Here is a 112,230-nt window from a genome sequence, read left to right on the forward strand (position 1 = left end):
GCCGGGGTGTGGGTGAGGGTTGGTGGGAAGGGGCCGGGGTGTGGGTGAGGGTTGGTGGGAAGGGGCCGGGGTGTGGGTGAGGGTTGGTGGGAAGGGGCCGGGGGGGGGGTGGGGGTTGGTGGGAAGGGGCCGGGGTGTGGGTGAGGGTTGGTGGGAAGGGGCCGGGGTGTGGGTGAGGGTTGGCGGGAAGGGGCCGGGGTGTGGGTGAGGGTTGGCGGGAAGGGGCCGGGGTGTGGGTGAGGGTCGCGTTGCCCCTACCCCAGTGAGCGGGAAGCCGCATTACTGTTCAGGAGCGCACCGGACGTCGCTACACGCACATAAGCCACCAATGCATCCCTTCAAGGTTCATTTCAAGGAAATCAACAAAAAAGCCGGCGGCTCCCGCTCCGTGAGGAGCAGGAACCGCCGGCCTAGACCTTGGGCGGAAGGTTAGGACAGTACGTCCGAGAATTCCTTCTCGAAGAACTGCTTCGGCTTGGCGCCGATGACGGTGTTCTTCACTTCTCCCCCGCTGAACAGGTAGACGGCAGGGATGGAAGTGATGCCGTACTCAGCTGCGATGGCAGGGTTGTCGTCAACGTTAAGTTTCACGACCTCAACCTTGTCGCTGTACTCGACCGAGATCTCGTCGAGGATGGGGCCGAGCTTGCGGCAGGGGCCACACCACTCTGCCCAGAAGTCCACGATGACCGGCTTCTCGGAAGCCAGGACATCCGCGCTGAAGCTTGCGTCAGTAACGTCTTTTGCGTTGCTCATAACTTTTCCCTTCGTATGGTTGCTTGGATGCAGCTTAGGAGTTCAGGTCCGCGAGGTAGTGCTCTACGTCAAGAGCAGCGACACAACCGGAACCCGAAGCCGTGATGGCTTGACGGTAGGTGGGGTCGATAACGTCGCCTGCGGCGAAGACACCCTTGATGTTCGTCTTGGAGCTGCGGCCCTCGACGGCGATGGTTCCTTCAGGTGTAAGTTCCACCTTGCCCTTGACCAGGTCCGTGCGGGGATCGTTGCCGATGGCCACGAACACACCCGTGACAGCGAGCTCGGACTCAGTGCCGTCCACCAGGTTCTTCAGCTTCAGGCCCGTGACCTTGTCCTCGCCGAGGACGTCTTCAACGGCCGTGTTCCAGACAAACTTGATCTTTTCGTGTGCCTGGGCGCGGTCGCCCATGATCTTGGAAGCCTTGAGGGTGTCGCGGCGGTGGACGACCGTGACGGACTTGGCGAACTTGGTGAGGAACAGTGCTTCTTCCATTGCCGAGTCACCGCCGCCGATAACGGCGATGTCCTGGTCCTTGAAGAAGAAACCGTCGCAGGTTGCACACCAGCTAACGCCGTGGCCTGAGAGCCTCTTTTCGTTAGCCAGACCGAGTTCGCGGTAAGCCGATCCCGTGGACAGAATGATGGCCTTCGCCTGGAAGGTCTCCCCCGTACCAATGGTGACCGTCTTGATGTCGCCGTCGAGGTCCAGTTCGGTGACGTCCTCGAACTGGATCTCGGTGCCGAAGCGGGCGGCCTGCTTTTCGAAGTTTTCCATCAGGTCCGGGCCCATGATGCCTTCCGGGAAGCCCGGGTAGTTCTCCACGTCCGTGGTGTTCATCAATTCACCACCAGCGGTGACAGAACCGGCAATGAGCAGAGGATTCATGTTGGCACGGGCGGTGTAAACAGCGGCTGTGTAGCCAGCGGGGCCTGAACCTACGATGATGACGTCGCGCACCTGCGATGCGCCGTTTTCTGCAATGCTCACGTGGCGTGAACCTCTTCCTTAGTCGATGCTGCGGCTTTCGGGGCAGCCACCTGACTCAACCCCAGTTAAGCCCCAAATATTCCGTTGGAGTTTGTCGGCCCTAAAAGCCACCAACATTCAGGGTACCTTCTGGACGCGGGCCACATCGAAGTGGTGACGCCCGCGCACATAACAGTAGGGACCGCCCTGACAAGTCAGAACGGCCCCTACTGTTATGGCTGGTGCGGACTATTGGACCCCAACCTCGGCCAAGCGCAGACCGAAACCGAACCGCGTCTTCGGGGCGGCCAGCTTGGGGAGCGTCTTGATATCCACAATGATGTACTGCGTCTGCGTCGGCGCTGCCAGGGGCAGGGTCAATTCAGGCGAGGTAAAGCTGTTGGTACCAACGAGCTTCGCTCCGTCCATGGCAGGTCGGTCGTTGGTGTAGACGCTGATGCTGCCACCCGATCCACCCAGCTGGTTCAGCACAATGGACTTGACCTCGGTCTTTTCCTTGAGCTTGATGACCAGCGGCATGTTCGTGACCAGGCCACCCCAGTCTGCGGTCGCAAATTCCATGTCTGACCAGTAGCTTGCAGCGTTGCCATCGAAGGCTCGTGCAAGGTCCTTGTCGTAGGTGGCCGCGAAGGGGAAATCTCCCAGTCGCGTGATGCTGTCGATCGCCGGCGGCGTGGCGGGCGGCGGAGCCTGCGTGGGGGCCGGTTCTTCAGTTTTGGTTTCGGTGGACGGCGGTGCCGGCGTGCTCTGGCTTGCCGCGGGCGCGCTGCTCGGGAAGAGGCTGCCAAGGTTGGTAACAGCCAGGACCAGGCCGACCACCAGGACGACAGCCAGCAGGCCACCAACCAGCCAGCGAAGCGAGCGGGGTTCCTTCTCGGGAGCCTCGTCTTCGTATACCTCGTCGTCCTCGTAGTTTTCCTGGACAGCGGCCGACGCCGGGAAGCTGGTGGGGGCACGGTCGTAACCAGTGTCTGAGGTACTGCCCGCAGCGGCAGCTCCCCCGGCAGCGGCGCCGGCTCCTGCAAATCCGTAATCTTCTTCGGACCAGAGCGAGACCTTGGGTTCGGCGGCCTCAGCGGGCTTGGCCGGTTCGCTGACGGGTGCTGACTGGGAGCTCACGGCCTGGGTAGGCGGTTGCGTCGGAGCGGCGGGCCGGGCCGGCGGCGGAGTCGGTTGGGAAGTAACAGCCTGGGTGGGCGGCTGGGCGGATGCCGCAGGCGACGCTCCCCCGGAAGCAGCAGGGGCGGCAGAGTCGGCGTCGTGATTCCTTGAACCCTGGTTCTTCAACGCTGCAGCGGCAGCGAGACCCGCTGCACCGGCTCCGGCAGCAGCTGCAGCCAGTTTGCCGGCGATGCCACTCTTGGCGGATGAGGGGTTCGAGGCAGGCCTCGGAGGTACGTTTCCAGCCTCGGAACCAGCGGTTGTCTGCTCGGTATCAGCCTCGGACGGGATGGGGTAGCCGTTTTCGTCATACTGGATGTACTCGGCGTCGTGCTCGTCATCCTCGTAGAGGCCGTCGTAGGTTTCGGGCTCGTACGTGCGCGGCTGCCCAAAGATCTCGCTGCCGAGCGTCTCCGTGAAGAACGGCTCGATGTACGGCGGGTTTGTGGCAACAACGAGGTCCAGCAGGTCCGGTGCGGAGCTGTGGTTGGTGATGAGGTACGTGGTGTTGTCGCTGATGCCGAGGTCCAGAATCTGGACGTGGCCGGGGCGCTCCCCTGTGGCCACTTCGCGGGCGCTCTGCGCAACCTGCTCGGCATTTCCGGGTCCAGCGACGAGGATGCTCACGGGACGGTTGAGGACCTGGTCCACGCCGTCGAGCACCTGATCTTGGTCATGCGAGGTCAACACATTGGCCGTGACCTTGTAGCGGCCGCCAAGTACTGATCCGACGTCGATCGGGTGGGACACGTGTTCCTCCTAGGCTGTCCGGGAGTTGCGGGTCCTGCACATGGCTGGCCCGGCGAGCCGGACAAACCGCTTTTGCAACTACCTATATTCGTTTCTAGCCTAGCCGATTGGTTCCAGCCGCCCGTGTTGGCGGCACCGGCTTACTTCTTGTTTTGCCTGCTCGGGAAGTATGGATTGCGACCCGCGTCGCCTTGATATGTTCGCCGGCCCGGCAACGGGACCTGCGGGCGGAACCTGCCACCCAGGGCTGTGCTGGGCACTTCTTCGTCGGGCAGGTACGACTTCGGAGCGTCCGTGGCGGGCGCTGGAGCGGTGCGCTGGGCCCCGACAGCCGGCCCGGCCCTGAACGAGGCGGCGTCGAACTCGCCCGAGATGCGAGGGATCAAACCGGTGTCGTCCGAGACTGTGGCGCGTTCCGGCGTCGGGGTTTCTGCGGTTCCTTCGACGGCCGGTTCCGGCGCGCCGCGGCCCAAGCGGCCCATGAGCGGGCGCAGGAGGTCGCGAAGCTCGGTGACGTGGAAGACGCGCAGCAGGACCAGGTAGGCGAGCAACATGACAGGCCCGACGACGACCACCGTCACCAGGGCGGCCGGGCGGCTGCTCCATGCGAAGCCGTCGGCGCGGTAGCTCCCCAGCAGCCAAAGGGCCGCGGCGCCGGCCAGCGCGGACCCGAGGCCGGCGTAGCCCATGCGGATGTACGAATTCGCGATCCGTGGTCCGTCGAGGTGGCCAAGCAAGCGACGCAGGAACACCACGCTGATGACCACGGAAAGGATATTGCCCAGCGTGTAGAGGATCGCGATGGCATAAATGATCTGGCCGACGGGGAGGAACTGGATGAAGAACGCGCCCACTACGTAGATCACCGCCAGCCACAGCTGCACATACAGGGGCGTGCGTGCATCCTCGTTGGCGTAGAACACGCGGGACATCATGAAGTTGGCGCTCAGGAACGGGGTGCTCAACGCCAGGATGGTGAGCGTCTGTGCGAGCATGACGCCGTCCTGCGAGTTGCCGCCCGAGAAGAACATGCCCAGCGGGCCGGCCAAGGCAAACAGCGCCAAGGCACCGAAGACCGTGGCAACAGCCATGGTCCGGAGACCATGGGAGAGGGCATCGCGAAGCTCGGCTTTGTTGCCGTCCTGCGACGCGCGCGTCATGCGGTTAAAGAGGACGGTTGCCAAGGACAACGCGATGATCGAGTGCGGCAGCAGGTACAGCTGGCTGGCGACTTCCAGGACGGCGTTACCGGGCAGGACAGCAGCAGCGGCCGTGTCCCCCGCGTTGTTCAGCCGGAGCCGCTCGGCGCCGGGAATCGTCGCGATCCTCATGATGTAGAGGAAGGCCAACTGCCCGACGGCGGCAGTCGCCAGGGTCCAGACGCTCAGCTTGGCAGCCTGGCCCAGTCCTACCCCGCGCCACCCGAAACGGGGACGGAGGCCAAGGCGCAGCCGGAAGACGGGAACCAACAGAATGGCTGTCTGCGCAATGACGCCAAAGGTTGAGAACCCTGCGATCAGCAACGTCTGGGTGGGACCCCAGTTGTCCAGGGTGTGGGGGTTGCTGAGATTCTCTCCGAGGATCCAAATGAACATCCCCAGGCCGACGATGGCCACCAGATTGTTCAGGATGGGGGCCCACATGGCGGGGCCAAACGCTCCGTGCGCGTTCAACACCTGTGTCAGAAGGGCGTAGAGCCCGTAGAAGAAGATCTGTGGGAGGCACCAGAAGGCAAAGGTGACCGCCAGGGCCTTTTGTTGCTCGGAATACCCCTGCGTGGTGAGGTCGATGACCAGTGGTGCTGCAAGGGTTACCAACGCGGTCAGGGCAAAGAGCACCAACACGGCAAGGGTCAGCAGCCGACTGAGGTAGTCAGCTCCGCGGTCCGGGGCTTTACTCGCCTTGATGATCTGCGGCACCAGGACGGCGTTGAACACGCCACCGGCCACCAGCAGGAAGATCAGGTTCGGCAGGTTGTTGGCATTAATGAAGGTGTCATTAATGGTTGAACCAAGCCCGAGGGCTGTACCGAGCATCCACGTTTTGGCGAAGCCAAGGAACCGGGAAACGAGCGTCCCTGCGGCCATGATGGCGCTGGAACGTGCTTCTCCGGATTGAACGGACTGGGTTGTTTTGGCTTCAGACATCGCCTTTATCGTCCCATGTACCCGGGTTAGAGGTGTTCGGGCAGCACTTCCCGTGCCAGATCGGCGATGCGGCGTTCATTCGGGAAGGACAGTTTGCGGGCCAGTTCCTGGATGGGAACCCACGCGGCATCCACGGCCTCCTGGTCAGGATCGTTCTCGATGGTCAGCTCACCGCCCGTTGCCTGGAGCAGGAAGTGGTGGACGGTTTTATGGACGCGGTGGCCGCTCACTGTGAACCAGTAGTCAATGCTGCCCAGGGGTGCAAGGATGCTGCCTTCGATGCCGGTTTCCTCGGCGATCTCGCGGACAGCTGCTTCCTCGTTGTTTTCGCGGCCCTCGGGATGGCCCTTGGGCAGGCACCATTCGAGCCGGCCACCCCTATTAAGGCGGGCGATAATCGCAACCCGGAGTTCGCCGTCGGACGTGTCCACAACAACGCCGCCGGCTGACACTTCCTCAACCGTGGGGAGTGAGGCCTGTACCGGGTGCTGCGGAGCAGGCGCGACGTGGGCACCGATTGCCGACGGCAACGGTGCGTTTGTCCTCCTGCCAGGAGCGCTCGGGATCGGGTTGGCCATGAGGTCCACTCTAACGACTCTTGCCCTCGAGTGATGACCGGGACATGGCTACAAGATGGACTGCAGGAGACGGTCCGCGGACGCATGCCTGATATTGCATGGAACAGTGGCCCACTCCCGGGTAAAAATCTGCCAAGCTTAAGGGACTATGGCGCACGTATTGGACAGCTCTTCTGTTAACTTCACCATCGATCCGGTGGTGCTCGACCTCGGGCAGCGCTTTGTCGACGCCGGCTACGAGCTGTCCTTGGTGGGTGGGCCTGTCCGCGACCTCTTCCTCGGGAGGACCTCCCCGGACCTCGACTTCACCACGGACGCCACGCCGGACCAGACCATCGCGGTCATCAAGAAGTGGGCTGACAACTTCTGGGAAATCGGCAGGGCCTTCGGCACCATCGGGATGCGTAAGAGTGGCTTCCAGATCGAAATCACCACGTACCGCGCCGAGGCGTACGACCCCGATTCGCGAAAGCCCGTGGTGGCCTTCGGGAACTCCTTGACGGATGACCTGCTCCGCCGCGACTTCACCATCAACGCCATGGCCCTCCGGCTGCCCAGCCTTGAACTCGTGGACCCCTTCGGCGGCGTCCGCGACCTCCACGCCTCCGAGCTGGCAACACCCGGCGCCCCCGAGGCGTCATTCTCGGATGACCCCCTGCGAATGATGCGTGCGGCCCGGTTCGCGTCGCAGCTCGGCGTGTCGGTTCACGACGACGTTCGGCTCGCCATGACCCAAATGGCCGACCGCATCAAGATCATTTCCGCCGAGCGCGTCCGCGAAGAGCTGGTCAAACTCATTAATGGAGCCCACCCGCGAGTGGGCATCGACCTCCTGGTGGATACAGGACTGGCTGAGTTCGTGCTCCCCGAGGTCTCCGCGTTGCGCCTGGAAGCCGACGAACACCACCGTCACAAGGACGTGTACCAGCATTCCCTCCAGGTCCTGGAGCAGGCCGCCGCACTCGAAACGGGTCCCGATGGCCCCGTGCCCGGGCCGGACTTCGTGCTGCGGTTCGCCGCGTTGATGCACGACGTCGGCAAGCCGGCTACGCGCCGTTTTGAACCGGGCGGCGCAGTAAGCTTCCGCCACCATGACGTGGTGGGCGCCAAGCTGGTGGCCAAGCGCATGAAAGCCCTGCGCTTCGACAACGACTCGATCAAGGCCGTTGCCCGCTTGGTGGAACTCCACATGCGCTTCTACGGCTACGGCGATGCTGGCTGGAGCGACTCGGCTGTCCGCCGGTACGTTACGGACGCCGGTCCCCTGCTGGAACGCCTGCATCGGCTCACCCGCTCCGATGTCACCACGCGTAACCAGCGCAAGGCTGACCGCTTGTCCTTCGCCTACGATGACCTTGAGCATCGCATCGCGGTGCTCTTGGAGCAGGAATCGCTGGCAGCCGTCCGGCCTGACCTCGATGGAGCGCAGATCATGGCCCTTCTGGGACTCAAGCCGGGACCGGTGGTGGGCAAGGCCTACAAGTTCCTCCTGGAAGAGCGCATGGAACACGGACCGCTGTCCCCGGAGGAAGCCGAGCAGAAGCTGTTGGCGTGGTGGGCCACGCAACCCGAGTCCGCCGCCGTCGAGCCTTTGACTGAAACTGAGGAGCCCTCATGAATGCCGCGACTTCCCCGCGCCCGCAACTCTGGATCCTTCGCCACGGCGAGACGGAGTGGTCCAAGAGCGGCCAGTACACGGGCCTGACCGATCTGCCCCTCACTGTTGAGGGTGAGCAGCAGGCTGTTGAAGCACGAAAGGTCCTGGAGGGCATCGACTTCGACCTGGTGCTGACCTCACCGCTGCGACGTGCCCGCCGTACAGCCGAACTGGCCGGCTACCCTGAAGCGGTGCACGAGCCGCTGGCCGTTGAATGGAACTATGGCGACTACGAAGGCATCAGCTCGGACCTGATCCGTAAGGACAACCCGGATTACCTCATCTGGACGGATGGTGTTCCCAACGGGGAGACCCTGGACGAGGTGGCTGCCCGTGCCGACAAGATCATTGGGCGCGTCCTGGAATCCGGAATGGACAACGTCCTGGTGGTGGCACACGGGCATTTCTCCCGAATCCTCACCGCACGTTGGCTGGAAATGGACGCCCGTGAAGGCCGGCATTTCGTCCTCGGAACAGCTAAAGTCTGCACGCTCGGATGGGATAAGCGCACGCCCGCAATTGTGCGCTGGGGCCTCTAGAAACATTCATTAAGAAAAAGTTTTGGCGAAACAGCGAATTGTGCTGGCCAAACTCCCTGTTCATGGGGTAGCTTATATCTTGTTCCCAGAGCGATCCGCCGGGAACAAGGCGCGCATTCTTCCGATTAGTCACCCGGGTGAATGCCACAGCAGGCTGTAAAGGCCGGAAGGAGGTTGGGAAAAATGATTACTTTGACTAGCGGACGGAAGTTGACCGTCAATGCTGCCCCGGCCTCTGCTGATGATCGACGCCATTTTTGCTCTCTGACCCACTCCTGATCCACCGGACCGGCCTGTTGCCGGCGGTGTTCATGACAGCCTTCATTTCCTTGGATGGCTGAGTAGTCAGTTGTAGGCGCGGACCCACGCAGCATGCCGCGGGTGCGCAGTTTTCCCAAAGTTCGGAACCAGCTTCTTGTTGGGTCGACTGCCGGAAGCCCGCGCAATGATGCAATGACGTTTCAGGAATTCCTGATTCGGTCCGCTAATTACCCTTAAATCAGCCTCGGTTTTTCTCACCCTTTTTGGCCCTTTGAATTCTTTACCTTCAAATGGCCCTAATTGTTGCGCCTAAATTCCCGGCATAATCCCCCTGAAAGGAGGTGAACCATGCGAAAGCGCCCAGAAGACATGCGTTTCTTCAAGAGCGTCACAGCTCCCAAGGACCGCACCCTGTTCAACGGCCAGCTGCTGGACCAACGCCGTGAAGACGTTTACGTTGCCCTGCACCAGATGGGACTGATCCGCTGATGTCCTTCAGTCTGTCCGAAGGAGACACGGATGCCACACGACTTTGTTGAACCTCCGGGAGCCCGCGCGGCTACGCGTGGGCTTCCGCCTTTTAAGCGCATTGGTTCATCCAGGGAGTCGGGGCGGAACCTGATGCCCTGTTCCAAGTGGTGACTGTAAGCTCGAGCCATGCAGGAGACGAAGCCGCACCGGCCTCAGAAACGTGCCCGCGTGGTGGTTCCCAGCCGCAGTGACAGCCTGCTCCGGAACTTCACAGAGCTCATAGGCGGTCCGCTGGGCAGGCACTCATCGCCAGGCGAAGCTTCTTCCGGCCCGTTCACTGTGGAACGGGTCCTGATCCTCCTCACCGTGCTGGCGGCGCTGCTGGCCGTGCTCGCCAAGGACTACTGCCGGGTCAACGGTTGGGAAACTCCCGGCCAGTTCTACTCCACCTGCTACTCCGACTTCCCCGAACTTTTTAAGAACCGCGGACTCGGAGACGGGGTCATCCCCCTGTTCACCCAAGGCAGCCAGTTTGAATACCCCGTGCTTATGGGGATCATCGCTGGGATCACTGCCCTGCTGGTGCCCGGCCAGGGGGTCAACAATGATCGGGCGCTGGGCTACTTCGATGTGAACGCCACGTTGATTGTGGCCATGTGGATAGTTACCGTCCTCCTCACCGCCAGAATCAACAAGCGTCGCCCTTGGGATGCCGCCATGGTGGCCTTAGCACCCGGGATTATCCTGGCTGGCCTGATCAACTGGGACATGTGGGCGGTGGCTCTGCTCGCCTTGGGAATGTACTTCTTCTCCAGGGACAAACTGATCTTCGCCGGTGTCTGCATCGGGCTGGGCACTGCCACCAAGCTCTACCCGGTCCTGTTCCTCGGTGCCGTGCTACTGCTGGCCCTTCGGACCGGAAAGTTCCGGCCGTTCCTTGTCACCGCAGGGGCTGCCCTGGTGTCCTGGCTGGTAGTCAACCTTCCGTTCGCGGCCCTGAACCCTACCGGCTGGCAGTACTTCTTCGAGTTCACCCAGGACCGGCCCGCCGGCTACAGCTCGCCGTGGTTTTCCTACAACCTGGTAGCGGAACGGCTGCACTGGATGCAGATGGATGCGGCCAGCATCAACGTGGTTGCGTTGGCCCTGTTTGTCCTGGCGTGCATCCTCATTGCCGTGGTGGCCCTGTGTGCGCCGCGGCGGCCACGGATCGCCCAGCTCGTCTTCCTGATTGTCGCCGCGTTCATCCTGACCAACAAGGTCTACTCGCCCCAATTCGTTCTCTGGCTGATCCCGCTCCTTGCCCTGGCGCGGCCCCGCTGGCGCGACTTCCTCCTGTGGCAGGCTGCCGAAGGGCTGCACTGGGCGGCTATTTGGATGTACCTTGGCCAGGCGACCAGTGGCGGACCCGTCCAGCACAACATCGACATGTCCTATTACGTGATGGCGGTGCTCGTGCACATGGCCGCCACGGCCTACCTGATGGCGAGGGTTGTTATGGATATCTGGGATCCGGTCCAGGACCCCGTGCGCCTCCACGGCGACGATGACCCACATGGCGGTCCCTTCGACGGCGCCACGGACTGGCTCAGGATCGACCTCTTCCACCGGGCCGGGTCGGTCCTGCCCGGAGGGCATCGGGTAGCCGAAGCTCAAGCAGCCCCCACGGTGGAGGGAGGCAGCAATGGGTGATGTCGCCGTCGTCGGCGCGGGCCCCAACGGTCTGGCGGCAGCTGTGGTCATGGCCCGTGCGGGCCTGAAGGTACACGTTTACGAGGCCGCGAACGCCATTGGCGGAGGTTCGCGCACCAGCGAGCTGATGGAACCCGGGCATTTCTACGACATCTGCTCCGCGGTACACCCCATGGCATTGGCGTCGCCCTTCTTCCGTGCCTTCGAGCTGTCCAAGCGAATTGAACTGCGGGTCCCGGAAGTTCAGCACGGAACACCCCTGGACGTGGGCGGGGCCGCGTTGGCTTACCAGTCGCTGGACCGGACCGTCCAGGGCTTGGGCGTGGATGGAACGGCATACCGCCGGCTCATGGAACCACTGCTGGAGCGGGTCTCCGGGGTGGTGGAATTTACGTCCAACCAGCTGCTGCGCATACCGAAAGACCCGTTGGCCGCCGTGGGCTTTGGTCTTGCCACGCTGGATCAGGGCACGCCCGTGTGGGGCCGCCGCTTCCGGGAGGAGGCAGCGCCCGCGCTCCTGACCGGGGTGATGTCGCACGCGCTGGGTTCGCAACCGTCCCTCAGCTCAACCGGCGCCGGGCTCCTGCTCGGGGTTCTTGCCCACGCCGGCGGTTGGCCAATTCCTGTAGGGGGGTCAATGTCCATTGCCCAGGCGATGGCGGATGACGTGATCGCCCACGGAGGAACCATCCACGTAGGTGAACGAGTGGACTCCCTGGACCAGGTTCGGCCCGCGGACGCCATCCTGTTGGATGTTGCTCCCCCGACCCTGGCCCGGATCGGCGGCGCGGAAGTACCCGACCGCTACCGGCGGGCACTGGAAGCATTCCGGTTCGGGAATGCAGCGTGCAAAGTGGACTTTATTCTCTCCGGGCCTGTGCCTTGGTTGGATCCGGGCCTGGCCAAGGCAGGCACGGTCCACGTGGGCGGTTCACGGCTTGCCATGGCCGAATCCGAGAATCTGGTAGCGATGGGCAAGTATCCACCGCAGCCCTACGTCCTGGTTTCCCAGCCGTCCCTGCTGGACCCGACCCGCGCACCTGAAGGCCGCCACATCCTGTGGTCCTACTGCCACGTCCCTGCCAACTCCACCGTGGATATGGCGGAGGCGGTATCGGCCCGCATCGAGCGATATGCGCCCGGTTTCAGGGACGTCGTGGTGGCGTCAAAGACCACGACGGCGGCAGAACTGGCTGCGTACAACGAAAACTATGTGGGTGGCGACTTCAGCGCAGGCATCCTCGATCTCCGTGGGCTGGTGCAGCGGCCCGTGGTGTCCAATGTGCCTTGGCGGACGCCGATGCCGGGTGTCTACCTCTGTTCGTCCTCAACGCCGCCAGGTCCCGGAGTGACTGGAATGCCCGGGTACCACGCGGCAAAATATGCCCTTAAGGACATATTCAAATTGCGGGTACCCGGGCTGGGCGTTTAGCCCGCCGTCCTAGTTGGCGGCGGTAAAGCGTGCGCGGCGGTGGGCCGGGCTTTCGATCTCGTCCAGCATGGCTACGGCGTAGTCCTGCGTGGAGATGGTGTTGCCCGCCGGCGAATCCTTTGCCACGGAGTACTCGCCAGTGCGCTCACCGGGCTGGATAACCGGTGCGGGGGCCAGGACGGTCCAGTCGAGGGACTCGGGGGCCTGCTTGACGGCTTCCAGGGCCTTGGCGGCGGTGGTGGCCTCGGCCTTGTAAGCCTCAGGGAAGTCCGGGGAGTCGAGCAGGCGGACACCGTCGATTTCCAGTGTCCCGGCGCCGCCGACAATCATCAGCCGGGTTCCTTCTGCGTTGCTGTAAGCGGTGGACATGGCTTCGAGCCACTCGGAGTGGTCGCCGCCGGTGCGGCTGGGGCCCGTCGCCAGCACAACGACGTCGTGGTCCTTGGCAACGGACGCAAAGGTCTGCGCGTCAGCCTGGTCTGCAGCCTGAGTGGCTGCGCCGGGAACTTGAGCGCCCTTGCGGGAGATGGCCGTGACCTGGTGGCCGCGGGTGATGGATTCGTTGACGATCTGGCTGCCGACCATGCCCGTTGCGCCGTAGACTGCGATTTTCATTGCTCTCCTTAGGGTTGCTATCCTTGCAATACAACAAAGGTATCCATTGGATACTGATAGCTTCAAAGGAACCTAGTTACCTTATGGAAACAAACAGCCTCCCCGCGAACATCCTGGACCCCAACTGTCCCTCCCGCGTGATCTTCCAACGAATCGGCGACAAATGGGCCTCGCTGGTCATCCAGGTGTTGGGCGCCGGTCCGGTACGGTTCTCCGAGTTGCGGAAGATGGTCAACGTCGTGACGCCCAAAGTCCTGACCCAGACGCTGAGGGCGCTGGAGCGGGACGGCCTGATCACCCGGACTGTCCATGCCCAGGTCCCCCCACGTGTGGACTATGAACTGACGGCGATGGGCGAATCCCTGTTGCAGCCGTTGTCCCTGCTCCGCGAATGGGCCGAAAGCCACGTGCCCACCATCCTGGAAGCCCGCGAAGCCTACGACGACGCGCAGGACTCCGCGGTCCTCGGCACAGCCACCTAGGTTTAATGTGATGGGACGAGGGCGCGGCTGATCCGTCCGTCCCGCATGGTCGCGACGGCATCCGTCAGGGGCAGGAACTCGGTATCGTGCGTGACCATGACGGTGGCTGTGTTGAACTCGTCCGTCACCCGACGGAGCAGCCGGACAACGGATTCGCTGCGTTCATGGTCAAGCGCCGCAGTGGGCTCGTCCACCAGCAGTACCGAGGGGCTGCCCATCAATGCCCGCGCTATGTTCACCCGCTGGCGCTGGCCGCCGGAGAGCTGGTGCGGCCGCTTGTGTTCGGCGCCGGACAGGCCAACTACGTCCAGCAGCTCGACGGCTTTCCGGCGGGCTTCCTTCAGCGGGTTGCCACGCAGGTGCTCACGAATCACCAACTGCTCGACGGCGGTCAGCGCCGGCAGCAGGTTGGGTTGCTGGAAGATGATGCCCACGCTGTCCCGGCGCAGCGCAGTTCGTTCGGCTTCCGGAAGTGCGGCGACATCCTGCCCGTTGATGACCACTACGCCGGATGTTGGCCGGATGAGGGTGGCCGCCACGGCGAGCAGTGACGACTTCCCTGAGCCTGACGGGCCTACCAAGGAGAGGAATTCCCCTTTGCTGACCGCGAGGTTCACGGAGTCCAAGGCCTTCAGGGTGGAGCCACCATCGGGATATTCGAGCGAGACGTTGACGAGGTTGAGTGCAGTAGTCACGGTGTATGCCTTTCGAAGAATGTACGGAATCAGTTGCCGCCGAGGGCCAGCAAGGGGTCCACTTTGGTGACTTTGCGGACGGCAAGCACCGCGCCGGCGAGCCCGAGCAGGACAATTCCAACCACTGGGAGCAGCGTGGTCAGGGGAGTGATCAAAAAGGGTGCAGCCTGGGCTGCGAAGGCTCCCCCGGCAAGGCCCAACAAAGCACCAAGAGCCGCTCCGGACACCAATACCAAGGTCGCTTGGGCCAGGGCATCGCGCAGGACATAACCGGAGGAAGCTCCAAGTGCCTTGAGCACCGCGATATCCCGGGTCCGCTGCACCGTCCACACGGTCAGGAACGCGACGATCACCAATGCGGAGATGCCGTAGAGGAACGCCTGCATGAGCATGAGGGAGCCGTTTTCGCTCTTGTACGAAGCCAGGGCCTGGAAGGAACCCACGGGATCCGTGCTGACTGTGCCGGCCGATGCGTTGGCGGCGTCGACGTCCAGGGAGGTTCCGGCGTCGTACTGTACGGCGAGGACGGTGGCCGTGCCGGGGGCCGCGTGCGCGATGGACCGCCAGGTGTCCAGAGTGGTCCAGACGACGCCCGTGTGGGAGTACCACTGGTCCCCCACAATGGACGAGACAGTGAGGTCGGTGCCGCCTACGCTCACCCGGCTACCGGGGGTCAGGGACAGGTCCTTCGCCAAGGTTTCGCCGACAACCACTGCCCCGTCCTCCACGGCCTGGGGAGCGATGGACCCGCCAAAGACGGCGACGTTCGCTGTACCACTTGGAGTGCCACCAGCACCCAGTGACTGGAAACGCGACTGGCTGATTCCCACTGCCTGCGCAGAACTGACCCCCGGCTGCTCGCGCCACGTCTGGAGCTGGGCTGAGGAAACCTCAGACTCGGTGTAGGACGCTTTCGCGTCACTTCCCGCGGGAGCCCCGAAGACGACCTGCTGCGCCGGCAATGAGGCAATGGCCGACGTCGACTGGTTTCCCAGTCCGGCCGTCAGCCCGGACAACATCACGAGCAGCAAAGTGATAAAGGCGACGACGCTGCCCATGAGCGCAAAACGACCCTTGGCGAAGCGGATGTCGCGGATGGCGAGAAACATCGGATTCCTTCGGTAGGTGCGGGCTTGTTCCCGGCATTACCAACTCTTCCGGCGAAGGCCCTCCCGGACATCGGGAGGTGGATGGATTGGCGGACTCCGTGGGGTTGAGCGGCCAGTCATCCAAATGGTTGATTCCGGCTGTGCGGCGCGGAATACGGCGGAATGCGGGAGGGCCGGAGATACGCTGGAAAGCATGCAATCCCCCACCGGAGCCGTCACGATCCTCCGCGTCCTGCGCGTGAGTTTGCACGTCGGTTTCGCCGTGCTGCTGCTGGTCGCCGTCATTCGCCTGCTGACCGGAGTCGGAACTTCCGGATCACCGTCATCCACGGCGTTGGCTGCCGGTTTGGGCCTGTCTGCCCTCCTGGCGATGGTGTACCTGGCGGGAACCATCCTGGAAAAACGGCACGCAAGCGACCCTTCCCGTTTCAACCCAACGCGCTACGCCGCGTGGTGGTTGGGTGCAGTGATGTTCCTGTGGCTGCTGCTCCTTCTGGTCAGCGGAGATTTCGCCTGGGTGGCCTTCCCCCTCTTCTTCCTGCAGCTTCATCTGCTCCCCCGGCGCCTGGCGTTGCCCATGATTGCGCTGAGCACGGTCCTGCTGATCGGTGCGCTGTGGTTCCATAGCCGCGGCACGTCCGACGGCGGCCTGCAGCTCGCGATGGTCCTGGGCCCGGTGTTTGGGGCCGGTTTCGCCGTGGTCACCGGGCTGGCCTACCAGGCCTTGTTCCTTGAGGCCGAAAACCAGCGGGTGGTGGCCGAGGACCTGCGGCGGACGCGGGCGGAACTGGCCAAAACACAGCACGACGCCGGGATCACGGCCGAGCGTGAACGGCTCGCCCGGGAAATCCACGACACCCTGGCACAGGGCTTCTCCAGCATCGTCCTGATGGGGCGGTCAGCCGAGAAAGCCTTGGATGACGGGGATTCAGGGGCTGCAAGGGAGCGACTGCGGATCGTCCAGGAAACTGCCTCGGCGAACCTGGCCGAAGCCCGCAGCTTTGTTCGCGGCCTCCGTTCCCCTGACCTGGAACAAGCCGGCTTGGTGGATACGTTGCGCCGCCTCTGTGAGAAGACCGAGACTGAAGCCGCCGCCCGTGGGACCGCGCTGCGCTGCCGTTTCGAGTTGGTGGGTTCCCCCGTTGAGCTGCCCAATACCTACCAGACCACCCTGCTTCGGGCCGCCCAGGCCTCCCTCGCGAACGTGTGGGCGCACGCAAAGGCGCGGGCCGCCGTCGTGACCCTGTCCTTTCTCGGGTCCGAGGTGACGTTGGACGTTTTTGACGACGGTATTGGTTTTGAGCCGTCGACGGCGGTGGCCACCGTGCGCGGTGACGGCACCGGCGTCGGGCTGCTGAGTTTGCGCGAACGGCTGGCCGCGCTGGATGGCAGCCTGGAGATCGAGTCGGCTCCGGGCGAGGGAACGGTGGTTGCCATCCGGGTGCCCTTGCCCGTGGGAGAAGATGAGGCATGAGCGATATCCGCATTCTGTTGGTGGATGACCACCCGGTGGTCAGGGCAGGCCTGCGCGCCATGTTGGCGGACTTCCCGGGTGTCACAGTGGTGGCCGAGGCGGCGGATGGTGATGCTGCGTTGGCCGAGCTGCGCAGGCTGCACACGCTCGGCGAGCCGGTGGACCTGGTCCTCATGGACCTGCAGATGGGGGCCGGCATGGATGGGGTGACGGCTACGGGAAAGATCAAGGCGGGCGAGGCCGGGAGCCCCCCGCCCCCGGTTCTGATCCTCACCACCTACGACACCGACGCCGATATCCTCGCTGCCGTTGAAGCGGGCGCCAGCGGTTACATGCTGAAAGACGCCCCGCCCGAGCAAATCCGGCAAGCTGTCCTTTCCGCGGCTGCAGGGCAGACCGCGCTGGCACCGGAGGTCGCGGCGCGGCTTATGGGGCGCATCCGAAACCCGTCGCCCGCCTTGAGCGCCAGGGAGGTGGAGCTGCTGGAGTTGCTGGCTACTGGCATGAGCAACCGCGCCATGGCCAAGCAGCTCTTCATTTCGGAGGCCACGGTCAAGACGCATCTGGTGCACATTTACTCCAAGCTGGGGGTCGACAACCGGACGGCGGCGATCGCTGCGGCGACCCAGCGGCGGATCATCCGCGGGCACTGAACCTCGAGGATCAGGCCCATAGCAAACGTCGCGCTGGACCCCTTTGGACGGGCGGGTTGAGGCCCATTTTGTTTGTTAATTTTGGTTAAACGGTTGACCTTTGGCCTCACAGCAGTGACGATTAGTGCACGTTTCGCTATGAGTTAGATCACAAAAAGTCACTCGTCGAAAGTTGGCCCCCATGTCCGCACCCTCCTTGGGCCTGTCCAGTGCTGCTCCCCACAGCCCCGGACGAGCCACAAAGATAGCCAGGAAGGCCGCATCCCTCGGCCTTGCCTCGCTCCTCCTCGCAGGGACCATCCCCGCACTGACCTTCGCATCGGCGGCATCGGCCGCGAATTCCGCGCCCGGCGACCCCGCCCCCGTCAAAGCCGTCACCCCCGAGGTACCTGTCGACGCCGCGGGAGTACCCCTCGGCGCGGTGACCGGATACACCCAGTCCGGCAACGTCGTCGGCCTTTCCACCGCCAAAGGTGCAGTCCGGGTTACGTTCCTGGATGGCGGCACCTTCCGCCTCGAAGCCGATCCAAGCGGCACCTTCACGGATCCCGCCAACAGCGACCAAGGCGACCCGGCCAGGACCGCCAACATTGTGGTGGGCAAAGACAGATTTCCCGGCACCACACCCACCATCGTCGACGGCGACTGGCTGACGTTGAAGACGGACAAGATCAGCGTCGCTATCAACAAGTCCACTACCCAACTCCGCGTGACCCGGGCCGACGGATCACTGGTGCTGGAGGAGTCGGCACCCATGACGTTCGGCTCCAACTCGGCCACTCAGCACCTTGCCCATCAGGACGGCGAGCAGTTCATCGGCGGCGGCATGCAAAACGGCCGCTCCGTGCACACCGGCGCGCTGATCAACATCGCCAAGAACTTCGACTGGGACGACGACGGCTACCCCAACGCCGTGCCGTACTACATGTCATCCAAGGGCTACGGTGTCCTCCGCGACACGTTCGCCCGCGGCTCGTACGACTTCAAGGACCAACCCACCACCACGCATGAGGAAAAGCGGTTCGACGCCTACTACTTCGTGGGCGACTACAAACAGTCCCTTGGGGCGTACACCACGCTGACCGGAAAGCCGATCATGCCCCCGGTCTACGCCTTGGAATACGGCGACGCCGACTGCTACAACCGTTCCAATCCGGGCTATTCCTCCTCCGGCTATGGCGATCCCGACGGTGCTAAGCAGCGCACGCCGGACGCCATCAAAACCGCACGGAAGTTCGTTGAAAACGACATGCCGGCTGGCTGGATGCTGGTCAACGACGGCTATGGCTGCGAATACCAGCAACTCCCGGAAACCGTGAGCAACATCGAGAAAGAAACCGACCTCAAAGTTGGCCTGTGGACCCAGCGCTCCCTGACCAACCAGGAATACGAAGTAGGCGAGGCCGGAGTCCGGCTCCGCAAGCTCGACGTTGCGTGGGTTGGGCAGGGCTACCGGCAGGCACTCACCGGTTGCGAGGCCGCACACGGCGGCATCGAGCAGTACTCGAACGCGCGGGGCACCTCGCTGATGGTGGAGGGGTGGGCCGGCGCCCAGCGTTGCGGCATGCAGTGGACCGGTGACCATTCAGGCAATCTCGACGCCGTTCGCTGGCAGGTCTCGGCCCTCACCGGTGCGGGCAACTCGGGTTTGGCGTTCACCACCGGCGATGTTGACGGGATCTTCGGCGGCTCGGCCGAATCGTACGTCCGCGACCTCCAGTGGAAGGCCTTCGCCCCGGCGCTGTACTCCATGTCCGGCTGGGCCGCGACGGACAAGCGCCCGTGGCTCTACGGCGACCAAGCTACGGCCATCAACCGCCAGTACCTGCAGCTTAGGCAGCAACTCATGCCCTTCATCTACACCCTCGCCCAGGAATCCTCCACCAGCGGTGTTTCGATGATGCGATCCATGGCCCTGGAGTTCCCTGACCAGCAGTGGTCCTACGGCGCCGAGGCCAATAACCAATTCATGCTGGGCTCCGATTTCCTGGTGGCACCAGTCTTCACCCAGACAGATGTCCGCAACGGCATATTCCTTCCCGCCGGCCAGCAGTGGGTGGATTACTGGACCGGCAAGCTCTACCAGGGCGGCCAGATCCTCAACGGTTACAACGCACCCCTGGACAAACTGCCGGTATTCGTTCGTGCCGGTGCGGTGATCCCGCAAGGCATCGTGGCCCGCAACGCCTCCTTGGTACCCGAAGATTCCATGATCACCCTGGACGTTTACGCCCAAGGCCAGGACACCTTCACGCTCTATGAGGACGACAAGGTCACCCGTGAATTCAAGGATGGAAAGTCCTCCAGCCAGATCTTCGCAGTGGATGCGCCCGGCAAGGGCAACAGCAGCGTCAAGGTGTCCATCGGTGAGCGGAAGGGCGAGTACACAGGCAAGGCGGCTGCCCGACCCTACGAACTGAAAGTCCACGCCGGCGCGGCCCCCAAGGACGTGAAGATCGGCGGCACCAAGCTCACCCAACAGCCAACCCAGGCCGCCTATGCCGCTGCAACCACGGGGTGGTTCTTCGATGAGGCCAACAACGGCACCGTCTGGGTCAAGACGGGATCCATCGCCTCCAACCAGTCAGCCACGGTTCAGCTCCAGCAGGCAGGTCCGCTGGGCGGGAAAAGCCAGGAAGACACCGCCGCCGAAGTCCGCGTGACCACCGGCCAACAGGTCTTCCAGGACCAGGAAACAACAGTCACCGCTGCTTTCGTGAACACTGGCACCAAGGCCAAGACCAACGTGGTCCTGGCTCCCGTCCTGCCCGAGGGGTGGACCGTGGTTTCGTCCTCCGGCGCAACCGCAGCCAAGGTGGACGGTGGAGCGAGCGCTACTGCCACCTTCGTCATCAAACCCGGCTCCAGCGCGAAGGCGGGCCAACAGACCGTGCGGGTGTCGGCGTCGTACGCTGCTTCCGGCTCCAACCAGTCGGTGACCGGCGGCAACCAGATCTACGTCGCCTACGGTTCGCTGGCTGCGGCCTACAACACCGTTTCGGTCACCACCGTGGCCGGCAAGGCGCTCGGAAACTTCGACGGCGGCGGTGCCACCTTCGCTGCCGAGCAGCTGGCTGCCGCCTCGGTTCCGGCGGGCGGTGTCCGACCAGGCAGCACGGTGACGGTCGATGCCGGGAAGCCTACGCAGGTGGACTACACGTGGCCGGCCGTGGGACCTGATGTCCCCAACTCCGTGGCGTTGTCCGCACAAACCATCTCGGTCAAGGGCAAGGGCACGCATCTTGCGGTCCTCGGATCTGCCGCTGTGGGTAATGGAACCAGCCCGACGCTGACCTTGACCTACGCGGACGGTTCTTCAGAGCAGCAGTCCATCTTCTTCCCCAACTGGCTGCAGCCCTCGGTCCTCAACGGAGCCGTGCTGGCGGTTTCGGAACAGGGCCGCAACAACGCCTCAGGCCCGTCCCCCGAGTACACGCAGTACAAGTATCAGGCGTTCTCCAACACGGTGCGGCTCAACCCCACCAAGGAGCTGGCATCCGTCACGCTGCCCACGGATACACGGGTGAAGTTCTTCGACTGGAAGGTGACCTCGCAGCCGCTGCCGGCTGTGCCCGTGGGCTCCGTGTATGCCTCTGAAACCCCGTGGGTCCAGGCGCTGAACGGCTACGGGGTGATCGGCAAGAACGTGGCCAACAAAGATTCGGCGTCCTCCCCGGACAAGCCGTTGGCCATCAACTACACGGATCCCGCCACAGGCAAGGAGCCCGTGTTCAGTAAGGGCCTCGGCGTGCACGCAGCGTCAAAAATCACCTACTACCTGGGTGGAAAGTGTTCGAAGTTCACCTCTCAGGTGGGCCTTGAGAGCGGCTTCGGCGGCAACATTATCTTCAAGGTCAACGCCGACGGCGTGAACAAGTACCAGTCGCGCACGTACACGCCGGGGTTCGCTCCCGAATCCGTGACGGTTGACCTCACCGGAGCGGCCTACGTGGAGTTGGTGGTGGATCCCTCCGGATCCATCAACGGCGCCCACGGGGTGTGGGGTGACGCCAAGTTCACCTGCGCTCCGTAGCGCCAATGTCCTGACGGCCGCCGTTTGCCGCCTCTCCCCGGGGTGGCAGGCGGCGGCTGTCCGCTGACCGGGCACAACAAGAAACTGTCGGTGGAACGGGGCATAATGTCGCAAATGGGGAAACTGAAAAAGAAGCAGGGTTTTGTCGTTGGACTCGTCAGTTTAGTGATGGCTGGCTCGCTGGCCGCTTGTGATGATGGCCGATCCGGCGCGGAAGGTGCCGCAAAGCAGCTGGCGTCTTCCTTGGAAGCGCTCGACGTCGGGTCGCTCGCCGTCGAGGGCAAGGACGCTGCCGCGGCCAACGATGAACTCAAGGCTGTCTTCGAAGGCCTCGGCGCCAAACCCTCGGTGCAGTCCGGCGACGTGAAGCTCGACGGCGATACCGCCACGTTCCCCCTGAACTACAGCTGGAACGTCGGCTCTGCCAAGTGGGAGTACACCTCGGATGCCACGCTGAAGAAGTCCTCCGGAAAATGGGCGGTTCAGTGGAGCCCCGCCCTCCTGGCACCACAGCTCTCCGATGGCGAGACCCTCTCCGTTAAGACAGTTCCGGCCCAGCGCGGCCAGATCCTGGGTGCCGGCGACGCCCCGATCGTTGAAGACAGGCCCGTGTTCCGGGTTGGCATCGACAAGACCAAGGTTCCCGCAGAGCAAGCCGACGCCTCGGCCCGGGCCATGGCGGCCCTGCTGGGGCTGGACGTTGAGGAGTACGCCAAGCAGGTTGCTGCATCCGGCCCGCAGGCGTTTGTGGAGGGACTCGTCCTCCGCGCCTACACAGCCGACATCAACGAAGCCAAGATCAACGCCATCCCGGGTGGCGTGAGCATCCTGGACTCCATGGCCCTGGCTCCCACAAGGACCTTCGCCCGTGCTCTTTTGGGCAGCGTCGGTCAAGCCAGCGCAGAGCAGATCGAGAAGTCCAACGGCGCGCTGCGTGCCGGGGACACCACCGGAACCGGGGGCCTGCAGCAGAAGTACGACTCCCTGCTGCGCGGCAAGGACGGCGTGGAGGTCATCGCCAGCGCCAAGTCCCAGGGTGAAACCCCCGCTACCAAAGTGTTCTTCTCGTCCCTCCCCGCACCGGGCACCACCCTCAAGACCACGCTCGACCTGAAACTCCAGCAATTGGCCGAGGACACGCTGGCTAAAGTTGGGCCGGCCTCGGCTATCGTTGCGCTGAAACCCTCAACCGGTGCCGTTCTCGCCGCCGCCTCAGGACCGGGCAGCAACGGGTACAACACCGCCATGTTGGGACAGTACGCACCGGGCTCAACGTTCAAGATCGTTGATTCGCTGGCGATGTTCCGGAACGGTGCCACGCCCGATTCCAAGGTGGAGTGCACTCCGACGGTCACCGTTGATGGGCGCACCTTCAAGAACGCCGAAGGGTACCCGGCCGGTTCGCTGGGCACCGTTGCCTTGCGGGAGGCCTTCGCGCACTCGTGCAACACAGCCTTCATCAATGCCCGCGATACCGTCAGCCAGGACCAACTCGAGTCGGCTGCCCAGGCCCTCGGAGTCGCCGTGGAAGCCCCCAAGCTTGGCGCCGACGCTTTTCTGGGATCGGTTCCCGGTGCTGCTGAAGGCACTGAGCACGCCGCCTCCATGATCGGCCAAGGCAAGGTACTTTTCTCGCCGCTCTCAGCCGCTGTCATGGCTGCTTCCGTGGCCAACGGCGCTCCCGTGTCACCCCAACTGGTCCTCAACGCTGATGCTGCCCAGAACCCCAGTGCCAGTGCTTCCCCGACCGAAAGTGGCAGCGCATCGCCGTCGCCGGATTCCACCACGGCCAGTGCACTCCCTGCGTCCCCGGCATCCACCAAGCCGATTACCAAGGAAGAAGCCGCTTCGTTGGCGGACATGATGCGTGCCGTGGTGACCTCCGGGCACGCCGGCTTCCTGGCACAGGTGCCCGGCCTCCCGGTCGGGGCCAAGACGGGCACGGCGGAATTCGGCAACGAGGATCCGCCCAAGACGCACGCGTGGATCGTGGCCACGCACGGTGACCTGGCCGTCGCGGTGTTCGTGGAGGACGGTGGGCTTGGTGCTACCACCAGCGGGCCGCTCTTGAAGTCCTTCCTCACCGCAGCAGGCTGACACGGTTAACGCTCGACGGCGGCAGGCCGCCGTCGAGCGTTAATACCGTGCCGTGGGAGGATTGAAACGTGGCCCATATTGACGTTTCAGGCATTGACTACTTCCTCTCCGACGGCACCCAACTGCTTAACGGGGTGACGTTCAAGGTGCCCGACGGCACCAAGACTGCGTTGATCGGACCCAACGGAACGGGCAAGACCACGCTGTTCAAGATCATCTCCGGCGATCTCACACCGGATGAGGGAGCCGTGGGCCGGTCCGGGAACATGGGCATCATGCGCCAGTTCGTGGGCCAGGTCCGCGATGAATCCACTGTCCGCGACCTCCTGGTCTCTACCGCACAAGCAGGTCTCGCGGCCGCGGCCAAGGCCGTGGAGGAAGCCGAGCTCGCCATGATGGAACACGATGACGAGCCCACCCAAATGAAGTACGCCCAAGCGATCGTCGACTGGGGCGACGCGGGCGGATACGACGTGGAGACCGTCTGGGACGAAGTCTGCATGGCCGCCCTGGGGATTTCCTTCGACAAAGCCCAGTTCCGGCGGGCCTCTACCCTGTCCGGCGGCGAGCAGAAGCGCCTTGTCCTCGAAGCACTGTTTGCCGGGCCTGATGAATTGCTGCTCCTCGATGAGCCTGACAATTACCTGGACGTGCCTGGCAAGCGCTGGTTGGAAAGCAAGCTCAACGAGTCCAAGAAGACCGTGCTGTTCATCAGCCACGACCGCGAGCTGCTCAACAACGCCGCCGGGCGCATCGTCACGCTCGAACCGGGCATCAACGGTGCGGGTGCCTGGATCCACGGCGGAGGTTTCGGCTCCTATGTCGAGGCCCGGGCAGACCGCAATGCGCGTTTCGAGGAACTGCGGAAGCGTTGGGACGAGGAGCACATCAAGCTCAAGGAACTCGTCAACATGTACAAGAACAAGGCTGCTTTCCGCTCTGACATGGCCAACAGGTACCAGGCAGCGCAGACCCGTCTGGCTAAGTTCCTTGAGGCTGGCCCGCCCGAAGCCCTGCCGATCGAGCAGAACGTCAAGATGCGCCTCAAGGGTGGGCGTACCGCCAAGCGCGCAGTCGTGGCCGAGAAGCTTGAGCTGACCGGACTGATGAAGCCGTTCTCCACGGAGATCTGGTTCGGAGACCGTGTGGGTGTCCTGGGCTCCAATGGTTCGGGCAAAAGCCACTTCCTCCGCCTGCTCGCCACCGGTGGCACGGATCCGGAGCGGGAACACCTGCCGGTGTCCGACGTCGTCATCGCTGAGGTCCCGCACGAGGGCGTGGTGAAACTCGGCGCCCGAATCCGCCCGGGTTTCTTCGCGCAGACACATGTCCGCCCTGACCTCCTGGGCCGGACCTTGCTGGAGATCCTGCACCGCGGCGACGAGCACCGGAGCGGACTTCCACGTGAAGCAGCTGCCGGAGCTTTGGACTCCTACGGTTTGGCCGGCCAGTCCGAGCAGAAGTACGAGTCACTCTCCGGTGGCCAGCAAGCACGTTTCCAGATCCTGCTCCTGCAGCTCTCTGGTGCCACGCTCCTGCTGCTCGACGAGCCTACGGACAACCTGGACCTGCATTCCGGGGAAGCCTTGGAGCGGGCCATCGATGCTTTCGAGGGAACGGTCCTCGCCGTGACGCACGACCGCTGGTTCGCCAAGTCCTTTGACCGCTTCCTCATTTTTGGTTCGGACGGCAAGGTCTACGAGTCCGAGGAACCCGTGTGGGACGAGAAGCGCGTAGAGCGGGCCCGCTGACCCCGGACGCTCTCTCACATCCCGCCCCCTTCACCCGAACGCTCCTGCAGCAGCTGCAGGAGCGTTCGGGTTTAACGGGTGGGATGTGATGGAGCGTTTCTGTTCAAATGATCGCTCGGGGTGATTAAATGCGCACTCCTTGCTACGGTTGATGGATGGGAACTGCCGACCGCCACCGCCTCATTGGCGAACTGCTCCGCACACGCGAAGAAGCCACAGTCGATGAGCTCGTGGAGGCCACAGGGGCGTCGGGCGCCACGATCCGCCGCGACCTGGAGATCCTCGCAGCCAACGGTGTCCTAAAGCGCGTCCACGGCGGAGCCCGCAGCTTGCTGGCGCGCGGAGACAACCCCGGTTACGGGCAACGCGAACTGGAAGACCACGACGCCAAAATCCGCATCGCTGCAGCAGTGGACGCACTCCTGAGGGACAGGGAGCACGTGTGGCTGGACAGCGGCTCGACAGCCACGGAGATCGCACGCAGCCTCAGCACGCGCGAGCTCACTGTCATGCCCATGTCCCTTCACGGCGTTGATGCCCTGACCAGCGTCAAGGGTGGGCGCTCACCCGGGCTCATCCTCCCCGGCGGCAGCCTCGTCCCGGGTGAGCAATCCTTTCGGGGACCCATGACGGAAGCCAACATCCGCTCGCTGAGGTTCGACACCGCCGTCGTAACCCCGTGTGCCCTCAACCTCAAGGACGGGCTCCTGGCCCACGACCTTGACGATGCGGCCGTGAAGCGTGCCGGCCTGGAGTCGGCGGCGCGTGTGATCGTGGCATCAGCCGGCAGCAAATGGAATGCCAGCGCCGTGGCCTTGGTTGCCGCCATGGACACCGTGGACGTCATCGTCACAGACCTTGCACCATCCCCCGAAGATCTTGCCCGGCTCAACAAACTCTCCGTGGAAGTTGTGATTGCATGACCACCAGCATCAAAAGCTCCAAAAGCGTCAACGCCGCCGCGGTGGCGACGTTCCTGATCTTCGGCATGAACGGCCTGGTCTTTGCCAGTTGGGCCGCCCGCATTCCGGCCGTTACCGAAGCCCTCAGCCTCACATCGGGTCAAATGGGCACCTTGCTGCTCTGCACCGCCGTCGGATCTTTGCTTGCGCTGCCCTCCGCGGGCTGGGTGGTTGGCAGGATCGGGACAGCGAACACGGTCCGGGTGGCCGGCATCGTGGCTGGCGCCGCGGGAGCAGCCATTGCTTTCTCGCTGATGGCCGCCTCAGTCCCGGCAACCGCCATTGCGCTGTTCTTCTTCGGAATTGGAATCGGCCTGTGGGATGTCGCCCAGAACATCGAGGGCGCAGATGTCGAGCACAGGCTCAAGCGCACCATCATGCCCCAGTTCCATGCCGCCTTCAGCGGCGGTGCGTTCGTGGGGGCGTTGATTGGGGCAGGTTTGTCGAAGCTGGGTGTCGGGCTTCCGGAACATCTGCTGGTTATCGCGGCCATCGCCGTCGCCCTCGCGCTGACGGTCCCCAAGTTCTTCCTGCCGCACGAGGTCGCGGAAACGCACGACGACGGCGCTCCCCTTGAGAAGGGACCCTCGGCTTGGCGGGATGGCAGGACGCTGCTCATAGGCATCGTGGTCCTGGGTGCGACGCTGACCGAAGGCGCCGGCAACGACTGGATCGCCAAGGCAACCGTGGACGGTCTGGGAGCTACCGAATCAACCGGAGCACTCCTCTTCGCCCTCTTCGTGGCGGCAATGACACTGATGCGGTTCCTCGGCGGGAAAGCGATCGACAAATTCGGCCGGGTTGCTGTCCTTCGTGCAAGCATGGCTGCAGCCGCAGCAGGCCTGGCGTTGTTTGTTTTCGCGGACAACGTGTTTCTCGCAGGCGTCGGGGCGGCGTTGTGGGGTGTCGGTGCGGCACTGGCCTTCCCCATGGGAATGTCCGCGGCAGCTGACGACCCCAAGCATGCCGCCGCCCGTGTTTCCGTGGTGTCCACCATCGGGTACGTCGCATTCCTCGCCGGACCACCGCTCCTTGGTTACCTCGGCGACCATACGGGAATCCATCTGGCCCTTCTGGCCATCGGAGCACCTATTCTGCTTGCCCTGCTCCTGGCTGGCGTCGCAAAGCCCCTGCGGACCAAATAGCTTTCCCGTCCGATCCTGCATTCTCGGCAATGCATGAACGGCCGAACCGCCACCACAAAAGGAGCACCACCCCAGAGGCCAAGCAGGCTGCACCAAGCACATCACTGAGCCAGTGGGCGGAGAGGTAGGTCCGGCTGATCATCATGGCGATCACCCCAATCATTGCCAGCAGGGTCACCCACCAGCGTCCGAGCAGGATCACCACAACCACCAGGAACGTGGTGGTTGCCGATACATGCCCGGAAGGGTATGAACCCGTATCTGTCAGGACCCTGGCGCCCTCCGGCCGCTGCCTGCCCACCAGGACCTTGGCCAGTTGGGTGAGTGCCAGCGCAGCCACTCCTGAGGTCAGGGCGAAAGTGGCCGTCAGCGGCCGGCGCCATACCAGGAGTGCTGCGGCCAACAGCGCGTGGAGCACCAACATGCCTACATACCCGATGCTGTTGAGGAAGGCGTTGAGTCCGTCCCAAAACGGCGAGTGAAGCGTCGAGACGAAGGCCTGCCACCAGACGTCCACGGGCTTAAAAATGGGCTCAGCGTGCCCAACCATGAGCATGATCCCAAGGACGGTGAAGGCGCTGAAGAGAAGGGCGCCAGTGAGGGCCGGTTGCCAGCCCGGCCGCTCGCGTGGGTGAAGGACACGAATCATGCCTAATGGTAGTCATCGCGCCGTTCCCCTTTCGGGTGGATCGGGCGTTAGTGTGTTGGGATGCGAGGCTTCGTGGGCAAAGGCCCCAAAAAGGTGGCACTGTTGGACCGCTTCCTGGTGGGGGCTGTGTCCCGGCAACCCCAAGGCGATCACGACGTCTTCTTCCGGCGGCTCTCAGCGGCGGCGACCAAGGGCAAGCTGTGGTTTGGTATTGCGGGAGTCATGGCCGCGTTTCCCGGTAAACCACGCAGGGCAGCCCTTCATGGCGTGCTTGCCTTGGGCGTTGCTTCCGGCGTCACCAACGTGATCTTCAAGCGGCTACTCCCCCGGAGGCGCCCGCTTCCTGAGCACCTGCCGCTCTTCCGTTTTGTGAACCCGCAGCCGACCAGTTCATCGATGCCGTCCGGCCACTCCGCGTCCGCGGTAGCCTTCGCTGTCGGTGCCGGCATTGTGTCTCCTGCCATTGGACTTGGCTTGGCCCCGATCGCAGCAGGGGTGGCGTACTCCCGCGTTCACACAGGTGCCCACTGGCCCTCCGATGTGGTCCTGGGTTCCGCCTTGGGGGCAGGCGCCGCATGGGCAACCCGCAAATGGTGGCCGGCGCGGCCTGCCGAACCGACCCCCCACCGCACGCCGGTTGAGGCCCCCGCAATCAGCGACGGCGAAGGGCTCAGCATCGGGGTCAACGTCATGGGCGGTTCGTACACCCCTGAAACGGGAGAACTCCTAAGGGAAATATTCCCCAAAGCTTATATACAGGAAATTTCCGAAGGTGAGGACATAGCTGCCGAGATGGAAGCCGCGGCCACCCGGCCCGGTACCGTAGCGCTGGGTGTCTGGGGCGGAGACGGAACGGTGGGCACTGCGGCCGCTGTCGCCGTCGAGCATTCACTCCCACTCCTGGTACTCCCTGGCGGAACCCTGAACCACTTCGCCAGGGACCTCGGAACCAGCTCGATCGATGACGCCCTTGAAGCCGTGACCAAAGGGCAGGCAGCGGCCGTCGACCTGGGGCACGTGATGGTCCAGCGCGGCTTGCCCGACACGCCGGAGACCTCCGAGGTGGCCATGCTGAACACCGCCAGCGTAGGCGTCTATCCCAACCTTGTGCGCCGCAGGGAGCGGCTCGAACCGGCCATGGGAAAGCCCTTGGCCGGTGTGGTGGCGTCACTGCGCACGTTCGGCGTGAACTCGCCAACCACCCTCACTGTGGACGGCGTGAAACACAAGCTCTGGATTCTCTACATGGGCCGGGGAAGGTTCTACCCCAGGGACCATGCACCACTTCGCAGGCCGGTTCTGGATGACGGGGTATTCGACCTGCGGATGATCACAGCGGACGAGCCCTTCGCCCGGGCGCGACTGCTGTGGGCGGTCGTGACCGGCACAGTCTCCGCCTCAAAGGTCACCCACCTCACCGAAGCCACCGAGGTCACCGTGGAAGCAATTGGACAGCCGCTGGTCCTGGCGGTTGATGGCGAACCCAAACCGGGCGTTCGCAGCGCCACGTTCAGCGTCAAGCAGCGGGAACTCCGGGTGTACTCACCGCTGCCTGCAGAGTAGCGCTGTCAGGAGTCATCCGGGAGGACTACCCTGACTGGACCCTGAATCATCCCTGAGACAGGCGATTTGCGCTCCCTTCGTGAGTAGCGTGGTGAGTACATTCAAAACTCATCTGCACACAAGTGTTGTGCTCCGAGGAGGGAACGCTTCCATGATCGAAGCAAAAGGCCTGACCAAGGTCTACGGCGAGAAGACCGCCGTCGGCGGTGTCAGTTTCACTGTCCAGGCCGGACGTGTGACGGGCTTCCTGGGCCCGAACGGTGCCGGCAAGTCCACCACCATGCGCATGATCATGGGACTGGATGCTCCGACGTCGGGTTCCGTGACGGTGAACGGTGAGCCGTTCGTACAGCACAAGGCACCATTGCGCGAGATCGGTGCCCTCCTGGACGCCAAGGCAGTCCACACCAGCCGCACCGCCTACAACCACCTGCTTGCGATGGCCGCGACGCACAGCATTCCGAAAAGCCGGGTGCGCGAAGTCATCGAAATGACCGGTTTGGGTGACGTTGCCAAGAAGAAGGTCAAAGGCTTCTCGCTCGGAATGGGTCAGCGCCTCGGGATCGCCGCCGCGCTGCTGGGCGATCCGCAGACCATCATCCTGGATGAGCCGGTGAATGGCCTCGATCCTGAAGGTGTGGTCTGGGTCCGCAATCTGGTCAAGTACCTGGCCTCGGAAGGCCGCACAGTCTTCCTGTCCAGCCACCTCATGAGTGAAATGGCGCTCACGGCAGACCACCTGATCGTCATCGGCCGCGGCAAAATCATTGCCGACGCCCCCATCGCCGACATCATCTCGGGCAAGGGCCAGGTACGGACACGTGTCCGCACCGACCAGCCGGAACGGCTCATGCAGCTGCTCGCCGGAACCGGAGTCTCCGTGGAAGTCCACGAACGCGAGCTCCTGGAAGTTTCCGGCCTGGATCCCCGTGGGATCGCCCGGGCGGCCCTGGACAACCAGGTCATGGTCTATGAGCTGACCCCGCTCCAGGCGAGCCTGGAAGAGGCTTACATGGAACTGACCAAGGACGAGGTCGAATACCACTCGCACATCACCACCGGGGCCTCGGTTCCCGCTCAGGCCGGAGGGAAATAGACATGAGCACCACCACTTTGGACCGTAAGTCCATCCGCAACTCCGTGGGTCCGGGACCGGCCTTCCACCGCGTCCTGAACTCCGAATTCATCAAGTTCCGTACCCTGATGTCCACGCTGATCCTGCTGGCTTCCACCGCCGTGGTGATGGTGGGCTTCTCCGCCCTCGGCGCGTGGGGAACCGGCCAAATCACCAGGCAGGCGGCGGAGGATCCCCAGGCCGCTGCAGCGATCGCCGCGCAGGGTGGGGACCTGGCTGTCACGGTACCTACGTCCGGCATCGTGTTTGCCCAGTTGATTCTTGGTTCCCTGGGCGTGCTGCTCATGAGCTCCGAATTCACCACGGGCATGGCGCGCTCCACCTTCGCAGCCGTACCCCGGCGGTTGTCGCCGTTCCTGGCAAAGCTCATTGTGGTGATGGTGAGCGCTTTCGTCCTCACCGCAGTGGCGACCTACGTTGCCGGACTTGTGGCGCTGCCCATCCTGAACAACTACGATCTCAAACTTGACCTCGGCAGCTCGCAATCGGTCAAGCTCCTGCTGGTCAACAGCATCTACGTGGCGGCCGTGGCAGCCATCGGCATGGCCCTTGGCACCCTGGTCCGGAACTCCGCCGGCGGCATCATGAGCCTGGTGGGACTGTTCTTCGTGGCGCCCATCGCCTTCCAGCTGATCCCCGGCGATTTCTTCAAAGAGGCCAGCAAGTACCTTCCCGGCAACACCATCAGCCCGCTGACCGCCGTCGAGCACGTCCCGGACACGCTTGAGGCGTGGCAGGCTGGACTGGTTCTGGGCGCTTGGGTAGTGGTGCCGGTGGCCTTGGCGATGATCCTGCTGAAGAAGCGGGACGTCTAGGCTCGATCCATGACTGAAGCTCTGCAGGCGAAGGACGCGTCGGCCACCCTGGCTGACGCGTCCTTCGCTGAAATCGCCCAGCGCCGCAGGGGCAGGCTCCGCCGGTACTTCTACAAGCACCCACTGGCGATGGATGCCGTGGTGGTGCTCTGCTACGTGTTGCTTGCCCTGCCCACCATCATCACCTCGGTCATCGACTCCAAATGGTTCGTGGTGGCGCTGCTGCTGATGATCGCCGTGGCCTTGGTCTTCAGGCGACGTTACCCCATGCCGGTGGTAGCCGCCGTCGCGCTCCTGGAAGTTGCGGCAGCCATCGTGAACCCGTGGGGCTCGAACGTCTCGGTGGGGCTATGGTTTGCCCTTTATGCGCTGGCATCGCTCAAGCGCCGGGCGGTTGCGCTGGTGGTTTTTGCCGTTGCCAGCCTGCCGCTCAGCCTGCTTTACCTGTTCATGTGGACAAGTCCGAGCCAGATGAACACGCTGCAGGAAGTCCCCGAGAACTTCCACCTGATCAACAACATTGCCACGGCAATAACCATCATGCTCTCCAACCTCCTGGCTACCGGGATCGGCATTTCAGTGCGCCAACGCAGGGAACATGAGGGAGAGATTGCCGCCTGGGCTGCAAGGACCACCCAGCTGGGCAAAGTTACTGAACGAAACCGGATAGCGCGCGAGATGCACGACGTCGTGGCCCACTCCCTGACGGTGATGATCAGCCTGTCCGACGGCGCAGCCGTAGTGGTCAAGAAAGACCCGGAACGGGCGGGCGAAGTCCTGAACGAACTGTCGCGGACCGGTCGGGCGGCCCTGGCTGACATGCGTCGCGTGTTGGGTGTACTGCGTGACGATTCGGGACGGCCGGCGCCCCTCTCGCCACTGGAGTCGGGTCATAACCTGGCCAACCTCCTGGAGGGATTCCGGACCGCCGGGCTCCCGCTGCATTACGCGCACACGGGTCCGGGATTGCCGTCCGATCCGGCGTTCCAGATCACCGTCTACAGGATCGTGCAGGAGTCGCTCACCAACGTCCTGCGATACGGCCGCTCGCTCAGCCGGGTTGACGTGCAGGTGGCGCGCGACGGCGATTTGGTCACCATCGACGTCAACGACGACGGCCGCGGAACCCGCGACGGCGGCAGCGAATCCGCGGGCAGCCTGGGCACTGGGCAGGGAATCGCCGGAATGAATGAACGCGCCGGAATCTATGCTGGAATCGTTACTGCCGGTCCAGGAAAAAGGGGTGGCTGGGCGGTCCACGCCGAGCTCCGCTGGAACGGCGACAAGGGGGAATCATGACAGGTGACATCATCAAAGTGCTGCTGGTGGACGATCAGCCGCTGCTGCGGATGGGCTTCCGGCTCATCCTGGAAGGCGAAGCCGACTTCACGGTAGTGGGCGAGGCTTCGGATGGCCTGGAGGCCGTCCGGCAGGTTGAGGCGCTTCAGCCCGACGTTGTGCTGATGGATGTCCGCATGCCCGCCATGGATGGGATTGAGGCGACGCGTCGCATCTCCAGTTCGGGGTCGGATGCACGGGTCATCATCCTCACCACTTTCGATCTCGACGAATACGCCTTCAGCGGCCTGCAGGCCGGGGCATCGGCATTCCTGCTCAAGGACGTGGCCCCGGCTGAGTTGGTTCACGCTGTGCGCCTCGTAGCCAGCGGCGATGCCGTGGTGGCCCCGCGGGTGACCCAGAGACTCCTGGAGACGTACGTCCGTGGAGGAGCCCTGCCCGGCCATTCAGCCAGCCCGCACCGTGACCCGCTCCTGGACGAGCTCACCCCGCGCGAAACCGAGATCCTCACTACCATCGCCGAGGGCCTGTCCAACGCGGAGATCGCCCACAAGTTCTTCCTCTCCGAGGCCACGGTCAAAACCCACGTCCGCCGGATCCTGAGCAAGCTGCAACTGCGGGATCGGGTCCAGGTCGTGGTCTATGCCTACGAAACCGGCCTTGTGGTGCCGAGCAACCCGGACTACTGACCCGTCGTCGAATGCTGCATGGTTCCTTGGAGCAACGGTATGAGCCCGCTGGGAGACGAAGCTGCAGCAATGGCGTTCGCGGATTCGTGTGGCTCACCGTAGCCCCAGAGCGCAAAAACGGTTGGCATCCCGAGTGTGGCCGCTCCCTCGACGTCGTATATGCGGTCGCCCACCATGACGGGCCGCGAGGTGTCGACGCCGCGTGAGCGGAGCCTCCGCAGCGACTCCGCGATCACAGCGTCCTTCCGAGACCGCTCCAAGGCATCCGAGGCGCCGCAGACATCCGTAAAGTAATGGTCCACACCGAAATGCCGGGTTAGTCGGATGGCTTGATCTTCCACTTTTGACGTAGCCACGGCCATCGGCATGCCCAGTGAGTGCAACTGCTTAAGGAGTCCCTCAACGCCTTCATAGAGCCGGGCCTGGAGCGCTCCGGCCTTGGCGTAGGCGACCCGATAGTGTTGCAGTGCTGCGTTCGCCCGGTCCTCGTCCAGCCCCACAACGGTCCGGAAAGAGTCGATCATGGGTGGGCCAACGAACCGGCGCAACTGGTCCGGACCCGGGACGGTTGCTCCTACGGACGCCAGCGCTTCCGCCGCACTTGCCGTGACGCCCCTGGCCGAGTCCACCAGTGTTCCATCCATGTCGAACAAGACGCATGAGTAGCGTTCCGGGAGTGGTTTGTGGTGCTCGGGACGTATCATCTTCTTCGTGGCCTTTCGGTCAAAAGACAGGAGCCTCGGGGCTCCTGGCGGGTTATTTTTTGGAAGGGATTCATGGAGCGAGCGGGCCTCGACGGCATCGATCAGAGGATCCTTTCAGAACTCACCAGGAACGCCCGCGTACCGCACGCGGAGCTGGCAGGGAAGGTCCTGCTTTCCAGGAACGCTGTCCGTCAGCGGATCGAGCGCATGGAGCGGCAGGGTTACATCCAGGGCTATACCATCGTCGCCGGAGCCGAGACCCAGGATCTTGTGTCCGCCTTCCTGATGGTTTACCGCAAGGACCGCATGCGGGGGGCCGATGTCCTGAGTGAGCTCAGGGCGATCCCCGAAGTCGTTCTCTGTGATGTCCTCAGCGGTGACTTTGATTTGATGGTTCGCGTCGAAGCCCGCTCCCACGGCAGGGTGCAGGAAATCTGGGAACAGATTTCTTCCCTCCCCGGTGTCACGGACACCGTCACGGCCATGACGTTATCGAATGTGATCCGGCGGGTGTCGCAGTAACTCAGCGTGCACGCGTGGACGCTCCCTCCAGAATCAGTGCGGCAGCGTCCCGTTCCATGAGTCCCATCGACGTGACGGCGTCGATCACCGTTACGCGTCCCGTCAGCGCCCTGTTGGCCACCTCCGCCGCGGCGGCGTAGCCCAGGGCGGGTATCAGCGCGGTGGCCAGACCCGCCGATCCCGCGGCCCGCCCGCCAAGCAGGTCCTCGTTTGCCGTGATGCCCTGGATGCAGTGGGTCCTGAGGATCCGCGCGCCGTTGGTGAGCCAGGAAAAGCCCTGCAGCAACGCGTGAGCCATGACGGGTTCAAAGGCATTTAGTTGCAATTGGCCGTTGTCCGCGGCCATGGTGACGGTGGTGTCCGCACCCGCGACAGCAAAGGCGATCTGGTTCAGGGTCTCGGGAATAACCGGATTTACCTTGCCGGGCATGATCGAAGATCCAGCCTGACGGGGTGGCAGTTGGATCTCCCCGAAGCCATTTTGCGGTCCGCTGGACAGCAACCTCAGGTCGCTGCTGATTTTGGAGATCTTGATGGCGGAGCGCTTCAGCATCCCGGACACATGCATGAAAACCCCGACGTCGGATGTCGCCTCGAGCAGGTCGGCCGCCGGTACCAGGGGCAGTCCGGTAATTTCGGCGAGGGCTTCAATGGCCCGCTCCCGGTAACCGGGCTCGGCAGTAATCCCTGTGCCGATCGCGGTGGCTCCCAGACTGCATTCGAGCATGAGCGCCGCGGACTCCCGCAACCTGCATCTGTCTTCTTCAATCGTGGCGGCGAAGGCCCCAAACTCTTGACCCAACGTCATGGGGACGGCGTCCTGCAGTTGGGTGCGCCCTATTTTGGCCACGTGGGCGAATGCTGCTCCCTTCTCCCGAATGGACTCCGTCAAGTGGCCGAGTTCGTGGTCGAGCTCCTGGACGGCGGTGATCAGTGCGAGCTTGATGGCCGTGGGGTAGACATCGTTGGTTGACTGGCATTTGTTCACGTGGTCGATGGGGTGCAGATGCTGGTAGCTGCCACGGGGATGCCCCATGGTTTCCAGCGCCAGGTTTGCGATCACTTCGTTGGCGTTCATGTTGGTGCTGGTCCCCGCGCCGCCCTGGATCATGTCTACGCAGAAGTGCTGGTGGTGGTGCCCTTCTTCGATGTCCTGGCAGGCAAGGCCGATCGCGTCGGCCACGGCGGGTTCCAGCACCCCGAGGCTGGAGTTGGCGCGTGCCGCTGCCCGTTTTACCTGCGCCAGGGCTACTACCAGCCCGGGATACCGTGAGACAGGGGTCCCGCTGATGGGGAAATTGTCCAGGGCCCGGGCAGTGTGCACTCCCCACAGGGCGTCGGCGGGTATGCGCATGGACCCAAGGGAATCTGATTCGAGGCGATTCGTCATAGCCGGGCCGTGCTGTTCTTGATGCAGATGACCTTGGGCTGGGTCATTTCCTCGTAGGCGAAGTGAACGCCTTCACGGCCCAGACTTCCGTACTTGAACCCGCCAAAGGGCATGCCGTCGAAGCGGTAGTCCGACGAGTCGTTGATCATGACACCACCGGCCTGGATCTCCTTGGCTGCCTTCATCGCGTCCCCGAGGGATGCAGTGAAGATTCCGGCATGGAGACTGAACTCGATGGAGTTGGCGATCCCGATCGCTTCCTCGAGGCTGTCCACAGGGCGGAGCATCACCAGAGGGCCGAATACTTCCTCAGACCACAACCGGCTGTCTTCCGGCACCTCCTCAAGAACCGTGGGGTGGAGGATGTTCCCCGTAGCCACGTTGCCTGCCAGGACAACTGCGCCGCGCTCCAGTGCCTCGTGGACTTTCACCTGGACATCCTGCAGGGACCGTGGGGTGATCATGGGTCCCACGTCCGTCAGTTCGTCGGACGGGTCGCCAACCACCAGTTCCTTGGTCGCGGCGATGAAGAGCTCCCGGAATTCGGCGTAGACAAGCTTGTCTACCAGGATCCTCTGAACACCGACGCAGTTCTGTCCGGCGGCCCAGAACGCACCGGAAACGCAGGACGCCACCGCTTCCTGGAGGTCTGCGTCCGCCATGATGATGACCGGTGCGTTGCCGCCCAGGTCCATGGAGAGCTTCTTGAGTCCGGCTGTCGAGGCGATGGCCTCTCCGGTGGAGAAGCCGCCGGTAAATGACACCATGCGCACGTCCCGGGCAGCGATGATCTTCTGGGCAATGTCTCGGTCCCCATGAACAACTGTGAGGACTTCCTGCGGGAGTCCGGCCTCCAGGAGTGCCTCGGTGAGCAGCTGAGCCGAAAGGGGCGTAAGGGCCGAGGGCTTGAGAATAACGGAATTTCCGCCTGCGATGGCAGGCCCGATCTTGTGGGCTACAAGGTTGAGGGGGTCGTTGAAGGGCGTGATTGCAAGGATGATGCCCAACGGCTCGCGGGAGAACCAGCCGAGTCGGTCCTCCGATCCTTCGTAGGCGTCGAAAGGAATGACTTCACCGGCATTGCGGCGCGTTTCTGCCGCCGACAGCCGCAGTGTGTTGATTGCACGGAGAACCTCCTTGCGGGCCTGCCTTATGGTCTTGCCGGCCTCAGCGACGATGGTTTCGGCAAAGAGCTCCCGACGGTCTTCCACCAGGTTGGCGGCCCGGTCGAGTATTTTTCCGCGCGCGTCCCGGGACAGTTCCGCTGCCACTTTGGCACCCGCACGGGCAGCGTCCAGGACACTGTCGACGGCGGTGGCATCGGTCAGCGGAACGGCGCCAACAACGCGCTGGTCGTAGGGGCTGGTGACATTCTGGAACATCGGCAGGGCTGATGCCTCAACGGTGCTGGGTGCGGACTTAGGCATGGGAGAGAACCTCCGAGGTGTGGTGCATGGCGATGATGTCAGAGAGCAAGGCGTATGCAGTTTCGACGCGTCCGGCCCCGGGCCCGGAAACCATCACAGGGCCCAAAAGATCGGTGTTGAACGAAACCGCGTTGGTGGCGCCGGAGATTCCGGCAAGTTCATGGGCCAAGGGCACAGCAACGGCCTTCACGCCGGCTGTCACTGCCCCGTTCGCGGACCTCTTCGCGGAGCCGATGAGCTTCCAGCGGAGTCCTTGGCTGGCAGCATGTTCAATGTCATCGCGGCTAAGGGAGGAGATGCCCTCGCAGGAGACGTCCTGCAAGGTGATGTCTGCCCCGAGCAGTTGGTTGGCCAGGATGAGCACTTTGAGCCGGACGTCGTAGCCCTCGATGTCTGCCGCAGGGTTGGCTTCTGCGTACCCCAGGTTCTGGGCTTCCCGAATAGCGGCATCCAGGTCCAGGCCTGATTCCATGCGCCCGAGCACGTAGTTGCTGGTTCCGTTCAGGATTCCTTCGAAGCCGTCTATCTTCAGGCCGGCAAACATCTTCTTGGCGAGGCGGATGACGGGGGTGCCACTCATGACTGCGCCTTCGAATTCGAAGTGGACCCCATTGCTGGCGGCCAGCGCAGCAAGTTCAGGGCCTCGTAGTGCGACGGGTCCCTTGTTGGTTGTGCAGACGCTTTTGCCTGATTCCAGGGCCCAGCGGACGTGCGAAACGGCGGGTTCGCCGTCGTCGGGATTTGTGAAGGTGGCTTCGCAGACGATATCTGCCGTGCAGGAACGGATCACGGCTTCGTTGTTGGTGTCCCGGGAGCCGCCGTGGTCTGCAAACGTTTCGTTGGCGCCAAGGTTGAGTGCCATCTCAATGTCGATGCCTTCGGCCTGGACCAGGGAGCCGAGCCGGAGATCGGTGATGGCCACAACCCTGAGGCCGAATCCCAGCTCCGAGCGGAGGGCATCTCCGCGGGTGGCGATGATTTCGGCGAGGGTCCGGTTGACGCCGCCAAAGCCGATCAGTGCGAGGTCGTAGGTTTTCATGGTGCTCCTCAGGTAGGTGGAGGGGTGATGCTTCCATCCTGCGGGCCCCTGATGTCCGTCCAGCCATGCTGAATCGCCCTAAAGAATGGGCAATCTGACCATTTGACTGCCGATCTGACTGCGGCCTCGGGCGGGATCTATGTGCGCTATACGCATTAACAAATGTTTTTAATGACCACTCAGCGTGATTCTGTGTTACCTTCATCACTACAAACGCCATCCCGGCACCCCGACCCCGGACTTCAAGGCGTACCGTTCGCATCCGACTCATATCCCGGAGACACCACATGGAATCTTCAGCACCCGTGCAACTTGACCATCAACCTGAGGCGCTCGACGCTCCGGCCGAAACCGGACTGCGCCGATCGATGGGGCCACGACACCTCATCATGATCGCGATGGGAGGTGTCATTGGATCCGGTTTGTTCCTGAGCTCCGGCTACACGATCTCCCAGGCCGGTCCCCTCGGGGCTGTCATCGCCTACTTGGTGGGTGCATTCGTGGTCTACCTCGTGATGGCATGCCTTGGCGAGTTGGCCATCGCCTACCCCGTCTCAGGTGCCTTCCACATTTACGCGTCCCGATCCATCGGCCCAGCCACCGGCTTTGCCACGGCTTGGCTCTACTGGCTCTGCTGGGCAGTGGCCATCGGCTCGGAATTCACGGCATCAGGGCTCCTCATGCAGCGCTGGTTTCCGGACGTCGAGGTGTGGGTGTGGTGCCTTGTCTTCGCGGCCATCCTGTTCGGATTCAATGCCGTATCTTCCAAGTTCTTCGGGGAATCCGAGTTCTGGTTCGCCATCATCAAAGTGGGCGCGATCATTGCCCTGATCGTGTTGGGTGGCGCAGCCCTTTTTGGATTCCATCCCCTCTCCGATTCCGGCAACCATCCCTTCCTGCTTGAGAACTTCAACACCTCCGGGGGATTGTTCCCCAACGGCTTTACCGGAGTCCTGGTGACAGCCCTGGCGGTCTTCTACGCCTTCTCCGGATCTGAACTCATTGGCGTGGCGGCCGGGGAGACAACTGATCCCGCGCGGAACATTCCCAAGGCCATGCGCAGCACCGTCGTCCGGCTGCTGATCTTCTTTGTTGGTGCCATCGCGGTCATTGCCGCAACCGTCCCGTTTGACCAGGTGGGACTGGACGAGAGCCCCTTCGTGACAGTGTTCTCGTCCGTTGGAATTCCCTACGCCGCTGACATCATGAACTTCGTCATCATCACGGCCCTGCTGTCGGCCGGGAACAGCGGATTATTCTCCTGTGCCCGGATGCTCTACTCCTTGGCAGACGAGGGACATGCGCCGAAGGCCTTGAAAAGGCTCACCCGCCGGGGCATACCGCTTGTAGCTCTCTCGGTCAGCATGGTTGGCGGCCTTGCATCGCTGATCAGCAGCGTGGTTGCACCGGAAACCGTGTACCTCGCCTTGGTCTCCGTGGCCGGTTTCGCGGTCGTCGGCGTGTGGATGTCCATCACTGCGTCCCACTTCTTCCACCGCCGGGCCTTTGTGCGCAACGGCGGAAGCGTGAAGGACCTCGCCTACAAGGCACCCCTCTTCCCGTTGGTCCCGATCCTGGCCTTCGCGCTCTGCTTGTTTTCGCTGGTGGGCATTGCGTTTGACCCACAGCAGGTCGCCGCCCTGTACTTTGGTATTCCTTTTGTCGGGGCTTGCTACGCCTACTTCCACTTCCGGTACCGCCGCCCGGCGAAGTCCAGTCCGGCGTCGTGAATCCACATCCACTGAGCCTTGCGGCCGGGTCCTTGGCCCGGCCGCAAGGTGCTGATTCGGGGGAATTGACGATGCAGGTCGTGAACCACCAGCCAAGGATCGAAAACCTTGCCAGCTGGCTCGAAATCAACGGCAACGCCTTCGAGTCCAATGTCCGGACAGTGCTGGGAATCCTGCAGGACCGGGCCATGCTCTGCGCCGTGCTCAAGTCCGATGCGTACGGCCACGGGGCCGGCCTCCTGATTCCTTTCCTGGTGCGCCTTGACGTGCCGTACATCGGTGTGGGCTCGAATTCCGAAGCAGAGGCGGCTCGCGCCAATGGCTACACAGGGAGGTTGTTGCGGGTCCGCGCTGCTGCGCCCCAGGAAATAGCCGCGGCCATGGCCCATGATGTGGAAGAACTTGTGGCGGATCCTCAGAGTGCTTGGGAAATGAGCCGGATTGCCGCCGAGACCGGACGGAAGATCAGGATCCACCTGGACATCAACTCCTCCGGCATGAGCAGGCACAGCCTGGACGTATCGTCGCCGCTGGGCCGGGCAAGTGCCGTGGCAGTAGTTGGCCATCCGCAGCTGGAGCTCGCTGGGATCATGACGCATTTCCCCTTGGACGATGTTGAACACATTGAGCAAGGGCTTTCGCGCTTCAAGGCCGAGGCCATGTCCGTTTTGCGATTGACAGAGGTGCCCCGCAGCCAGGTTCTGCTTCATGCAGCGAATTCGTTTGCCACGCTGAATGCGCCGGCAACCTGGTTGGACATGGTGCGGACAGGGGCCGTTCTATACGGCGATTCGGACCCAAGCCACCCGGGGTTCCGGCGCTGCCTGGCCTTCAAGGCGCGGATCGGATCCGTGAACCATTATCCGGCGGGAAGCAGGGTAGGCTACGGCCACACTCATACCCTGCAATCGGATTCAAAGCTGGCCACCGTCACGGCGGGGTACGGCGACGGATACCGGCGTGCACTTGGCGTGGGCGGATCCGTGGTGGTGCGGGGCCAGCGGGTGCCGGTTGTTGATGCGATCTCCATGAATTCCATGGTGATCGACGTCTCCGCAGTGCCGGAGGCGCGGCCAGGTGACGAGGTGGTGCTGTTCGGCAGCCAGGATGGCGTGGAAATTTCCGCAGGGGAACTGGAGTCGGCAAATCGCGGGATACTCGCGGACCTGTACACGGTGTGGGCGAAGGACTCCCGAATCCTTGTGGCAGACACGCCCATGTGAGAATGGCGTGAGCGCGTGGTGGAAGGAGTGGATTTGTGGATACGTCACCCGAAGCGTCCTCTTTGGCCCAAGGCCTTCGCCTCGTGCGCCTGATCACGGACCGCGAAAAGCAGGGCCGTCAGCTTTTGGGTGTCTCGCAACTGGCCGCCGAATTGGACATGGAACAAAGCAGGGTCTCCCGCTTGGCCCAGGAGTTGTGTGATCTGGGCTTGTTGGAACGGGTGGACAGGGGCCCCTTCCGCACAGGTTCGGGCTTCCTGGGCCTGGCAGCTTCGCTCAACAGTGGCTGGGTGCAGAAGTCACGGGCAAAGCTGGAGGAGCTGGTGTCCGCCTTTGGCTTGCGATCGCGGCTCTCCGTCCGCGACGGCGTCAGGGTCCTCCTCTTGCGTGCATCCACGAACAACTCATTCCCGGGCGGCTACGCAAAGCCGGGTATGGTGACGCCCGTCTGGTGCACGGGAGCGGGCAGGGCCTTGCTGTGGGATCACTCGCCCAATGAGCTGGAATCCCTTCTCCGCGACGTGAATTTCATCGGTGTGGGCGGTCCCGCGGCGGCACATTCCGCGCCGGAAGTCCGTGACCTCATGGACCGTGACAAGTCCCGCGGATTTGTTGTCGCCGCCGAGGAATTCGAGCATGACGTGTGGGAATTGGCCGTACCGGTCCGGGCCGACGGCGGGAACATCGTCGCCGCCCTCAGCGTCCTGGGCAACCGTTCCAGTATCGAGAAGGCGGCACCGGAGATCGCCGGGGTGCTCCATGAAACATCCCAAGGACTTGGTGCCCACGGCACGGTACTGACCTAGGGCCGGTGTGGAGACGCGGCCCGGCCACCCACCATTGCTTCCAGCCACTCGCACCATGAGTGGAGTGCCATGGCGTGGCTTTCACGTTGCGGCTCAACCCTCGTCCTGGGGCCAACGATCTGGAGCGCGGCAACGATCTCATTCTTGAAATCGCGAACTGGCGCGGCCAGTGAATAGAGTCCGGGTTCGGCCTCTTCATCAACGATCGAGTACCCGCGTGCCCGGGCTTGGTTGAGCCGGTCCAGGAAGTCGTCCACGGATGAGGGCGTGTTGGGTCCGTGCTTGACGAATTCCACGGTCTTGAAAAGCGTCCGGACTTCCTCATCCGGCGCATCCCAAAGGAGCGCCTGGCCGGCGTCACTGCAGTAGGCCGGATAGGGCCGGCCCAGCCAGGAACCCACCAGGTTGGCGCTGGCAGGTACCTGCTCACCGATGGTGACCGTACTGTTTCCGCTCAGCACGCCCAGAAAGCAGGCTTCGTTGGTTTCGGCGGCCAATCCTTCCAGCGCGGTGAGTCCGTCGGTCTTCAGCCGTTGCTCGGTGACCAGTTGGGCGTCGGCCAGGACTGACCAGTCCAAGCGGTATTCCCTGTTGTCGGTGCGGGCAAGGAAGCCCTCCTGCAAAGCCCCCTTGAGGCTTCGGGAAACCTGGCTGCGGTCCTTCTCCAGGTGGGCCGCGACGTCGGCAACCGTACCGCCGTCGTGCCCTTGCGCGTGGCGCGCCCCCACCGCGAGGATGGCCATCATCCCGCGGCCCATGCTGGAGGTCTTTGACATGGAACGATTCTAGCGACCCGCAGCCCTAGTGAATGGCGAAGACCCTTGCCGGGAAGCCGCTCCCGCCCAGGGGTTTGGCCCAGCTAGCCACCAGGACGCCACCGGATTCGGGCAGGCCGTCAAGATGCGCCAGGAGTTCGATCTGCCATTTGTCCTGTGCAAGGACGTAGGTTTCCAGGCTGAAGTCCTGCCGGGACGTGGCCATGCCAGGGTCCGTGTCGGTCTGTTCGTGTCCAACCGCAGCCACTCCCCGCTCTTCGATCAGGCACTGGAGGACCTCTTGCGACCACCCGGGAGTATGGCTCGTTCCGGATTCGTCCTTGTTGGCCATGGCCTCAGGGTCGGGCCACCGTTGGCTCCATCCTGTGCGGAGGGCGACGAACGAACCAGCGGGAATGGTGCCGCATCGTGATTCCCAATCCTTGATGTCGCCCAGTGTGGGCGTGGCATCAGGGTCCCTGCGCACGCGGTGGCTGATGTCCAGGACAACCAGCGGAAGCACCATCTGGTCCACGGGTATCTGGTCCAGGGTCCGGCCACCACGCACAAAATGCGATGGCGGATCCACGTGGGTACCCCATTGGCCCACTATTGAGTAGCGGTGGGCCGTGAAGCCGTCGCCCTTCTCCATATCGAAGAGCGCCTCGCGGGATTCATCCGGGAAAGCAGCAAACCGGGGCTGGCCGGGATGGAACGCGTGGGTGAGGTCCGTGAACGTTCGGTCGCGGAGCAGCGGCGCGAGTTCCTGCCAGAGTCCTGTGGTCATGACGCCACCCGGCTTTCGCCTACGGGGGTCAGGACGCTGCTGGAGACGTTCAGGGGTCCGGACACTTCGATCACCGGGACCTCCCAGGGGTGGATGTCCACAATCCGTTGGACCAGGCGGTGGACTGCGTCTTCATCCAGGCAATCATCAAAGTAGGAGGTGAAGACGAAGGTCGGCGAGATGGTCCGTTGGCCCACGCTGCCCAGCGTGGGGTTTGCCCCTTCCGCAACGGTGAAGCCCTCGTAACCCGCGGAGGACTCGAAGACGTGGTGGTAGTTTCCGAACCCGCCCAGCTCGGGGCACTCCGTAAGCTCCTGCAGGAGGGATGAGATACCGCTGTCCGCTTCCAAGGCGGCGAGGTTGCCTCCGGCCAGCTGGGTCATGGTTTCGACCGGGATGGGCCAGTGGATGCGGAGCTTTCGCACCGGTTTCAATTGGATCTTCATGGGAGGAGCCTTCCGTGGGTGTGCCTTCTGAGAGCCATAGTGGCACAAGGTAACGTTCATTACAAGCATATGAATTTGCTTATATTGCACACACTTCGATTCGGGGCTCAAGGAGGGGTCACATCCCCCGCACAGCCGCCCAAGCCGTCGTCCCAAGCGGGGCTAGACTCGGGGGCATGCCTTCGAATGCCTCAGCCGCAGTTGACCACATCAAGGACCTTGGCGCTTACGTTTCGGCGTCCCCCTCGAGCTTCCACGCCGTGCACGAGGCCGCACGGCGGCTGGACGATGCCGGCTTTACTTCCCTGGACGAACTGCAACCGTGGGAGGGGGGCGCTGGCAGGTTCTACGTCATCCGGGATGGTGCACTCATCGCGTGGGTGACCCCCGAAAACGCAGGCCCCACCACCGGATTCAACATCCTGGGTGCACACACCGACTCGCCTTCCTTCAAGCTCAAGCCCAAGCCCACTACGGGAAAATACGGATGGCTCCAGGCCGGCGTCGAGGTTTATGGCGGACCGCTCCTGAACTCCTGGCTGGACCGGGAATTGCAGCTCGCGGGCCGGTTGGTACTGCACGATGGCACGCAGCACCTGACCGCCACGGGACCCCTTCTGCGCTTCCCGCAATTGGCCATTCACCTGGACCGCGGGGTCAACGACAACGGCCTGCATCTGTCCAAGCAGCAACACATGAATCCCGTCTTTGGACAAGGGGACCCTGCAGGCGAGGATCTCCTGGGACTGCTGGCCGAACGCGTCGAGGGCGCCACCGTTGATGCCGCGGACATCGGCGGATACGACGTCGTGGTGGCAGACACGCAAGCCCCTGCGGTCTTTGGGGCCAAGAATGAGTTCTTTGCGTCAGGGCGGATGGACAACCTTTCCTCCACACACGCTGGCCTGGTGGCCTTGATGGGGCATGCTGCAGCCACCCCGAGTGACGGCCCGATTGCCGTCCTTGCAGCCTTTGACCATGAAGAGATCGGGTCCAACTCCCGCTCAGGTGCCTGCGGGCCGTTGCTGGAGGACATCCTGGTGCGCATCTCCGACGGTCTTGGCGCTTCGGTGAGCCAGCGGCGACAGGCGCTGGCGGCGTCGTTCTGCGTTTCCGCGGATGCGGGCCACGCCGTCCACCCGAACTACGCGGAAAAGCACGATCCCGCCAACAAGCCGGTACTCAACGGCGGTCCTTTGTTGAAGATCAACGCCAACCAGCGTTACGCCACGGATGCCACCGGCGCCGCCCTGTGGGCCCGTCTGTGCAAGGAATCCAACGTGCCGTACCAGGAATACGTGTCAAACAACGATCTGCCCTGCGGTTCCACCATCGGTCCGCTGACCGCCACCCGACTCGGCATCAGGACTGTGGACGTGGGCATTCCGCTGCTCTCCATGCACTCGGCGCGGGAGCTCTGCGGCGTGGAAGATCCCAAGAGCCTCGCGGCAGTTTCGCAATTGTTCTTTGGGACAACCCTCTAAGCTAAAGCCTCAAGCACTCATTTCAAGGGTGTTGCAGATGTTTCCTGCAGGAAACTTTGGTTGCCTAAAGGTTTACATTTTGTGCGTCTCTCTGATTTCGGGAAGCACAAAATGTTCGGTTGCACAGGAAAGTAGTCGGTGGAGCAGGTTAACGTGATTGAGTCATGTGGCCCGTGGCACACCACAGTGGCCAACCTCCAAGACCTGAAGGACGGCGCCGATCCATGCACGCTGACCAACAACTATCGAAGTCCCTGAAGCCCCGACACCTCTCCATGATCGCCATCGCCGGCGTCATCGGAGCCGGTTTGTTCGTCGGCTCCGGCGCTGCCATCCAACAGGCCGGCCCGGGCATCCTCGTGGCGTACCTGGCCGCAGGCCTGGTGGTCATCCTCGTCATGCGCATGCTCGGTGAAATGGCTGCGGCGAACCCGGAAACAGGCTCGTTTTCCACATACGCCGACAAGGCCCTTGGCCGCTGGGCGGGCTTCAGTATTGGCTGGCTCTATGCGTGGTTCTGGATCATTGTGCTCGGTATCGAAGCGACGGCGGGTGCCGCCATCATGCACCGCTGGGTTCCCGGCGTCGATCAGTGGGTCTGGGCGTTGGTCCTCATGGTCCTGCTGACACTGACCAACCTCGGTTCGGTGAAGTCCTACGGTGAGTTCGAATTCTGGTTCGCTTCCATCAAGGTCGCAGCCATTGTCATCTTCCTGCTGGCGGGCATCGCCGCGATCCTTGGGCTGATGCCGGGCGTGTCCGCACCGGGCGTAAGCAACCTCCTGGACCAGGGTGGATTCATGCCCAACGGGCCCGGCGCCGTACTGGCGGGCATCCTCGTGGTGGTCTTCTCCTTCTTCGGCGCGGAAATCGCCACGATCGCCGCTGGTGAATCCGAGAACCCCGTGGACGCCGTCAAAAAGGCCGTGAAGTCCACCGTATGGCGCATCCTGATCTTCTACATCGGTTCCATCGCCATAGTGGTCACCCTCCTGCCCTGGAATGACGCCTCCGTTGCCAAGAGCCCCTACGTTGCAGTCATAGAGCTGTACGGAATTCCGGGCGCCGGCACCATCATGGACATCGTTGTCCTCACGTCCGTTCTCTCCTGCTTGAACTCCGGCCTTTACACGGCAAGCCGCATGCTGTTCTCACTCTCACAGCGGGGCGATGCCCCCAAGTCCTGGATGAAGATCTCCAAGCGGGGTGTTCCGGCCGCAGCAGTACTGGCATCCACCGTGGTCGGCTTCATCACCGTGGGCCTGAACTACATCGCTCCTGACACCGTGTTCCTGTTCCTGGTGAACACCTCCGGTGCCATCGCCCTGTTCGTATGGCTGGTCATTTCGGTATCGCAGCTGATCCTTCGGCGCCGCATGGGCCCTGCCGCGAAGGACCTGGAACTCAAAATGTGGTTCTTCCCCTACCTCACCTGGATTGCCATTGGTGCCATCGTGGCCCTCGTCATCGGCATGGTCATCATCGAATCCACGCGTGAGTCGCTGTTCCTCTCGCTGGGGCTGGCCGCGGTAGTCGTTGCCATCGGCGTGTGGCGGTACCGCAAGCGTGGGGCCGCCGGCCTCGAGGCGACCATCACCGAAGCCGAGCGCGCAGACATCGGTTCCGGGCCGGCGTCGTAACAGTCTTTCCGCAGTGGGGCAGCCACCGTCAGCATCCGACGGCGGCTGCCCCACTTTGTGGTTAACGGAGGCCTGGGTGGCCGTCTACTGGGCCAGCCCGATAACCAGGTTGATGGTTGCGGCCAGGATGACAGTGCCGAACAGGTACGACAACAAGCTGTGTTTCAACGCCTCGACGCGGATCCGGTGGTTGCCCAGGTTGGTGTCGGACACCTGGTAGGTCATGCCCAAGCTGGTGGCGAGGTAGGCAAAATCCGTGTACTGGGGTGGCCTGTCCTGGTTAAAGCCGATGCCACCCACCGCACCTCCGGCATCAGGTTTGGGGCTGTAGTAGAGCTCGGCATAGCGCAGGGTGAAAAGAGTCTGGACGAGCATCCAGGAGAAGGCGACGCAGGCCAAGGCAAGTGCACCGGAGCCCAGTCTGCTGCTGTCGGACTCAGCGTGTGAATTGACGATTACGGCCGCAGCAGCCGCGATGCTGGCAAGGTTTGCCACCAGGATCAGCAGGTCGGTGACGCCGCGGGACGGGTCTTCACTGGTGGCGTGCCGGCGGGTGTCATCGGGATCCATGCGGCCGATCACCAGCCACACCCATGCGACGTAGATGAACGCGGCCGTGGCCCATCCGACTGCAGGGGCGTCCACCCAATTCCCAGCGATACCCGTGGCAATAACAGCTGCCGCTCCAGCGATGATCATGACGAGGAAGCGCAACCTGCTGCGTCTGACTCTGACGTTGCTCATTTGCCCACCATAGTTAGCCGCTGCGGACCCCCGCGCGAACCACGCCCGACCGGATGCCATCAAACGAGCAGGAATCCACGTATTGGCGTTCCTCGTGTTAGTGTCTTTGTCGCTGTCGAGGAGAAAAACGAAACACTGTTTTCCTCCTGATCACCTTGCGCGGGTGGCGGAATGGCAGACGCGCTAGCTTGAGGTGCTAGTCCTCGAAAGGGGGTGGGGGTTCAAGTCCCCCTCCGCGCACAATGAACCCCCGGTCTTCGGACCGGGGGTTTTGTCATTCCATGCCGCGGCATGCGCGTGGGCGCGCGCCTCTATGCGCCGCGCGCCTCGATGCGCCTAGGCGCCGGAGCGGGGTGCGAACATGATCACGCCCACCCCCACAAGGCAGACCGCGGCTCCTATGATGTCCCAGCGGTCGGGGCGGAAGCCGTCAACCAGCATGCCCCATGCCAACGAGCCGATGATGAAGACGCCGCCGTACGCGGCAAGGACACGGCCGAAGTGGGCGTCCGGCTGGAAGGCTGCGAAGAATCCGTAGATTCCCAGCGCGATGATCCCCAGCCCGCCCCACCACCAGGCCCGTCCTTCACGAACGGCCTGCCAGATCAGCCAGGCTCCGCCGATCTCTGCGACAGCGGCCAAAACGAACAGAACAATCGGCTTCAGGACGGTCATGGATCCAGTATTCACTGCATGGCCACCGGTGTTATCCACATAGGACAGCTTCCCGGTTTCCGCCGAGGATCCGGCCGAATAGCTTTGAGTGCAGGAGATGCACTAAGATGTTGAAGTCTGTGTTACGCCCTCCCGCGGAATTTTCGGTGGGGAGCTGGCACGGCATCGCAAATGAACCTCCTGTTACGGAAATACCGTAACCGCTTAGCCCAAAGGAGGTGGGTTCACATATGCGTCCTTACGAATTGATGGTAATCATCGACCCCGAGGTCGAAGAACGTACCGTAGAGTCGTCGCTTCAGAAGTTCCTCAATGTCATCACCACCGATGGTGGAACCATCGAAAAGGTAGACATCTGGGGCCGTCGCCGTCTGGCGTACGACATCAAGAAGAAGTCCGAAGGTATCTACGCCGTGGTGAACTTCACCGCTGCTCCGGCTACCGCCAAGGAACTTGATCGCCAGCTGTCTCTCAACGAGACGATCATGCGCACCAAGATCATCCGCCCTGAAGACCAGAAGGTTGTTGCTGAGTAATCAGCCCCTTTCAGATCTTTACCCCGCAGGAACGAACAAGGAGGCAGTAGATGGCAGGCGAAACCACTATTACGGTCATCGGTAATCTCACCAATGACCCCGAGCTGCGGTTCACCCCGTCTGGCTCAGCAGTAGCGAACTTCACCATCGCTTCTACTCCCCGGACCTTTGACCGCCAGTCCAATGAGTGGAAGGACGGGGAAACCCTGTTCCTCCGCGCATCGGTATGGCGCGAAGCAGCCGAGAACGTGGCCGAATCCCTGACAAAGGGTATGCGCGTCATCGTTTCCGGCCGTTTGAAGAGCCGTTCCTACGAAACCAAAGAAGGCGAGAAGCGCACCGTTATCGAGCTTGAGGTCGACGAAATCGGCCCCAGCCTGCGTTACGCCAACGCCAAAGTCAACCGTACCCAGCGCTCCGGCGGTGGCCAGGGCGGCTTCGGTGGCGGTAACGCCGGTAATTCCGGTGGCTTTGGAGGTGGCGCTCCTGGTGGAAACCAGGGCGGCGGCAACTCCGGTGGAAACTGGGGTGGCAACAACCAGCCCGCACAGCAGGATGATCCCTGGGCCACGCCCGGGGTCAGCAATGCCGGCGGCGGTTGGGGCAACGGCCCGGATTCCGAACCTCCCTTCTAAACAACACATAAACGTCCGACGCCGGTCGCTCACCGGGACTGCCGAAAGGCACCTTGGCGATCACCGCCGTCGAACACCACCATCCCGTGGATCAATATCCACGGGCTCCATAGAAAAGGAGCTCCACGATGGCTAAGGCTGAACTCCGTAAGCCCAAACCAAAGTCCAACCCTTTGAAGGCCGCTGACATCACTGTCATCGACTACAAGGACGTAGCACTGCTGCGCAAGTTCATCTCCGACCGCGGAAAGATCCGCGCTCGTCGCGTCACTGGCGTTACCGTTCAGGAACAGCGCAAGATCGCCCAGGCAATCAAGAACGCCCGCGAAGTTGCTCTGCTGCCTTACTCCGGCGCTGGCCGCGGCTAAGGGAAGGGATTAACTAACATGGCAAAGCTCATTCTGACCCACGAAGTAACCGGTCTCGGTGCTGCTGGCGACGTTGTCGAGGTCAAGGACGGTTACGCACGTAACTTCCTGCTGCCCCGCGGCTTCGCTCTGACCTGGTCCAAGGGTGGCGAGAAGCAGGTTGAGTCCATCAAGGCTGCACGCGCTGCTCGTGCGCACGCTTCCGTTGAAGCTGCACAGGCCCAGGCTCAGGCACTGTCCTCCAAGAAGGTCAAGCTCGAGGTGAAGGCCGGCGAGTCCGGTCGTCTCTTCGGCACCGTCAAGCCTGCTGATGTCGCTGCTGCTGTTGAGGCCGCTGGCCTCGGCTCCATCGACAAGCGCAACGTTGAACTGCCGAACCACATCAAGTCTGTCGGTTCGTACCAGGCCAACGTTCGCCTGCACGAGGACGTTTCCGCTGTCATCGACCTCGAGGTCGTAGCCAGCAAGTAGTCCCTGACTACAAAGAAGGCCCCCACTTCCGGTTTCCGGTGGTGGGGGCTTTTCTGTGCCCTTATATCTCGGCGGGGTGGCGGGGCAGGGGCGCGGGATGTCAGGGGGTGTGCAGTTCGCTCATGACGTGCTGGTAGCCGGCGTGGACCAGTTCTGACAGGACGCTCCGGTCCACGTCGTCCAGTTTGTTGATGTAGACACAGGCAGTGCTTGTTTTGTATTTCCCAAGTTTCGGCAACAGATCCTCCGCCTCGGGGCTGCCGGTAAGTCCGTACACCACCAGGTTCTCCTTGCGGGGAGAAAAGCCGACGGCGGCGGCGTCTCCTTCGCGGCCACTGCTGTATCTGTAGTGGTAGCTCCCAAATCCTACGATCGTTAGCCCCCACATCACCGCTTCCTGGCCGGTGGCCTGGCGCATCATGTCCAGCAGTTCCAAGCCGTCTTTCCGCCGTTGGGGATGTTCCACCGCTGCCAGGAAGTTTTCCACGGAGACGTCCGTGGGCTGTGTCTTGTTCTCTGCCATGCCCGTAGTCTCCCAGACCATGCGTGGACCGGCCACCACCCGGTGGTAGCCTGCATCAGTGACTTCCGGCGCCCCCCGTAACAGACCATTCCACCAAGTAGACGTTTTCTCCGACCGTCCTTACCTCGGCAACCCCCTCGCCGTCGTCGTGGATGCGGAAGGGCTCAGCGGCGAGACCATGCAGCACTTCGCCAACTGGACCAACCTTTCCGAGACCACGTTCCTCCTGCCGCCCAGCGACCCCGCTGCCGACTACAAGGTTCGGATCTTCACAGCCAGCGAGGAGTTCCCCTTTGCCGGGCACCCCACCCTGGGATCCGCGCACACCTGGCTCCAAGCCGGGGGAGTGCCCAAGACGGATGGCGTGGTGGTGCAGGAGTGCGGGGCAGGGTTGGTCCGGGTGAAGCACGACGCCGGACGGTTGGCTTTTGCTGCGCCGCCGCTGACGCGCTCCGGGCCGGTTTCGGACGAGGTACGCGCGCAGCTCGCAGCCGGTTTGCGGCTTCCTGAGGAAGCGCTGCTGGATACGTCGTGGCTGGTCAACGGTCCGGCGTGGATCGGCGTGCTCCTGGAATCGGCCGGGCAGGTGTTGGGCATCGAGCCCGACCTCGCAGCAATGGGTGATTTGAAGGTGGGCGTGATCGGCCCGCACGAGGCGGGTTCCGACGTCGATTTTGAAGTCCGGACTTTCATTGCCCACGACGCGATGACCGAAGACCCGGTGACGGGCAGTTTTAATGCGGGCGCAGCCCAATGGTTGATAGGCAGCGGGCGCGCACCGGACGAGTACACAGCGGCTCAGGGCACGGCGTTGGGCCGCGCTGGACGCGTCCACGTCAAGGCTGAAGACGGCGAAATTTGGGTTGGTGGGGCCTCAGCTACTTGCATCCAAGGGACCGTGCTCTTGTAATGCGTCGTTTACGAGTGCTTAGGGCGGGATAGCGCAACCACCAAGACTATGCCCGCACTGAACACCAGCTGCGCACCAGCCACGAGTGACGGTACGTATCCAAGGTACAAAGCCACCATGAGCGGAATCATGGCCAGGATGGTCACGTCCAGTCCCCGGAGCAGGGATCCCAGCTGGGCGCGGGGGACCGGACCAAAGGGGGTCTCCACCGGTGGCGCGGACCAGTCCGGCTGTGTGCGGATCGCCGCCCGGATACTGCCGGCGCCCATGCCGATTCCTGCCATGGCACCCACTGCAATCAATGCTGGAGTGGAGGCGCCCAGGAAGACCAGGACGACGCTCAGGAGGCCCATCCAGGCGGCCATGGCCAAGCACGGCATGAGCATCCGACTGATTCGTACCAGGGCCGGGTGGAGAGGCAACAGCGCGTCGATTTCGGGAAGCATGGCCGTCTTGCGCGCCACCGTCCCCATGCCCGAAGCCGTGGCGCAGCCGGCGATGACCAGCACTGCCAGTTGAACGAACCCGGGCAGCCCGCCTTCCACCAGGAGCAACGCAACGCTGCCTGCAAACCACATGACCGGCGGGACCAGTGGCGGGTTCAGCCTGAGGAAGGCGACAACATCGGCTCGGATCAATGCCCCGAGCGGGCCACGCGGCGGGCGGGTATAGAACCTGGCCGCACGGCCGCCGTCGACCTTCTTCCGCCCGGCGCCGAGGGCACGGAGTACCTCATTGGAATCCATCATGAACAACGATGCGCCGGCGTGGCCGGCGACGGCACCGCCCCGCACCAGCTCCTCACCGGCCACCCTGCCGGCGCGCGGCCCCACCACGACGACGAGTCCGACGGCGACGACGGCGGCTAACGCTGCCGGCCATGGTGAGGCCGATATCAACGTGGCGGCCGAGCAGGCCGCAAGTAGCACCGCTGCCACTATCCGGCCGGTCCAGCGACCCAGCAAACCGAGCTGCTTAACGGCGGCCATGACCACGGCGATAACGGCTGCTGCTCCGAAAGTTAGCGCAGAGCAAAGATGCTCCAGGGGGTTCCGGTCCGCGGCTGTCACCATGCTGAAGGGTACGTAGGCGATCACGGAACCGGCGGCGGCAAGGGCAGTCTTGCGGAGGAATGGAGGCAGGACCATGGGGCGGCGGTCCAGGGGGAGGGGAAGCCACCAAGAGCTCTCTGGTCCGTTGACTGCCAATGGGCCAAGCTTCCCGGCGAGGTTGCCCACAGCGAGGAGGACAACGAAGGTCAGGCATGTCCACAGGACAGGTTCCGGCAGGACGAGCCAATGTTCCCGGACGATGCTGCCCGAGGTCGAGGCCCTGCCGGCAATTTCGTTGCGCAGCGCCAGGACAAACGAGGCCGCAATAGTCAGGGAAACACCTATGCCCAGGCCCCAGCTGTAGGCGTCAACGAAGCGGTCACCCCACGAGGATCGACTGCGCCGGTAGCGTCGGGCGGACCGGCGGGTGAACCGCACGATCTCGGCCGAGAGTATCCGGCCCTGCCGGGAGACGTCAGTACTCATCGCGTCAGGATCCGGAAATGACCGAAGCGCCGTGCTCAGGATCGAGTTCCCGGACCTCATCACCAATAACCAGGCAGGTGGAAGCAATGGCGAGCAGCAGTTGCGGATCATGGGTGACAAGGACCACAGCTCCACCCTGATCGGCGTGTTCCGCGATGCGCGCACCCACGGCGACGCGCATCTGGGGATCGAGCCGCTGTTCGGGCTCGTCCAGGATCAGGAGGGACGACGGGCGGATCAAACCGGCAGCCAGGAGCAGTCGCCGTCGCTGGCCCGATGACAAGGCGTCGGGTATCGCGTGGGCCCTTCCCAGGAGGCCGAAGAACTCCAGTTCCTCGTCAACCCTGGTCTCGGGGTTCTCCAGCGAATGCCCGCGGGCGATCAGGAGCAGGTGCTCCCGGACTGTGAGGGAGGGAAAGAAGAGGTCGTCATCGAAGACGGCCGCGACCTGGCGGCGGAACGGAACGGCGTCCGGATCAATCAGGAGGCCATTGACCTTGACGTCCCCTGCAAGCGGAGACTGCCGACCGGCGATGGTCCGTGCCACGGTCGACTTCCCTGCGCCGTTGACGCCTACGATTCCCAGTACTTCTCCGGCCGCCACAGAGGCCGATACCTCGCCACATACAGGATCGCCGGCATAGCCCACACTCAGGCTTTCAACCTCAAGAACCGTCCCCATGGTGTAACCCTACCGGGGGTGTTTGGTCCCGGTTGCCAGGTCACAGAACTGGTCGGGCCTCGAGGTCTTCCATGGCCCAGGCAAGAATCTTCAAGTCGAACGGATCGCGCTCTTCGATTCCGAACAGGTAGGCGTCAAAGTCCCACTGTTTGGCATTTCCACCATTGGCCCAGTACCAGGCCCATAAATCCTCAAGGGCGATTTCATGATCCAGGACAAGCGATCTCGCTGTTTCCCGTGAGTCTTGCATTCGAGCCCCCCACCGCTGACACAGCACCGGACTGCGTCAGGCTGATTGTCGTGTACCCCGGCTTCTACGGCACGTTTCATGCTTTCACGTTCACGCTCCATCCGGAACCCCATCACGTTTGCGAATACTATGGGAGCTTCGAGGAAAACAGCCGCCAGTAAGGCCCTCGCAATGAATCAGGAGCACATCGTGGATTCTGCCCGGACCTTTGAGTCGATCGTCATTATTTTCAATCCCAACAGCACGGGGGACGCGCCTGAGTTGGCGCAGCAGCTGCACGACAAGTTAAAGAGTCTCCTCACGTACCAGCCCGAGATCATCCTCCAGCCCACGGAGCATGCAGGCCACGCAGTTGATTTGGCGCGCGAAGCAGCGGCGAAGGGAGGGGACGTCCTTGTGGTTTCCGTGAGTGGCGACGGCGGATACAACGAGGTGGTGAACGGTGTCATGCAGGCCGGCAACCCGCGGGCCGTTTGTGCCGTGAGGGCTGCAGGTAATGCCAACGACCATAGCCGGATTACCGCCTCAAAACCCTTGGAAGAGGCCATTGCCGAGGGTCGGGTCCACTCGATCGACCTTCTCCGGATCCACACGGGCCAAAAAGACCATGAGCCCCTGGAATATGCGCACTCCTATATCGGATTTGGCCTGACCCCGGTTGTAGCCACCGAACTGGAAAAAGGCAGCAAGGGCGCGCTCAAGGAAATGGTCACGGTAATACAGACTTTCTCCAAATTCGAGCCTTTCGCCATCCGCCTGGAGGACGGTAAGCGGCATAAATTCGATAGCCTGGTTTTCGCCAATATTCCGGAGATGGCCAAGTACGCCACGCTGAGCGAAGCGGACAACCTGCCCAAGGACGGTAAATTCGAGGTCATCGTTTTTCCGCACATGCCCAAGTGGCGCGTCCTGCTGACAGCGCTGCGTGCCACCACCCAGGGTTTGGGGGATCAACCGAGCGTCAGCAGCTACGAGTTCACCACCCTCAAGCCGTTGCCGTACCAAATGGACGGTGAAGTCAAGAGGGTGGAAGCGAACGTTACGGTCAGGGTGGAAAGCGCGCCATTAGCGCTCCCGATCATCGGCTAGCCAAGCATTCCTGCCGGACTGTTGTGGCAAGCGGCGGGGTTCTCTAGATTGAGGTCATGGGTGAAGGAGACTGGGCGGGAGAATTCGAGCGGTTGGTCGACCTCATTGCCGGGACCGAGGACGTCAAGGCGTTCCTGGACGGACTGACCGGCTTCGCCGCAGGCATGATGACCAGGGTGTGCGCCACGCACATTGAGTGTGCGGTGACACTGAGGCGCCGTAAACGGACTGCCACGATTGGAGGCAGCAGCGAACGTGCCCTGATGTTGGACCGGATTGAACAGTCCTTGGGTTCGGGGCCGTGCGTCGACGCACTGGACAGTGGTGTGCCGGTCCTTCTGGGAGATGTTGATTCCGATCCGCGCTGGCCGGAGTATCGGAGCGCGCTGGACGCGGCAGGGATCAAAAGTGCTCTGGGCGTCCCCATGACCTTGGGCCCGGATTCGGCCGCGGTGTTGAATTTCTTCTCTCCTACCCCGGGGGTCTTCACGGAGGAGAGAATTGCCGATGCTGTGCTTTTCGTGGAGATGTCGAGTAAAGCAATGCGGCTGGCCATCAGGATTGCGGCCGCTGATCAGCGCGGGGACGATCTAAAAGCCGCCATGGACACCAGGACAGTCATAGATCTCGCCTGCGGAATGATCATGGCCCAAAACCGATGCACCCAGGGTGAGGCATTCGAGGTACTGCGGCGGGCTTCGAGCGATCGCAACCAAAAACTCCATTCCGTTGCGCAGTCGATGGTGGACCGTATTTCCGGGCAGCCGGATGTCGTGGCCCACTTCGACGACTGAATCCGCGTTATCCGTCACCGCACGCAGCAGTAACGAAGTCGTAGATGCGGCCCCGCAGGTCAACTGACGCCGCGATTTTCAGCAGGCCTTCGCGGTCACCCACTTTGACCCTGAGTGGCAGCAATGTCCCTACCTTGTCCTCGGCCACGGCATGCGGATCGCAGCGTGCGGGACGGATCCCCAGTGCCAGTTCCGTGGGGCCAGCGCCTTGCCTGATTTTGACGTCCCGCGGCCACGGCTGGTTGTCGGCTTCGGCCAGCAGGGGTGTGCCGTCGATGCCCTGGATGGTCAGCGTCCGATGGGAGCCGCCGTCGGCTGCTGGCGTTATCAGAAGGCGTACGACGGCGGTGCCGCCGTCAGCTGCAACCTCCAGTTTCGGGTCCAGGACCATGCTGGCGACGTCGGCTGCTTGGGCTGCGAGGCACAGCTCGCCTGCGTTCCGGGGGAGGACGCCGAAGGGGTCGGATGCGTCGGAGGTTTGCGGAACGGGGTCCTTGCCTGCTTCGGCATAGTCGATTTTCGCGGTGAGGTCCGTGCTGGTGTCTTTTGGTGTGTCGCATGCCGGCGCGGGCAGGGCGGTGGGAACACTCTTGGGTTGCTTGGGCGGCAGGACCAGTCCGCCCTCCGACGGCCTCCACACGATGTCCTGCTCGAACAGAGGTGATTTCAGCCGGGCGCTGCTCACGGTGAGCGACGCATCCGTGGTGTTGGTCAGCTGGATTTGGATGGCCTGTTTGCCGTACTGGTCCCGGGACTGGTTGACCTCAACAGTGATGGCTTTCTGCGAGGCGGCGGAGGGTGTTTCAGCGGCAGGTGCGCCGGTGCCAGGTCCGGTGCATCCGGCCAGGAGGGTCACGGCGCTGAAGAAGACCATGACTGAAGCCGAAGCCCGCATGGTCAGCTCTCCGCGCATGCTGCCAGTGTAGGCGGTTGCATGCTCGCGGACACCCTCTTCTGTCTCGTTGTCGGCGGCATCCAGTAGAGTCGCGCGTACTTGGAATCTTCTTCCCCGCGGACCTCGCCACGAGGGCAGCCGCGACTGACGAAAGGCACTATTCATGTCCTTCCAGGCATACCTCGACGCCGTCGAGGACAAGACAGGGCTGACGCCGAGGCAATTGGTGGAGATCGCGGAAAGCAAGGGCTTCAACGACCCGTCCGTTAAGGCGGGAACCATCCTTGAATGGTTGAAGGCTGATTATGGTCTGGGGCGTGGACACGGGATGGCGATGGTTCATGTCATCAAGAACGGCCCGAAAATCGACAGCAAGCACGTGGGCTCGGATGGCCCGCACCGTGACGACTCGGACCTGCTCTGGCTCGATGGAAAGGCCAGCAAGCCCTCACCGTAAATGGGCAATCGCTGGCAGGCGAACACTAAGCATGCTTAGCTTGTCGTACCGATGATGCGGGGCAATGCGTGGAAGGGCTACAGATGTCAACAGTGTCCGAAGTACTTGACTCATCGGCTGACCGCATTTGGGATGTGATGGCCGACGGGTGGCTCTACTCCGGCTGGGTGGTAGGCGCATCGCGGATCCGCGCCGTGGACGATCAATGGCCGCAGGTAGGTGCCCGGCTCCACCACTCGGTCGGCTCCTGGCCGTTCCTCATCGACGACAACACCAGCGTCACCGCCATGGAGCCCGCCAAAGAACTCAAGCTCCTGGCAAGGGGGTGGCCCATGGGCGAGGCGGAGGTGCTCATTACTTTGGAGCCCATCGGAAGCGGCCAATGCAGGGTCTCCATCTCCGAAGACGCCGTCCGTGGCCCCGGAAAGTTCGTGCCCAAGGCGTTACGGGATCCAGTGATCGGCGTTCGGAACCGTGAAACCCTCAAGCGCCTGGGATTGATGGCAGTGGGCGGAGCTGGACGCAAAGGCTAAAGTCCGGGCATTACCCATTCGAATGCTGCGGCTTTGGATCGGGCACCTTGTGCTGCCTTGGAGCGGTTGGGTTCTCCCAGCTCCTCCAGCAACTTAGCGGACAGGAGTACCAGTTCGCCGAAGACCTCCGGGTTCAACCAGCCGGGCCGGGTGGCAAACAGGATGTCTTCGCTGGAGGTGTTGCCGCTGGCGCCTGGTGCAAACGGGCATCCTCCCAAACCGCCGAGTGCGCCGTCCACCATCGCGGCACCGGCTTGGATCGCTGCCAGCGTGTTGGCCACGCCCAGCCCCCAGGTGTCGTGGCCGTGGTAGACGATCCGGCGGGCAGGGGATTCGTCCCGGACCCGGGCGACCAGTTGGGCCACCTGAGCCGGAACTGCTTGGCCCAAGGTGTCGCAAATGACGATGTCCGTGGTGCCCGCCGCCCGGGGGTCGTTGGCGATCGACAGGACGCGCTCTTCCGGAACATATCCTTCGAACGGGCACGTGAAAGACGTTGCGATGCACAGTTGAATCGCTCCGCCGACCGATGTGGCGATGTCGACGGCGTCCGGCAAGGCAGCCAGGCTCTGGTCAGTGGTCCGGCCAATGTTTGCCTTGTTGTGGGAATCCGAGGCGGACAGGCAGTACTGGAAATTCCGTGCTCCCGCAGCCGATGCCTTTGCTACATGGCCAGGCGTCGCCACCCAGATCCAGCACTTTTCCAGTTCGTCAGCGGTCAGTGCTTGGACAACTTCAAGGGTGTTGGCCATGGTGGGCACCAGGTCGGCCCGTGCCATTGAACCCAGCTCGATCGCTGGTACGCCCAGGCGCAGGAGCTCCCGGACCGTCTCGACCTTCCGTTCCGTCGGCAGGATTTTACCGGTGAGTTGGAGTCCGTCGCGCAGCGTCACATCCCGCAGGATTGCGTTGCCGAACGGGCTGGAAAGGGAGTTCATGGCTGTATTACCTCGTCGCTTCCTGAAGCCGCTTTGATCTGGGCCGCGTCCATGTTCAGGAGGCCACCCAGTACCTCCTGGGTATGCTCGCCGAGGTCCGGCCCCAAGTTCCGGATGGGCAAGGACTGCTCACCGATCACGGGAACAATGCCGGGGAAACCTACGTCGGAGAGGATTTCCTCGCCTGTGGAGACGTCGAATTTCTGGATCATGTTGCGTGCAGCGTACTGGCCGTCCGCACTGATATCGGCCGCTGTATAGATAGGTCCGGCCGGGACTCCGGCGGCCTCAAGGACGGCAAGGGCCTCCGGAGCGCCCAGGGTCGAGGCCCACTCACCGATGGCCTGGTCCAACTCTTCACGTTTGGCCCAGCGGCCTGCATTGGACTGCAGCCCGGGATCCCCGGCAAGGTCGGGCCGCCCAATGGTGTGCATGTACCGCTGGAAAATCGAGTCGCCATTTCCCGCCACCACGATGCTCGCCCCGTCCCGGCACACGTACGCATTCGAGGGGGCGATCCCTTCCATGCGGCCGCCGACGCGTTGCCGGTCCACGCCGTAGGCCTGGTAGTCCGGAATCAGTGACTCCATCATGGAGAACATTGCCTCATTCAACGCCACGTCGATGATGCGTTCGGTGAGGGGAGCCGCGCCAGCCGCGTCCCGGCGTCGTGCTTCACGCTGGTACAGGCTCATCACGGAGCCGAAGGCGGCATAGAGGCCGGCGATCGAGTCGCCAATGGAGACGCCCACCCTAACTGGTGCCCGGTCCGGGTCGCCCACCAGGTTGCGGAACCCGCCGTATGCTTCGGCGACGGCGGCAAAACCGGGCCGTCCTGACAGTGGCCCCGTCTGTCCGAAGGCAGAGATGCGGGTGACGATGAGGTCCGGGTTGGCCTCGTTGAGGACCTCAGGCCCCAGACCCCACCTTTCCAAGGTGCCCGGCCGAAAGTTTTCCAGCAGGATGTCGGAGTTTGCGACGAGCTCCAGCACGGCCTGCTTTCCTGCCTCGGTACGCATGTCCAGGACGACGGACTTCTTGTTGCGGTTCAACGTCCGGTACAGCATGGACGTGGTGCCCTTGTGGAGTCGCCAGTTGCGGAGCTCATCGCCGGTTCCGGGGCGCTCCACCTTGATGACCTCCGCACCGAAGTCGGCCAGCAGCCTGCCGGCGGTGGGTGCGGCAATGTAATTTCCGAGCTCAAGGACCCGGACGCCGTCCAGCGGGGCGATTGCTTCCTGTGTCATGCCTCCCAGACTATGATCTTGGACCCGTACTGCAAGATTTCGCCGCAACTAGGCTGGAAACATGACTGTCGTGATCCGCACCGCCGTCGAAGCCGATGTGCCCGGGATTGTCGAGATCGATCTTGCCGCCGGTCGCCTTGAGGGTGCGGGCAAAGGGAACTTCTCCTCCAGCATCTCGGCCGCGATTGCAGACCCTGCCCGCTTGGTTCTGGTAGCAGGGATGGCCCAGTGCACTCCGAGGGAAGGTACGCCGGCCGTGGTGGGCTGGGCCAAGACACACCAATGGGATTCTGCTGAGGGAGCTGCGCCCGCGGGCCACTACCTCGCCGGGATTACGGTGCTGCCCGACTTCAGGCGAAGAGGGGTTGCCGGGAAGCTCACCGAGGCCCGGCTTGCATGGATCTGGCAAGGTGCCGATAGGGCCTGGTACGTGGTCAATGCCCGCAACCAGGCGTCACTGGCGTTGCACCGGACATTGGGTTTCCTGGAGGTCGCCCGCGGGCCCCGATTCCATTCAGTGACGTTCGACGGCGGCGAAGGAGTCCTGCTCGGAGCGGCACGGCCGCTGGCCTGACGTGGACGCGCGCCGGTTCCCCCGCGTGCGCCGGACTTTGCACTTAGCATGGTCCACAGGTGCACCGACCGGGGGAGTGTGTGATGGGACCGTTGGAATCGATCCAGGCCAGCGCGGGGGAGCGTGTAACAACAGGAACGGGTGCCGGTCCGCGCGCACCCCGAAAGCGCTCGTTGCGCCTGAGGAAACTGGACCTGGCCATCCTCGTGCTGCTGGTTGTGCTTTTGGTGCTATCGGCAACGCCCTGGCCGTCGGCGATGTTGATTCGAAGCGTCTTTGAACGCGGTGCGCAGTCCACCATCGACGAAATGACGCCGTACGTTCCCGATACGCCGTTGCAGACCAAAACGGGGATCGCCTACAAGCCGGGATCGACCTTCGACGCCTTCACTCCGGCCGGTACTGCCGCACCGCTTCCCGCGATCGTATGGATCCACGGAGGCGCCTGGATTTCCGGCGCGCAACGGGATGTTGAGCCATACCTCCGGATTCTGGCAGCTGAGGGCTACACCACCATCGGCCTGAGTTACCCGATCGCCCCTGAGGCGACGTATCCCACAGCCGTGGGCGACATCAACGACGCCCTCGCCTATATCAAGGCACATGCTGCGGAGCTGAACGTGGACCCGGGACGGATCGTCCTGGCAGGGGATTCTGCCGGCGCGCAGTTGGCCAGCCAGTTGACGACGCTCACCGTGAATCCCGCGTACGCCAACCTTCTGGGTATTCAGCCCGCCCTGCAGAAATCAGACTTGGCCGCTACCATCCTGCACTGCGGTGTGTACGATCTCCGGGCCATGGCAGATCTCAACGGCATTGTGGCCTGGGGCTTCAAGACTTCGCTCTGGGCCTACACCGGCACCAAGGACTGGTCCGCAACCTATGCAGGTGCCACCATGTCCACAATCGACTTTGTCCAGAGCGACTTTCCACCGACGTTCATCAGTGGCGGAAACGGAGACGGCCTGACGTGGCTTCAGTCGGTTCCGTACAGCAATCGTTTGAAAGATGCCGGCGTTCCGGTGACGGAGCTGTTCTGGCCTGCTGACCATCAGCCAGAACTTCCCCATGAGTACCAGTTCCATCTGAACTTTGCCGAGGCCCGGGAGGCCCGCGACAAGCTGCTCGATTTCCTGTCCACGAACGCCGCCAGGAAGCAGTAGGTTCGGCGGCTGGCCGCCATGTTCAAAATTATCTCCATCATGGAACTATCCTTGAAGTATGGTTCTACGTTCGGCTCAGTCAGAAGTCACCACTCGCCGCACGGCCCTCTTCTGGGCCTCCTGGCTTTGCGCGGCAGCCCTGATATTGGTGCCCGCAGTAATGCTGATCGGGAACCCGGCTGTCCTGCGTGGCCACCCGCTGCTGCCAGCGGTATTGGTGACTGCTGCCGTCGTCGGACTTCTTTGGGCCGCCCTGCTCTGGCGAGGGCGCAATGTGCGCCTGCGCCGCTCCACTCTTCGTGCTGTCGGGGCATGGTTGGGGAGGGCCGCCATCCTGGTGCTGGTGGCAATCCTGGCCTGGCTCAATCCCTTCGCCTATCAGGCGGGCGCGGCCAACGCGGGTCCCACAGCGGAAATTTCCGTGGTTGACTCCCCGACGGCGATCACCATGTTGCCGGACGGAGAGCAAGCTACGGAGGGCCTGGTCTTCTATCCGGGCGCGAAGGTGGAGGCCCGGGCCTATGCGGATATCCTCAAGCCTGCAGTGGATGCCGGTTTCCTGGTGGTCATCCTGAAGACGCCCCTGAATCTCAGCCTGCTTGACGGCAACCAGGCCAGGGGCGCCATGTCGGACCATCCGGAAATCTCCACATGGACGGTAGGGGGTCATTCGCTGGGAGGAGTCAGTGCGAGCTCTTTCGCGTTGGCGAACCAGGATGTTAACGGCCTGCTGTTGTACGCCTCCTACCCGCTGGATTCCATGCGTGGCCGGGTAGGACTGGAGGTCCTGTCCGTCTCCGGATCGGAAGACGGCCTCAGTACGCCGGAAAAGATCGATGCTTCCCGGGAGCTGTTGCCCGTGGATGCCACGTTCGTGGAGGTCCAGGGCGGTAACCATGCGTTCTTCGGGAACTACGGACCCCAACCTGGTGACGGCGAACCTTCTATGGGTCGCGATGTTGCCCAGCAGCAGATTTCCCAGGCCACGGTGGCATTTTTGACCCAACGTGAGGGGCGCTGAGGCTTCCCGGGAATACTTCCGGGCGTGCCCCCGTTCATTGATGTAGATGCAAACGCATGTAAACTGGATGAACAAGCAACAGGAGAATGCCATGGAAACCCGCCGCATCACCGTCCTTTCCGCCGGACTCGGTGTCCCGTCGTCGAGCCGTCTGCTGGCCGATCAACTGGCCGCCTCCGCCGAGCGTCAGCTGCGGGCGGCAGGGTACGACGCGAAGATCGACGTGGTTGAACTGCGCGACCTCGCCGTGGACATCGCCAATAACTTTGTCACCGGCTATGCTGCGCCACGCCTCGCTGAGGTGATTGCCGGCGTCGAGAATTCCGACGCCATCATTGCCGTCACCCCCGTCTTCAGCGCCTCCTACAGCGGACTGTTCAAGTCGTTCATCGACGTTCTTGACCCCAAGTCCTTGGACGGCAAGGCCGTGCTGCTCGGCGCCACCGGCGGCACTGACCGCCACCAAATGGTCCTTGACTACGCCATGCGCCCACTCTTCAGCTACCTGCGTACCAGGATTGCGGCCACCGGCGTCTTCGCGGGGCCGCAGGACTGGGGAAACACCGACGACGGCGGCTCGCCCCTCTCGGCGCGCGTGGACAGGGCAGCGGGCGAGCTGGTGCAGTTGCTCAGCGGTCCCCAGCCCGGGCGTAAGGCTCCGGTTCTGGAGTCGCTGCCTTTTGAACAGCTCCTGGCCGGGATCTCAGCGGGCAGGTAACCCGAACAAGCGGGCCGATCTGGCCTTGGTGGATCCGAACTATTCCGTTCCGCCGAACGTTGGGGCAAACATGAAATGTCCTGTGGATTCCATTGACCTGGTGATGAGCGAACGAAGCGGCGTCGAGATCGACTACTGCCCCCAATGCAGGGGAGTGTGGCTGGACCGCGGGGAACTGGACAAGATCATCGATCGCGTGGCGGCCGACTCCGGACCCGCCACGCGACCGGCAGCTGCTCCGTCCCAACCTCCGATTGCCCCGCCGCCCCTCTACAACCCTTTCGAGTCCCGTCCGCAGCAGCCACGGTACGACGACCGCGACAGGCGTGACGGCCGTGGAGACTACGACCGCCGTGATGGAGACCGGCGTGATGGCTACGACCGCGATGGCTATGGGCGCAAGCGCAAGAAAAAAGAAGGTTTCCTGGGGGACCTGTTCGACTTCTAGGGTTTGCTAGTCGTCCAACAGTTCGATGAACTCGCGGGCCTGTTTGATGGTGATGTCTGAGTGGCGCGTCAAAGCGACGGCAGCGCCCTCAACATCACCGCTTTTTGCGAGCGTCCGGATCCGTCCGTAAATCTCGTCGTTGAGCATGTTGCTGCTCACTTCCCGGGTCACCTCGCCTTTGCTGACGATGGCGCGGTACCGGTAGGGGAAACGCTCCGGCTCGTCATCGTCGTCCGCCAGCAGGTCCTTGGCGGGAGCCTCCGGCGTGAACGGCTGGGGGTGCGCGGCCAGGGCGCCCACCGCGTCACGCGACGCGCGCAGGCCCTCGCCGGTCGCCTGGAGGTAGAGCTTGATGGCTGCCATGCCTTGTCCCCGCGCGATGAGCGAGTAGAGCTGCCGGTGCTGCTCCTGGTTGAGCTTGGCGGCGGATTCCCTCGCCAATTCCACCGGGTCCCTGGGCGGCTTCGACGCTGCTGCGTCCGCCCTGGACTCGGCGGAGCGCTTGGTGAACGAGCGAATAAGCAGGAGTACGCCCGCAATGACCGCTATGAGGATCAGAAGCGGGATGAGGATGGAATCCATGGCGTTGTCAGAGCCGATCTACGTAGTTCTTGGCGGTGAGCAGGTCTGAGTGGGTAGCTTGGCGCAAGACTTTGATGGCCTCGATCTTCTTCCCGCTGCGGACCAAATTCTGCAGCTCGAAAGCAAGCTGCGGGTTCAGTTGTCCATTGGGAAGTACCGCGGGCTGGTGTCCCGTCTGGCCGGCCGCGTGGGATCGGGCAGCTTGGGCCTGGAGAGCTGACCGGTTCTGTTCCGTTTGCTGGCTCTGCTGGGCCTCGTTCTGACTCGGCTTTGTTGTCGCCTCGATGCGGGCCCGCAGAGCCAGTGCAGCCTGCACCTGGGAAGCTTGGTGCGCAGCCGAGCGGGCGGCCAGTTCGCGCTGATACCTCTCAGCGTCCGAGAGCCCGGTATCGCGGGGTTTGAAGGCCGCAGTCAATGCCCAGAGCAGGCCCACCAGGATCAGGAGTGGAAGGACAATCGTCAGCACGTCACCAAAGTTCATCCCCATGCCTAGAGCTTATGCCAGAAGTTGGTTATCCACAGCACATTCCGTTTTGGGCATAGGCTTCTGAGAGAGCTCTGTCAAATTCGATGCGCGACTGTAAGATGCATCACATTTTCGGCATGTTTAGCGACGCATTGGTGCTCGATGGGCTCGAAGCAGCCGATTGGCTGTGGATGATTTTGTGCCAAATCTTTCTTTAGTCCACAGCCGGATTCCGATGTTTCCGCAGGTCAAAGGCTGGTTTCCGCAGAAAGAATTTCTCTATCCACAGAGTAACCCACAGTCTGTGCACAACGTGGCGGCGCTATTCCACAGGTTATCCACAGGGGTGTTCCGGCACCTGCTGTAACGTGTCTGAAGTGTCCATTTTGGGCACGTTATTCACTGCCGGGATCCCCGGGCCCCGAAATCATGAACGATTGAAGCGCCTCTGCGGAGCTAGCTGTGGATAACTTGTGGATACGGAACGCTATTTTGTCGGACGTGCCTGACAGGGTCAGGAGCAACCGGCGGGATCCCTACCCGCATACAGCGCTTTACGGACCGCCGGGATTGCACACCTGCAGCGGTACACAAATGGAGGACGGCCTTGTCAGTTACGCACTTGGACTCAATCGAGGGCACACGCGCTTCAGACTCGAGCCGGAAACCCCCGCAGGACATCCCGGCTGAACAGTCCGTGCTGGGCGGCATGATGCTGTCCAAGGACGCGATCGCCGACGTCGTCGAAATCGTCCGCGGGCACGACTTCTACCGTCCGGCGCACGAGACCATTTACGAATCCATCATCGACCTCTACGGGCGTGGCGAACCTGCCGATGCCGTCACGGTCTCCGATGAGCTGACCAAGCGCGGTGAGATCAACAGGATCGGCGGTCCCGCTTACCTGCACGAGCTCATCCAGACAGTCCCCACGGCTGCCAATGCCGGCTACTACGCCGAGATCGTGGCAGAACGCGCAGTGCTCCGCCGCTTGGTCAACGCCGGCACCAAGATCGTCCAGATGGGCTATGGCCAGGACGGCGAAGTGGAGGACCTCGTCAACCAGGCCCAGGCCGAGGTCTACGCGGTTGCCGAAAAGCGCACCGCTGAGGACTACGTGGCGTTGAAGGACGTCATGGAGTCCACCGTCGACGAGATCGAGGCCTCCGGCCATCGCGGCGAAGGCATGACCGGTGTTCCTACGGGATTCTACGAACTGGACGAGCTGACCCACGGCCTGCACCCGGGCCAGATGATCGTTATCGCGGCACGCCCTGCCGTTGGTAAATCCACCTTCGCCCTTGACTTTGCCCGCTCGGCCGCCATCAAGAACAACCTGGCCACAGTAATGTTCTCGCTCGAAATGGGCCGGAACGAAATCGCCATGCGCCTGCTGTCGGCAGAAGCCACCATCGGCCTGCAGGATCTCCGTAAGGGAACCATCAAGGACGAGCAGTGGTCCAAGATCGCCACCACCATGGGCCGCATGAACGATGCTCCGCTGTTCATTGATGACAGCCCCAACATGTCGCTCATGGAGATCCGGGCCAAATGCCGCCGCCTCAAGCAGCAGCACGACCTCAAGCTCGTGATCCTTGACTACCTTCAGCTCATGAGCTCGGGTAAGAAGGTGGAGTCCCGCCAGCAGGAAGTCTCCGAGTTCTCGCGTGCGCTCAAGCTGCTGGCCAAGGAGCTGCAGGTTCCCGTTATTGCGCTCTCGCAGCTGAACCGTGGTTCGGAGCAGCGTCAGGACAAGCGCCCCATGGTGTCCGACCTCCGTGAATCGGGCTCCATCGAGCAGGACGCCGACATGGTCATCCTGTTGCACCGTGAAGACGTCTACGACAAAGAATCACCCAGGGCCGGTGAAGCGGACATCCTCATCGCCAAGCACCGTAACGGTCCTACCAAGGACATCGTTGTCGCATTCCAGGGCCACTACTCACGCTTTGCCAACATGGCGGGCGACGCTGGTGGTGGTGGCGGGTTCTAGGACGGTTGCACTTCAATCGAGGAACGGCAACTGCCTGTGCAGCAGGCAGAACTCGTTTCCCTCCGGGTCCTGCAGCACGTGCCAGTGCTCGTCGCCGGTTTGCCCCACGTCGGCAGGCCGGGCTCCGAGGGCAAGCAAGCGTTCCAGCTCGGCTGCCTGGTCCCGGTCCACGGGATTGACGTCGATATGAAGGGGCAGCCTCCCCGTGCGAGGGTTGTTGCTTGGGCTCAGGATGATGGTGGGCTGGAGTCCGCCGAAGCCCCGGTCCGGTGGGCCGATCTCGATAGCTCCCTCATCCCGGTCGAGTTCGACATAGCCAAGGACGGCGCTCCAGAACTTTGCCAAAAGTTCCGGGTCGTTGCAATTCAGGACCAGTTCGCTGATTCGGCAGGACATGGAAGCCAGTGTAGCCAGCGTCTGGGCTGAAGTCCGCCAAAGGCCAGGGCCTCACGCTTAGCGCAGGGCCCTGGCCTTCGAATCGGGTGCCTAGCAGCCTTCGAAGTCGCTCAAGACCTTCACTTTGGCGGCAGACCCGGATGACGGATCGAATGCGTAGCCGATCCACTCCTTGGCCAGGCGACGGGCAAGCTCCACGCCCACGACGCGCTGGCCCATGGTGAGGACCTGGCAGTCGTTGGACAGGACTGAGCGTTCGACGGAGAACGAATCGTGTGCTGCCGTGGCTCGGATGCCGGGTACTTTGTTGGCCGCGATGGCCACGCCGATTCCCGTGCCGCAGAACAGGATGGCCCGGTCGGCCTTGCCGTCGCGGATCATCTCTCCGGCAGCGATTCCAACGTATGGGTAGGGGCGGGTAAAGTCTTCATCCGCGTGGTTGACTCCGATGTCGATCACTTCCGTAATCCGGGAGTCGGCCTTGAGGTCGGCCATGATCCGGTCTTTGTAATCAACGCCGGCTTCGTCGGCGCCCACGATAATGCGCATGGAATTCTCCTAGTTGGTAACGGCAGCTACGGGAACTGCGGTGAAATGGGGTCCGACGGCGGTGAACACCATGGCGAGCGACGTCGCCCCGGGGTCGGGTGTGCCGATGCTCTTCTCGGCAAGCGGCCGGGCGCGCCCCTTCAAAGGACGCAGTTCGGCGGTTGCCCCGGCTGCTGCGGTGGCATCGGCGGCAGCAGCGGACCAGGCCTCTTCCACTGCGGTGCCTGATCCAACGCGGTCCTCAAGCGAGGCAGCGAAGGGCAGCAGGGCGTCCATCATGGTCTTGTCGCCGATTTCAGCCTTGCCCAGGCTGGAGAGCCGCTCGGCAAAGGCGCGGACAGATTCGGCGAGGGCCGCCGGCGTCGGGGTTTCTGCGTCTCCGAGCCGCTGGCCCAAGGCCCGCAATCCGGCACCCCACAGGACGCCTGACGTGCCGCCTGCCTTATCGGCCCACGCGTCGCCGGCGGCAGCGAGCAGTGATCCGGCTCCGGCGCCGAGTTCGAAGGCCCCGCGTGCAGCGTCCAACGCTGCAGCCGACCCGCGCACCATGCCGCGACCATGGTCGCCGTCGCCGGCAATCGCATCCATGTCACCCAGCATCGATTCCGAATCGCGAAGCAGTGCCGCCGTCGTGTCCAGGGCCTGGAGGCACTGGGCGGCGTAGGCGCGGGATTCGGCCGTGGAGGAGTAGTCAGCCTCCGCGACGTGGTCGGGATCGGCTTCGGTGTATACAGCGGAAGAGGCCTCGAAACCAACCGCACCGCGGCGGTAGGCCGGCGTCAGTGCCGGAGCCGTCCAGTACCGCTCGAGCTCGTCATCCAACCAGGTGAGCGTCAGCGAGGCACCGGCCATGTCCAGGGACGTCACCAACTCGCCTACCTCCGGCATTACCAGGGTGTAACCGGCCTCGCGCAGCAGGGGAGCAACGGTCCGCCACAGGACGAAGAGTTCTTCGTGTTTGGTGGAGCCAAGGCCGTTGAGGATCACGGCCAGTCGCGTCGAACCGGATGCCGGAGTCTCCGCCAGCACACGACGCACCAGTTCCCGGCCAAGTTCGACGGCGGACGGCAGCTCGGTATCGAACAGTCCCGGCTCGCCGTGGATCCCAAGGCCCAGGCCCATCTTCCCCTTGGGAAGGCGGAACAACGGCTGCTCGGACCCCGGGAAGGTGCAACCGCTGAATGCCGTGCCGATGGTCCGCGTGGCATCGTTGGCCTTCCGTCCCACCTGGACAACGGAAGCAAGGTCCAAGCCGGCTTCGGCAGCGGCGCCCATGACTTTGAAGACCACGAAGTCACCGGCGATACCGCGTCGTTTTTCGACCTCGGCGGGGGAAGCGCTGGCAATATCGTCGGTGACCAGCACGTTTTCCGTCGCTATGCCCTCGGCGTTGAGCCGTTCGCTGGCCATGCCGAAGTTCATGACGTCCCCGGCGTAGTTGCCGTAGGTGAACACCACGCCGGCGCCGGAGTTTGCCGCCTTGGCCACGGAGTAGGCCTGCTGGGTGGAGGGTGAGGTGAAGATGTTGCCCACCACGGCACCGTCAGCGAATCCCGGCCCGATGATGCCTGCGAATGCCGGGTAGTGTCCTGAGCCGCCGCCGGTGACGACAGCCACTTTGGGCGTGGAAGGGCGGCCGCGGCGGACTGCGCCACCCTCCACCTGGCGGACGAGGTCCGAGTGGGCGTCACAGAAACCGGCGAGGGCTTCGTCAGCGAAGTCGGCGGGATCGTTGAAGATTCTGGTCATGGTGGGTCCTGGTTCTGGTTTCCGGCGGCCGGGGATTTAGTGGATGTGGCTGCCGCCGTTGATGTCGATGGTGGTGCCGGTGAGGTACGCAGAGTCCTCGGAGGACAGGAAAGTGATGACCGCGGCGACTTCCTCGGTGGTGGCATTCCGTCCCAGGGGGATGCCTGCATTGATGGCGGCTTCCTGCTCTTCAGTGCTGCCAACCCGGATGTTGGTGTCCACGGCGCCGGGGGTGATGGCGTTGACGGTCACGCCGGTCTCACCGATTTCGCGGGCGAGTGCCTTGGTGAAGCCGAGGATGGCGGCCTTTGCTGCAGAGTAGGGAACCTTGCCGAACACGCCCCCGCCACGCTGCGCTGAGACCGAGGACATGTTGACGATGCGGCCCCAGCCGTTGGCGATCATGTCCGGCAGGAAGGCCTTGGTGACCAGGTAGGTGCCTGTGGCGTTGACGTCCATGACCTTGTGCCACAGCTCAAGCGTGGTTTCCAGGAAGGGAACCGGTGAGGTGATGCCTGCGATGTTGGCCAGGGCCCCGACGGGAGGGAGGTTTCCGGCGGCAACCTCTGCGGCGACGGCCGCCTGGGCTGCGGTGACGGATGCCTCGTTGGCGACGTCGATTTCGTAGCCGAACGCCGGAACGTTGAATTCGTTGGCGATCTCGGCGGCAACCTTGGCGGACTTCTCGCCGTCGAGGTCCAGGATGACTACGCCCCAGCCCTGGGTGGCGTAGCGGCGGGCGGTGGTCAGGCCGATACCGCGATCGGAGGTGGCTCCGGTGAGGACGGCGGTGCGCTGGATGGTGGTCATGGTGCTCCTTGGATGGAATGAGAAGGGTTTAGATGAGGTCTGTGATGTAGCTGGCGGCTTTTGCTGCGGCAGCCGGCCGCTCGTCGTGGGTGACGTCGCGGGTTTCGAGTTCCAGCGAGAAATGGCCGGTGTAGCCGATGTCCCGAAGCGCGGAAAGCCCCGCGGCGAAGTCGGCGTTGCCGTTGCCGATGCTGAGGTGGATGTTGCCGGGCTCGGTGTCTGTTGCCGGCACGGCGTCACGGAGGTGGACGTGTTTGATGCGCTCGCCGAAGCGGGACACAAAATCTACAGGGTCCCCGCCTGAGGCGACGATGTGGCTGAAGTCCATGACGATTCCGACGTCGGAACCGGCCAACCGGTCCGCGAGCAGTTGCGCGCGTTCGGTGTTCCAGCAGAGCCGGAAGTAGTGGAGGGACTCCGTCCAGAGTTCGACGCCGAACTCCGCCGCACGCTGCGAGGCGTGGATCAGTTCGGCGGCTACAAGCTCGATATCTTCACTCAGGCCGCGCTTGGGCTCGTGGTCTATTGCCCCACAAGGGAGGACCAGTGCCTTCGCCCCGGTCTTCGAGGCCAAAGCCAGCAACATCTCGAGGTGACGTTCCCGGCCTTCCCGGGCCCCGGCGTCGAGCGTTGCGTTCAGGTCCCCGACATCGCCGTTCACCGAACGGACGCTCATGCCTGATTGAAACACGACGGCGGTAACTGCCTCGACTGCCCCGGCGTCCAGCACGTAGGGCACATGATCGCACACGCCAGGGAGGGCGCCGAGGTCGATCTCCTCGAAGCCTGCGTTGCGCATGGTGTGCAGGGCGGTGGCCAGCTCCCGGTGGCGGAAGCTGATGGACGAACAGCCCAGTCGTTGATGAAACATCGTCGTTGATCCTCTAAGTCGGGGCCTCATCGGTGAGACGCCTTAGTGATGTAAACCACGTTAAGGCCGTTGACTGTCAACAGTCAACCTTTAGAGTCGACTGTTGACATTGCTGGTGTCGTGGGTCACAGTTGACGTATTATGTTGACTGTCGACAGTGGGGTAGCCGAAGAAGCGCCGCACTCTTGAAAGGGAAAGACACTATGAGCAACGAAGCTCTGACCATGCGTGGTCCGGTTCATGGAACCAAGGAAGCAAAGCGCGTCGCCGTCGGATCCGGCGTTGGCGCAGTCATCGAAACCTATGACTTCATCGGTTTCGGCACCGCGGCTGCACTGTATTTCGGTACGGCATTCTTCCCGGGCGCCGACCCGGTGACCGGCACCCTGGCCTCCTTCGCGACCCTTGGCGTCGGCTTCGCTGCCCGTCCCCTGGGCGGTATTATCGGTGGCCATCTCGGCGACAAGCTGGGCCGCAAACCTGTGCTGGTGGCGTCCCTGGTCCTCATGGGCCTGGCTACCTTTGCCATAGGCCTGCTGCCCACCTACCAGCAGGTGGGCCTGTTGGCGCCAGCGCTGTTGGTACTGGTCCGTGTGATCCAAGGTCTGGCTTTCGGCGCTGAGTGGGGTGGAGCCATCCTGATGAGCTACGAACACGCACCGTGGCGCAAGAAGGGCCAATTCACGGGCATCGTGCAGGCTGGCTTCCCCGTGGGGCTGCTCCTGGCCAATCTGGTGTTCCTGAGCAGTGTGGGCCTCGGCTCCGAGTGGGCCTGGCGTGTTCCGTTCCTTGCCAGCATCGTCCTGGTGGCAGTCGGCCTGATCATCCGTTCCAAGGTTCCGGAGTCCCCGGTGTTCGAGGACGTCAAGTCCAAGGGTGACATCGTGAAGTCCCCCATTGTCGAGGTCATCAGGACCGATTGGCGCAACATCGTCCGGGGCATCGGCCTGCGCATCGCAGAAACCGCCGGATACGCAGTGTCTGTGACGTACATGATCTCCTATCTCCACACCAACAAGCTGGCAGACAAGACCGAAACGCTGGTGGCCCTCTGCATCGCGGCAGGCATAGGCATCTTCACGACCTACTACTGGGGCAAGCTCACCGACAAAGTAGGCCGCCGACCCGTCTACATCTGGTCCACAGCGTTCGCGGTTGTCTTTGGCATCCCCATGTTCATGCTGGTGAACACCGGATTGTTCCTCCTGATCATCGCCACCATCGTGGTGGCCTACGCCGTGTGCCAGAACTCGCTGGCCGGCGCCCAGGGCGCATGGTTCCCGGAACTCTTCCAGGCCAAGACCCGGTCCTCCGGTGCTTCACTGGCCTACCAGATCTCCGCCATGGTGTCCGGCTTCACCCCGTTCATCACCACCTTGCTCTTCGTCAGCATGGGGTGGATGGGGCCGGCCTTGCTCTTCAGCGCCTACGCAGCCATCGGCCTGTGGGCAGCGCTTTCCACGAGGGAAACCTGGGGCAAGCGTGAGCGGAAGCTCGCCGAAGAAGCCGCCAGCAAAACTCCCCAGACCATAAACGCCTAAAGCAGCCCTCGACGTCGGGCGTCACCCCAGCGGTACACGCCCGGCTCCGAAAGGAATTCCACGTGACACTCTCATCAGTCGAAGCGGCCACCGCGTCCGCTCCCGCCCGCGAACGCGTTGACCGCCTCCGTGCCGCCGCCTACCGAATCCGGCACCACGCCCTGAACATGGGCGAGGTCCAAGGTCAGGGGTACGTTGGCCAGGCGCTCGGAGCGGCAGACATGCTCGCCGCCGTCTACGCCGACCAGCTCAACTACCGCGCCGAGGACCCGCATTGGGCTGACCGCGACCGGTTCCTGCTCTCCACCGGGCACTACGCGATCGGGCATTACGCGGCGCTGGCCGAAGCCGGTATCGTTCCGGTGGCCGAACTCGAAACGTACGGTTCCGACGATTCCCGTCTGCCCATGTCCGGCATGTCCACCTACACGCCCGGCATGGAAATCTCCGGCGGTTCGCTGGGACACGGTCTCACAATCGCCGTCGGCATGGCGTTGGGGCTGCGTCTTCAGGGCTCCGCATCCCGTGTCATCAACTTCCTTTCCGATGGTGAACTTGACGAGGGCTCCACGTGGGAAGCCGCTATGGGGGCGCACCACCACCAGCTTGGAAACCTGACCGCCATGGTGGACATCAACGCCCTGCAGGCCGATGGTGCAACCAACACGGTGCTGCGCACCGAACCGGTCACCGAGAAATGGGAATCGTTCGGCTGGTACACCCAGCGCGTGGACGGGAACGACGTCGGTGCGTTGCTGGCGGCGTTCGACAACATCGCCTCGGTTTCCGGTGCGGTCGGGCGCCCTTCCGTGATCCTCTGCGACACCAAGGTGGGGCGGGGCGTCCCGCTCCTGGAAACCCGCGAAAAGGCGCATTTCATGCGCATCGAAGAAAACGAATGGCAGATCTGCCGCGACCAGTTGACCGCAGGATACGAAGGGACGGCTTCAGCATGAGCACAGTTACGACGGCGGCGGGCGCGGTTTCAGTGGGGAAGCCGAAGCTCAAGACCTCGGCCATGATCGCGTCCTTTGCCGACCCGGGGCAGAAGACCACGTCCGCTCCGTTCGGGCACGCGCTCGTTGCCGCAGCGGAAGCTAATCCGAAGATCGTGGGTTTGACCGCGGACCTCGGCAAATATACCGATATGCACATCTTCGCCAAGGCGTTCCCGGAGCGCTTCTTCCAGATGGGGATGGCCGAGCAGCTGCTGTTCGGAGCCGCGGCGGGCATGGCGGAAACCGGACTGATCCCGTTCGCCTCCACCTACTCGGTTTTCGCCGCCCGACGCGCCTACGACTTCCTTTGCCTGGACGTCGCCGAACCGAACCTGAACGTCAACATCATCGGCGGTTTGCCCGGGCTCACCACGGGCTATGGCCCCAGCCACCAGGCCACCGAGGACATGGCGATCTTCCGCGGCATGCCCAACCTGACCATCGTGGACCCCTGCGATTCCGTGGACATCGAGCAGGCAGTTCCCCAACTCGCTGCATCTGAAGGGCCGACGTACCTGCGCCTGCTCCGAGGGAACGTGCCCACAGTGCTGGACGAGTACGACTACACGTTCGAGCTCGGCAAAGCCAAGGTCCTGCGCGGCGGCAACGACGTCGTATTCGTCTCTTCCGGCCTGATGACCATGCGTGCCTTGCAGGCGGCGGATTCGTTGGCGAAGCACAACGTGGACGTGGCCGTGGTGCACACTCCCACCATCAAACCCTTCGACGCCGCCACCGTGCTGGCAGAACTGAACACGGACCGTCTTGCCGTCACGCTGGAGAACCACACGGTTGTTGGCGGTCTGTTTGAAACCGTTGCATCCGCCGTCGTCACTGCCGGTCTCGGGAAGCGTGTGGTGCCCATCGGCCTTCCGGACCAGTTCCTCGACGCCGGCGCGCTGCCTACGCTGCACGAGCGGTACGGCCTGTCCGTGGACCGGATTGTGGCCAAGGTGCTGGCGGAACTCGGCTGAGTTTCTTTGGGAATGCGGGACGGCCATGACTGCCCGTCCCGCACTCCTGCCCGTAGTATCGACAGTTAACACCGGACTGTCAGCAGTCGCCCATAGAACCGAGGACACACGATGGCCACCGCATCCCTGCTGGGACTTGAGAAGAAGAGCCTGCGCGAACAGGCGCTCGCAGCACTGCGGACCGCCATCACGAGTGGTGAACTCGAACCCGGGCGGCACCTCGTGGAAACCGAGCTGTCGGAGATGCTCCAGATCAGCCGCGGCACGCTCCGGGAAGCCCTGCGCCAGCTGGAACAGGAAGGCCTGATTTCGGCCGGGGCGCGCGGCCGGATGTCCGTCCGGCACCTGGACGTCAAGGAAATCCGGGACATCTTCGCCGTCCGCGGCGTCCTGGAATCCCTCGCTGCCCGGACCTTGAGCGACATGCCGGACAAGGAAGCCGCGCTGGCAGAGTTGCGTGCCGCCGTCGACACTATGGAAAAGGCCGCCAAATCGTCCTTGGAGGAGCGGATCGAAGCCGACCTCGAATTCCACCGCACCCTCTGCCGCTTGTCCGGAAACGAAACCCTGCTGCACTCGTGGGAATCCTTGGAAGGCTCCATCCGGATGTCCATCATGTTCGCCGGCCTGGAACGCGCAACCCGGAACATGAGTGTCGGGCGGCATCACGACATTGTTGCGGCCATCGAAACCGGGAATGCGGCCAAAGCACGCGAGACGATCATCGCGCACATGGATGGTGCCGCGGAGAATTTGGTGGGTTGAGCTTCAATTACGTTCCTGACCCGCTGTTCCTTCGCTGGGCAACGACGTAGGAGCGGGGCAGCGACTGGCTTAGGCGCCGGCGGCCTTCAAGAGGTGATCGGGAAGACGGTTTCCCGGTGCGCGACCACGGATTTCCAGCAGTTCACGGGCGTGCGCGTGCAACTTCTTGTCCTCTTCCGTCACCGGTTCCCAAGTGGGGATGGGCACGGCCGTCCCGGTTTCATCGCGTGCCACCATCACGGTGAGGCAGTACGTCGTCAGGTTCATCTCGCGGGTCTTTGGATCACCGGACCGGACGTGCACCGCGATATGCATTCCCTTTGCGCCCGTGTAGACCAAGCGTGCTTCGACTTCGACGACGTGGCCGATCAACAGTGGGCGGTAAAAGCGCACACCGCCGGAGAAAACTGCCACAGTATCCTTGCCGCAGTAGCGTGAAGCGCAAACGTACGCTGCCTCGTCAATCCACTTCATCACGATGCCGCCGTGGACCTTGCCGCCCCAGTTCACATCCGTGGGGGATGCCATGAACCGCAACACGACGCGCTCGGCTGTCCCGGCATCGGTATATTCCTGCGCGTTCATCGCGTTAACGATCTGCTCACGGACCTCGATGCGCGCCAGCGCGTGATCGCGCTGCTCAATTTCCGCAGGCGTGGACGGCTCAAACTGCGGGACCGGGATCGGCTTGCCGTCAGGACCAACAGCCACGAAGATCACCATGCACTGGCTGTGCATCGTCTCGGGCCCGCCTTTGGGATCCCGGGAGCTGACCACGGTGTGGATGTGCATGGAGGACCGGCCGGTGTAAACAATCGTGGAGGTTACTTCCACCATGTCTCCGCTGTTCACGGGATCGGTGAAATGGATGTTGCCCACGTAGGCCGTGACGCAATAGGACTTGGCCCAGCCCACCGCGGCCGCATAGGCGGCCTTGTCCACCCACTCAAGGACCGTCCCGGCGTCGACAGACCCGCTGTGCCCGACGTCGGTGGGGGCCGCAAGGAAGCGGAGGGTCACAGAATTGCCGGCAGCGTCGCTCATGCTGGAAGTTTACTGTCGGCAGGTTTCTGTTACGTGACTAAGTCGGCGCCTGGTGTCTCCGCCAGCAGACGCGTCATTGCCCGCGCTGGATGGCACTGGCAGCACGCATACAACCCCACAAGTTGCGGTCTAAATGAGAATCAATATCATTTAAGCCATGTCTCATCACGCAACCCTCATGACCCCTGTCCTCACCTCCCCACGGCGCCGTACGCACGTGCGGCCATTAGCCGCCGTCGGACTTTCCGCTCTTTTGCTCACCGCTTGCGCCGCCCCCGGCGGCAGTGCAGGCGAGGCATCCCCTTCAGCCGCTTCGGATGCCGCCCCGAAAGAGGCCGGCGCGCCGACGCCGCGTCTCGTCTATACCCACGACGCCGGCATTGAGGTTCTCGATGCCGCCTCCCTTGAGCGGGTGGGAAGTGCGGAAATGACAGGCTTCAACCGCCTCAACCCGGCCGGCGGCGGCAGGCACGTGTTCGTCTCTACCGGCGACGCCTTCCGCCTGTTCGACGCCGGCGCCTGGACCGAACCCCATGGCGACCACAGCCATCATTACGTGGCGGATCCCAAGCTGACGGACTTGGCCTTCGCGGCAGACAAGGCGGGACACGTGGTGGTGCATGCGAACAGGACCGTGTTGTTCAATGACGGCTCGGGCAAGGTGGAAAGCTTCGAGACTTCCGCGCTGGGCGCTGCGGCGGAACGCGGGAAATTGCCCGCCACGGATAGCTACGTCACGCCGGAGCCGCACCACGGCGTGGCGGTCGAACTGGAGGGCGGCAAGCTGTTGGTGACCCTTGGTACCGAGGAAAGCCGCTCCGGAATCGCCGTGCTCTCCGCCGGCGCCGGGCAGGAACGGAGGGAAATCGTGCGTAACGAGGACTGCCCAGGCGTTCATGGCGAGGCCGTCGCCGCAGGTGAAGCAGTTGTGGTGGGGTGCGAAAACGGCATGCTGATCTACAAAGACGGCGTCATCACCAAGGTGCCCAGTCCTGATGCCTACGGGAGGTTGGGGAACCAGGCCGGGTCGGAAAAATCCCCGGTGATCCTGGGCGACTACAAGGTGGACAAGGCCGCAAAGCCCGAACGACCCACCCGGATCTCGCTGGTCAACACCGAAAGTGCCACCATGCAGCTCGTGGACATCGGCACCAGCTACTCGTTCCGCTCCTTGGGTCGCGGTCCTGCAGGCGAGGCGCTGGTGCTCGGCACTGATGGTGGGCTGCGGGTCATCGATCCGCTCTCCGGCGCCGTCACCGCCAACATCCCGGTCGTGGCCGCGTGGGAAGAGTCGGCAACGTGGCAGGACCCGCGACCCACGCTCTTCGTTCAAGGCTCGACGGCGTTCGTCACCGAACCTGCCTCGCAGTCACTTCACGCGGTGGACCTGAACGCCGGCAAGGTGACCAGGTCCGCGAAACTCGACCACGTCCCCAATGAGCTCACGGGGGTCGCGGGCTAGGACGCTCCCTCACGTCCCGCCCGTTAACCGCCGACGCTCCCTCACGTCCCGCCCGGGAGTGAGAGAGCGTCCCGGGGAAGGGGGTGGTTCGTGAGAGAGCGTCGGGGGGAAGGGGGTGTTTCGTGAAAGAGCGTCGGGGGGCTTACGCGAGGACGCGGAGCTTCGATCCCTGTCGGCCGAAGAGGGCGGCGTCGGCCGAGATCCGGCCCGCACCTGCCAGTGCGAGTGCCAAGGCGGCGCCGGCGAAGAGCAGCACCAGCTCGTACCCACCGTTGCCGACAAAGATGCCGGCCGGGGCGTGTACCAGGAACAGTGCGCCGAGCATGTCGACGGCCAGGAGGGCGGCGAAGACGCGTGTCAGGAAGCCGATGATCAGCGCGATGCCGCCTACGAGCTCGAGGGTCGCGACGATTGGGGCGACTGCGGAAGCACCCGGAACGCCCATTTGGGCGAAGGATGCCTGGGTGCCGGCGATGGTGAATTCGTTGAACTTCTGCCAACCGTGCGCGGCGAAGAGGAATCCTGCAATAACGCGCAGGATGGTCAGGGCTGTGGTGGTCAAGCTGGACTTGTTCATATCTTCAACACTTCCGAAGATAAGTTGAAGTGTCAACTAATCGTGGCCGAATGTGACAAACGCCGCGAACTAGGAATCCAGCCGTGCCCGGCGCTTCCGTGGCGGCTTCTGAAGCCACGGTTGAAGCAAACGAGTAGTTATTGGCAGGAAAATATACGTCATCAGCGGGGTCAGGATGACGATGTTGAGCAGTACCGCGAGCACCAACGGCCAATGTTGGGTGACCGGGTGCAGCAGGAAATTCGCCAGCAGGCTGAGCGGGAAGAACGGCAGGAAGATGCTGATGGCCTGCTTCCAGCGGGGTGGCGCAACGGTCTCGGGGACCACCACCGAAACATCGCCCGGCCGGGAAAACCAGCCCTCGATTCCCGTGTGCCGTTCCACCCGGGTTGTCTCCATCATGTCCCTGGCGCTGTCTATCCACCAGCGACGCTCCTCGGAATCCTCCCAAGCCTGCAGCGCGCCGGCATTCGCGAAGCGGTACAGCATGTGCCACTCATTCGAGCCCTCGCCGTTCCGCACCCACCCGGATCCGAGGTAGCCCGGCCATTCGCGTGCCAATTCCTGGCCGGCGTGCGCCCACGCATTCGCCTGCCGGGTATAGCCGGGAAGGATAGTGCGGGCCACGGAAACTGTGACGGGATGCTCGTTGGACACGGCCTCAAATGTACCCGCCACACGGCCCACTAGGCTGGTTTAGTGCCTGAGACCACAACCACCACACCCCGCTCCAACGCCCGCGAGATCCTGCGCCTGGCTGTTCCCGCCTTTGGCGCACTGATCGCCGAGCCCCTGTTCCTCCTGGCCGACTCCGCGATCGTGGGACATTTGGGGGTTGACCAGCTGGCTGGCGTCGGGCTCGCGTCCACTGTTTTGCACACTGCAGTGGGTCTCATGGTCTTCCTGGCCTACTCGACGACGCCGGCAGTCGCCCGGGCGATCGGCGACGGCAAGCTGGGGAAGGCTTTGGCAGCAGGGCGCGACGGAGTCTGGCTGGCGCTGCTGCTCGGTTTGGCGCTCGCGGTGGTCGGCTTTGTTGCCGCCGAGCGCCTGGTGGGTTTCATGGGTGCCACCGGGGATGTGCGCGTATTCGCCGTAGATTACCTGCGGTGGTCCATGCCCGGCTTGGCCGCCATGCTCCTGATCTTTGCCGGGACAGGCGTTCTCCGCGGACTCCAGGACACCCGCACGCCTTTGCTGGTAGCAACGGCGGGGTTTGCGCTGAACATCGCCCTCAACTGGTTCCTGGTCTATGGGTTGAACCTGTCCGTTGCGGGCTCGGCGATCGGCACCAGCATCGCCCAGTGGGCCATGGCCGCCGTCTATCTGGTGATGGTCGGCCGGAACGCGCGGCGACACGGCGTTCCCCTACGACCCGACTGGCATGGAATCAGGGCCATGACCAGGGTCGGCTCCTGGCTCATGTTGCGAACGCTCAGCTTGCGGCTCGCCATCCTCGCGACAGTTCTTGTCGTCACCGCCCAAGGGGCTGTCAACCTGGCCGCGCACCAGTTGGCCATGACGATCTTTTCCTTCCTTGCTTTTGCCCTCGATGCCCTGGCAATTGCCGCGCAGGCCCTGATTGGCAAGGAACTCGGCGCCGGGAACGCTGGCCGGGTCCGGGAGTTGACGCGCACCATGGTCCGCTGGGGGCTCGGATTCGGCGTGATCACGGGGGCCTTGCTCGCTGTGGCGGCCCCTTGGGCGGGTTATCTTTTCACCTCCGATGCCGGGGTGCGCTCCGCTTTGACTGCTGCGCTCTGGGTACTGGCGCTCGGGCAGCCGTTGGCCGGATATGTGTTCGTTCTCGACGGGGTCCTTATCGGTGCCGGTGACGCGCGCTATCTGGCGATTGCCGGCGTCGTAAACCTGGCCGTCTACTTGCCGCTCCTGTACGTCATCCACCAAGTAAGGCCCGACGGCGAGGCGGGGCTGCTGTGGCTGTGGGCGGCCTTTGCGCTGGGCTACATGCTGGCCCGTGGAGTGACGTTGGGATTGCGGGCGCGGACTGATCGCTGGATGGTGTTGGGTTCGCACTAAACTGGATGGGTGACTCTTCCAACAACTCCCGCCAAGACTCCTTCTGACGCTGCGGCGGGGCTCTGGAAACCCGTGCTGATCCGTGCCACGGTTGCGCTGGTCTTCGGGGCCGTCACGATCTTCTGGGCTTCGCCTTCTGTGCAGGTCCTTGCCTGGGCGGTGGGGTTGTACCTGCTGGGTACAGCAGCGGCCCTGTGGATGTCGCGGGCCCTGCCGATTGCCGTACCCGTGGTTGTCGCTGCTGGTGGTGCGGGTGCGTTGGCCACCCAGTCGGATGCGGGCGTCGCTTTGTCGGCAATGCTGGCGTTGCTGGTTATGGGCCTGCTTGAGCTGGTCCACGGTTTCCGTAAGCGGGATGTTGTGGCCCGCGACTGGCTCTTTTCCGGCATTATTTCCGTCGGCACCGCTGTGCTGCTGCCGTTCTTCACCGCCTTGGGTGCCCACGCGTTGCTTGGTGTGGCCGGGGGCGGCGCCATCCTTTCGGGAGTGCTGTGGATGCTCTCCGGTTTGACCCTGAGGCACGACGCCCGGACGGCTAACCCTGGGGCTGCGACGGCCTCTGCGTCGGGAGCTTCGCCGGAGGCCGTAAACTAGTAGCTGGACGTTCTACTCGTTGTAGAACTTTTGCAGACCGGCGGGACACCCACCGCCACCATTGGAGGAATGACCGTGGCAGACCAGACACCAGGAGAACCGCGCAAGATGCGGACCTCGGTCAAGGGACCCCTCATGTTCTCCGCGTTCTTTGCAGTGCTGGCCTTCGTTGCCGTACTCATCTTCGCTTCGGGGGGCAGCGCACGGGCGCCCCGGTTCGATCTCGCCTTCACCGGCGCCGGCATCGCGTTCATCGTGAGCCTGGTTGTCGCGGCCATGCTGTCCATGAGCCATAAAGAGAACGCCGACTATCTCGGCAAGGGTTCGGGCGTGAACCTCAGTTCCAAACGGGGCCACGGTGTGTCCGATGTCCCCAACTCGCCCGATGACACGGAAACGCCCGACGCCGGACGCTAAGTTTCAAGCGCTTCCCCACCGAGGTGGGGGAGCGTTTTTGTTGCGCGCACGATCTCCCTTGGCAGGCTGGATCTGCGCCCGCCCTGACATCCTGGTTCCGTAAGGCATTTTCTTGAAGGACCACCGGGAGTAGGGTGAGCCGCACGGCAACCGGCCGGATGACGTTTCTTGGGGGAACTGATGGCTTCATGGCGGGAAACCGCAGATCAGACAGCGCAGGATGATGTGGATTGCCTGCTCAGTGCTGCCCTTCCATTTGCCGTTCGCTGTCTCTCTGCCTACGGGGAGCTGTATCCGTTCGCGGCAGCGATAAAGGAAGACGGCGACCAGGTATACCTTGCCATGGAAGCAATGTTGGCCGATCAGCACCTACCGGCCACGTCCGTGATCGCGGAGTGCTACGACGCACTCGCCGCGCAGCGGGAGGACCTACGGGCCGCCGTCGTTGTTTCAGACGTCCGGCTTGCGGGGATGGGCGGTGACGCCATGCACTTTGCCTTGGAACACTCAGCCGGCTTTGCGCTGGGACTGGTTCAGCCATACCTCCTGGTTCCAGGCAGGGACGTAAGCCTTGGACGAATGTCCTTGGTGGCAGGGGACCGCGTCACTTGGCCGGAGAATGCGGCTTAGCCCAGCAGCGTGTCCGCGAGGTCATCCGTGGGGGTGTCCGGCGTTGAGGATTCCTCCGATTCTTCTGACGGAGCCTCTCGTGGCTTGGTAACCACCACCATCACGATGGAGCTGCCGAGCAGGCCAAGAGCCCACCAGGGGAACCCGGGGTCCAGCGCCTGGCTGGGAACCGTTTGCGCGGAGTCACCCGAAGGGGGGTCGATGCGCTGTCCGCGGACCAGTAGGCGGTGGCTGTTGATGCCCTTGGGAGTGCACGTGACCAAGGTGATCAAATCCTTGCCGGGGACCTTTCGGAGTGCGTCGGTGTCCTCCGGGAGCACTTTCAGGATTTGATCGACTTTGTAGTAGCTGGTTTCTCCGAGCACGGTCACAGAGAAGACGTCGCCTTCCACGACTTTGTCCAGATTGTCGAAAAGCGTGGCGTTGACGAAGCCGGAGTGGGCGGTGAGGACACTATGCGTGTCAGGCCCGCCCACCGGAAGCCCGGACCCGAAGAGGTGTCCGGCGCCCTTGGACAGGGTTTCGTCATCTGTGTCGTGGAAGATGGGCAGGTCTGCGTGGATGGAGGGAATGCTGATGCGTCCCATCATGCCTTCGGGGCCGACGTCGAGCAGTTTCTTATACGCCTCGGAGCCTGCGCCAACAACTGTCTGCTCGCCGTTTTCATTCAGTGAGTAGGGATCACGGAGTGGTCCTGAAGGCAGTTCCTTGTTGAACTGTCGTGCCTCATCCAGAAGGGCTTCCTGCGCGGACGGCGACAGGCTTTCAACGGTGTTCACGTAGCCGCTGATCTCCGTGGCGTGGACGCGGTCCGAGAACCAGGCGGCAGCAGTGGGATACAGAAGGATCCCGACGCCCAACATCGCGGCCGCCACGATGAGGATTCGCTGTGTGCTCCACGTGTCGCGGAGGGTCCGCCGCGCCCGCGGCTTGGAGGTTTGAGGCTTTGACATGAAGATCCTGGGGAGGGTTGTGCTCTGGGGAAGCAAAGTGGGGAAGAGCGCTTAACCGGCGTTCTTCCCCACTTTGGTGTTCAGGCTGGGGACCCACGGTCCTCAGTTACTAGCTGTTATTGGTGCTCCGGCGTGAACGAACCAGCAGGAGAGCCGCGCCGACGACAAGGAGTGCGCCAGCGGCATACAGGACACCGGTACCGACGCCACCGGTCAGCGGCAGCTGGAAGCCGCCGTTGGACGGGATGTTCTTGACCTGCAGGTCAACGCCGACGGCGGTGGAAGCCTGGTTGATCAGGAAGGAGATCGGCTCAGCGAGCAGTTCATATCCTGCCGGGGCGGTGGTTTCAACCAGGTAGTAGGTCCGGTAATCGGCGGAGCCCGGAGCTACAGCAGCGCCGTTGGCCCAGTCCGAGTAACGCAGGCCGGTCAGGGTCAGCGTGCCGTCAGCGGCCACGGTGAACGTGGTCTTGCCGCCGAGGTTGATGGGGTTGGTGCCTGCCTTGGCGTCAGCCTGGTTGGCGTACACCGAGAAGGAAGCGCCGGACAGGGCTGCCCCGTTCTGGTCGACCTTCTGGAGAGTCAGGGCACCCCACTTGGTGACAACCGGGGGAGTGACGATGGGGCCGCCGGGCTGGCCCGGGGTCCCGGTGAAGCTACCCGCATTGGGGTAGACCACAGCGACGTTTTCGATTTCACCGATGGTGTTGACGGTGGTGTTGACAACAACCTGAACGCTGGTGGTGTTGTGGGCTGCGAGGATCAGGCGGCCTGCGGGGGTGAACACAACCGAGACGGTGTTGGTGGCAGCGTCGAAAGCAACGGTGTAATCGGTCCCGTTGGTGATGACGGTTCCGTCAACCAGAGTGGCGGTAGCGCCGACGTAGGTCAGTTTGGAATCAAGCTTATCCGTGACCTTGTAACCATCGATGACGGCCTCGTTGGGGATGTCACCTGTGATGGTGAAGTTGACCTGGTCACCGAACTTGACCGCGGGGGCATCGGTGACGGTCTTCTGTGCACCGGTCACGGAGTTTTTCGGGTAGACGTTGACGTCGTAGATCCAGTTGTTCTTGTTGTTCGGGTCCGTCAACGGCACGGAAACCAAGAACGGAGCTGACGGCGTTACGCCGGCAGGGTAGTTGGTTTCAGTGACGAGGTAGAGGCCCAGCGGCAGGGTGCCGAATGCCGCGGTTCCCGCGGCGTCGGTGGTCTTGGCCTGAGCCGTGCCCAAGGTGTAGCCGGCGCTGGTGATGGAGCCCGTGGGGTTGGACGGGGTGAAGGAACTGCTCAGGTTGTTTGCTTTGTCCCAGCCAGCGTTGGTGGAGAGGTCGATGGTGTTGACCTGCTGGATGGTGAACTGGATTCCTGCCAACGGCTTGAGGCCGGTGGTGTCAACAGCAGTGCCATTGTTGGGGAGTCCGGTGGGCGTGGAAGGGCGCTCAAACTTGTGGACGGTGATTGAGCCGGTCTTGGTGTTGTCAACCAGTGGTGCCGCCGTTGCGGGAGCCACGGAGAAGGACATTGCCAACACCGCCCCGGCAATGGTGGCGGCGGCGGTCTTCCAAAGACGCCGGGAGCTGTGATTACTCACTTTTTCCTCTTTCTTGTGATGGTGCGATGCTCGGGAGCGAACATTCCGGGGTGGTGGCCACGCCTATCTGCGGCGGGCCGTGATTGAAGTCATGCTGAGTTGTGGATTCGGGTGCGGCGCAGGTTCCGGTAAGCCAGGGCGACGGCGACCAGAAGCAGGGACGCTCCGCCCGCAGTGAAGGGCCACCACCCAATCCCTCCTGATTCCGGCAGTTTCAGGGCCGGCACGTCCCGGACGGTTACCAGGTAGATGCCGTTGGCGTCGGTATCGCTCGCTGTAACGACACCGGATCCGCTGCCTTGGCCCAGCGTCACGGAACCGTTGGCAGCCACCGTGAACTGCACGGCCTCCGCCAGCAGGCTGAATCCCTTCGGGGCAGCTGTTTCTTCCAGCCAATAGACGCCTGGCTCGATGCCTTCGAGTTGGAACTGCCCGGTCTGGGCCGCGATGGGTGACACCGTGTAGCTGTTGATGACGGTGCCGGGAGCCCCGGCCGCGTCATTGAGGATGGCCCACGTGGAACCAGACATCGGCACCCACGTTCCAGCGGATGACTCGCCGACTTTCTCGATGAGGATCTTGGCTGGGGTGTGGTGCGTGGTGGAGCACTCAGGTGCCAAGGGGGTGCTGCCAGTGGCGCATCGGACCGGGGTGACGCTGCCTGACCCGGTGGCGAAGTTGACCAGCTGGGAGCTCCAGGCATCCTGCTTGACGGTCACCTTGTAGGTGAGAGTGGCGACCTGCCCGGCAGGAAGCGTGAACGGTTGTGTCGTCAGGGTGGTCGAAGGCGCTACCGGGTTTGCTACCGGCACCGGGGCGGCCGTACCGATGGTCAGGACAGCGGAGCCGGGAACAAAGGTCGCCTGGTCCAGGACATCGGCCAGGTTATCGGTGAGGACGACGTTGTTGATTTGCCCGCGGTTGCTGGTGGCGGTCACGGTGTACGTGATCGTGTCGCCGGGCTTCACGGACGGGTTGTCGGAGGTGGTTCCGTTGACGGTGGCCGTCTTAGCGATGGTCCACTGCGGATCTACCGGAGTGGTCACGGTCGCTGAACAGCCCACGCCGGGTGAAGGCGGGCAGGCGGTGTCGACTGTGGGAACGTTGGTGGTCGAACCCGGAACGGGAATGGGGCCGCCGCCCGGCATGTTCGGCACGGCTGTCGTCGCGGCCGGAACAATCGTGGCTGTATTGGAAATGGTTCCCGTTGTGCCGGGTGCCACGGTTCCCTTGACGGTGTATGTCAGGGTTCCGCCGATGTTGATCCGAACCGTGCCGGAGATGCTGCCGGTGCCGTTGGGCGCATTGCAGGCTGTGGGACCGGCCGGCGGCAGGTTCGAGGTTCCTGCTGCCGTCACGGCACAGGTCCACGCAGCGCCGGTTATGGAAGCGGGCAGGGGATCAGTAAACACGGCGTTGACGGCATCGCTGGGCCCATTGTTGTGGACAACAACGGTGTACGTGATGGGCTGGCCCGGGATGTATGCCGTCAGGTTGACGCTCTTGGTGATGGACAGGTCAACCACGGGAAGAACCGTAAGGGGCGCGGTTCCTGGGGAGTACAGCCCCGTGATGGTGGGGAAGTTGTTGGTGCAGTTGGGAACGGCGGAGCCGTTGTTGGCCACGCATCCGGAGTTGTTGTAAACGCCGGGGGTGTTGCTGGTGACCGTCACCGTAATGGTGCAGGAAGCGCTGCCCTGAGCCAGGTTTCCGGTCACATCGACGGTGCGGCCCGAGACGGTTCCGGCTGTGCGCACACAGGTGCCACCGAGCGAGCCAACAGCCGTCAGGCCGGTGGGGAGCGTATCAACGAAGTGCCAGCCGTTCTTGGCCATCAAGTCGCTGGTGTTGGTCACCGTGTAGGTCAAGGTGGTGTTTTGACCTTGGTACATGCTCGTCGGGTTGAACGCCTTGTCCAGTTGCGGCGTGACGTCAACCAATTGCGGGAGATCGAAGCCGACGTCGTTGCCGTTGCCGTTGGCGGTCAGGTTCCGCACCCGGATGCCCAGGGTGGGCGTGGTGCCGGTGACCGGTACCTGGATGGCCCCGGACTGGAGCTTCGAGATGCTGAAATCGGTTGCGTTGATGGTGATGGTCTGGCGGCTGGGGTCCGTGCAGGGGTCCAAGTTGGTGCCGACCACCGTGGCCACGCCGTTGACCAGGATGGAGAACTCCTGGCGGGCGTGGTTGGAGAAGCAATTTGTTTCGCCGAAGATGCCGGAGACCGCGTAGAAATGGCCGGCAATGGTGGGGATGCTGTTCTTGGTTGTTTGAAGCTGCAGGCCTGCGGTTTGGATGCCAGTGGTGCTGTTCGTGTACTCGCTGAGGATCTGGTTCTGGGCAGCCTGGGCGTCGGTCATGCCCTGGTACTTGCCCATGGCGAAGGCCATGTTGCCCAAAATAGTGAAGGCGCTGTTGCGCGCGCACTGGTCGTTCGTCAGGATGTTCAGGAGGCCGCCGTTGGTTGGCACGGGCGTACCTTGCCGCAGGATCCAGCCGTTACACGCCTGTGCCCCCGGAAGCCATGCCGCATCTGCCGTGTATTGCTCGTTACCCGCGGCAGTCCCGCCGGCATAGGAACCGAGGGGGATGGGGGCTGCGGCTGCGTTCTGGTTGGAAAAGTCTTCGCTGTAGATGAGGCTGCCCGGTTGGGTGACCCCGGGCGAGCCAGGGGCCGCCGACGCGGGCACGGACGGGTTGACCACTCCGTACGCTGTCATCCCTACAAGGACGAGAAGCAGGCAGGCAAGGAAGCCAAGCACCGCATGCGCAGTCTCACCACCCCACCTGCCCCGAACGCGAGCATGTGTGTGCTCCGATTGCTTCCGCATACGATTCCTTTTCCCTGGCACCCTCGCCGGGCGAGCTTTTGGGAGCCGCCCGAATTTTCTTTCTGAGGGGTAGGTAGGGCGGGGTGGGGAATCGTGATGCAGTAATAAATGTGACCTTGGTCACAGGTGAGAGAGGGGTCGGTTTGACCCCCGTCGGGACCTAATCGCTTCCGGCGGCCTTACGCGCCCGGTACGCCGCAACATGGGCGCGGTTGGCGCAATTGCCCGTATCGCAGTAGAGCTTGGAGCGGTTGCGGCTAAGGTCCAGCACGGCAGCGTCGCAGTCCTCTGCTGCGCACACCCGCATCCGCTCCATTTCCTTGCTGCGGATCACATCAATGATGGCCATGGCGGCCTCGGTCCCCATTCGGTCGGCCAGGGGAGCTTCCGGGGTGGTGGCGTGGAGGTGCCAATCCCAATGGTCATGCTTCACCAGTTGGGGGAGTGCTTTGGCGTCGGTGAGAAGCTTATTGACGGACTTGGCCGCCGTGTCTTCGTCGGAACTCCAGAGTGCAGCCAACTCGCTCCGGAGCCGTTTGATGCTGCTCAGTTCCGCGGGTGAGTTGGTGCGCGAGCCCGTGAATTCTTCGGCGTCCAGGAACGCGTCGAGGTCCTCCAATGTAGCCAGCGCTTCTTCACCGTTGGCCGCGGTATTGATCAGATTGACGACGCTACGCAGGGCAACCTCGGTGTCAGGCGCAAAAAGCACTTTGACTCCTTACAAGGCTCGGGAGTACTGTCATGACCATAAGCCCACTTTACTCCTGACAGGAGGCTGCTGTGTCAGCTCCAACGACGAAGGCTGATGCAAAGGGATTCCTGGCATCAGGACTCGGCATCGCGCTCTTTTCTTCCGCCGTTTTCGGTACATCCGGATCGTTCGCGAAATCCATGCTGGAGACTGGATGGTCACCCGGGGCCGCGGTTGCCGTGCGACTGACCGGCGCCGCCCTGATCCTGGTGATTCCCGCCGTCGTGGTTCTTCGCGGTCGTTGGCACCAACTCAAGGACAACTGGCTCACCATCCTGCTTTTCGGGCTTATCGGAGTCGCAGGCTGCCAGCTCTTCTATTTCAACGCCGTTGCCCGCCTGTCCGTGGGGGTTGCCCTGCTGCTTGAGTACCTTGCCCCGGTGATGATCGTGCTGTGGTTGTGGATCGCCAGCCGACGACGCCCGCGCGCCCTCACTGCTGCGGGCGCCTTGTTGTCGTTGGGTGGCCTGGTTCTGGTACTCGACCTGACGGGTTCTGTGAAGGTGGACTTCATTGGTGTCCTCTGGGGCATGGCCGCCGCTGTTTGCCTGGTGATCTATTTCTTTATTACCGCCAAGGAAAATGACACACTCCCGCCGCTGGTACTCGCTTCAGGCGGGCTCCTGGTCGGGGCCATTGTGATGTGGCTGGTGGGCCTTTCGGGAGTACTCCCCATGACCTTCAGTGCTGCGGACACCACCCTGGGACCGTGGACCACGCCTTGGTGGGTGTCCGCCGTGGGCCTCATCATCCTGGCCACGGTGCTCGCGTATGTTTCCGGCATCATGGCCGCCCGCAGCCTCGGGTCCAAGGTGGCGTCCTTCGTGTCCCTGACCGAAGTGCTGTTCGCCGTGATTTGGGCCTGGCTGCTTCTGGGGGAGCTCCCCGGGCCAGTCCAGTTGCTGGGGGGAGTCCTCATTGTGGGCGGGGTAGTGCTGGTCCGCGTGGACGAGTTGCGTGGTGACCGCAGGGCGACCCGCGCACAGTTGCCGTCCGTCCTGGACCATCCGAACGACGTCGAACCTGTTCCCTCCGGATCGGTCACCGAGTCGCCACGGAACTAACCGGAAGCACGTCGGCTTAAGAGCAAAAGGCCCGGACGCGTATGCGTCCGGGCCTTTCTCCAACTGTCTTAGTTGGAAGCCTGCTGCTGCTGCTCAGCGTTCTTCTGAGCGCGATCGCCGGCTTCGCGAAGTGCGTCGGCAACCTTCTTCAGGTTCGAAGCGTGCTGGCTGTCCCACTCACCGCGGAACTTGTCAGCGTCCGGGCCCTTCCAGTCGGTGCCGTCAAGGGCACCCTTGAGCTGGGAACGCTGCTGCTCGATGTGCTCAGCACCGGCCTTCAGCTTGTTACCGAGCTGACGAAGCTGATCAACATCTGCACCCCAAATAGCCATGAGATTCTCCTTCATTGTTCGGACCCGAGCTCTTCGGCATCCCCAGCGGCCTCCGGCTCATCCGGAAGATCCAATAGCTAAAACCTATCCCGGCAATCGCAAACCCGTCGATGGGCACCCCTCCCCATGCAGCACTGCCCATAGTTAGCATGGGGTTATGTGCCGCAACATCAGGACCCTCCATAACTTTGAACCGCATGCCACGACCGCTGAAGTGGAGGCCGCAGCGCTGCAGTATGTGCGCAAAATCAGCGGATCCACCAAGCCGTCCAAAGACAACGAGGAAGCCTTCGCCGAGGCCGTCCACGAGATCGCGCACATTACGCAACATCTCCTGGACTCCCTGGTGAGCCACGCCCCGGCGAAGAACCGTGACGAGGAAGCAGCCAAGGCCAGGGCCAGGGCAGCGATCCGCTTCGGCACCGCGTAGCCCTGGATCCTGCCGCCTGCCCTGAACTACTTCCCGAAGGAGCGGAGCCGCAGGGAGTTGGCCACGACCAGCACGGAGCTGGCGGCCATGGCCGCGCCCGCGATCATCGGGTTCAGGAAGCCCAGCGCTGCCACCGGGATGCCGATCGCGTTGTAGAAGAATGCCCAGAACAGGTTGGTCTTGATGGTGGACAGGGTCTTGCGCGAGAGCTCGATGGCCTGAACCAGTTGGCCAAGGTCGCTTCCCATCACCGTCAGGTCAGAGGCCTCAATGGCGACGTCAGTCCCTGAGCCCATGGCGATTCCCAGGTCAGACTGCGCCAGGGCTGCAGCGTCATTGACGCCGTCCCCGGCCATGGCCACTGTTGCTCCCGACTCCTGGAGCTTACGAACTGCCTCGACCTTGCCCTGGGGCAGCACTCCGGCGTAAACATCGTCGGGTGAAATTCCGACGGCGGCGGCCACCTGCGCCGCTACGGCAGCGTTATCGCCGGTCAACAGAATGGGGCGGATGCCCAACTCCTTCAATTTCAGGATGGCTGCGGCCGAGCCCGGCTTGATGGTGTCGCTCAAGCTCACAATTCCGGCAGGCTGTCCATCCACTGCGACCCAAATTGCGGTGGCGCCGCCGTTTTCCTCGGCCAGCAGGACTTCCCGCTGATTCGAGTCGAGGGAGATGCCGTTCTCCTCGAGCCAGCCCGAGCGCCCAACCACCACCGTCCGGGTGGTGCCGTCGAGACCCACGGTTCCCCGGACTCCGCCGCCGGGAGCGGAACTGAAGCCGTCAACGCGTGGAAGTGCGCCGGCGTCGGGCATTGCGTCCTTGGCTGCGGAGGCGATCGCGTGGGCGATCGGGTGCTCGGATGCTGACTCAACTGCGCCTGCCAACGTTAGGACCGTTTCAGGGGAGTAGCCGCTAAGGGCCACTGTGTGGTCCACGGAGAGCTTGCCACTGGTGACGGTGCCTGTCTTATCCAGCAGGATGGTGTCCACGTGCCGGGTGTCTTCGAGTACCTGTGGGCCTTTGATCAGGATGCCGAGCTGGGCTCCGCGGCCCGTTCCGGTCAGGAGGCCAACTGGAGTGGCCAAGCCCAAAGCGCAAGGGCAGGCGATGACCAGGACGGCAACAGCGGCGGTGAAAGCTGCATTGAGGTCGCCAGTGAAGAACAGCCACAGAAGGAATGTCACCAGGGCGATGATCAGGACGATCGGCACGAACACCGAGCTGATCCTGTCGGCGAGCCTGGCTATGGGAGCCTTGCCCGTCTGAGCCTGGCTGACCAGGCGTCCCATCTGGGCAAGTGTCGTATCTGAGCCGACGCGCGTGGCCCGGACCAACAAGCGCCCTGATGTGTTGATCGTGGCGCCGGTTACTGCGCTTCCGGGCCCCACCTCGACCGGCACGGATTCCCCGGTCACCAGTGAAGCGTCAACTGCCGATGCGCCATCTGTGACAACGCCATCGGTGGCAATTTTCTCGCCGGGACGGACGACGATGACGTCACCCACAAGAAGCTGGTCCGCGGGTATCTTTTGCTCCCGGCCGTTGACAAGGATGGTTGCGTCCTTGGCGCCAAGATTCAGGAGTGCTTTCAGGGCATCGCCGGCTTTTGCTTTGGCGTTGGCCTCAAGGTACCGGCCCAGGAGCAGGAATGAGGTGACCACTGCCGCGACTTCGAAGTAAAGTCCCCCGCCCGACATGCTTTCCATGCCGGGGTGTTCGGTCATCCGCGGGTCAGCGAACAGCTGCCAGGCCGAGTACAGGTATGCGGCGATGACACCGATGGAAACCAAGGTGTCCATGGTGGAAGCGAAGTGCCGGGCGTTGATGGCTGCGGCCCTATGGAAGGGCCAAGCCGCCCAACTCACCACCGGCAGTGCCAGGGCTCCGACTACCCAACCCCAGTTGGCAAACTGAAGGGCGGGGATCATTGAGATCGCGAAGACGGGAATGGTCAGCACCGTGGCAACGATCAGGCGCGGGCGGAGCGTTGAGGCGGAGGGACCATGCTCCATGTGGTTTTCGTGGGTGTCGTGATCCTCGGTGTGGGTATGCGGGACCGGAGCCTGCCTGATGGTGGCTTTGTAGCCCGTTGCGTTGACCGTATCCACGATTTGCTGATCCGTCACCCCTGCAGGGACCGTCACGTGCGCCGATTCGAGGGGCAGGTTAACGGTGGCCTCGACGCCTTCGAGCTTGCCCAGTTTTCGTTCCACCCGGTTGACGCACGAGGCGCAGGTCATGCCCTCGATGTCCAGTTCGATAACCCGGGGTGCGGGTTGGTTGAAAGTCTCCTGGTGACTCAAAAGGGACTCCTAAGCTTCGTTGGCTACCACCAGGTAGCCGGCTTCTGCCACGGCCTCGCCTATTTCAGACGGCGAGAGCTCCTTGGTTGATGTGATGGTCACGGTGGACAATCCGCCGGGGTTGAGGTCAACGGCCACGTTTTCGACGCCGTTGAGCGACTCGAGTTCTTCGCTCACGCTTGAGACGCAGTGGCCGCAGGTCATGCCGGATACGTTGACGTTGGTCTGGATGGTCTGGCTCATGGTGCTCTCCCTGGTGACGAGTTGGATGGGATGGTGTTTGGTGCCGGAGTTAGCGCAGCAGGCGCCCGATGGCATCGGTGGCTTCCTTCACCTTGGCGTCAATCTGTTCGGCCCTGGTTTCGGGGTTTGGCTCGGAGGCGGCACCGACGACGCAGTGGCCGATGTGCTCCTCTACAAGCCCGAGGCTGACCGCATGGAGGGCCTTTGTGGCAGCGGCTACCTGGGTGAGGATGTCAATGCAGTACTTGTCCTCCTCAACCATGCGTGCGATACCGCGGACCTGCCCCTCAATCCTTTTCAAGCGTTTCAGGTACGCGTCCTTGTTGCTGGTGTACCCGTGAGGTGCCACAGTTTCCAGATCCGCCTCGATGACGGGCTCATCCGGATGGCTCATTGTCAGATCTGGGGTGCTCATAAATCGAACCTATACCCACAGGGGGTATCGGGTCAAGTACCCCCAGGGGGTATAAGCGACGAAATTGGATTAAGGCTCTACGCGCTGGCCCCATGGGCAAAGGACTAGACCAACTACGTCGTTAGGTATAGACCAAAAAGCCCAAAATCTGGATTCTTGTTTTGCAATGCAAACCTTTCGGTAAATGTGCTTCCGCCCACACCCTGGCGTTCATAGTGTTTGGTCTCATAGCCGCGGAGGGGGAAGTCCCGCGGAACCCAACTTTCTCCATGGAGGACACTTGAAACTCGCACGCTCCGCCGCGGCAATCGCCATCGCAGCGCTCGCACTGACCGCCTGCGCTCCACCCACCTCGAACAACGCTGCATCAAGCTCGGACGAGCAGACCGGCACCGTCCGTGTCTGGCTGTTCTCCGAGGTCAACCAAGATCCCAAGTCCGCCGTAGTGAAGGAAGCCGTCACTGAGTTCGAAGCGGCACACAGTGGTGCCAAGATCGACGTCCAGTACATCCCTGTGGACAGCCGCGCCGAACGCTTCAAGGCTGCGTTCAATGATCCTTCCAGCGCGCCGGATGTCGCCGAGTTCGGCAACACGGACCTGGCCAGCTACGTCGCATCCGGCGGCTTGGCCGACGTCACAGGAGACATCAAGTCCTGGGACGAGGCCAAGGACCTTGACCAAAAGATCCTGGACACCACCGAAATCGACGGCAAGAACTACGGTGTCCCGTGGTTCGTTGGCGTTCGCGCCCTCTATTACCGCACGGACCTCCTGCAGCAGCTCGGCCTCCAGGTCCCCAAGACCTTGGATGAGGTAGAAACCGTTGCACGGGCAGTTCGGGCAGCAAACCCGGACCTGCTGGGAATCTCCGTAGGTGGAGCCGCGCAGTTCTCCGCCATGCCGTACCTGTGGGCCAATGGCGGCGAGATCGCTTCCAAGGAAGGCGACAAGTTCGTCTCAAAGTTGGACTCCGCTGCCTCCCGCGAAGGTGTTGCCGCTTATGCCCGCCTTCTCAAGGACGACATCTGCCCGGCCCAGACCTGCGCGGAGTTCGGCGGTAATGCCAGCGTCCAGCAGTTCATCGCCGGCAAGTCCGCAATGACCATCGGCGGCGACTTCAACTACAAGGCCGTTGCCGCCAGCGCCATCAAGGACAAGTTCGCCGTCGTTCCGGTTCCCGGCAAGACGGCTGGCTCCATCGCCCCGGCGTTCGCCGGTGGCAACAATCTGGGCGTCTTCAACAGCAGCGAACGGCGCACGCTCGCCGCCGACTTCGTGAAGCTGCTCGCCAGCAAGAAGTACCAGCAGAAGATGTTCGACTCCATGGGCAACCTCCCCACGTTCAGCGACGTCCAGAAATCAGTGGCGGAGAACAACAAGCAGGTTGAACCGTTCATCAACACCCTGGGCGCGGGCACCAAGTTTGTCCCGGTCACGGAGAACTGGTCCACGATCGATGCCCAGGGTGTCTTCACCGGCATGTACCAGAAGGTCGTGACGGGCAAGGCTGACGTCAACACCGCTACCACCGAGGCTGCATCAGCCATGAATACGGCATTCGGGTCAAAGTAATGCGCTGCACCCCATCACATCCCGGAGGCGCAGCATGACAGCGCTCACCCCGGTCCTGCCCGATGCGCCCCAGGGCGGCACACCGGAAAAAGGATCGACGACGGCGGCACGCAAGTCCCAGCGTTTCTCCAACGGAAAGCGCGGGCTGGAGCCATGGCTCTACCTGGCCCCGGCCTTCATTGTCCTGATCGCACTGCTGGGCTATCCGATCTTCCAGCTGATCAACGTCTCGCTGTACGACTACCGCCAAGCCCAGGTCAGCGGAAAAGCACCCCTGAAGTTCGTCGGCCTTGAGAACTACCAGAAGCTCTTCGCCGATCCGCAGTTTTGGACCGTCCTGGGCAACACCGTGGTGTTCGCCACCGCTTGCGTGGTCTTCACGTTGTTGGTGGGCAGCTCGCTGGCAGTGCTGGCAACAAGGCTGCGCCCCTGGGTCCGTTCGATGCTTTTCGTAGTGTCGCTCGGGGCCTGGGCCACCCCTGCAGTTACGGGCAGTGCCGTGTGGTTGTTCCTGTTCGAGCCCACTCTCGGCTTGGTCAACAAGACGCTGGTCTCGATCGGCCTGACGCAGTTCCAGGGCTACTCGTGGACGTACGACAAATGGTCGGCTTTCGGACTCGTGGCCAGCGAAGTGGTGTGGTGCTCGTTCCCGTTCGTCCTTGTCACTGTCTACGCGGGCATCCAGGCAATCCCCACCGAGGTCATTGAGGCTGCCAGGATCGATGGTGCTTCAATGCCGCGCATTGCCCGCAGCATCATGCTCCCGATGCTGCGTCCGATCGTGATCGTGGTGACCATCCAGTCCATCATCTGGAACTTCAAGATCTTCTCGCAGATCTACATCATGACCAACGGTGGTGGCATTGCCGGCCAGAACCTGGTGCTCAACGTCTACGGCTACCAGCAGGCGTTCGCGGCGAGCCTCTATGGCCTCGGCTCCGCGCTCGGCGTGATCATGACCGCGTTGCTTATGGTCATCACGCTCGTTTACCTCCGCATCCTCAAGCGAACAGGAGAGGCCCTGTGACCGCCGTAGACATTTCATCGCCCGCACGCCGAAATACCAAGGCCGGCGCCCCGCAGAAGCTGCGCAAGCAGGGCAAACGCCGTTTCGGCGCCGATGCGGCCGCGATCGTCATCGCGTTGATCGTCGCCTTCCCGCTGTTTTGGATGGTGCTGTCCGCGTTGAAGCCCAAGACAGCGCTCGACGCCGGCGATGCAGCTCCGTACACGCTGGAACCGTCGCTGGACTCGTTCGGGCGCGTCCTGGGTGTCAACAATTTTGGTCAGTACTTCCTGAACAGCGTGATCGTTGCACTGGTGGTGGTCGTGCTGTCCACGGTCCTTGCGTTCCTCGCTGCGGTGGCCCTGACCCGCTACAACTTCAAGATGCGGACCAAGCTCCTGGTCATCATCCTGGTTTCGCAGATGGTGCCCGTTGAAGCCCTCACGATTCCGCTGTTTTTCCTGCTCCGCAACGCCGGTGAGGCCATCCCGTTGGTGGGCCTGAACCAGTTGGGTTCGCTGGTGCTGGTGCATGTTGGCTTCAGCATTCCGTTCGCCATCTGGATGCTGCGGGGCTTCGTGGCCGCTGTTCCACTGGAAGTTGAAGAGGCGGCCCGCTTGGACGGCGCCAGCAGCTTCCGATTTGTCCGCTCCATCCTGTTCCCACTGGTGGCCCCCGGTGTGGTGGCGTGTTCGGTGTTCTCGTTCATTTCCACGTGGAACGACTTCCTTTTTGCCAAGACGTTCATCATTTCCGCGCAGGAGAACCAGACGCTGCCCATGGCACTCCTGACGTTCTTCAAGCCCGACCAAAACGATTGGGGCGCCATCATGGCCGGCTCGGTCATCATGACCATTCCCGTGCTGATCTTCTTCGTTTCCGTCCAGCGCAAGCTGGTGTCCGGACTGGCTGGGGCGGTGAAGGGATGAGCGCGCTGCCTCAGCTGGTCCCTGCGCCGTGGTCCTTCTCCGCGGGGACCGGCGAACTGGTGCTCGACGCCGGAACAACGGTGGGTGCCGACCCTGAACTGAGCGGGGCGAGGCGTTGGCTCTCGCGGGCTTTGGTGGCAGCCACCGGGTGGGACCTCGCACCTGTGCCGCCCTGTGATGCGGGCATCCGACTCCTGCTTGACCCCGCACTCGATGCCGAGGCGTACCGCCTGGAGGTGGGGGACGCCGTCGTGATTTCCGCCGGTGGCGCCGCTGGCGCCTTCTATGCTGCTCAAACCCTCCTGCAGCTGATGGGACCGGCAGCGTTGCGCCAGGCCCCGGTTGCTCCTGCCGAAGCGTGGCCACTGCCGCGGGTACGGGTGGAGGACAAGCCGCGCTTCGGTTACCGCGGGACCATGTTGGACGTCGCACGGCACTTCATGCCCAAGGACAATGTGCTGAGGTTCATCGAGGTCATGGCCATGCACAAACTCAATGTCCTGCACCTGCACCTGACGGATGACCAAGGGTGGCGGATTCAGATCAACCGCTATCCCAAGCTCACTGAAACGGGTGCTTGGCGCCGTGAGTCTTCGCTGGGATCCTGGCGTGCCGGCGTTTTCGACGGCCGTCCGCATGGGGGCTTCTACACCCAGGATGACCTTCGCGAAATCGTGGCTTTCGCCGCTGACAGGCACATCACGGTCATTCCGGAGATCGATGTTCCCGGGCACAGCCAAGCCGCGATCGCTGCATACCCGGAGCTTGGCGGGGGCCCGGCCGAGGGTTCAGCGCCTGTGGAGGTCTGGCCGCGCTGGGGTATCAACGAGACGGTGCTGGAAGTTTCTGAGACCTCGCTGGAGTTCTTCCGCAACGTCCTGGACGAAGTGGTGGACATCTTCCCCTCACCGTGGATAAGCCTTGGCGGAGACGAAGTGCCGCTCACCCAATGGCAAGCCAGCGCCCAGGCGCAAGCCAAGGCTGCCGCGTTGGGCCTGGAGGATGTTTCGGGCCTGCACAGCTGGTTCGTCGGGCAGCTCGCATTGCACCTGCAAAACCATGGCCGCGCCACCTCGGTCTGGGATGAAATCGGCGACGGCGGGCTGCCGGACGGCGCACTCGTGGCGTCCTGGCGGGGATACGAGGGCGGGATTGATGCCCTCCGCAAGGGCTATGACGTAGTGATGTGCCCTGAGCACAAGCTGTACCTGGACCACCGGCAAGCCGATGGCGACGACGAGCCGGTGCCCGTTGGTTTTGTGACGACGCTGCAGGCCGTCTATGAGTTCGAGCCGCTGCCCGGAGTTGGGAACGAGGACCTCCCCGGCCGCCTGCTGGGAGCGCAAGCCAACATCTGGACCGAGCATCTGGACTCACCGCGCCGCGTGCAGTTCGCAGCGTTTCCCCGCCTTAGCGCCATCGCCGAAGTGTTCTGGTCCAACCCGGAAAACCGGGACTACGATGAGTTCCTGAACCGGCTCACAGGTGCACACCTGGCACGGCTCGAGGCCATGGGTGTGGAGTACCGTCCTTTGGAGGGCCCCGCGCCATGGCAGAAGCGCCCTGGTGTTGAGGGCTGGAAACGCGATTACGACGCAGAGCAGCTCGTGAGGAACTGAGTGACTACTGAAGGCAAAGAGATCCGCAACTCCTCGGCCTCGCTGCGCAAGGCACTGGCCCTGCTGACGGTGGTGGCCGAGGAGCCCGGCAACGGTGATGGCCTTGCGTTGGTGGAGCTTGCCCGGCTATCCGGCTTGAATAAGAGCACCTTGCTGCGTTTGGCCGCTCCGCTGCTCGAGGAAAACCTGTTGGAGCGTGACCATGAGACGGGCAAGTTCCGGCTGGGCCACGGCTGCCTCCGCCTGGGGCAGTCCTACCTTGACCGGGTTGACCTGCGCAGCGTTGCCAACGGAGAACTCCGCGCCCTCATGCGTGCCACGGAAAGCACCTGCCACCTGGTGGTGCTTTCCGGGCATGACGTCGTCTACCTGGACAAGGTGGAGGACGAGGCCACAGTACGCATGGCATCGAGGGTCGGCGCCACTATGCCGGCGTACTGCACCGCCGTCGGCAAGGCCATGCTCGCCTTCAGTCCCGAGGAGGTGGTGGGTCCCATCCTCGCGGGTGATTTGGTGCCCCTCACGGATAAGACCATCACCGATCCGGCCCTGTTGCGGGCCGACTTCGAAGCGATAAGGCGCCGGGGCTACTCTGTTGATGACCGTGAGAACGAGCCGGAGGTCCGCTGCGTCGCCGCCCCCATCTTCGGCCATGATGACCACGTAGTGGCCGCTTTGTCGGTGTCTTCCCTGTCGTCACGGATGACTGCCAAGCGCGTACGTGAAGTGGGACCGATGGCGGCCGAAACCAGCCTACGCATTTCCGCGAAACTGGGTTCCCGCAGGGCAAGCGCAAAGCTGGCGAAGCTCGCATGACACTGGATCCCGCAGCGTATTTCCGGGCAAAGCTGCAGTGCGAGATTGACGTCATGGATGTCGCCGAAGCCCCACCGGGATCGCTGGTTGTCGTGGACACCCGCCGCCGATCTTCCTGGGACCACGGACATATTCCGGGTGCGGTACATATCCCGACAGCCCAGGTCTCGGAGCTGGCAGCCGAGCTGATCCCGGCCGGATCACAAGTAGTGGTCTATTCCTGGGGTCCAGGATGCAACGGCAGCACGTTCGCCGCGCTCGCGTTTGCCGAGTTGGGGTATCCGGTCAAGGAGATGATCGGTGGCATCGAGTACTGGATCCGGAATGGACTCCCCGTGGAAACGGACGCGGGGATTCATCCCAGTGAGCCCGACCCAAGGGTGACTGCACACCAAAGCTGAGCGCCCAGGGCGAAACTTCAGCCCTTCTTCAGTTCCTGGGCAAGCATCACGAGTATTCCACTGGGTCCGCGGAGGTACGTGAGCTTGTAGACGTCCCCGTAGGTGGCCACACCGCGAAGCGGAGTGCATCCGTGCTTGGCGGCGATCCTAAGAGCTTCGTCGATGTCGTCAACGGAGAAGGCCACCCGGTGCATTCCGATCTCGTTCGGCAGCGTCGGTTCCGTTTCGATCGCATCCGGATGGATGTACTCGAAGAGTTCCAGTTGTCCCTCGCCGTCCGGCGTTTGGAGCACCGCGATTTTCGCGTGGTTGCCGTCAAGTCCGACGGCGGTATCAGCCCACTCACCGCTGACCGTGTCACGGCCGACCACCGAAAGGCCGAGGTCCGTGAAGAAGGCGATGGTTTCTTCGATATCCCGAACCGCAATACCGACGTTTTCAAGTTTGATGGCCATAGGTCGAAGCTACCAACGCACTGCGAAGAGCTCCAGCGCTTTAGCGTGTGCGCTCGCGGGTCACGCCGAAGGGGACCGCGTCGCTCACGGAGATGCTGAAGTGCCCGGGGTCCAGGCGAGTCACCAGAATGCCTTGGCGGCTCAGTGTGGCCATCGGCTGTAGCTTCTCGATGGCGGCCTCAAGCATGCTTTCGATCTGTGATGCGGTATCAACCCGGACTTCGACCGAAGCGTCATTGGCGTTATTCATGGGGCACCTTTCTTGGGACGGTGGTGCAGGCGGGCAGTGGAGCCCGGCGGGGATCGGATTTCCACGGAGGCCACTGGAGAGCCGGCCCGGACCGAGGTCCGGACCGGCGGCCTGTGGGTAAAGCGGAGCTAGTTCCGTTCCGCCGGGGTATGGATAGCGCAGATGGTGCCGGCGGGGATGTGGGCGATTCCGTCCACTGTTTCCCCCGAGAGGAGGTTGAGCCCGGTCGCCGGATATTCAGCATCTGTGTCAGCGTGATTGATGAGGAACGTGAAAGCTCCTTTCTCTGAGCTGCGTGATGCAATCTCCAACCCGGCAGGAGGCTGTGCTCCCAGTTCGATCCCCGCAGCCCGCACCGCGTCCAGTACGACGTCGGCGAGGTGACCGCCGTCGAGCTTTGTGGAGACATACCAAGCCAGCCCCTTGCCGAATGCGTTACGGGTAATGGCCGGGCCGGAGGCCGCTGGGCCATCAACGTAGCGGCTCAGGACCGAAGCGGTGACGGGACGGATTTCCTCAGACCAGACCGATCCCCTGGCGCCGTTCTCCAGGGTCACGATTTCCGACTTCCGAAGCGGAAGGAATTCGTGGATCTCGAGTCCAAGGACATCGCGGAGCCCACCAGGGGAAGCTCCGGAGGGGAGGGTGTCATTGACGTTCACGATCCCGGAAAAGTAGGAAACCATAAGATGGCCGCCGTCACCAACGTAGCGGCTCAGGTTGGCAGCGGCCTTGTCTCCCACCAAGTAGAGCGCCGGGGCCAGGACCAGGTCGTAGGCGGAGAGGTCTGCTTCGGGGTGCGCGAAGTCGACACTGATGCCACGGTTCCACAGCACTGAGTAGAAGGACTCAATCCGTTCGCGATGGTCGAGGTCGCTACTGGGGCGCCATTCAAGGTCCTGCGCCCAGAACGATTCGACGTCCCAAAGGATGGCCACCCTCGAGGACACGGTGGAGCCTTTGACCGGTGCGAGCTTTCGGAGGTCATCTCCCAAGTCCAACACCTCCCGCCAAATGCGGGTCCCTGTTCCGGCGTGCGGAAGCATGGCTGAATGGAATTTCTCCGCGCCGTAGCGCGACGCACGGAACTGGAAGAACATCACAGCGTCCGCGCCGCGGGCCAGATGGGAAAGGCTGTTGCGGGCAAGCTCGCCGTGGCGCTTGGCGATGTTCCTGCCCTGCCAGTTCACGGCACCAGTGGAATGCTCCATCAGCATCCATGGCCGGTTGCCTGCCAATGAGCGGGTGAGGTCGGCGTCCATCGCGAGGAGGACGTGATTGTCCGTGCGCTGGGCAACGAGGTAGTGGTCGTTCGCAACGATGTCCACTTCTTTGGCCCATGCCCAGTAGTTGGGGGACAGGCAGTTGGTTGCCATGAAGTTGGTAGTCACCGGCAGGTCCGGTGTGTACTTCTTGATGACATCCCGCTCGGCAACGAAGCACTGCAGCATGGCGTCCGAAGTGAAACGGTGGAAGTCCAGGCGCTGGGTCTGGTTGCTGACGCTGGCTGAAAGCCGTGGTGCATCAATTTCGTCCCATTCCCCGTACTTCTGACCCCAGAAGAGGGTGCCCCACGCTTGATTGAGTGCATCCAGGGTCCCGTACCGGTTGCGAAGCCAGTCACGGAAGGCCAAAACGGACTGCTCATCGTAGGAGTCGCTGACGGGTGCGCCGTATTCGTTGTGGACATGCCAGAGAACCAGGGCGGGGTGGGAGGCGTACCGGCGCGCGAGCTGTTCGGTGATGTTGGTGGCGGCGCGGCGGTACTCCGGCGAGCTGGGACTGGCCATGCCCCGCGATCCGATACCCAAGGTCACCCCTTCCCGGGTCACGGGCCGTGCCTGTGGGTACTTCTTCCAGAACCAGGCAGGGGGTGCTGCGGTGGGGGTGCCAAGGTCCACACTGATCCCCGCATCGGCGAGCATGTCCATGAGGTGGTCCAGCCACTCAAAGTCGTATTCGCCCTCACGAGGTTCCAGGAGGACCCAGGAGAAGATGCCGACGCTGACCAGGTTGATCCCGGCCTCTTTCATCAGCGCGATGTCCTCCGTCCAGACCTCGCGGGGCCATTGCTCGGGGTTGTAGTCCCCGCCGTAGCAAAGGCCTGCCGGGCGCTGGAGCCAAGGCGCCGCCGCGCGTTGGACGGCGGGGGCCTGCAGGACGTCTGTCATCGAGTGATCTCCTTAGAACTGTGTGCGCTCCCAGTAATATCACAGACAAATTCTCTGCACCACAGAGAAAACATTGTTGACATGGATCACAATGCTGTGAATTACTGGAACCGCTCACAGTCATGCGACTCCAGTTCGGATGAGCGGTGAAACCAGTCAGACCCATTCAGCTTTTCGACAAGGAGGACGAAATGCGCAAGTCATTTCGTGCAGGCGCCGTAGCCATGCTCGCAGCGGCCACTATGCTCGCCGCAGGATGTTCCGGAGGATCCACCGCCGGCAGCCAGGAATCTGCTGCCAGCGACCCCAACCAGAAGGTGGAATTGACCTACTGGGCCTGGGCCCCGAACCTGGACAAGGTGGTGGAGCTTTGGAATGAGAAGAACCCCAACATCCACGTGACCGTCAACAAGCAGGACGGCGGCGACCCGGCCGTCACCAAGCTGCTCACCGCCGTCAAAGCAGGCAGCGGGGCTCCGGACCTCATCCAAGCCGAATACCAGAAGATCCCCACATTGGTGGCAGCAGATGCCCTCGCCGACCTTTCGGGTACTGCCGCGAACGAAACCAAGAGCCACTTCCCCGAAGGCGTGTGGAACTCCGTGACCCTGGGCGGCGAGGCGCTGTACTCGGTTCCGCAGGACACCGGTCCGATGGTCTTCTACTACCGTGCTGACATCTTCGAGAAGCTGGGCATCGCAGTCCCCGCTACGTGGGAAGAGTACGCTGCAGCCGCCAAAGCTGTTCACGCAGCCGACCCCGAGGCCTACCTGGGAACGTTCTCGTCCAACGACGCCGGCTGGTTCACCGGCATGGCACAACAGGCTGGAGCTTCCTGGTGGGGCGTTGAGGGCGACGCCTGGAACGTCAAAATTGCCGAAGAGCCCACCCAGAAGGTGGCAGGCTACTGGGGTGGCCTCGTAGAAGAGGGCATCATCGACAACAAGCCCATGTACACACCGGAGTGGAACACTGCGCTCAACACCGGCAAGCAGGTTGGCTGGCTGAGCGCAGCGTGGGGTCCGGGTGTTCTTTCAGGCAACGCGGGTGCCACGGCGGGCAAGTGGAAAGCAGCGCCCATGCCGCAATGGGATGCATCCAAGCCATCCACAGGGAACTGGGGTGGCTCGTCAACCGCGGTCACCTCGCAATCCAAGAACCTGGACGCCGCGGCCAAGTTCGCCACTTGGCTCAACACTGATCCCGAGGCCGTTAAGGCCTTGGTCAAGGAGACAGGGATCTATCCCGCGGACACTGCGGGCGCCGAATCTTCGCTCACTGAGGCCCCTGCCTTCTTCTCCAACCAGCCGGATTTCTACAAGGTGGTGGGCGAGGCTGCGCAGAACGTGGGTTCCTTCACCTACGGCCCCAACGTCAACGTTGCCTACAACGCCTACAACGACCAGTTCGCCAAGGCCGCCCAGTCGAAGCAGAAGAGTGCTTTCCTGGATGCCGTCGCCAAGATGCAGCAGGTCACCGTCGAGGACCTGAAGAAGACCGGCTTCACCGTCAAGTAGCCGCCTCAGCTGCGGGAGGACGGACAAACGTCCTCCCGCAGCAACGCTCGTCAACCTCTTCGAAAACAAGGAAGTGCACCCGTGGCAATGACCGCAACCAAGCCCGGTCCGGCGGCCGGCAGAACATCCGAAACCCCCAGGCGGGCCAAGAATTTCAAGTCCCGGGTGCTCATCCCATACGCGATGCTCGCCCCGGGCATCGTCCTGTTCCTTGTCTTTATGGCAGCGCCCATCATCTACACGCTGGTGCTCAGCTTCCAGAAAAAGAAAGTCAGCGGCCTGGGCCTCGGGAAAGGTTCGCAGAGTACGGCTTTCGCCGGCCTGGACAATTACGTCGGTGCTCTGACGGATCCTGAGTTCCTGGGAAGTGTTCTTCGTGTCCTGACCTACGGGCTCATCCTTATTCCCTTGATGCTCGGCTTTGCCTTGCTGTTCGCGCTCCTTCTCGATTCCCGCCGCACCAGGGCAAGTAGCTTCTCTCGCACGGCGATCTTCCTGCCGTACGCGGTCCCGGCAGTGATCAGCTCACTCCTGTGGGGTTTCCTTTACCTGCCCGGTGTCAGCCCTTTCCACTTCCTGGCCCGCCAATTCGGCATGGAACTGCCCTCGCTGCTGGATCCCAACCTGGTCACGTTCGCCATCTGCAACATCGCCCTGTGGGGCGGCGTGGGCTTCAACATGATTGTCATGTACACCTCGCTCAAGGCAGTTCCCAGCGAAATCTATGAGGCGGCCAAGCTGGACGGCTGCTCTGAAATCCAGACCGCCATCAGGATCAAAATCCCCATCATTGCCCCTTCCCTTGTGATGACCGCGCTGTTCTCGATGATCGCAACGCTCCAAGTCTTCGCCGAGCCCACCACGCTGCGTCCGCTGGCCAACAGCCTTTCCACGAGTTGGTCCCCGCTGATGCTCGTTTACCGTGATGCGTTCACACGGAACGATGTCTTCTCAGCTGCCGCCACCAGCATCGTGATTGCCCTGGCAACCTTCATCATTTCCTTCCTGTTCCTGCGCATTGTGCAGAAGCGGGCCTTTGGACAGGAGAACTGACCATGACTGCCCTGGCTACGCCCCCGAAAAGCCGCCGCGCCCTTGCCACGTCCGGCAGGGCGGAGTACGCCAAGGAAAAGCCGAGCTATCTGTCCACCGGCATCCTGATCCTTGGTGCGCTCTACTGCCTGTTCCCCGTGGTCTGGGTGGTGGCTGCCGCCAGCAAGGACGGCACCGAACTGTTCTCCACCTTCACATTGGCGCCCAGTACGCATCTCTGGGACAACATTGTGGAGCTCACCGGATACCGCGACGGCCTGTTCTGGCGCTGGATGCTCAACACTGCCCTCTACGCGGGCGTCGGAGCCATCGTGTCAACGTGGGTGTCGGCGCTATCGGGCTACGTCCTGGCCAAATACGACTTTCCCGGCAAATCCGGGGTCTTCAAGGTCCTGCTCATGGGTGTGCTGGTCCCGGGCGTGATCCTGGCCATCCCGCAGTACCTGATGCTCGCCCAGGCCGGGCTCACCAATACTTACTGGTCGGTGCTCCTCCCCCAGATCATCAGCCCTTACGGCATCTACCTGGCCCGCATCTACGCTGCTGCTTCGGTTCCGGGCGATGTCATCGAGGCCGCGCGGACAGAGGGTGCCAAGGAAATGTACATATTCAACCGCATAGCCGTCCCCATGATGCTCCCGGGCCTGGTTACCATCTTCCTGTTCCAATTCGTGGCGATCTGGAACAACTTCATGCTGCCGTACATCATGCTTGGCGACGACCACCTGTTTCCCATCACGGTTGGGCTTAACGGGCTGCTGAACCAGGGGGCCTCCGCGCCCGCGCTCTATACCTTGGTTCTTGCGGGTGCCCTGCTATCCATCGTTCCGTTGGTGATCATGTTCCTTCTCCTGCAACGCTATTGGAAGGTGGATCTTGCCGCTGGCGCCGTGAAGGCCTAGCGATAGGTAGGCTGTGGTCATGACTCACGCCACCCCCAAGCCGCGGCCCAAGATCGACGATGTGGCCGCAGAAGCCGGCGTTTCCCGAGGTACTGTTTCACGGGTTCTCAACGGTGGGCACTGGGTCAGCCCGTCAGCCCTCGCGGCTGTCAACGCAGCCATCAAGAAGACGGGATACCGGGTCAATCCCCATGCCCGGAACCTTGCAACCAACCGGGCCAATTCCGTGGCTTTCCTACTCACCGAGACCCAGGAACGGCTCTTTGAAGACCCCAACTTCGCTGTGTTGATGCGCGGTGCGGCGGACGCGCTGGCAGTGCACGATATTCCGATGGTCCTGATCCTGGCCGGCACCGACGACGAACAGCGCCGCGCCACGGACTTCCTCACAGCCGGCCATGTGGATGGTGTCCTGCTGGTCTCCTCCCATGGAAGCCGGAAGGGCATCATTGCCGACATCATTTCTGCTGGTATTCCGGCGATCGCCTGTGGCGTTCCCTTGGGGTTCGAAAAGAAGATGGGCTACGTGTCGGCCGACGACTACGAGGGCGCCCGGGACGTTTTGCGTTACCTGCGCGACGGCGGTCGGCAGCGGATTGCTACCATCGCCGGCCCTGCGGACACTTCGGGTGGAACCCGACGCCTGGAAGCGTACCGCGACCACCATGGTGAAGGTGTTGATGAGGCTCTCATCGCCCAGGGCGACTACAGCCGTGAAAGCGGAGCGAAGGCGATGAGCGAACTCCTGGCCCGGGCAAAGGACATTGACGCCGTCTTCGCCGCGAATGACCTCATGGCGCTTGGCGCGATGGACGTACTACGTGAAGCCGGCCTAACAACTCCGGGTGATGTCGCCGTCGTCGGCTTTGACGACATCAATGACTCCCGGGAAACAGCGCTCACCACGGTTCGCCAGCCGTTCGATCGCATCAGCGAAGAGATGGTCCGCCTCCTGCTGGACGTCATCAGCGGCAAACGGCCGGCCGCAGTCACGATTCCCACGGAGCTGATCATCCGCGAAACGGCCTAGCCACGGCACCGAATAGGCTTGGAGCATGCTGAACCTGGTCCTTGGACTTCTTTTCGCGGGCCTCTTCCTCGCCTCCTACCAGTCGGATCGGCGGCGATTGCGCAACGGCGTCCTCTTGCTGGTGTCCGCGTGGTTTCTCCTGCAGGCGATTCTGGACTTCCTGATCGACTTGAACCCCTGGTTCGAATGGCTAAACCTCCTGGTTCTGGTGGTCCCCGTCGTGAGCATCTTCGTGTTCGCCGCCTTCCTGATCGCCAACGGAATCACGATGGTCCGCCGGGAAGGTCCGGGCATCACCAGCTTCCTCCCGATTGCCGTGGGACTCGCAGTTTTCCTGGCACCCGTTGTTGCTTTCCTTTTCGTTTTGAGCGGGCAACCCGTCCTGGCCGGTATCGCCGCCCTGGCGTTCTTCCTCTGCGCCTACCTTGGCTGTGCGTTCGTGGTGTTCCTTGGATACGCCTTGGTGTACTCGCGGATGCGTTTCAGTCCCAACCCGGCAGCTGTGATCGTCCTGGGTTCCGGCCTGATCGACGGCAAGGTCCCGCCGCTTCTCGCCGCGCGGTTGAACAAGGCCCTGGAAATCTACGACGGCGTCACTTCCGTCAGGCCTGTACTGGTGCCTTCAGGGGGCCAAGGCCCGGACGAACCCCGGCCGGAATCTGCGGCAATGAAGGAGTACCTGGTATCGAAAGGTGCCGCAGACGGCGACGTCCTGGAGGAAAACCAGGCCACCACGACCCGCGAAAACCTGGCATATTCCGTCGCGCTCCTGGCGGCAAAGGGCATCCACGGTCCGCTGCTGGTGTGCACCAACAACTACCACGTGCTTCGTGCGGCGCTCCTGTCACGTCGGCAGAAGATCGACGCGGAGGTGGTGGGTGCGCCGACGGCCAGATACTTCGTCCCCAGTGCTTTCCTCCGGGAGTTCGTGGCCGTGATGAGGGACAACCGCCTGACGAACATGGTGCTTTGCCTGCCGATGTTCGGGATTGCCCTGCTCATCACGGTGGCACTGGCGAACTCTTCCGTGGTTTAGCTACAGGTTGGGGCGTCCCGTGGTGAACGTGTGGTTCCACCGGGTCACGGCGCCCTCGGTAAAGACGTAGCCCTTCACGGGAACTGCCGTGACGTTCACCGCGCCGTCGGGCTTCCTGTAGGTCCCGGCAGCGATCACCTTGCCATCAATCACGTAGTTGACCCCCACCGCCGTGGGGATGGCGTAGGAGTCCTGTCCGCGACCGGGCTTGTCCGTAAACGTGACGGCTGCCGGCGTCGCGGTGTCGTAACTCAAACCGAAGCCCAGCGGCAGAAGGACGCCGCCGCCGTCGGCTGCTGGTATGTTGACCGGCAGTTTGCCGGCGGGGTTCACTGTGCCGGCGATGGCCCGCACCACCCCGTGGAAATTGACGTTCGTTGTCCCGTAGCTGTTCAGCACTGCCGCAGCTCCCGGAAAAACGCTGATGTCATAGGGATTACGGGTGGCGATGACGATGACGGGTTTGCCGGTCCCGGCGAGCTCGGCCACCATCTGTTGCTGGGCCGCGTTGGACGTGGCGTTGTACGAGGTGAAGACGACTGCGTCCACCTTGTTGGCCGCCGCTACAGCCCGCGCCCTATATGCGTTGGAGGGCGAACTCCCGTTTTCGTAGTCTTCGGTGACAGCAAATCCCTGGTCCTTCAGTTTGGGCCCTACCAGTTCGGGCCAACCTGAACCGGACCCCACCATCAGTACCGAAGTGCCCGGGGCCAGCGGCAACACGCGATCCTGGTTCCGCAGCAAGGTAACGGCGCGGTCCGAGATCTGGTTGGCCGTTGCCAGATTCCCTGCCGTGCCGACCAGACTGTCCACGCTGGCGGTATCCGTAAGGGGTTGCTTGAAGACTCCCCGCTTGACCTTCCATTCGAGGATCCGCCGGACGGATTCGTCGAGGCGGCTTTCGCTCAGTTCACCGGACCCGACGGCGGCGCGAACCCCTGCGAACGACGCGTCCACATCGGGGGAGTTCAGGAGGATGTCCGAGCCGGCCTGGATGGCTTTGACCGCTATTTCTTCCTGCGGCCACTCCGCTGCCATGGCTGCCATGTCCAAGGCGTCCGTGGTCACCAGGCCCTTGAACCCGAGTTCGTCGCGCAGCAATCCGGTCAGCACCTTGTGGGAAAGGGTTCCGGGCATTTCCGGATCGATGGCCTGGACGATGATGTGGGCTGTCATGACCATGTCCACGCCGGCATCGATGACGGCTTTGAACGGCTGAAGGTGCTTGTTCAGCGTTTCGCGGTTGTAGGTGACCGTGGGAAGGCCGTAGTGGGAGTCCACTGAGGTGTCGCCGTGTCCGGGGAAGTGCTTGGCGGCGGCTCCGACGTCCTGCGATTGCATCCCATTGATTTGCGCGACACCCAAGGAGCTGACAAGGGCGGGGTCCTCACCCATGGAGCGGATTCCGATGACCGGGTTGTCGGGGTTGGAGTTCAGGTCAAGCACCGGGGCGAAGTCCACGTTGATGCCCATGGCACGCATCTCAGACCCGAGAATCGTTCCCTGTGCCTGGGCGAGGTCCTTGTCCGCCGTGGCGCCGAGGGCCATATTCCCGGGGAGGACTGTGGCAGGGGGTCCGATGCGTGCAACGGGGCCGCCTTCCTGGTCGATGGTTACCGCCAGGGGAATGCCGTTTCCGTCAGCTCCCATCGCCCGTTTCTGCAGGCCGTTGGAAAGTCCCGCGACTTGCCGGGGGTTGTTGGTGTTGCCGGACCACGCGAAATAGAGGACGCCGCCAAGGTTGTACTTTTCCACCACTTCGCCGGGGGTGTTAACGCCGTACCGTTCCTGGTTGCTTGCCGCCATGGACGTGTCATCCGCGGACGAGCCGTAGACGTGGGTCCAGGTCATCTGGCCGATCTTTTCGTCCAGGGACATTCCCGCAATCAGTGCCTCGATGTCCGGTGCGGTGCTGGCCGCCGTCGTGGGTTCCGCCGTGCGTTCCGCCGTGGTGGGCACGGCCGCAACCGCGGTGCCTGCGGTCGTCATGAGCAGTACTGTGGTGGCCGCCGTCAAGAGGGTAGTTCCTTTTCCGGGCATCTGCATTCCGATCGGTTAGTGGAGCTGCGATGTATTTACGGGATAAGTCATGTATATGACAAGAAAGTAGATTTGTCTCCAAAGGGAGGGTCGGCGCGGGGATTGCTCTCCGTATAGAGTCGTCTGCATGTTCGAACTCGTAGCTCCCGACGTGTCCTTCCATCAGTCCTTCATTGAGTCCCACGGCGAATGGGACGGCGCCCACCAGGACGGCGCGGGACTGTTCCCGGACGACAACGTCAGCACCCGGGAAGGCTTTGCGGCATGGGTGAAACGGCTGACCGATGCCGAGCATGCACCCGAGAAGGACGGCATTGTTCCGTGCACCTACCGCTGGATTATCGAGGGCGAAAGGTATGTGGGAGCCATTGCCTTCCGTCACTACCTCACCCCGTACCTCCGTAACTCCGGGGGCCACATAGGCTATGGCGTGCGGCCGTCCGATCGGGGGAGGGGAGCGGCGTCGTGGGCTTTGCGGGAGGTCTGTGACCGGTTGTCGGTGCAGGGGGAGCCGGAACGCGTCCTCCTGACCTGTGATGACGCCAACGAGGCTTCCGCCAAGACAATTGAGCGCTGCGGCGGAGTGCTTGAGGACGTTCGAACCGGAACGGACGGCCGCGACTTCCGGCGCTACTGGATCGAGATCCCGGCGACCCTGAGCTGAACCGAGGGCTTGTTCACCCTCCCGTCATCCGCCGCTGTTAGGCTGCCCGGCACTACCCGGCTGACCAGGAGGACCGCATGACGGAGGCAAACCCACTAGCTGCATCGTTGGACAATTGGTGGGTCAGGGACAACCTGCGCGAAACCATCGATCATCTGGTGGAAATGGGTTACACCATCAGCGGTGGCCAAGGCGAAGACCCGGACCTCATCGATCCCGGTGGATCAGCGGTGGAAACATGGCACGAGGATTATCCGTACAAAGAGCGGATGACCCGTGACGAGTACGAGATCGAGAAGTACCGGCTCCAGATCGAACTGCTGAAGTTCCAATACTGGGGCCAGGACCTTGGGCTGAAGCACGTGATCGTCTTCGAGGGACGGGACGCCGCCGGCAAGGGTGGAACCATCAAACGCTTCACCGAGCACCTCGACCCGCGCTCGGCCAGGACGGTGGCGCTCGCCAAGCCATCGGACCGCGAACAGGGCCAGTGGTACTTCCAGCGCTACATTCAGCACCTGCCGACTGCCGGGGAGATCGTCATGTTCGACAGGTCCTGGTACAACCGGGCCAACGTGGAGCGCGTCATGGGTTTCTGCAACGAGGATGAGTACAACACGTTCATGGG

Annotated in this window: 110 protein-coding genes and 1 tRNA gene (1 of these 111 only partly in view); 64 read left to right on the forward strand and 47 right to left on the reverse strand. The window is 63.0% G+C overall.

Annotated features, from left to right (window positions below; genetic code table 11):
* Positions 1–429: 429 nt before the first annotated feature.
* The 5 genes from trxA to QRM57_RS16240 all read right to left on the reverse strand — a co-directional run bounded on the left by trxA (position 430) and on the right by QRM57_RS16240 (position 6,335).
* Positions 430–756: a thioredoxin gene (gene trxA / locus QRM57_RS16220; protein ID WP_284987307.1), complete on the reverse strand. Its 327-nt coding sequence runs from the start codon at positions 754–756 to the stop codon at positions 430–432.
* A gap of 34 nt (positions 757–790) precedes the next feature.
* A complete protein-coding gene (gene trxB, locus QRM57_RS16225) occupies positions 791–1,747 on the reverse strand; it encodes a thioredoxin-disulfide reductase (RefSeq protein ID WP_257369967.1) in 957 nt (318 codons plus the stop codon).
* A gap of 228 nt (positions 1,748–1,975) precedes the next feature.
* Positions 1,976–3,658, reverse strand: coding sequence for an ABC transporter substrate-binding protein (locus QRM57_RS16230; RefSeq protein WP_284987308.1), 1,683 nt, complete (start codon positions 3,656–3,658; stop codon positions 1,976–1,978).
* Between the two features lie 140 nt (positions 3,659–3,798).
* Positions 3,799–5,805: a murein biosynthesis integral membrane protein MurJ gene (murJ, locus tag QRM57_RS16235; protein ID WP_284987309.1), complete on the reverse strand. Its 2,007-nt coding sequence runs from the start codon at positions 5,803–5,805 to the stop codon at positions 3,799–3,801.
* Between the two features lie 26 nt (positions 5,806–5,831).
* Positions 5,832–6,335, reverse strand: a complete 504-nt coding sequence (locus QRM57_RS16240; RefSeq protein ID WP_090822121.1) for an NUDIX hydrolase — start codon at positions 6,333–6,335, stop codon at positions 5,832–5,834.
* 196 nt (positions 6,336–6,531) lie between these two features.
* Between QRM57_RS16240 and QRM57_RS16245 the strand changes: the two genes are divergently transcribed.
* The 5 genes from QRM57_RS16245 to QRM57_RS16265 all read left to right on the forward strand — a co-directional run bounded on the left by QRM57_RS16245 (position 6,532) and on the right by QRM57_RS16265 (position 12,435).
* The gene (locus QRM57_RS16245) at positions 6,532–8,001 is read left to right on the forward strand and encodes a CCA tRNA nucleotidyltransferase (RefSeq protein WP_257369964.1); all 1,470 of its coding nucleotides are present in this window, start codon (positions 6,532–6,534) and stop codon (positions 7,999–8,001) included.
* Positions 7,998–8,579, forward strand: a complete 582-nt coding sequence (locus tag QRM57_RS16250) for a histidine phosphatase family protein (RefSeq protein WP_257369963.1) — start codon at positions 7,998–8,000, stop codon at positions 8,577–8,579. The genes QRM57_RS16245 and QRM57_RS16250 overlap by 4 nt, the downstream gene beginning before the upstream one ends.
* A gap of 609 nt (positions 8,580–9,188) precedes the next feature.
* The gene (locus QRM57_RS16255) at positions 9,189–9,329 is read left to right on the forward strand and encodes a hypothetical protein (protein WP_235518131.1); all 141 of its coding nucleotides are present in this window, start codon (positions 9,189–9,191) and stop codon (positions 9,327–9,329) included.
* A gap of 168 nt (positions 9,330–9,497) precedes the next feature.
* Positions 9,498–11,003 (forward strand): glycosyltransferase family 87 protein, encoded by a 1,506-nt coding sequence (locus QRM57_RS16260; protein ID WP_284987310.1) that lies wholly within the window; start codon positions 9,498–9,500, stop codon positions 11,001–11,003.
* Complete coding sequence (locus QRM57_RS16265) at positions 10,996–12,435, forward strand: phytoene desaturase family protein (protein ID WP_284987311.1); 1,440 nt, start codon at positions 10,996–10,998, stop codon at positions 12,433–12,435. The genes QRM57_RS16260 and QRM57_RS16265 overlap by 8 nt, the downstream gene beginning before the upstream one ends.
* A 9-nt stretch (positions 12,436–12,444) precedes the next feature.
* Here the strand turns inward: QRM57_RS16265 and QRM57_RS16270 are convergent, their stop codons facing one another.
* On the reverse strand, positions 12,445–13,050 hold the full coding sequence (locus tag QRM57_RS16270; RefSeq protein ID WP_284987312.1) for an NAD(P)-dependent oxidoreductase: 606 nt from the start codon (positions 13,048–13,050) through the stop codon (positions 12,445–12,447).
* A gap of 83 nt (positions 13,051–13,133) precedes the next feature.
* On the opposite strand from QRM57_RS16270, the gene QRM57_RS16275 reads away from it, so the two are divergent.
* Positions 13,134–13,532 carry a winged helix-turn-helix transcriptional regulator gene (locus tag QRM57_RS16275; RefSeq protein WP_284987314.1) on the forward strand — a complete coding sequence of 133 codons (399 nt, stop codon included), beginning with the start codon at positions 13,134–13,136 and terminating at the stop codon, positions 13,530–13,532.
* Between the two features lie 2 nt (positions 13,533–13,534).
* Here the strand turns inward: QRM57_RS16275 and QRM57_RS16280 are convergent, their stop codons facing one another.
* Together QRM57_RS16280 and QRM57_RS16285 are read right to left on the reverse strand one after the other, a co-directional pair.
* Positions 13,535–14,227, reverse strand: a complete 693-nt coding sequence (locus QRM57_RS16280; protein WP_284987315.1) for an ABC transporter ATP-binding protein — start codon at positions 14,225–14,227, stop codon at positions 13,535–13,537.
* A gap of 29 nt (positions 14,228–14,256) precedes the next feature.
* Entirely contained in the window at positions 14,257–15,336 is a 1,080-nt protein-coding gene (locus QRM57_RS16285) for an ABC transporter permease (RefSeq protein ID WP_284987316.1), read from the reverse strand.
* A 193-nt stretch (positions 15,337–15,529) separates the two neighbouring features.
* On the opposite strand from QRM57_RS16285, the gene QRM57_RS16290 reads away from it, so the two are divergent.
* The 7 genes from QRM57_RS16290 (at position 15,530) to QRM57_RS16320 (ending at position 27,451) form a co-directional block, all read left to right on the forward strand.
* The gene (locus QRM57_RS16290) at positions 15,530–16,810 is read left to right on the forward strand and encodes a sensor histidine kinase (protein WP_284987317.1); all 1,281 of its coding nucleotides are present in this window, start codon (positions 15,530–15,532) and stop codon (positions 16,808–16,810) included.
* Positions 16,807–17,463, forward strand: a complete 657-nt coding sequence (locus tag QRM57_RS16295; RefSeq protein WP_284987318.1) for a response regulator — start codon at positions 16,807–16,809, stop codon at positions 17,461–17,463. The genes QRM57_RS16290 and QRM57_RS16295 overlap by 4 nt, the downstream gene beginning before the upstream one ends.
* A gap of 181 nt (positions 17,464–17,644) precedes the next feature.
* Entirely contained in the window at positions 17,645–21,496 is a 3,852-nt protein-coding gene (locus tag QRM57_RS16300; RefSeq protein WP_284987319.1) for an NPCBM/NEW2 domain-containing protein, read from the forward strand.
* A 114-nt stretch (positions 21,497–21,610) separates the two neighbouring features.
* Positions 21,611–23,593 carry a penicillin-binding transpeptidase domain-containing protein gene (locus QRM57_RS16305; RefSeq protein ID WP_502868658.1) on the forward strand — a complete coding sequence of 661 codons (1,983 nt, stop codon included), beginning with the start codon at positions 21,611–21,613 and terminating at the stop codon, positions 23,591–23,593.
* A 68-nt stretch (positions 23,594–23,661) separates the two neighbouring features.
* A complete protein-coding gene (locus tag QRM57_RS16310) occupies positions 23,662–25,344 on the forward strand; it encodes an ABC-F family ATP-binding cassette domain-containing protein (RefSeq protein WP_211710299.1) in 1,683 nt (560 codons plus the stop codon).
* Between the two features lie 155 nt (positions 25,345–25,499).
* Positions 25,500–26,267, forward strand: a complete 768-nt coding sequence (locus QRM57_RS16315; protein ID WP_284987321.1) for a DeoR/GlpR family DNA-binding transcription regulator — start codon at positions 25,500–25,502, stop codon at positions 26,265–26,267.
* Positions 26,264–27,451 carry an MFS transporter gene (locus tag QRM57_RS16320; RefSeq protein WP_235518147.1) on the forward strand — a complete coding sequence of 396 codons (1,188 nt, stop codon included), beginning with the start codon at positions 26,264–26,266 and terminating at the stop codon, positions 27,449–27,451. The genes QRM57_RS16315 and QRM57_RS16320 overlap by 4 nt, the downstream gene beginning before the upstream one ends.
* On the opposite strand, the gene QRM57_RS16325 is transcribed toward QRM57_RS16320, so the two are convergent.
* A complete protein-coding gene (locus tag QRM57_RS16325) occupies positions 27,396–28,100 on the reverse strand; it encodes a phosphatase PAP2 family protein (protein ID WP_284987322.1) in 705 nt (234 codons plus the stop codon). The genes QRM57_RS16320 and QRM57_RS16325 overlap by 56 nt on opposite strands.
* A 60-nt stretch (positions 28,101–28,160) precedes the next feature.
* Between QRM57_RS16325 and QRM57_RS16330 the strand changes: the two genes are divergently transcribed.
* The 5 genes from QRM57_RS16330 to QRM57_RS16350 all read left to right on the forward strand — a co-directional run bounded on the left by QRM57_RS16330 (position 28,161) and on the right by QRM57_RS16350 (position 33,601).
* Positions 28,161–29,663 carry a bifunctional phosphatase PAP2/diacylglycerol kinase family protein gene (locus QRM57_RS16330; RefSeq protein WP_284987323.1) on the forward strand — a complete coding sequence of 501 codons (1,503 nt, stop codon included), beginning with the start codon at positions 28,161–28,163 and terminating at the stop codon, positions 29,661–29,663.
* A gap of 151 nt (positions 29,664–29,814) precedes the next feature.
* Positions 29,815–30,759 carry an ABC transporter ATP-binding protein gene (locus QRM57_RS16335; RefSeq protein ID WP_235518154.1) on the forward strand — a complete coding sequence of 315 codons (945 nt, stop codon included), beginning with the start codon at positions 29,815–29,817 and terminating at the stop codon, positions 30,757–30,759.
* A gap of 2 nt (positions 30,760–30,761) precedes the next feature.
* Entirely contained in the window at positions 30,762–31,613 is an 852-nt protein-coding gene (locus tag QRM57_RS16340) for an ABC transporter permease (protein WP_284987324.1), read from the forward strand.
* A gap of 9 nt (positions 31,614–31,622) precedes the next feature.
* A complete protein-coding gene (locus tag QRM57_RS16345) occupies positions 31,623–32,912 on the forward strand; it encodes a sensor histidine kinase (protein WP_284987325.1) in 1,290 nt (429 codons plus the stop codon).
* Positions 32,909–33,601 carry a response regulator gene (locus tag QRM57_RS16350; RefSeq protein ID WP_235518157.1) on the forward strand — a complete coding sequence of 231 codons (693 nt, stop codon included), beginning with the start codon at positions 32,909–32,911 and terminating at the stop codon, positions 33,599–33,601. The genes QRM57_RS16345 and QRM57_RS16350 overlap by 4 nt, the downstream gene beginning before the upstream one ends.
* On the opposite strand, the gene QRM57_RS16355 is transcribed toward QRM57_RS16350, so the two are convergent.
* Positions 33,595–34,254 carry an HAD hydrolase-like protein gene (locus QRM57_RS16355; protein WP_350309852.1) on the reverse strand — a complete coding sequence of 220 codons (660 nt, stop codon included), beginning with the start codon at positions 34,252–34,254 and terminating at the stop codon, positions 33,595–33,597. The two genes, QRM57_RS16350 and QRM57_RS16355, sit on opposite strands and share 7 nt — an antisense overlap.
* A 123-nt stretch (positions 34,255–34,377) precedes the next feature.
* Between QRM57_RS16355 and QRM57_RS16360 the strand changes: the two genes are divergently transcribed.
* Complete coding sequence (locus QRM57_RS16360; RefSeq protein ID WP_235518158.1) at positions 34,378–34,827, forward strand: Lrp/AsnC family transcriptional regulator; 450 nt, start codon at positions 34,378–34,380, stop codon at positions 34,825–34,827.
* Between the two features lies 1 nt (position 34,828).
* Here QRM57_RS16360 and QRM57_RS16365 read toward each other — a convergent pair whose 3' ends face one another.
* Genes QRM57_RS16365 through QRM57_RS16375 form a run of 3 tightly spaced genes read right to left on the reverse strand, consistent with a single transcriptional unit; the run spans position 34,829 to position 38,683 of the window.
* Complete coding sequence (locus QRM57_RS16365) at positions 34,829–36,217, reverse strand: aspartate ammonia-lyase (RefSeq protein ID WP_284987327.1); 1,389 nt, start codon at positions 36,215–36,217, stop codon at positions 34,829–34,831.
* Entirely contained in the window at positions 36,214–37,644 is a 1,431-nt protein-coding gene (locus tag QRM57_RS16370; protein ID WP_284987329.1) for an aldehyde dehydrogenase family protein, read from the reverse strand. Before QRM57_RS16370 ends, QRM57_RS16365 begins: the two co-directional genes overlap by 4 nt.
* A complete protein-coding gene (locus QRM57_RS16375) occupies positions 37,637–38,683 on the reverse strand; it encodes a homoserine dehydrogenase (protein ID WP_284987330.1) in 1,047 nt (348 codons plus the stop codon). Before QRM57_RS16375 ends, QRM57_RS16370 begins: the two co-directional genes overlap by 8 nt.
* A 287-nt stretch (positions 38,684–38,970) precedes the next feature.
* Between QRM57_RS16375 and QRM57_RS16380 the strand changes: the two genes are divergently transcribed.
* The 3 genes from QRM57_RS16380 (at position 38,971) to QRM57_RS16390 (ending at position 42,442) form a co-directional block, all read left to right on the forward strand.
* Positions 38,971–40,413 (forward strand): amino acid permease, encoded by a 1,443-nt coding sequence (locus tag QRM57_RS16380; RefSeq protein WP_284987331.1) that lies wholly within the window; start codon positions 38,971–38,973, stop codon positions 40,411–40,413.
* An 80-nt stretch (positions 40,414–40,493) separates the two neighbouring features.
* Entirely contained in the window at positions 40,494–41,636 is a 1,143-nt protein-coding gene (alr, locus tag QRM57_RS16385) for an alanine racemase (RefSeq protein WP_284987332.1), read from the forward strand.
* Between the two features lie 35 nt (positions 41,637–41,671).
* Entirely contained in the window at positions 41,672–42,442 is a 771-nt protein-coding gene (locus tag QRM57_RS16390; protein WP_284987333.1) for an IclR family transcriptional regulator, read from the forward strand.
* Here QRM57_RS16390 and QRM57_RS16395 read toward each other — a convergent pair.
* From QRM57_RS16395 to QRM57_RS16405, 3 genes are read right to left on the reverse strand one after another with little or no spacing between them, the layout of a single operon-like run.
* Positions 42,439–43,218: an IclR family transcriptional regulator gene (locus QRM57_RS16395; RefSeq protein WP_284987334.1), complete on the reverse strand. Its 780-nt coding sequence runs from the start codon at positions 43,216–43,218 to the stop codon at positions 42,439–42,441. The two genes, QRM57_RS16390 and QRM57_RS16395, sit on opposite strands and share 4 nt — an antisense overlap.
* 25 nt (positions 43,219–43,243) lie before the next feature.
* Entirely contained in the window at positions 43,244–43,984 is a 741-nt protein-coding gene (locus tag QRM57_RS16400; RefSeq protein ID WP_284987335.1) for a cyclase family protein, read from the reverse strand.
* Positions 43,981–44,430 (reverse strand): hypothetical protein, encoded by a 450-nt coding sequence (locus QRM57_RS16405; RefSeq protein WP_284987337.1) that lies wholly within the window; start codon positions 44,428–44,430, stop codon positions 43,981–43,983. The genes QRM57_RS16400 and QRM57_RS16405 overlap by 4 nt, the downstream gene beginning before the upstream one ends.
* Positions 44,431–44,606: 176 nt before the next feature.
* On the opposite strand from QRM57_RS16405, the gene QRM57_RS16410 reads away from it, so the two are divergent.
* Positions 44,607–45,914, forward strand: coding sequence for a M18 family aminopeptidase (locus tag QRM57_RS16410; RefSeq protein ID WP_284987338.1), 1,308 nt, complete (start codon positions 44,607–44,609; stop codon positions 45,912–45,914).
* A 224-nt stretch (positions 45,915–46,138) separates the two neighbouring features.
* Positions 46,139–47,554: an amino acid permease gene (locus QRM57_RS16415; RefSeq protein ID WP_284987339.1), complete on the forward strand. Its 1,416-nt coding sequence runs from the start codon at positions 46,139–46,141 to the stop codon at positions 47,552–47,554.
* An 84-nt stretch (positions 47,555–47,638) separates the two neighbouring features.
* Here QRM57_RS16415 and QRM57_RS16420 read toward each other — a convergent pair whose 3' ends face one another.
* Positions 47,639–48,298, reverse strand: a complete 660-nt coding sequence (locus QRM57_RS16420) for a DUF1345 domain-containing protein (RefSeq protein WP_257369927.1) — start codon at positions 48,296–48,298, stop codon at positions 47,639–47,641.
* Between the two features lie 157 nt (positions 48,299–48,455).
* On the opposite strand from QRM57_RS16420, the gene QRM57_RS16425 reads away from it, so the two are divergent.
* Positions 48,456–48,538, forward strand: a tRNA-Leu gene (locus tag QRM57_RS16425).
* Between the two features lie 96 nt (positions 48,539–48,634).
* Here QRM57_RS16425 and QRM57_RS16430 read toward each other — a convergent pair.
* The gene (locus tag QRM57_RS16430) at positions 48,635–48,973 is read right to left on the reverse strand and encodes a YnfA family protein (RefSeq protein WP_284987340.1); all 339 of its coding nucleotides are present in this window, start codon (positions 48,971–48,973) and stop codon (positions 48,635–48,637) included.
* Positions 48,974–49,203: 230 nt separating this feature from the next.
* Here QRM57_RS16430 and rpsF point away from each other — a divergent pair, with 230 nt between their 5' ends.
* From rpsF to rplI, 4 genes are all read left to right on the forward strand, one after another.
* Positions 49,204–49,509, forward strand: coding sequence for a 30S ribosomal protein S6 (gene rpsF, locus QRM57_RS16435; protein WP_011776755.1), 306 nt, complete (start codon positions 49,204–49,206; stop codon positions 49,507–49,509).
* 50 nt (positions 49,510–49,559) lie between these two features.
* Positions 49,560–50,144: a single-stranded DNA-binding protein gene (locus QRM57_RS16440; protein ID WP_211710216.1), complete on the forward strand. Its 585-nt coding sequence runs from the start codon at positions 49,560–49,562 to the stop codon at positions 50,142–50,144.
* Between the two features lie 128 nt (positions 50,145–50,272).
* Positions 50,273–50,512, forward strand: coding sequence for a 30S ribosomal protein S18 (gene rpsR, locus QRM57_RS16445; protein WP_003800144.1), 240 nt, complete (start codon positions 50,273–50,275; stop codon positions 50,510–50,512).
* An 18-nt stretch (positions 50,513–50,530) separates the two neighbouring features.
* Complete coding sequence (gene rplI / locus QRM57_RS16450) at positions 50,531–50,983, forward strand: 50S ribosomal protein L9 (protein ID WP_211710215.1); 453 nt, start codon at positions 50,531–50,533, stop codon at positions 50,981–50,983.
* 100 nt (positions 50,984–51,083) lie between these two features.
* Here the strand turns inward: rplI and QRM57_RS16455 are convergent, their stop codons facing one another.
* On the reverse strand, positions 51,084–51,506 hold the full coding sequence (locus tag QRM57_RS16455; protein WP_284987341.1) for a DUF1801 domain-containing protein: 423 nt from the start codon (positions 51,504–51,506) through the stop codon (positions 51,084–51,086).
* Between the two features lie 58 nt (positions 51,507–51,564).
* On the opposite strand from QRM57_RS16455, the gene QRM57_RS16460 reads away from it, so the two are divergent.
* Positions 51,565–52,416 carry a PhzF family phenazine biosynthesis protein gene (locus tag QRM57_RS16460; RefSeq protein ID WP_257369912.1) on the forward strand — a complete coding sequence of 284 codons (852 nt, stop codon included), beginning with the start codon at positions 51,565–51,567 and terminating at the stop codon, positions 52,414–52,416.
* A gap of 8 nt (positions 52,417–52,424) precedes the next feature.
* Here QRM57_RS16460 and QRM57_RS16465 read toward each other — a convergent pair whose 3' ends face one another.
* The 3 genes from QRM57_RS16465 to QRM57_RS16475 are packed head-to-tail and all read right to left on the reverse strand — an operon-like array spanning position 52,425 to position 54,886.
* Complete coding sequence (locus tag QRM57_RS16465; protein WP_284987343.1) at positions 52,425–53,954, reverse strand: DUF6297 family protein; 1,530 nt, start codon at positions 53,952–53,954, stop codon at positions 52,425–52,427.
* Between the two features lie 4 nt (positions 53,955–53,958).
* Complete coding sequence (locus QRM57_RS16470) at positions 53,959–54,636, reverse strand: ABC transporter ATP-binding protein (RefSeq protein WP_284987344.1); 678 nt, start codon at positions 54,634–54,636, stop codon at positions 53,959–53,961.
* A gap of 40 nt (positions 54,637–54,676) precedes the next feature.
* A complete protein-coding gene (locus QRM57_RS16475) occupies positions 54,677–54,886 on the reverse strand; it encodes a hypothetical protein (RefSeq protein ID WP_235518190.1) in 210 nt (69 codons plus the stop codon).
* 171 nt (positions 54,887–55,057) lie between these two features.
* Between QRM57_RS16475 and QRM57_RS16480 the strand changes: the two genes are divergently transcribed.
* Both QRM57_RS16480 and QRM57_RS16485 read left to right on the forward strand, forming a co-directional pair.
* The gene (locus QRM57_RS16480; RefSeq protein WP_257369908.1) at positions 55,058–55,975 is read left to right on the forward strand and encodes a diacylglycerol/lipid kinase family protein; all 918 of its coding nucleotides are present in this window, start codon (positions 55,058–55,060) and stop codon (positions 55,973–55,975) included.
* A 56-nt stretch (positions 55,976–56,031) separates the two neighbouring features.
* The gene (locus QRM57_RS16485) at positions 56,032–56,769 is read left to right on the forward strand and encodes a GAF and ANTAR domain-containing protein (protein ID WP_235518193.1); all 738 of its coding nucleotides are present in this window, start codon (positions 56,032–56,034) and stop codon (positions 56,767–56,769) included.
* Positions 56,770–56,776: 7 nt separating this feature from the next.
* Here the strand turns inward: QRM57_RS16485 and QRM57_RS16490 are convergent, their stop codons facing one another.
* Entirely contained in the window at positions 56,777–57,682 is a 906-nt protein-coding gene (locus QRM57_RS16490; protein WP_284987346.1) for a hypothetical protein, read from the reverse strand.
* 145 nt (positions 57,683–57,827) lie between these two features.
* On the opposite strand from QRM57_RS16490, the gene QRM57_RS16495 reads away from it, so the two are divergent.
* Together QRM57_RS16495 and QRM57_RS16500 are read left to right on the forward strand one after the other, a co-directional pair.
* Positions 57,828–58,121, forward strand: coding sequence for a DUF4287 domain-containing protein (locus QRM57_RS16495; protein WP_235518195.1), 294 nt, complete (start codon positions 57,828–57,830; stop codon positions 58,119–58,121).
* Positions 58,122–58,204: 83 nt separating this feature from the next.
* The gene (locus tag QRM57_RS16500; protein ID WP_284987347.1) at positions 58,205–58,654 is read left to right on the forward strand and encodes an SRPBCC family protein; all 450 of its coding nucleotides are present in this window, start codon (positions 58,205–58,207) and stop codon (positions 58,652–58,654) included.
* Here QRM57_RS16500 and QRM57_RS16505 read toward each other — a convergent pair.
* Entirely contained in the window at positions 58,651–59,592 is a 942-nt protein-coding gene (locus QRM57_RS16505; protein ID WP_284987348.1) for a hydroxymethylglutaryl-CoA lyase-like TIM-barrel protein, read from the reverse strand. The two genes, QRM57_RS16500 and QRM57_RS16505, sit on opposite strands and share 4 nt — an antisense overlap.
* Positions 59,589–60,839: a CaiB/BaiF CoA transferase family protein gene (locus tag QRM57_RS16510; protein ID WP_284987349.1), complete on the reverse strand. Its 1,251-nt coding sequence runs from the start codon at positions 60,837–60,839 to the stop codon at positions 59,589–59,591. The genes QRM57_RS16505 and QRM57_RS16510 overlap by 4 nt, the downstream gene beginning before the upstream one ends.
* A gap of 61 nt (positions 60,840–60,900) precedes the next feature.
* On the opposite strand from QRM57_RS16510, the gene QRM57_RS16515 reads away from it, so the two are divergent.
* The 5 genes from QRM57_RS16515 (at position 60,901) to QRM57_RS16535 (ending at position 64,763) form a co-directional block, all read left to right on the forward strand.
* Complete coding sequence (locus tag QRM57_RS16515; protein WP_284987350.1) at positions 60,901–61,413, forward strand: GNAT family N-acetyltransferase; 513 nt, start codon at positions 60,901–60,903, stop codon at positions 61,411–61,413.
* 83 nt (positions 61,414–61,496) lie between these two features.
* Positions 61,497–62,576, forward strand: a complete 1,080-nt coding sequence (locus QRM57_RS16520) for an alpha/beta hydrolase (RefSeq protein WP_284987351.1) — start codon at positions 61,497–61,499, stop codon at positions 62,574–62,576.
* Between the two features lie 58 nt (positions 62,577–62,634).
* On the forward strand, positions 62,635–63,597 hold the full coding sequence (locus QRM57_RS16525) for an alpha/beta hydrolase (protein ID WP_284987353.1): 963 nt from the start codon (positions 62,635–62,637) through the stop codon (positions 63,595–63,597).
* Positions 63,598–63,688: 91 nt separating this feature from the next.
* A complete protein-coding gene (locus QRM57_RS16530; RefSeq protein WP_257370074.1) occupies positions 63,689–64,315 on the forward strand; it encodes an FMN reductase in 627 nt (208 codons plus the stop codon).
* An 82-nt stretch (positions 64,316–64,397) separates the two neighbouring features.
* Entirely contained in the window at positions 64,398–64,763 is a 366-nt protein-coding gene (locus tag QRM57_RS16535) for a TFIIB-type zinc ribbon-containing protein (protein WP_284987354.1), read from the forward strand.
* A gap of 6 nt (positions 64,764–64,769) precedes the next feature.
* Here the strand turns inward: QRM57_RS16535 and QRM57_RS16540 are convergent, their stop codons facing one another.
* Together QRM57_RS16540 and QRM57_RS16545 are read right to left on the reverse strand one after the other, a co-directional pair.
* Positions 64,770–65,345 carry a hypothetical protein gene (locus QRM57_RS16540; RefSeq protein WP_284987355.1) on the reverse strand — a complete coding sequence of 192 codons (576 nt, stop codon included), beginning with the start codon at positions 65,343–65,345 and terminating at the stop codon, positions 64,770–64,772.
* Between the two features lie 7 nt (positions 65,346–65,352).
* Positions 65,353–65,826: a hypothetical protein gene (locus tag QRM57_RS16545; RefSeq protein WP_257370073.1), complete on the reverse strand. Its 474-nt coding sequence runs from the start codon at positions 65,824–65,826 to the stop codon at positions 65,353–65,355.
* A gap of 592 nt (positions 65,827–66,418) precedes the next feature.
* Between QRM57_RS16545 and dnaB the strand changes: the two genes are divergently transcribed.
* Positions 66,419–67,804 (forward strand): replicative DNA helicase, encoded by a 1,386-nt coding sequence (gene dnaB / locus QRM57_RS16550; RefSeq protein WP_235518206.1) that lies wholly within the window; start codon positions 66,419–66,421, stop codon positions 67,802–67,804.
* Positions 67,805–67,816: 12 nt separating this feature from the next.
* Here the strand turns inward: dnaB and QRM57_RS16555 are convergent, their stop codons facing one another.
* The 5 genes from QRM57_RS16555 to QRM57_RS16575 all read right to left on the reverse strand — a co-directional run bounded on the left by QRM57_RS16555 (position 67,817) and on the right by QRM57_RS16575 (position 72,179).
* Complete coding sequence (locus QRM57_RS16555) at positions 67,817–68,200, reverse strand: VOC family protein (RefSeq protein WP_284987356.1); 384 nt, start codon at positions 68,198–68,200, stop codon at positions 67,817–67,819.
* A 90-nt stretch (positions 68,201–68,290) separates the two neighbouring features.
* A complete protein-coding gene (locus tag QRM57_RS16560; protein ID WP_018779420.1) occupies positions 68,291–68,749 on the reverse strand; it encodes a ribose-5-phosphate isomerase in 459 nt (152 codons plus the stop codon).
* Positions 68,750–68,758: 9 nt separating this feature from the next.
* Positions 68,759–70,498, reverse strand: coding sequence for a dihydroxyacetone kinase family protein (locus tag QRM57_RS16565; RefSeq protein WP_284987357.1), 1,740 nt, complete (start codon positions 70,496–70,498; stop codon positions 68,759–68,761).
* Positions 70,499–70,534: 36 nt separating this feature from the next.
* The gene (locus tag QRM57_RS16570) at positions 70,535–71,308 is read right to left on the reverse strand and encodes an SDR family NAD(P)-dependent oxidoreductase (RefSeq protein WP_257369894.1); all 774 of its coding nucleotides are present in this window, start codon (positions 71,306–71,308) and stop codon (positions 70,535–70,537) included.
* A 28-nt stretch (positions 71,309–71,336) separates the two neighbouring features.
* On the reverse strand, positions 71,337–72,179 hold the full coding sequence (locus QRM57_RS16575) for a sugar phosphate isomerase/epimerase family protein (RefSeq protein ID WP_284987358.1): 843 nt from the start codon (positions 72,177–72,179) through the stop codon (positions 71,337–71,339).
* A gap of 203 nt (positions 72,180–72,382) precedes the next feature.
* On the opposite strand from QRM57_RS16575, the gene QRM57_RS16580 reads away from it, so the two are divergent.
* The 4 genes from QRM57_RS16580 (at position 72,383) to QRM57_RS16595 (ending at position 76,457) form a co-directional block, all read left to right on the forward strand.
* A complete protein-coding gene (locus QRM57_RS16580) occupies positions 72,383–73,720 on the forward strand; it encodes an MFS transporter (protein ID WP_284987359.1) in 1,338 nt (445 codons plus the stop codon).
* A 62-nt stretch (positions 73,721–73,782) separates the two neighbouring features.
* Positions 73,783–74,676 carry a transketolase gene (locus QRM57_RS16585; RefSeq protein ID WP_235518219.1) on the forward strand — a complete coding sequence of 298 codons (894 nt, stop codon included), beginning with the start codon at positions 73,783–73,785 and terminating at the stop codon, positions 74,674–74,676.
* Positions 74,673–75,692, forward strand: coding sequence for a transketolase family protein (locus tag QRM57_RS16590; RefSeq protein ID WP_284987360.1), 1,020 nt, complete (start codon positions 74,673–74,675; stop codon positions 75,690–75,692). Before QRM57_RS16585 ends, QRM57_RS16590 begins: the two co-directional genes overlap by 4 nt.
* Positions 75,693–75,803: 111 nt before the next feature.
* The gene (locus QRM57_RS16595) at positions 75,804–76,457 is read left to right on the forward strand and encodes a GntR family transcriptional regulator (RefSeq protein WP_284987361.1); all 654 of its coding nucleotides are present in this window, start codon (positions 75,804–75,806) and stop codon (positions 76,455–76,457) included.
* Positions 76,458–76,526: 69 nt separating this feature from the next.
* Here QRM57_RS16595 and QRM57_RS16600 read toward each other — a convergent pair whose 3' ends face one another.
* Positions 76,527–77,501 (reverse strand): acyl-CoA thioesterase, encoded by a 975-nt coding sequence (locus QRM57_RS16600; RefSeq protein WP_284987362.1) that lies wholly within the window; start codon positions 77,499–77,501, stop codon positions 76,527–76,529.
* A gap of 157 nt (positions 77,502–77,658) precedes the next feature.
* Here QRM57_RS16600 and aztD point away from each other — a divergent pair, with 157 nt between their 5' ends.
* Positions 77,659–78,963 (forward strand): zinc metallochaperone AztD, encoded by a 1,305-nt coding sequence (aztD, locus tag QRM57_RS16605; RefSeq protein ID WP_284987364.1) that lies wholly within the window; start codon positions 77,659–77,661, stop codon positions 78,961–78,963.
* Positions 78,964–79,105: 142 nt separating this feature from the next.
* On the opposite strand, the gene QRM57_RS16610 is transcribed toward aztD, so the two are convergent.
* Together QRM57_RS16610 and QRM57_RS16615 are read right to left on the reverse strand one after the other, a co-directional pair.
* Positions 79,106–79,540 (reverse strand): DoxX family protein, encoded by a 435-nt coding sequence (locus tag QRM57_RS16610; RefSeq protein ID WP_284987366.1) that lies wholly within the window; start codon positions 79,538–79,540, stop codon positions 79,106–79,108.
* Positions 79,541–79,609: 69 nt separating this feature from the next.
* A complete protein-coding gene (locus tag QRM57_RS16615) occupies positions 79,610–80,197 on the reverse strand; it encodes an antibiotic biosynthesis monooxygenase (protein WP_284987367.1) in 588 nt (195 codons plus the stop codon).
* 42 nt (positions 80,198–80,239) lie between these two features.
* Here QRM57_RS16615 and QRM57_RS16620 point away from each other — a divergent pair, with 42 nt between their 5' ends.
* From QRM57_RS16620 to QRM57_RS16635, 4 genes are all read left to right on the forward strand, one after another.
* Positions 80,240–81,580 carry an MATE family efflux transporter gene (locus QRM57_RS16620; protein ID WP_284987368.1) on the forward strand — a complete coding sequence of 447 codons (1,341 nt, stop codon included), beginning with the start codon at positions 80,240–80,242 and terminating at the stop codon, positions 81,578–81,580.
* 9 nt (positions 81,581–81,589) lie between these two features.
* Positions 81,590–82,174: a DUF308 domain-containing protein gene (locus QRM57_RS16625; protein ID WP_257369881.1), complete on the forward strand. Its 585-nt coding sequence runs from the start codon at positions 81,590–81,592 to the stop codon at positions 82,172–82,174.
* A gap of 69 nt (positions 82,175–82,243) precedes the next feature.
* Entirely contained in the window at positions 82,244–82,591 is a 348-nt protein-coding gene (locus QRM57_RS16630) for a hypothetical protein (RefSeq protein WP_257369880.1), read from the forward strand.
* A gap of 180 nt (positions 82,592–82,771) precedes the next feature.
* Positions 82,772–83,221: a hypothetical protein gene (locus QRM57_RS16635; protein WP_284987369.1), complete on the forward strand. Its 450-nt coding sequence runs from the start codon at positions 82,772–82,774 to the stop codon at positions 83,219–83,221.
* On the opposite strand, the gene QRM57_RS16640 is transcribed toward QRM57_RS16635, so the two are convergent.
* The 4 genes from QRM57_RS16640 to QRM57_RS16655 form a co-directional block, all read right to left on the reverse strand.
* Positions 83,218–84,174 carry a class C sortase gene (locus QRM57_RS16640; protein ID WP_284987370.1) on the reverse strand — a complete coding sequence of 319 codons (957 nt, stop codon included), beginning with the start codon at positions 84,172–84,174 and terminating at the stop codon, positions 83,218–83,220. The genes QRM57_RS16635 and QRM57_RS16640 overlap by 4 nt on opposite strands.
* A 109-nt stretch (positions 84,175–84,283) precedes the next feature.
* Complete coding sequence (locus tag QRM57_RS16645; protein WP_284987371.1) at positions 84,284–85,768, reverse strand: SpaH/EbpB family LPXTG-anchored major pilin; 1,485 nt, start codon at positions 85,766–85,768, stop codon at positions 84,284–84,286.
* A gap of 89 nt (positions 85,769–85,857) precedes the next feature.
* Positions 85,858–88,488, reverse strand: coding sequence for a DUF7927 domain-containing protein (locus tag QRM57_RS16650; RefSeq protein ID WP_284987372.1), 2,631 nt, complete (start codon positions 88,486–88,488; stop codon positions 85,858–85,860).
* 271 nt (positions 88,489–88,759) lie between these two features.
* Positions 88,760–89,308, reverse strand: a complete 549-nt coding sequence (locus QRM57_RS16655; RefSeq protein WP_257369875.1) for a CGNR zinc finger domain-containing protein — start codon at positions 89,306–89,308, stop codon at positions 88,760–88,762.
* Positions 89,309–89,379: 71 nt separating this feature from the next.
* On the opposite strand from QRM57_RS16655, the gene QRM57_RS16660 reads away from it, so the two are divergent.
* Complete coding sequence (locus QRM57_RS16660; RefSeq protein WP_284987373.1) at positions 89,380–90,414, forward strand: EamA family transporter; 1,035 nt, start codon at positions 89,380–89,382, stop codon at positions 90,412–90,414.
* A gap of 68 nt (positions 90,415–90,482) precedes the next feature.
* Here the strand turns inward: QRM57_RS16660 and QRM57_RS16665 are convergent, their stop codons facing one another.
* Positions 90,483–90,746, reverse strand: a complete 264-nt coding sequence (locus QRM57_RS16665) for a WXG100 family type VII secretion target (RefSeq protein WP_018779397.1) — start codon at positions 90,744–90,746, stop codon at positions 90,483–90,485.
* A gap of 157 nt (positions 90,747–90,903) precedes the next feature.
* Between QRM57_RS16665 and QRM57_RS16670 the strand changes: the two genes are divergently transcribed.
* Positions 90,904–91,176, forward strand: a complete 273-nt coding sequence (locus QRM57_RS16670; protein WP_257369872.1) for a DUF2277 domain-containing protein — start codon at positions 90,904–90,906, stop codon at positions 91,174–91,176.
* 26 nt (positions 91,177–91,202) lie between these two features.
* Here the strand turns inward: QRM57_RS16670 and QRM57_RS16675 are convergent, their stop codons facing one another.
* From QRM57_RS16675 to QRM57_RS16685, 3 genes are read right to left on the reverse strand one after another with little or no spacing between them, the layout of a single operon-like run.
* Entirely contained in the window at positions 91,203–93,482 is a 2,280-nt protein-coding gene (locus tag QRM57_RS16675) for a heavy metal translocating P-type ATPase (protein WP_284987374.1), read from the reverse strand.
* Between the two features lie 9 nt (positions 93,483–93,491).
* Positions 93,492–93,725 carry a heavy-metal-associated domain-containing protein gene (locus tag QRM57_RS16680; protein ID WP_026541102.1) on the reverse strand — a complete coding sequence of 78 codons (234 nt, stop codon included), beginning with the start codon at positions 93,723–93,725 and terminating at the stop codon, positions 93,492–93,494.
* A gap of 49 nt (positions 93,726–93,774) precedes the next feature.
* Complete coding sequence (locus tag QRM57_RS16685; protein WP_257369870.1) at positions 93,775–94,140, reverse strand: metal-sensitive transcriptional regulator; 366 nt, start codon at positions 94,138–94,140, stop codon at positions 93,775–93,777.
* Positions 94,141–94,420: 280 nt separating this feature from the next.
* Between QRM57_RS16685 and QRM57_RS16690 the strand changes: the two genes are divergently transcribed.
* The 6 genes from QRM57_RS16690 to QRM57_RS16715 are packed head-to-tail and all read left to right on the forward strand — an operon-like array spanning position 94,421 to position 100,484.
* A complete protein-coding gene (locus QRM57_RS16690; protein WP_284987375.1) occupies positions 94,421–95,713 on the forward strand; it encodes an extracellular solute-binding protein in 1,293 nt (430 codons plus the stop codon).
* Positions 95,714–95,747: 34 nt separating this feature from the next.
* Positions 95,748–96,740 (forward strand): carbohydrate ABC transporter permease, encoded by a 993-nt coding sequence (locus QRM57_RS16695; protein WP_284987377.1) that lies wholly within the window; start codon positions 95,748–95,750, stop codon positions 96,738–96,740.
* Complete coding sequence (locus tag QRM57_RS16700) at positions 96,737–97,648, forward strand: carbohydrate ABC transporter permease (RefSeq protein WP_284987378.1); 912 nt, start codon at positions 96,737–96,739, stop codon at positions 97,646–97,648. Before QRM57_RS16695 ends, QRM57_RS16700 begins: the two co-directional genes overlap by 4 nt.
* Positions 97,645–99,267 (forward strand): beta-N-acetylhexosaminidase, encoded by a 1,623-nt coding sequence (locus QRM57_RS16705; RefSeq protein ID WP_284987379.1) that lies wholly within the window; start codon positions 97,645–97,647, stop codon positions 99,265–99,267. Before QRM57_RS16700 ends, QRM57_RS16705 begins: the two co-directional genes overlap by 4 nt.
* Entirely contained in the window at positions 99,268–100,083 is an 816-nt protein-coding gene (locus QRM57_RS16710; protein ID WP_257369863.1) for an IclR family transcriptional regulator, read from the forward strand.
* Positions 100,080–100,484, forward strand: a complete 405-nt coding sequence (locus QRM57_RS16715; protein ID WP_284987380.1) for a rhodanese-like domain-containing protein — start codon at positions 100,080–100,082, stop codon at positions 100,482–100,484. The genes QRM57_RS16710 and QRM57_RS16715 overlap by 4 nt, the downstream gene beginning before the upstream one ends.
* A gap of 17 nt (positions 100,485–100,501) precedes the next feature.
* Here QRM57_RS16715 and QRM57_RS16720 read toward each other — a convergent pair whose 3' ends face one another.
* From QRM57_RS16720 to QRM57_RS16730, 3 genes are all read right to left on the reverse strand, one after another.
* Entirely contained in the window at positions 100,502–100,939 is a 438-nt protein-coding gene (locus QRM57_RS16720; RefSeq protein WP_284987381.1) for a VOC family protein, read from the reverse strand.
* Between the two features lie 40 nt (positions 100,940–100,979).
* Positions 100,980–101,189, reverse strand: coding sequence for a hypothetical protein (locus tag QRM57_RS16725; RefSeq protein WP_257369858.1), 210 nt, complete (start codon positions 101,187–101,189; stop codon positions 100,980–100,982).
* A gap of 128 nt (positions 101,190–101,317) precedes the next feature.
* On the reverse strand, positions 101,318–103,360 hold the full coding sequence (locus QRM57_RS16730; RefSeq protein ID WP_257369857.1) for a beta-galactosidase: 2,043 nt from the start codon (positions 103,358–103,360) through the stop codon (positions 101,318–101,320).
* A gap of 191 nt (positions 103,361–103,551) precedes the next feature.
* Here QRM57_RS16730 and QRM57_RS16735 point away from each other — a divergent pair, with 191 nt between their 5' ends.
* The 5 genes from QRM57_RS16735 to QRM57_RS16755 all read left to right on the forward strand — a co-directional run bounded on the left by QRM57_RS16735 (position 103,552) and on the right by QRM57_RS16755 (position 108,898).
* Positions 103,552–104,877 (forward strand): ABC transporter substrate-binding protein, encoded by a 1,326-nt coding sequence (locus QRM57_RS16735; protein WP_284987382.1) that lies wholly within the window; start codon positions 103,552–103,554, stop codon positions 104,875–104,877.
* 87 nt (positions 104,878–104,964) lie between these two features.
* The gene (locus QRM57_RS16740; RefSeq protein WP_284987470.1) at positions 104,965–105,930 is read left to right on the forward strand and encodes a carbohydrate ABC transporter permease; all 966 of its coding nucleotides are present in this window, start codon (positions 104,965–104,967) and stop codon (positions 105,928–105,930) included.
* Between the two features lie 2 nt (positions 105,931–105,932).
* A complete protein-coding gene (locus QRM57_RS16745) occupies positions 105,933–106,832 on the forward strand; it encodes a carbohydrate ABC transporter permease (protein WP_284987383.1) in 900 nt (299 codons plus the stop codon).
* A 19-nt stretch (positions 106,833–106,851) separates the two neighbouring features.
* On the forward strand, positions 106,852–107,862 hold the full coding sequence (locus QRM57_RS16750) for a LacI family DNA-binding transcriptional regulator (protein WP_284987384.1): 1,011 nt from the start codon (positions 106,852–106,854) through the stop codon (positions 107,860–107,862).
* A 25-nt stretch (positions 107,863–107,887) separates the two neighbouring features.
* A complete protein-coding gene (locus tag QRM57_RS16755; RefSeq protein ID WP_284987385.1) occupies positions 107,888–108,898 on the forward strand; it encodes a YdcF family protein in 1,011 nt (336 codons plus the stop codon).
* On the opposite strand, the gene QRM57_RS16760 is transcribed toward QRM57_RS16755, so the two are convergent.
* Complete coding sequence (locus QRM57_RS16760; RefSeq protein ID WP_284987386.1) at positions 108,899–110,887, reverse strand: glycoside hydrolase family 3 protein; 1,989 nt, start codon at positions 110,885–110,887, stop codon at positions 108,899–108,901.
* A 178-nt stretch (positions 110,888–111,065) separates the two neighbouring features.
* Between QRM57_RS16760 and QRM57_RS16765 the strand changes: the two genes are divergently transcribed.
* Entirely contained in the window at positions 111,066–111,602 is a 537-nt protein-coding gene (locus QRM57_RS16765; RefSeq protein WP_284987387.1) for a GNAT family N-acetyltransferase, read from the forward strand.
* Between the two features lie 77 nt (positions 111,603–111,679).
* Positions 111,680–112,230 carry the 5' portion of a polyphosphate kinase 2 gene (gene ppk2, locus QRM57_RS16770; RefSeq protein WP_284987388.1) on the forward strand. 385 nt of this gene lie beyond the right edge of the window, so the window shows 551 of its 936 coding nt (coding positions 1–551); the start codon lies at positions 111,680–111,682; its stop codon lies beyond the right edge, outside the window.

The organism is Arthrobacter sp. fls2-241-R2A-172 (assembly GCF_030208885.1).
In the GTDB taxonomy this organism is placed as follows: Bacteria; Actinomycetota; Actinomycetes; order Actinomycetales; family Micrococcaceae; genus Arthrobacter.

Excerpts from the sequence above, each read along its gene's own strand:
- trxA (WP_284987307.1), bottom strand. The coding sequence starts at position 756 with ATGAGCAACGCAAAAGACGTTACTGACGCAAGCTTCAGCGCGGATGTC.
- murJ (WP_284987309.1), bottom strand. The coding sequence starts at position 5,805 with ATGTCTGAAGCCAAAACAACCCAGTCCGTTCAATCCGGAGAAGCACGT.
- QRM57_RS16245 (WP_257369964.1), top strand. The coding sequence starts at position 6,532 with ATGGCGCACGTATTGGACAGCTCTTCTGTTAACTTCACCATCGATCCG.
- QRM57_RS16250 (WP_257369963.1), top strand. The coding sequence starts at position 7,998 with ATGAATGCCGCGACTTCCCCGCGCCCGCAACTCTGGATCCTTCGCCAC.
- QRM57_RS16255 (WP_235518131.1), top strand. The coding sequence starts at position 9,189 with ATGCGAAAGCGCCCAGAAGACATGCGTTTCTTCAAGAGCGTCACAGCT.
- QRM57_RS16260 (WP_284987310.1), top strand. The coding sequence starts at position 9,498 with ATGCAGGAGACGAAGCCGCACCGGCCTCAGAAACGTGCCCGCGTGGTG.
- QRM57_RS16265 (WP_284987311.1), top strand. The coding sequence starts at position 10,996 with ATGGGTGATGTCGCCGTCGTCGGCGCGGGCCCCAACGGTCTGGCGGCA.
- QRM57_RS16270 (WP_284987312.1), bottom strand. The coding sequence starts at position 13,050 with ATGAAAATCGCAGTCTACGGCGCAACGGGCATGGTCGGCAGCCAGATC.
- QRM57_RS16275 (WP_284987314.1), top strand. The coding sequence starts at position 13,134 with ATGGAAACAAACAGCCTCCCCGCGAACATCCTGGACCCCAACTGTCCC.
- QRM57_RS16285 (WP_284987316.1), bottom strand. The coding sequence starts at position 15,336 with ATGTTTCTCGCCATCCGCGACATCCGCTTCGCCAAGGGTCGTTTTGCG.
- QRM57_RS16290 (WP_284987317.1), top strand. The coding sequence starts at position 15,530 with ATGCAATCCCCCACCGGAGCCGTCACGATCCTCCGCGTCCTGCGCGTG.
- QRM57_RS16295 (WP_284987318.1), top strand. The coding sequence starts at position 16,807 with ATGAGCGATATCCGCATTCTGTTGGTGGATGACCACCCGGTGGTCAGG.
- QRM57_RS16300 (WP_284987319.1), top strand. The coding sequence starts at position 17,645 with ATGTCCGCACCCTCCTTGGGCCTGTCCAGTGCTGCTCCCCACAGCCCC.
- QRM57_RS16305 (WP_502868658.1), top strand. The coding sequence starts at position 21,611 with ATGGGGAAACTGAAAAAGAAGCAGGGTTTTGTCGTTGGACTCGTCAGT.
- QRM57_RS16315 (WP_284987321.1), top strand. The coding sequence starts at position 25,500 with ATGGGAACTGCCGACCGCCACCGCCTCATTGGCGAACTGCTCCGCACA.
- QRM57_RS16320 (WP_235518147.1), top strand. The coding sequence starts at position 26,264 with ATGACCACCAGCATCAAAAGCTCCAAAAGCGTCAACGCCGCCGCGGTG.
- QRM57_RS16325 (WP_284987322.1), bottom strand. The coding sequence starts at position 28,100 with ATGATTCGTGTCCTTCACCCACGCGAGCGGCCGGGCTGGCAACCGGCC.
- QRM57_RS16330 (WP_284987323.1), top strand. The coding sequence starts at position 28,161 with ATGCGAGGCTTCGTGGGCAAAGGCCCCAAAAAGGTGGCACTGTTGGAC.
- QRM57_RS16335 (WP_235518154.1), top strand. The coding sequence starts at position 29,815 with ATGATCGAAGCAAAAGGCCTGACCAAGGTCTACGGCGAGAAGACCGCC.
- QRM57_RS16340 (WP_284987324.1), top strand. The coding sequence starts at position 30,762 with ATGAGCACCACCACTTTGGACCGTAAGTCCATCCGCAACTCCGTGGGT.
- QRM57_RS16345 (WP_284987325.1), top strand. The coding sequence starts at position 31,623 with ATGACTGAAGCTCTGCAGGCGAAGGACGCGTCGGCCACCCTGGCTGAC.
- QRM57_RS16350 (WP_235518157.1), top strand. The coding sequence starts at position 32,909 with ATGACAGGTGACATCATCAAAGTGCTGCTGGTGGACGATCAGCCGCTG.
- QRM57_RS16360 (WP_235518158.1), top strand. The coding sequence starts at position 34,378 with ATGGAGCGAGCGGGCCTCGACGGCATCGATCAGAGGATCCTTTCAGAA.
- QRM57_RS16365 (WP_284987327.1), bottom strand. The coding sequence starts at position 36,217 with ATGACGAATCGCCTCGAATCAGATTCCCTTGGGTCCATGCGCATACCC.
- QRM57_RS16370 (WP_284987329.1), bottom strand. The coding sequence starts at position 37,644 with ATGCCTAAGTCCGCACCCAGCACCGTTGAGGCATCAGCCCTGCCGATG.
- QRM57_RS16375 (WP_284987330.1), bottom strand. The coding sequence starts at position 38,683 with ATGAAAACCTACGACCTCGCACTGATCGGCTTTGGCGGCGTCAACCGG.
- QRM57_RS16380 (WP_284987331.1), top strand. The coding sequence starts at position 38,971 with ATGGAATCTTCAGCACCCGTGCAACTTGACCATCAACCTGAGGCGCTC.
- QRM57_RS16395 (WP_284987334.1), bottom strand. The coding sequence starts at position 43,218 with ATGTCAAAGACCTCCAGCATGGGCCGCGGGATGATGGCCATCCTCGCG.
- QRM57_RS16400 (WP_284987335.1), bottom strand. The coding sequence starts at position 43,984 with ATGACCACAGGACTCTGGCAGGAACTCGCGCCGCTGCTCCGCGACCGA.
- QRM57_RS16405 (WP_284987337.1), bottom strand. The coding sequence starts at position 44,430 with ATGAAGATCCAATTGAAACCGGTGCGAAAGCTCCGCATCCACTGGCCC.
- QRM57_RS16410 (WP_284987338.1), top strand. The coding sequence starts at position 44,607 with ATGCCTTCGAATGCCTCAGCCGCAGTTGACCACATCAAGGACCTTGGC.
- QRM57_RS16415 (WP_284987339.1), top strand. The coding sequence starts at position 46,139 with ATGCACGCTGACCAACAACTATCGAAGTCCCTGAAGCCCCGACACCTC.
- QRM57_RS16420 (WP_257369927.1), bottom strand. The coding sequence starts at position 48,298 with ATGAGCAACGTCAGAGTCAGACGCAGCAGGTTGCGCTTCCTCGTCATG.
- QRM57_RS16430 (WP_284987340.1), bottom strand. The coding sequence starts at position 48,973 with ATGACCGTCCTGAAGCCGATTGTTCTGTTCGTTTTGGCCGCTGTCGCA.
- rpsF (WP_011776755.1), top strand. The coding sequence starts at position 49,204 with ATGCGTCCTTACGAATTGATGGTAATCATCGACCCCGAGGTCGAAGAA.
- QRM57_RS16440 (WP_211710216.1), top strand. The coding sequence starts at position 49,560 with ATGGCAGGCGAAACCACTATTACGGTCATCGGTAATCTCACCAATGAC.
- rpsR (WP_003800144.1), top strand. The coding sequence starts at position 50,273 with ATGGCTAAGGCTGAACTCCGTAAGCCCAAACCAAAGTCCAACCCTTTG.
- rplI (WP_211710215.1), top strand. The coding sequence starts at position 50,531 with ATGGCAAAGCTCATTCTGACCCACGAAGTAACCGGTCTCGGTGCTGCT.
- QRM57_RS16455 (WP_284987341.1), bottom strand. The coding sequence starts at position 51,506 with ATGGCAGAGAACAAGACACAGCCCACGGACGTCTCCGTGGAAAACTTC.
- QRM57_RS16465 (WP_284987343.1), bottom strand. The coding sequence starts at position 53,954 with ATGAGTACTGACGTCTCCCGGCAGGGCCGGATACTCTCGGCCGAGATC.
- QRM57_RS16470 (WP_284987344.1), bottom strand. The coding sequence starts at position 54,636 with ATGGGGACGGTTCTTGAGGTTGAAAGCCTGAGTGTGGGCTATGCCGGC.
- QRM57_RS16475 (WP_235518190.1), bottom strand. The coding sequence starts at position 54,886 with ATGCAAGACTCACGGGAAACAGCGAGATCGCTTGTCCTGGATCATGAA.
- QRM57_RS16480 (WP_257369908.1), top strand. The coding sequence starts at position 55,058 with ATGAATCAGGAGCACATCGTGGATTCTGCCCGGACCTTTGAGTCGATC.
- QRM57_RS16485 (WP_235518193.1), top strand. The coding sequence starts at position 56,032 with ATGGGTGAAGGAGACTGGGCGGGAGAATTCGAGCGGTTGGTCGACCTC.
- QRM57_RS16490 (WP_284987346.1), bottom strand. The coding sequence starts at position 57,682 with ATGCGCGGAGAGCTGACCATGCGGGCTTCGGCTTCAGTCATGGTCTTC.
- QRM57_RS16495 (WP_235518195.1), top strand. The coding sequence starts at position 57,828 with ATGTCCTTCCAGGCATACCTCGACGCCGTCGAGGACAAGACAGGGCTG.
- QRM57_RS16500 (WP_284987347.1), top strand. The coding sequence starts at position 58,205 with ATGTCAACAGTGTCCGAAGTACTTGACTCATCGGCTGACCGCATTTGG.
- QRM57_RS16505 (WP_284987348.1), bottom strand. The coding sequence starts at position 59,592 with ATGAACTCCCTTTCCAGCCCGTTCGGCAACGCAATCCTGCGGGATGTG.
- QRM57_RS16510 (WP_284987349.1), bottom strand. The coding sequence starts at position 60,839 with ATGACACAGGAAGCAATCGCCCCGCTGGACGGCGTCCGGGTCCTTGAG.
- QRM57_RS16515 (WP_284987350.1), top strand. The coding sequence starts at position 60,901 with ATGACTGTCGTGATCCGCACCGCCGTCGAAGCCGATGTGCCCGGGATT.
- QRM57_RS16520 (WP_284987351.1), top strand. The coding sequence starts at position 61,497 with ATGGGACCGTTGGAATCGATCCAGGCCAGCGCGGGGGAGCGTGTAACA.
- QRM57_RS16525 (WP_284987353.1), top strand. The coding sequence starts at position 62,635 with ATGGTTCTACGTTCGGCTCAGTCAGAAGTCACCACTCGCCGCACGGCC.
- QRM57_RS16530 (WP_257370074.1), top strand. The coding sequence starts at position 63,689 with ATGGAAACCCGCCGCATCACCGTCCTTTCCGCCGGACTCGGTGTCCCG.
- QRM57_RS16540 (WP_284987355.1), bottom strand. The coding sequence starts at position 65,345 with ATGGATTCCATCCTCATCCCGCTTCTGATCCTCATAGCGGTCATTGCG.
- QRM57_RS16545 (WP_257370073.1), bottom strand. The coding sequence starts at position 65,826 with ATGAACTTTGGTGACGTGCTGACGATTGTCCTTCCACTCCTGATCCTG.
- QRM57_RS16555 (WP_284987356.1), bottom strand. The coding sequence starts at position 68,200 with ATGTCCTGCCGAATCAGCGAACTGGTCCTGAATTGCAACGACCCGGAA.
- QRM57_RS16560 (WP_018779420.1), bottom strand. The coding sequence starts at position 68,749 with ATGCGCATTATCGTGGGCGCCGACGAAGCCGGCGTTGATTACAAAGAC.
- QRM57_RS16565 (WP_284987357.1), bottom strand. The coding sequence starts at position 70,498 with ATGACCAGAATCTTCAACGATCCCGCCGACTTCGCTGACGAAGCCCTC.
- QRM57_RS16570 (WP_257369894.1), bottom strand. The coding sequence starts at position 71,308 with ATGACCACCATCCAGCGCACCGCCGTCCTCACCGGAGCCACCTCCGAT.
- QRM57_RS16575 (WP_284987358.1), bottom strand. The coding sequence starts at position 72,179 with ATGTTTCATCAACGACTGGGCTGTTCGTCCATCAGCTTCCGCCACCGG.
- QRM57_RS16580 (WP_284987359.1), top strand. The coding sequence starts at position 72,383 with ATGAGCAACGAAGCTCTGACCATGCGTGGTCCGGTTCATGGAACCAAG.
- QRM57_RS16590 (WP_284987360.1), top strand. The coding sequence starts at position 74,673 with ATGAGCACAGTTACGACGGCGGCGGGCGCGGTTTCAGTGGGGAAGCCG.
- QRM57_RS16595 (WP_284987361.1), top strand. The coding sequence starts at position 75,804 with ATGGCCACCGCATCCCTGCTGGGACTTGAGAAGAAGAGCCTGCGCGAA.
- QRM57_RS16600 (WP_284987362.1), bottom strand. The coding sequence starts at position 77,501 with ATGAGCGACGCTGCCGGCAATTCTGTGACCCTCCGCTTCCTTGCGGCC.
- aztD (WP_284987364.1), top strand. The coding sequence starts at position 77,659 with ATGTCTCATCACGCAACCCTCATGACCCCTGTCCTCACCTCCCCACGG.
- QRM57_RS16610 (WP_284987366.1), bottom strand. The coding sequence starts at position 79,540 with ATGAACAAGTCCAGCTTGACCACCACAGCCCTGACCATCCTGCGCGTT.
- QRM57_RS16630 (WP_257369880.1), top strand. The coding sequence starts at position 82,244 with ATGACCGTGGCAGACCAGACACCAGGAGAACCGCGCAAGATGCGGACC.
- QRM57_RS16635 (WP_284987369.1), top strand. The coding sequence starts at position 82,772 with ATGGCTTCATGGCGGGAAACCGCAGATCAGACAGCGCAGGATGATGTG.
- QRM57_RS16640 (WP_284987370.1), bottom strand. The coding sequence starts at position 84,174 with ATGTCAAAGCCTCAAACCTCCAAGCCGCGGGCGCGGCGGACCCTCCGC.
- QRM57_RS16650 (WP_284987372.1), bottom strand. The coding sequence starts at position 88,488 with ATGACAGCGTACGGAGTGGTCAACCCGTCCGTGCCCGCGTCGGCGGCC.
- QRM57_RS16665 (WP_018779397.1), bottom strand. The coding sequence starts at position 90,746 with ATGGCTATTTGGGGTGCAGATGTTGATCAGCTTCGTCAGCTCGGTAAC.
- QRM57_RS16670 (WP_257369872.1), top strand. The coding sequence starts at position 90,904 with ATGTGCCGCAACATCAGGACCCTCCATAACTTTGAACCGCATGCCACG.
- QRM57_RS16680 (WP_026541102.1), bottom strand. The coding sequence starts at position 93,725 with ATGAGCCAGACCATCCAGACCAACGTCAACGTATCCGGCATGACCTGC.
- QRM57_RS16685 (WP_257369870.1), bottom strand. The coding sequence starts at position 94,140 with ATGAGCACCCCAGATCTGACAATGAGCCATCCGGATGAGCCCGTCATC.
- QRM57_RS16695 (WP_284987377.1), top strand. The coding sequence starts at position 95,748 with ATGACAGCGCTCACCCCGGTCCTGCCCGATGCGCCCCAGGGCGGCACA.
- QRM57_RS16705 (WP_284987379.1), top strand. The coding sequence starts at position 97,645 with ATGAGCGCGCTGCCTCAGCTGGTCCCTGCGCCGTGGTCCTTCTCCGCG.
- QRM57_RS16715 (WP_284987380.1), top strand. The coding sequence starts at position 100,080 with ATGACACTGGATCCCGCAGCGTATTTCCGGGCAAAGCTGCAGTGCGAG.
- QRM57_RS16720 (WP_284987381.1), bottom strand. The coding sequence starts at position 100,939 with ATGGCCATCAAACTTGAAAACGTCGGTATTGCGGTTCGGGATATCGAA.
- QRM57_RS16725 (WP_257369858.1), bottom strand. The coding sequence starts at position 101,189 with ATGAATAACGCCAATGACGCTTCGGTCGAAGTCCGGGTTGATACCGCA.
- QRM57_RS16730 (WP_257369857.1), bottom strand. The coding sequence starts at position 103,360 with ATGACAGACGTCCTGCAGGCCCCCGCCGTCCAACGCGCGGCGGCGCCT.
- QRM57_RS16735 (WP_284987382.1), top strand. The coding sequence starts at position 103,552 with ATGCGCAAGTCATTTCGTGCAGGCGCCGTAGCCATGCTCGCAGCGGCC.
- QRM57_RS16740 (WP_284987470.1), top strand. The coding sequence starts at position 104,965 with ATGACCGCAACCAAGCCCGGTCCGGCGGCCGGCAGAACATCCGAAACC.
- QRM57_RS16745 (WP_284987383.1), top strand. The coding sequence starts at position 105,933 with ATGACTGCCCTGGCTACGCCCCCGAAAAGCCGCCGCGCCCTTGCCACG.
- QRM57_RS16750 (WP_284987384.1), top strand. The coding sequence starts at position 106,852 with ATGACTCACGCCACCCCCAAGCCGCGGCCCAAGATCGACGATGTGGCC.
- QRM57_RS16755 (WP_284987385.1), top strand. The coding sequence starts at position 107,888 with ATGCTGAACCTGGTCCTTGGACTTCTTTTCGCGGGCCTCTTCCTCGCC.
- QRM57_RS16760 (WP_284987386.1), bottom strand. The coding sequence starts at position 110,887 with ATGACGACCGCAGGCACCGCGGTTGCGGCCGTGCCCACCACGGCGGAA.
- QRM57_RS16765 (WP_284987387.1), top strand. The coding sequence starts at position 111,066 with ATGTTCGAACTCGTAGCTCCCGACGTGTCCTTCCATCAGTCCTTCATT.